This is a genomic window from Pseudomonas sp. (assembly GCF_030698175.1).
GTDB lineage: Bacteria > Pseudomonadota > Gammaproteobacteria > Pseudomonadales > Pseudomonadaceae > Aquipseudomonas.
This window is the reverse complement of record NZ_JAUYNT010000011.1, coordinates 1-87,091: the sequence shown is the minus strand read 5'-3', so window position 1 is coordinate 87,091 and position 87,091 is coordinate 1. Positions and strand designations below refer to the sequence as shown.

The window sequence follows — 87,091 nt, the reverse complement described above, 5'->3', positions numbered from 1 at the left end:
GCGCCCGCCAAATGATCGCCTTGATGGACGGATAATCCGTTTTTCAAAAAACCAACGCTTACATCCTCCAAAAACAAACGCCCCGAACCAGTCGGGGCGTTTGTTTTTGGATCGCAGGAATGCGTTTTCACACACTCTGCTCGGCGGGGTTTTGTTGTTTCTGCGGCAGACTAAATCGCGTTCTAGCTAGTCGTTACGCTGCGCCGCTTGTTTGCGACACGCCGCCCCGAAGGCTTGGAACAAGCGCATCGAATGCGGATTTTGCGCGGCCTGCCATTCCGGATGCCATTGCACGCCGAGGGTGAACTGCGGCTGGTCTGGCAGATGAATGGCTTCGATCACGCCATCTTCGGCGTGGGCCAGGGCTTGCAGCCCTTTACCAAGGGTTTTGATGCCTTGGCCGTGCAGTGAGTTGACCGGGATTTCTTCTTGGCCCATGAGTTCAGCCAGCCAGGTATTGGGCACCAGGCGCACGGCATGAATATCGGCGTACTGCTCCTCCGGTGGCGTGCTGTCGTCCTCGCGGTGGTCATTGAGGCCATCGACTTCGTAGAGCTTTTGATGCATGTCGCCACCCAGCGCCACGTTGAGTTCCTGCATGCCGCGGCAAATGCCGAACAATGGCAAGCCCTTGGCTAATGCTGCGCGAATCAGCGGCAGGTCGAACTGGTCGCGGTCTTGGTCCTGGGCTTTGTCTGGAGTCAGGTTTTCTTGGCCGTAGAGTGTTGGATCTATGTTGCTGCCGGCGCCGGTCACGTAGACGCCGTCGACCATGGACAGGTATTGCTCGAGGTCCGCAGTGCCGAAGCAAGTGGGTGCCAGCAGAGGCACGCAACCTGCAAACTCGACCAGCGGGCTCATGTATTTTTTGGTCATTACTTGGTAGTCATGGCCTTTGCGCTCTTGAGCGCCCATGGACATCAGTACAACCGGTTTTCGCTTAGGGTTTTGGGTGTTGCCAGTGTTGTTAGACATATGTCACCTTGAGGCAAGCCGGCGCTTGCCGTTTTTGTGCAGTCAGAGTCAGTGCTGCTGTGACCCGGACTGTTGTGGCGGTTCTGCCTGATCCGCTGAAAACGCCGCAATGTGAGCGTTCTAGCTTTATGTAGCGGCGTTTGTCAGATGGCTGCTGCTGCGACTGGCGCAGGCTTGAGGAGAGGCATAACCGTGCCTCAGTGTGCCTTGGCTGTAAAATATGTCAAACGAAACAGTTGTTTGTGTTGATAATATCCGATCAATTCGACTTGAATTGATCCGCCAGCAGGTTTGCCGGCGGATAAGGCATCGAACCTTGTCGGGGTTACTGGGCTGCTTGCTGGTTAAGTTGTTTGATATCCACCTGCTTTAGCGCCGCATTGAACTGCTCTAGCGCCTGCTTGCCAGCGGTTGAGTTGGTGAAGCACACATGCAGGGTCTTATCCTCGAGTGGCTTGCTGTTGAACCGCAACTTGCTGGCCAGGGGTTTCAGCTTGGCGCTAGTCTGCAGCAGGTACTGCATGACGTTCTGGTCTACTACGGCGAGGTCGAAACGGCCATTTGCCAACTTCAGCAGGTTCAATTCATCGGAAGTGGCGACGTCGGTTTTGAGTTCGCCGGCGGCCACCATTTTGTCGAAGTCGGCGGTATTGACGTAACCGGCAACTACGCCAATTTTGACGCTTTTGAGGTCGGCCAGCGAGCTCCAGCTAATTGGCTTTGCGCTCTGCTCGGCAAAGCCCAGTGGGCCATTACCAATCGGCTCGGAGAACAAGCAAGGGCTGCTGGGGTCGGCGTACTCTGGAAAATAGCCAACGAAGCTGGCATCGCTGCGGGCGGTGTCGACGGCGCGCTGCCAAGGTAAAAACTTGAAGTTGACGTTGGCGCCGGCCTTCTCGAAAACCGCCTTAACCACTTGTGACGAGATGCCTTGTCCGGCGAGTTTTTCTCCGGTGTAAGGTGGCCAGTCGAGGCTGGCTAGATTGAAGGTTTCAGCCATTGCTGGCGCGGTGAGGCTGACCAATAAGCAGGCGCCGAGTCGTACATTGCGTAGCCTTTGCATGGGTGGTTTTCCTTGTGGGTGGCCCGTGAATAACTCTAGGTTAGTTCTTCTCGGCTCGCCAAGGATGTCGCGCTGGTGAGTCTGGGAAATACTGCTAGACCTATAGGGTTCCCACCCGAAAAGAGCATCGACCATGAACCTGAAATTACTCTGCCAGGGGCTGCTGTTTGGCGGCTGGCTGACGTCTGTCAGCGCCCACAGTGAGCCGCTTGAGGTGCTCACTGAAGACTATCCGCCATTCAATATGATGGCCGCTGGAAATAAAATTAGCGGGTTAGCAACCGAGATCGTTGAGGAGTTATTCAAGCGGGCCGGGGTTGAGTACAAAATCAAACTGCTGCCTTGGAAGCGCGCATACGAGCAGACCCTAAACACGCCCAATACGGTGCTCTATTCCACCACCCGTACACCGGAGCGCGAAGAGTTGTTCAAGTGGGTGGGGCCGCTGGTGAGTAACAACTGGGTGTTCTTTGCCAAGTCTGACTCGACGCTTAAAGTCACCAGCTTGGACGATGCCAAGCAGTACTCCGTTGGCGGCTATTACGGGGATGCGGTGGCTGAATACTTGGCGGCTCAGGGCTTCAGTAAGTTGCAGTTGGCACCGAATGACCGTTCTAATGCCAAAAAACTCGACGCCGGACGCATTCAACTCTGGGCTACCGGCGAATACCTGGGGCCATACCTGGCGGCCTTGGAAAAAGCCACGCCACCCAAGGTGATTTTTACCTTCAGGGAGACGCAAATGAGCTTGGCCTTCAATAAAAGTGCGCCGGACGATCTGATCCTAAAACTCAATGCGACACTTGAGGTGATGCGCAAGGAAGGCGTTATTGACGCGATCAACGCGAAGTATCACTAGCGGCAGCTGTCGCGCCGCGGCTTAACATACGATAAGTGCGGCGGCATAGGGCGTCCACGTATCCGTGGTTGGATCGATAGCGAGTCTCGGCATAAAAGGAAGGGTGCCTGTGGCGAGTTTGAAACTGCGTTGGCTGGGGTTTAGCTAAAAAAATGGCCTGCAGATGCAGGCCATTTTAGTTGCGGCGCAGAGCTTGTTGGCTTAACGGATACCGCTGCCGCTCAATGACTCCGGCGACCATTGCATGCTGGTCAGGTCGGGAATGTATTTCACGCCGCCGTAAGGGCCGGTCATGCCGGTGATGTTGTAGCTGCCGCCAATCAGGTCATAAATCATATGGGCAGGGCCCACAGGCACTTTCACGTCATAACTCGGCGCCAGGAACGCCAGTGAGCCGCGAAACAGCCCGCCGCGTGCATCGTATTCATCGGACGCCACTGCAGCCCAGGTATCTTCGTCGAGGAAGAAGGTGCGTTTTTGGTAAATATGGCGCATGTCAGGTTTCAGAGTGCCCTCGACCACCCAGACGCGGTGCAACTCCCAGCGTACTTTTGCGGGGTTAACAAAGTTTGGGGTGGTCATCTTGCCGACGTCGATGTCGTAGACGATGGCGTAACTGTTGTAGGGGATGTACATCTCTTTTTTGCCGACCAGTTTCCAGTCGTAGCGATCCAGTGCGCCCGAAAAGACATAGGTGTCATCGTAGGTGGAGGCGCCGGCTGAGCCGGGGTTTGGTGTGTCATAGGACAGATCGGGAGCCAGCTTCACCCGGCGCTGCCCGGGTAGGTATTGCCAGCCGCGCCGGGGTTGGGCCAGAGGGTCAAGGGCATCCTGAATCAGCACCGCTTCGCCAGCGCGGCGAGCCGGCGCGGTGTAGGCGACTTTAACCCGATAGAAGACTTCTTTCGGATCGCTGACGGTGGTGCGCGCCGGGTCCTGATAGAAGGGATAGCTGATGGTGGCGTCGCCCGTGGTGGCCAGGGTCGCGGTGCCGGCACTGTCGACGTTCCAGTTATCGAACTTGCTGTTGGCGGTGCTGCCTTGGTAGCGCAGCAGGTGGTTCCACATGGCTTCGCTGCCGCTGGCCGGAATCGGGAAGGGGGTGCCGGGCAGTGCATTGGCAATGCCGACGCCACCACCGGTAGAGCTGGCATTGGCGGCGTTCTTCACGCTGTTGTCGAGCACCCATTGCGGCAGTGCGGCTGAGCGGTGAGTGGGGTAAACATCTAGTTTGAAATCGGGGAAGCGCTTAAGCAGTTCGGTGACGGTCGCGGTCAGGCGCTCGGGGTGTTGCGCGGCATTTTTGCCGTCGATTACCTGCGTCGGTTTTTCATCGGCATAGGGGTTCGGGCGCATGCTGTCGCCGCTGGTGAAACCGGCCGGTAGCGTGGTATTGCCGCCGGTGTATTCGGGAATACTACCGTCGGCGTTGGCGGCTTTTTCGGCGCCTAGCTGTGTCAGGCTTTGCCCCAGTTTGGCCACTTGGTCGGCGGGCGCCGCGGCCTGCACCGTATAGCTAAACCCCAGCGTTGCAGAGGCAGACAGCAGAATCAGTGGTAATCGCATTGAACAGCTCCTTCGCTGTGGAATTCTTCAAATCCTGCGCCTCTATTTATTTACGGGCTTACAGGACGAGGCAATTGCATCTCTGCCGTTGCGGGGTATCGGCCGCTTAACCTCACAGGTGAGCGTAGCTTGAGTTTTATTGTTTGGGCGTCGCCGCGTCCGATTGCCGTGGGTGTGCGTGTAGGCGCTAAACCATTCGCCTCAAGGCGTGATTGTTGGTGTAAACGCGGCCAGCAGCACAATCGTGCATTTAGCTCGGCGCTGGCAGCGCTCCTGAGGGGGCGCTGCCAGCTGTTCAGATTTTAATGGTTGCGGTGGGCTGTTTGTTTACGCGGACTGGTTTGGCGGCTTTTACTTCGCCCATAAAAAAGCCGCGCAGTGCGCGGCTTTGAAACTGGTGGGCCCACACGGACTCGAACCGTGGACCAAAGGATTATGAGTTGCCTGGAAACGCTGCAAACCCAGTAAAATCGGGCGTAGCTTAGCGTAGGTACAGTTAGCTGAAAGTAGCGTGGTTACTGGTGTTGAGGCTAATTTGGCGAAACAGGGGGTAACTGACCTCTGTACTGCTGGTGTACCTCCAGTCGTACCACGTGTATTCATACCGTAGTGGTTGAGTAGATTCTTGAAGTCGAGTGGCTCAAGTGCTAGGGGGCGCTGGACTGCCAGTTCGCCACGGCAGTCTGCGTTACCTACTTAATTATTCGGTGGTAACGCAGTTGTCGCAATAGTACTAAGTTTCTCGCTATTGTTGTTTAAGCATAGATATGGATGCTTGAGATAATCCGCCCCGTTTAAACTTGTAGCGCATGTAAGTAGACACCTCTAGTTCGTGATTTGACAGAAGTATTTGTCTATCAGGAAGTTCTACACGCAGAAGGTCGCTAAGTGATGCAACATTTATTTCGTCCATTGACTGAACAGGGTCATCAATCAGGATAAAAGAATTGCTTGCATAAACTCTATTTAAAGTCAGAAAAAACGCCATTCCTAGCGATGCGATCTGTCCACTGCTCATGGACAAAATTGCATCATGTTCTGATTTTTCAGCAGTGTTGAATTTTAGAACATCGCCCTTTCCACTGGTGATGAAAAGCCCCAATCCACGCTGGTAGTTCTGTATCAAGCGCCCACTATAAATATGGAACAGTAGTTCTATATCTGAGATTGTTTTCTTAGCATAGCTCTGCGCAGTTTTGTCTAGCGCTTTTCTAAGCGTTATTACTTTATTTTTGGTTTTCTCTGCGGCAGAAAGAATTTGTTCTGCTGCGCGAAATTTGGTTAAAGTTTCTTGATACTCTTTGTTATTGCGCTTCTCATACTCCGTCTTTAAGAAATGCTCCTTCTGGTCTAAATCATCGGCTGAAAGCAACGATATGCCATTTTCCTCGGAGAATGAGACTTTCAGAGTGATTGACCAATTTTCAGGAAGAGTATCTTTCTCTGGAGTTTTCGAGGAAAGAATTATATCGCTTGCGGCATTGAATAGGATGTCTACCTCTGAACTGTCAGGTATATAGACGGGGGGTGGCTGTATTTTATATGTGCTAAGTGTCTTCAGGGTTTCCTGGATAGTAGGAAACTTAACTTCTGCGCCAATTAGTGCTTTATAAAGATTTTCGTCAAATCCTTTGCTTTCGATGTCTCTCTTGGATTTTAATTTTGCGAGCTCAATATTGGCTTCTTGCTGAAGCTGATTAGTGATCCTTTCTAAGTTGGCTGCTGACTCGGCTATTCTAGACCTGAAGTCACTAGCTGTAATTTCAACCGCTTGGAGCAGAGAGTCTTTAGTCTCCCAGTCAAAGCCGCAATAGGGACATTTTTCGTCTTCTATACTTCCACACTCTTGGTGCTTTTCTAAGAGGTGAGCTTGTGCATTTAGAAGTGCGGTTAACTTTTGATCAGCGTCAGAGTTTAGACTTAAGAGTTCATTGCGTGAGGTTAATAAGCCTTCTATATTGGTAAGTAGTACAGGGGTCTTGAATTTTGCTATATCGCTAATGTCGATATTTGAAGCGGGTTTTTGCAGTAGCTCTACGTCATTTTTTAAGTTAAGTAATAAGATATTTAGATTTTTTAGGGGCTCAAGCCTTGGTATCTGCGAGCCGATTTGCAGTGCGAGCTTAATGTCTGCTTCTTTTGAAATGAACGAGTCTAACGATTTATTCCTTCGTCTGGTCAGCACCTCTTCATAATTCGCGTGAATTTTTTTGACTTTCCCTACCTCGTTGAGCAATTGCTCAAAATCGCCTTCTCCATCGGAAAAAATTGGATTCTGCAAATCCCAGGACGGTGTAGGCGATGCAGTGCTTAAGCGCTTGTAGCTAATATCAATAGACGAGTCCTGAATCAGTTTGCTAAGGCGCTCTGCTTTCTCTTTAAGGTTATTTTTAATCTGAACATGTTCTTTTCCTGTGAAGTTAGAGGTTATGTGCTTTTCTAGATCGCTAAGCCTTGAGATTTGGTTGGTTAGCTTTTCAACATTAATAAGGTGGTTGATCCCATCTTTTCGCTCGTTCGCCTTTTTTGAATAGAGGTAACGATTTTGTCCCTGCTCTAAATAATTGAGGATGGCGAAATTTTTTAAAAAATTCTCCCCAAGAATTTCTTCTAAGAAGTCAGCGGTTACCTCCTCTCTGGGGGAGTCTGGTTCTAATGTGGCTAGTTTATATAGTTTAAATATCCGGAAGTCGTCAGGAGAGTTGTTCGCAGGATTCACAAGCTCTGAAGTCTCGGCTATGCGAGCGAGAATAATATTTTCGCCAGTATCAGTGTCAGCAAGCTCGGCTTTAATAGCAATATCGCCTAGCTGGCTTCTATTCCAGTAAATATTCTCCGTAAATTGTTTTTGCTTGAAATTCTTGGCTATCGTCGCTTCATTTATTTTTTTTATGCGCGATATGCTGCCAGTGAATAAAAGCTCCAGCGCATCAAAGATACTGGTTTTTCCGAAGCCATTGGGTCCGTCTAGAGTAATCATGGCGGCTTTGCGGAAGTCAAATAAGGTGTCTTCAAATGGCTTGAAATTTTCGATTTTAAGCCTGGAGATTTTCCATTTCTTCATTTATTAAAATCTCTGCAATTTTTTCTAAGGGTTGAAGTTCGAAGTCAGTAAGTGTGTTAAATAGTTTTTCGAGTTTTAACTCTGAAACTACTTCTTCTACATATACGCTAAGCGGTTTGAGGGCGCTCTCTTTTATAGGAATCCTTATAAAGGGAAGCTTGATATAGATTCTGGCAGCGATACTGTATAGCGTAGGTTCTAAGGGGGCATCGCGATATTCAGAAAACTCTCTTTCGTCCATGACTATGCGAGATATGCTGTCAAAGTTGTGTTTGTCGAGGAGTAGTAGTTCTTGGTCGCTGTAGTAGAGAAAGTATTTTTTAAAATAGTAAGGGTTTTCTTCGATGGCAAATATTGAGTTCTCGATTTTTGTGAAGTCTGCTCTGAGTTTTAAGCGGTGAAGTATAATTAAATCAGTATTTTTGTCAAAAGCGGGGTCTGATTTAAATGTGTCTGGTGCAAATTGAAGGGCAATGCTATTCAGCTGCTGAGGCGAGATGAGTTGTGAACATTCTATAATGGTTAGAAATCGCTTGCTTTCACCACTATGTTGAAGCATGTATGTTGGTGGCTCGTTTAGTGATGAAATTGCTTCGCCCATGCTTTCGCTATTTTCTAAGTTGGCACTCGAGGCATGGATAAGTTCAAAGTCATGTTGTTGCGCAGCTTGTATAATTATTTGTTTAATCATCTATTTTTGCCTTTGCGCTATCTTTTGAAATTATTATGGCATCAAGAGCCTTGGTTATTTTTTTACGATCCAGGGTCGCGTCAAAAAAATCGTCTTCAACAGCAGCTCGTGTTGATCCTGTGGTCGCGCAAAAACGTTCGGTCGGGGAAAAGTCAGTACTATTTCCTGCAATTAGCCATTGGAACTCGTACAAAATATCAATTAGGTCTGGATCTCGCTTTATTTGATCCATTAAGTTTTCGGAAAATATGTTTTCTCGCCTTGGATTTGCAGTGGAGATAGATGTGGGTAAATAGAAGTTTTCAGATTTGCATTTGTAGTAGGGTGGCCGGCCGTCATGGAGTGGGTTTCTATCTATCTCGTATATTATATCTATGTAGTCATAAACGCTGTTTTGGCTAACGCTATATGCAGGTGAGCCCAAGCAAAGGGACTTCCATAGCCAAGTGAAGCTTTCGTCACTTAGTTCCTTTATTTTGTCATATACTGAGTTGATCCTAGTGATCGCCTCTTTCTTGCCATTGCTGGCCATAGAATTTGTATAGTTATATATTGATTCAGTTATAGCTAGTTTGGCTTTGTATCTTTGATAGATCAAGTCATCTTCATGTTCAGCGCTAAGAGCAAGAAGCTCTCCCATTTTCGCACTGCTTATTGTTTGGGTGAACGCGGCATCAGCTGCTGTCATTAAATCATCTTGGCAGCACGCGTGAATATAAACGACCTGTGAGCTTATAAGGCTATGTAATGCATAAAATTTCAAATCTATGAGGAAGGTGCTTGATGGTAGGCCGCTGAGAGCGAGGTAAGAATTAATTTTGCGTTTTATCGCGCCTTCAACTTCGTGCAGTGGGCAGTAATCCGATCCTTCATAACTGTAAAATTCAACGGTATTTCCATTCGCTCCTTGATGACTCGTAGTGTCATCCAGTGGTACAGACGTATGGAGGTAGCGTTTCGTTGATGCAGTACACAGCATTGAAGTGCAGGCTGCTTTTTCAAGAGCCTCTAAATAAGTTGTCCGCTTGTTGTTGCTGAGCGCTTTCACCTGGTGCGTAGAAACGGCTTGTCCGTTAACAATGATCGAAAAGTCATCGATGCTATCGATCTGAAGAGTAAAGTTCATTCCTTTAATCAGGCAGTCAATTGAGTGGTACAGAGCCAAGTGGCCCTGATAAATAAAACCACTCCAAGTTGGGGCGGCTGTATGAGGCGATGCTACTGCTGTGCTCATTTCTGGCTCACCTTTCCATAGGTTTGTGATGGATGAAAAATGTATGAGGCGGCTATTTTTATGTTTCTGAAGGAGGTTTTATTCCGTTCACTGGCCTCAAAATTAAAGCTTTATTTTCTATGTCTTCTTCATTGAGCGGGCTAGGAAGCCAGGCGTGATATCTCATCTCAGAGATTCTGCCTTGTCCGACACTTTGGAAACGCAGAGCATCCCCAAAACTGTTGGCCCGCTTTCGTCCCTGATTTCACGGTACGAATCAGCAGAGCCCTGCCGCATTTCGGGCAATGCCGCTCGGCTGTCGGACCGCTACGGCGTTTGAGGTTTTGCACATGCTCGCGGTGTGTGGCGAGTGTCGGTGAACGGCGGCCGGTTTGCAGGGCGTGCAGCATGGCGTCGACTTCAGCCTCGCTGAAGACCGGCTGCTGGAATGACTTGATATAGCCGATAAAACCGATGCCCTGGGTCACGTTTGCAGGCACTTCGGTTTTGAAGGTGCTGCCGCCTACAAAGGTGAGGACCGAGTGCAGGTGCTCGGGATTAACGCCAAGAGTGGCTTCCAGGGCTTTAAGGTGCTTGTAGTTCTGCCGCAGCGGGTTCTGGAATTTGAACGTGCGTTTGTAAAGCTTCTGCGTCCACTGCGCCTGCTTCTCGCTGCCGAAGATCCAGCCGCTCATGTTCTTCGTTTCCAGCACGAAGATGCCGTAGGGCGAGAGGAATACGTGGTCGATCTGGGTGGTGCCATCTGGCGTGCTCAGGGTGACGTTATGCAGGCGGCGGTAGGTCTGCTTATCCAGCTGCCAATGGGCGAACAGGCGTACCAGAAGCTCGCCGAGCTGACCCTTGGTCCAAGGCGACTTGAGCAGACTGATCAGCAGCATCAGCGGGATAAACCAGCCAAGCGTGCCCCAGACCTGCGCGATGACGGGGGTGAAGTCCATTTCTTAACCTTCAGCAATCCTGAGTTAACCGGATAGTACCGAAAGTAAGCGTAAATGAACGAAAGTATTCAGTAGCGCTTATAGCCTGAGCATTTGACGCCAAAACAAAAGGCTCAGTGAGAAAGGAAGATGCGGTTGCTCAGGCGGTGAGCCGATACATGGCGTTATTTAGCTCATTGTGTGAGCCGATTGTTCCGGTTATTCGGCTCATGCTTATCCTCTCTCGGACCGCTGCTCATTGAGGATGTCTTCAACCGTGCGTACGTGACCGGCCTTAACCAGCTTCAAGTCATAGCCTGCCGCTTCCAGCAGGCGAACCAGCACTGAGACGCTCATATCGCCTTTGGCTAATGTTTCCATGCGGGCCACTGTGGAGCGTGATACACCGGCACTGTTGGCCAATGCCTCTTGGCTTAGCTTCGCGTCACCACGCGCCTGTTTTAGCATTTCGGAAACATCGTATAGAGAGGTCATTTGTAGCCCTCGGGCATCAAAAAAAGCGTACACGTCGAAAAATGTAGCCCTTGAGCTACATCTCCACAAGAGTCGTTAGAATTGATTTGTAGCCCATGGGCTACGTAATGGCCGCATTGGTCATAAGGGCTACAAATGAGTTGACGTGACTTGGCTCATAACAACGCCCTAGAGTTAGACCGGGATGAGGCGATCTTGGAACTTGCACGTGCACTTCTAGAGCGTCTTCGCCCACTTGGGCTCACGAAAACTGCACTGGCTCAGTGAGCAAGCGTGGCCAATTTCCGTAGCTGAGCACATGGACGATCACGCCGACATCTTCGGTAAAGCACACGGCTTTGCTGATGCCGGTGGACTGCCGCTGTCCCGTTTTAGCTTGTTATCTATCGGCGTGCGTTTTAGATGGGTGCTTTCTAGGCGTGCCTGGAAGCAGATATGACATAAGCCTGGTTTGGCTGTATGTTTAAACAGTGCTCTGCGGTGTTGGGTGACTCTCATAGCAGGCGAGCACAGGGAGTGAGCACAGTGTACGTTGTGGCCTATCTTGCTTTGTTCGCCTTTGCGTCGGATTGAATCAGTTTCGTTGGGTGATACCAGTCAGTTTTACCCTCAACAAAGACTTGGCAGCCCAATTGGTATGCAATCAACAGATGCTCACCGACTGCGCTACGTACCACTTGGCCTGGCTCGAACTGGGGGTATTTCAGTTGCATATTTGGCGCTCCTGCGATTGTTGGGCATCACTTTATCACGCAGTATTACGCAATAGCGGTCGGCGCGGATGCCGAATCCTGTAGAATCTTGGCCCGCAAAAGGGGGGGGTGTATGGCTCGCACGGCACAGGCAAAACAGGCACGATTGGAATACCAAATGGTTGCGGAGACTCCGAGCCAGGTTATGGCCTCTGCAAGGGTCATGGCCCGCGCCTTGGCCAGTACTTTTCCAGTCGACCATCAATTAGCGCTGGCGCGCGCGTTCGGCACTCGTCTGATTGAGGCTTGGTGGCATGGCCTGAACAGCGGCCACACTATTCCCCAAGAGCTGCGTGCGCCGCTTCAGCCATTTCACACCGAGTTGCTGCCTGAGGCCGCCATTGCCTTGGCAGAAACAATTGGCCGAACTGCCGCGAGTTTTGACGCCGAGCCAGCTGCTTATCAGATCGGCATGACCTATACCAGCATGCTCCCGGCCGAGCATCGCGGGGAATACGGTATTTTCTACACGCCACCTGCCTTGACCGCTCGCCTGATCGACCAGGCAACGACCGCCAATGTTGATTGGGCGAAGTGCCGCGTACTTGATCCGGCCTGTGGTGGGGGAGCCTTCCTGGCACCCATCGCCCAACGAATCATGGATGAGCAAAAAGACTGCAGCCCAAAGTTGCTGATGCAGAGTATTGGCAACCGTTTGCGTGGTTACGAGATCGATCCTTTTGGGGCCTGGCTTAGCCAAGTCACCCTAGATGCTGTTGTACTGCCGATCAGCCGGCTGGCCGGGCGCAAGCTGCCCGTCATGGTTACTGTCTGTGACTCTCTGCGTCGTAGTCTTCCGAAAGATCGTTTCGACCTTGTGATAGGTAATCCACCATACGGTAGAACTAAACTTGATGCTGAGACCCGCGAACGCTACAAGCAATCGCTGTACGGTCACGCCAATTTGTACGGACTGTTTACTGATTTGGCTCTACGCCACACTAAGTTGGGCGGCGTAATTGCCTACGTTACCCCGACCTCATTCCTCGCTGGTGTCTATTTCAAGAACCTACGGGCCTTGCTAGGACGGTCTGCGCCCCCTCTGTCCATCGATTTTGTCACCGCTCGTAAGGGTGTTTTTGATGACGTGCTGCAGGAAACTGCTCTGGCGACCTATCGTCGTGGCGCGGATAGCGCTCCGGTAATCGTTGCCGAAATAGCCCCTACTACAGACGGTTTGGAGGTTCAGCAGGCGGGGGAAATTACTCTCCCCGTTGATCCATCGCTGCCCTGGCTCTTGCCTCGTACGGCTGAGCAAAGCTCCTTAGTCGAATGCTTGACGCACATGCCCCATCGTTTGGCTGACTGGGGCTATGGTGTGAGCACCGGGCCGTTGGTGTGGAATCGTTTCAAGAACCAGCTTGCGCACCGGCCTAGCAGCAAGCGCTTGCCACTGATTTGGGCCGAGGCAATCACTGCTGACGGTCGATTTATATTCCGTGCAGATAAGAGGAACCACGCTCCCTACTTCGAGCTGAAAGATGGGGACAGCTGGTTGGTAACCACTAAACCATGTGTCTTGCTGCAGCGAACCACTGCCAAGGAGCAGAGCCGCCGCCTGATTGCCACCGCGCTGCCCGCCGAGTTCATAGAGAAGCACGGCGGTGTTGTCGTCGAGAACCATATTAATATGGTTCGGCCGATCACCGAGTTCCCCCTGGTCAGCGCCGAGGTGCTGGGTGCGTTCATCAACAGCGCGGCCGCAGACCGGGCATTTCGCTGCATAAGCGGATCGGTTGCAGTCTCGGCGTACGAGCTGGAGTCGCTGCCGCTGCCTGCCCCTGAAAGCCTCACTGAACTAACCAGGCTGGTTGATGCCGGCGCAGCCCGCGAAATCATCGAGGCTGCGTGCAGCCGATTGTTTGAAGGGGATATTTAGTGCTGCCGCCATACGTGCCAAGGGATCTGGTCGCTGAAAGGCTCCTGCTGATCTTTCCGGAAGGAACTCCGAATCGAAATTACTGCACCCGCGAACTGGCAGCCAGCACGGTATTCGCCATGCTGTATATCGGGGCTGTCGAGCACACCAGTGTTCGGCTGGGACCGGTACATGTATATCGTATGACCGACCTACAGGCGGCGAATAACAGCGACGAGGAACGCCTCAGCTACAGGTCTAACCTGCGCAAGAAGTCGTTCGAGGTTCCTGGCAAGCGCTGGTACGCCGACAACACCCGAGAGCCCATCCGCGACGAGACTCTCCGCGAAGGTCTATTAGCCGTTGGTGCTGTCATGGAGGATAAAGATGTTCCCACTACATCCGGCAAGCCGCGCTACGCACTCAAGTCTGATCTCGCCGCCTTGTTCAATCCCGAGCTCCATGGCGACGCTTTGGGGGCTGCCATTCCCAAGTGGCAAGAGGAACATCTGAACAAAGGTGCGCTTGCTCGTGTTTCGTTGATGCGTCTTGGTGCTATCGACAAAGAAGGCGTGATGGTTCAGTTCCCAAACGGGGATACGCGTACTTTGTCTTACGGCCCCAGCTCTTTGATTTCGCGAGCAGTCGTTGAAGTGTTCGCTAGGCAGTTCCTAGAAAGGCCTGCTGTGCTTTGGCTCAGTGAGTCGAGTAACAAGGTCGCTATGCAGGACCTGCGCATGGCCTCCACTATTGGGCTCGACATCGAGGCGCAGAAGAACCTACCCGATCTGATCCTAGTAGACCTCGGACCGAGCAATCCCCTAATCGTCTTTATCGAGGTGGTGGCCACCGATGGCGCAATCACCGCGCGTCGCCAGGATGCCCTGTTCGAGCTGACAGACAAAGGCGGCTTCAAACGCTCGCAAGTGGCTTTTGTCACTGCGTATGCGGATCGGGAGTCGGCTGGTTTCAAGAAGACCGTCACCGGCTTGGCCTGGGGCTCGTTTGCCTGGTTCATGAGTGAGCCCGATAAAATTTTCATGCTCCGTGACGGTGCCGGTCCGCTTTCTAGCTTGAACCAGCTATTGGCTCCTTAGGGAGCACCAGCATGGCCCAGGAGCGGCTGGATAGGCTCAAATCAGTATCCAATTCACTTGATCAGTTCAGTGCTCCGGTCAAGAAGAGTGTTGTTGGGCCGGAGTGGTTTCCAGGGAGGGAAAGCTGCGCAACCTTTCCGATGTCGATTATTTGATGAACCGCGAACATTTTCTCTGCGAAGGTATTTGAGGGCAGCTGCATGGCAGATAACAATTGGGCCGAATTGGCATACACCGCAGTGCGTCAGGTTGCTGAGATGCAGTCAGAATTTACGCCTGACGACATATGGACAACTGGACTTCGGAAGCCAAGTGAAGCGCGCGCCCTAGGTGGGGTGATGCGTCGGGCTCACAGGGAGGGGCTGATTGAGAAAACAGGGCGTGTGCAGCCGACTACGCAACCTGAAAGCCATGGTACCGATGTAACTGTCTGGCGTTCACTAATCTATGTCGACCCAGGCGCATAGACACCCAGGGCCTGGGTGCGGGCATGCGGCGACGGGGCAGCGGTTCGGCCTGCCAGTTGAAGTAGGGGCAGGTGGGTTGCTCCCAGATCCAGAAGGGGTAATTCATGGGGCTTGCTCATTGGTGAGCCGATTAGTAAGCCTATTCGGCTCGCTGTCCAATTAGGCCCACCAGGTCATCTATGCCCAGGCTTTGGGCATTACTTCTTCAGGCAGATGCTGGATCAGCAACAGCGGAAGGTACTGCATTTGGCTGAGGTATTTGCGCAGCAGAGTGAGCGACAGAAGCATCTGTATGACCGGTGCCTTTTACTGGGTGGATCTCTGCTTGGTCTGTTGTTTCGGCCTGAGTGGTTGGGCGGCATGCAACGGCTTGGCACTCTTCAGAGATGGGTAATGGGTTGGCGAGCAGGTCGCTTTGAATACGTTTGACCTCCTGATAATTGCGCCAGTCCTTTAGAAAAAACCGCACCGCAATGCTACAAATCAGGAACATTACTGCACCGGCAATCCAGCCATATTTCTCATTTATGGCAAAGCTGGTTACGAACGCATACCCCCCGAAAATGAAAATAACGGCTGCTGCTGTGACGGAATAGTAAGCGGCCACCTTGTCCATGGTGTTGATCGAGAGACTCACATGGCCGTCAGGGCGAATCTCTATGTGACGCACGAAGTGTTTTACCCGGTTAGGTGATATGCGCTTGAACTTGCACAGGTGCATCAGGGCTGCGGCATAGAGACTTGTGGTTTTCAGCCCGGAAGCAATTTTGAACACTTCAATGCTGATGGCCTGCTTGAGGAAATGATGCAGCAGGCTGTCTGGATCTACTTGGGGAAGAAGATCTGTCATGCGGCGCAAGTGCCGCCGGGTGAAGTACTCGTAGTGAAAGTCAAAAGCCCCTTTAAGGATTTTGATCGAGAATCCCAGCAGCGTGATAAATCCGGTAGCAAGGGCAAAGCCTAGGTTGTTTTCCAGTAGAGCGGGGAGAGTGCTTTCCATCAGAGTCGTCCTTGATAAGTAGCATGCAGTTTGTGCCCGATCATACCTCCGCTTAGGGGCAGTTGACCTTGTGTAGGCGGAGGTACATCAGAGCCGATGCCACGGTTGTACTAAGTATTAACCGCTCCAGGTCGCCGATGATGTCGGTTCGTTTCTCTGCGCTGAGATTTTCGCGTCCGCGAAAATAACTCGGTGACTTATCAGTCATAATTTTTCGCGTCCGCGAAAATCACAGATGCATCATGCCCATGTTTTGAGTCAAGACCGATCGTGCTGTTTCAGATCGCACCTTCCGAGCGCAGGTCTTCTAGGGTTTGCTTGTATAGCTCGTCGATGTGCTGTGAAAACTCACCTGGGCTCATGCGGGCAAGCCCAGAAAGATAGTCTTCGCCTTCGGGAGTAACTTTCTCAGCGGGGCATGCAGTGCTCATATGAGCTGCCATGTGGCGAAGCTCGGCAATATTGCGCTGCTCGGTGGCGGCACATGGCAGGGACTCCAAGGCGGCAGCAATGGCCAGCAGTTTTACCTTGAATCGCGGTATGGCTTGATCTGGTGTCTCACCGGCCCCGACGATGAATGACATCAGCTCATTCTCTTCGTTGACTGCAAACCAGAGCGTTCGGTTCAACTCGTCCATGTCTGCAAACAGCTCTCGGTACTCGGCTAGCTGCCGGGTAAAGAGATGATCGTTCTCTTCCTGGGTCATTGGGTCTCCTCCTTGAGTGTTGAAGAGCAGGCGTATGCCTGAGGCTAGTTTATCTGCCTAGTGTAGTTTTTCGCGTCCGCGAAAATCATGAATATACCCAACATTTTCGCGGACGCGAAAATTTGATCAACCCGTATAGGTTGCCCCGCTTGTGAGTGGATGGCGGGAGTAACCCTGGTCGTTATGTCAGGATTGCCGCTCGCCGACCTATCCTGCACTAGATTATTTTTCCGCTTCTTATTATTTTTTCTCGTGAGCAGTTTGTGAGCAGTTTGTGAGCATTTGTGAAGCAAGATTAGAGCAGAAGTGATACAGGGTTAGAGCACTATTAGAGCAAAAGTAATACAAATTTAGAACGTTATTAGAGCATCCCATAGGTATCTAGGAGGCAGTTCGTATGCATTTGATATTATTCCAGATGCATTCCAGATGCATTCCAGATGCAAAAGTCTTTGTTCGCGAATTTTCATGTGTGGGGTAAGGTTAGGTTTGGTGCAATTATTTTGGCGTTTGAAGTTTTTGGCCTAAATGATTGTTGTCTCGGTAGATTTAGTAATGGATTGAATAAATATGAATAGTTACGCGAATTTACTATCCAGATGCTTGGTGTCGGTATTGGTCTCGACTGTATTGATAAGTCATCAGGTAGCTCACGCTGGGATACCTGTTATAGATGGCGTGTCCAACAGCATGCGAGTTGCGGAGTTCGCTCAAACCGTTGTGCAGTGGGGTAAGGAGATTGCCGAGATGCAGGCCCAATATGAGCAATTGGTTCAGCAGTATCAGCAGATGCAGGAAACGCATGGAAGCATGAATGGCAGTCGCGGCATGGGTGGCTTGGCAAGAAGTGACTACGGGTATTTAGCGGGCGACTGGCAGTCTGTAATGGCAGAGGCCGACTATAGCTCGGTACTTGAGGCGTCCAAAATTATGGAGGCGAACCAAATGGGGTTGTCCATAGATAGTGATGCCATGCATGTGTATCAACGCTCGCAGAATCAGAACGCATTAAGCCTGTCGATAAGCGAACAAGGGTACAACCAGGTTAGCTCTCGATTTAATTCCCTGAATGATTTGCTGAATAAGGTGAACGGGGCAACTGAGCTAAAGGATATTCAGGACCTGCAAGCTAGGATTCAGGGTGAGCAAATGTTGCTTCAGAACGAACAGAACAAAATCGCTCTATTGGCGCAGCTGCAGTCTGGCCAGAGAGAGATATTGGATCAGCAGTCCAGAGAGGTTGCGATTAAGGCTGGCGAATTCGTTAAGCGTGAGGGGTGGTGAGCATGAGGGGGATTATATTGGCTGCGCTTGTGCTCCTGCTCGCGGGTTGCAAAGAGGGCGCTCCGTTTGTTGAAAATCCGTCCAGAATAATTTTGGACGGTAAAGGATATACCCAGCATGAGTATCTGGAGAGTTTCTGTACGGAAACTCCGAATGACCCCGAGTGCCTGAAAGTATCGGCTGCCCTGAGTCGGGATGCTGTTGAGTTCGTTAAGCGTAAGGGGTGGTAGATAAATGGACGTTGCTGAGTTCGGTTTTTTTAGTCGCATTTTTTCTGAGTTGGATGCTGCGCTAAATATTTATGTGAATGATGTAGTGGTCAGGGTAATGGATTCAATCGGACCGGTCACCTCACAACTTTTAGTGCTGTATTTCATCATTCACGGATTGATGATGATGCGAGGTGTGATTGATGAGCTTATTACGGATTTTGCGTGGCGTGTGATGCGACTCTCCCTGATCGCGGGGTTAGCCCTGAACGTTGGTTATTACAATGATTCTGTAGTCGATTTTATTTGGCGTTTTCCAGAGGCGCTGGCGGCGCTTGTTGTGCAAGGTGCGCCCGGCTCAGGTTCGGCAGCATATCTCGATGGTCTGATGTCACAGATGTATTCGCTAGGCGCATCTTTTTGGGTCAAGGGCACCGCATCGACTATTCCGCACATTGGATTGATTCTTTGCGCTGTTGCCGTTTGGACTGTTGGTTTGGCTTTGACGGCTTATGCCGCGTTTCTTCTATGCCTTTCTAAATTCATGCTGGCTATTCTGCTTGCCCTTGGACCGATATTTATAGTGTTGCTGATGTTCGATTCGACAAAGCGTTTTTTTGAGGGCTGGTTAGGTCAGGCTCTAAACTATGGTTTTACCGTTGTACTTGCCGGCGCATGTATAAAATTGGTGATGGCGGTTCTTGAAATGTATCTCACGGAGAGTGGTGCAGGCATAAAGCTTGATCCGCAAGTGAGTGATATTGTTCCCGCTGCGGCTATTTGTGTTATCGGTTCGCTACTGCTTGCGCAGGTTAACTCTGTCGCGTCTGCATTAGGTGGTGGAGTCGCGATCAGCACGTTGGGCGCTGCAGGGGCGGTATACAACAAGGCGAAAGGTGGAGTGGTTGGAGCAAAAAACATTGCTACAGGTAAAACGCTGTCTGATATGCGTGCGGCTCGTCGCCAAAAAGATAGTAATGCAAGATGGGCTAGCCAGAATCCAGGTAGTACAGCAAGAGTGGCTGGTATTCCTATGGCGGCGTATAGGCAGCTAACTGCATCGCGCTTTAATAATGTTTCGCGAGGTTAAAATGAATCTGTATCTATTATTATTGGTGGGCTCTATTGCTGTGGTAGCAACTTTCATAGTGGCTACTCTGACGCAAAAGAATGTTAGATGTGTTCGTGCTGCTTTGAACGTTGAAAACATAGCTGCACAAACGGCAAATTGTACTCTGCTGAATTTGTGCTTGCTTGTAACTTGGATAGTTGTTTTACAGGATTGTGTTGACGTGGCTAAAGGGACGTCCCTGAGCGGATTTTTTAGTGTCGTTGTATTTTATGCCGGGTTGGCAGCACTCTTGTTTAACAAGCTTCGACGTTCCCAGGAGGCTACGCCGATCTGACTACGAACAGCGCTGACCGTGATCTATTCGGAAAGCCCTCATTTATGAGGGCTTTTTGTTGCGCTTGCCAGCGGTCATAGGCGGCTTGCTGGGCTAGCCAATGGCCGGCTCTGCCCAAGCCTGCAAATTCGAGCTGTATAGCGAGTTCGTGGCTTATGGGGGTAACGCATAGCATGACTGCTGAAAGTAGGCTGGGCGGCAGCCTAGGCGCTTAGTCAGGCTCACAGCTGTTAGCCCCAGCGCTGGGAGCACGTCTGCACGTAGGGCTTCGCCTGAGTGTGGTGGATTGTGCATAGGAAGCATGGCGAATGTTCTCGGGGGGCTCTAGATGGTAATGGCTATGGCGACGGGTGATACCCCGTCCACGCTGTTGCAGAGCTGTTTACCCTGTTCCTGCCGGTGGTGATGTGCGGTAGATGTTCTTGATTCTAAATAGATTAGAAAGGATTAGAGGCTTCTGCCTTTGGTGACGGAGGCCAATGGTTTCGGGGGCCGCAGGGCAGTTTGCCGGCCATAAAATTAGCCAATGCTTCGGGGTTCTCTAGCCAGTGCTTCGGTATGTCCTAGCCAGCGCTTCGGTATTTTCTAGCCACTGCTACGGTATCTTCTATTGCTTTTTTTGACTGCGCAGCGACCGGTTTCCCAGGTGTTTACGCTGCGCTTTGGTTGGCTGCCGAACGACATGCACCGTTTTATTGTGGATCGTGTAACTGAAGAGTTGAGCATGCTCATTACTGGAGCGGGCCAGCGCATCCAGTGCTCTGCGCACATTTTGCACGCCGCTATGTACTGATTGATCGTTACTGCCTGAGAGGCGCAAAAGTGTTTCGATACCGATCGGGAATGGCTTGGCGTGGCTGGAGAAATAGCCATGCAGCCATTGCGCCAGTGGTTTACCAGAAAGCGAGCGCCTGACATCCCAGTCTACTCGTGTGAATGAGCCATGCACGAAGAGGCCGCAGAGCCTTGGGTTCAAACGTATGACGTATTCATTCGTGGCCATATCTCGGAAAGCTTCGTCAATCAGGCTACCCACATAACTGTAGGGGCCGTGTTCGATCTCCACAGCGGAAGCCTTTAGGCGGACGATGCAGCTGTGCAGCGCTTTACGATTTGTACCGGCATCGGCTTTGCTCTGTAGCTTCAGGAGTTGGTAACTGGTCGTTCGTATCTCGAAGCTCTGGGTGTAAGAGCGGGCAAGGTGCAGCACTGTTTCCCAAACGTCTAAATCACCCTGTCCCAAGCCGGGGCCGCTATAACGAATTCGCATGTCTCCCTGAGCGTGCAGCAGCTCTCGGTCTACGTAGCGGCGTGTACTTTTAGTCGTTGCGGAAAATAAGGCTGAGCGGAGCAGCGCATTGGGCACGCCGCGGGTCTCTTCAGGCCAAAATGGCATCTGATAAACAGGCATTGCTGCGACTGACAGCGCAGGCTCTACGCACGGTTTTGGGCGCTCTAATGCGACCTGTTGCATCCGAGCAATTTTGTCAGTCAGGTACATCGGGACTCGCTCAGGCCTCATCAATGAATTGAGCGATAGAACCCACTCGAAAGTAGACGCGCCGACCGATCTTTATCCGTGCGGGCTTTAGCTTCCGGGCAATCTCATTGTCCCCGGAGAGCGTTATGCGGAGCCCTTCCGGGCTGCGATGGAGAATTTCAGCAACCTGCCCGAGGGATAGCAGGGGCGAGCCGCCGTTGCTGCTCAAGATTAGTTCTTCGGTGGTCATTGGTGGTTACGCCTACATGTGGAATGTAGGTTGAACGTTACGCATGAATACGCCTAGGATGGAGACATAGAGTTATGGTTTTAGGTTGACATGAGACGAGCTGAAAACTTCGCTGTCCACTTGCAGCAGCTCACAGCATTTGATCAGTGTGATCCGGGCTTTGCTGAGTGCATTGCATTGTTTTCGGCAAAACTGACCTCTTCGTATAGCCTGACATCCCGTAGGTATTCTGTTTGGGCAGGGGTCAGGTCGATTCTAGATGAAGCCTTTACGCATGCTGTCGAAAGTTATTCAGGGGGCTGGCCCAATCAGCTGTTGGGCAACATGAAGCTATCTGGCATGGGGAAGAGTCCACCTGAATGGCGAGCTGATCCCGTGATAATTGAGTGCCCGAGTGGGTATGACCGGACAGAGCTAAGAATCAGCAAGATAGATCAGTTTGAGATGAAGCCACCAGACACCATGGATGTGGACTGGCAGGTTTCTAATCTTCGGCTTTGGTATACAAATCTACGGTATGTGATTCGAAGTGCTCAGGACGCTGTGAGCGATCCATATGAGCCTGCCTGTCACCACTTTTGCAGTACGTTGGATACTGCAATGCGGCTGCTCTCGGTTCTTGCTGCGCTGCGTCCAGGTCGCTCCATCTACTTCGGCAATTGGTTGAGTGATGATCGCACTCGGCCGCAGGCGGCCTCGTATTGTGAGCTCTGCTGGCGTATGACGAAGAGGTGGAGTTCGTTGGTTTGCACAGAGGAAGGCCCTAGCAAGTATTCGCCAGAAGCTAAGTGGAGAAAGCTGAGTAACCGATATTGTGAAGTCCACGATCCTGGTGAGCCCAAATCACGATACCGCCGTGATCTTCCATACAAGCAGGCTTTCCGACGTGAGCTAGAGGCTTTGAGGGGGCGAGGGCGTTCCGGCTTTTTGTTTCGGTTTCCGTTGCCTAATGGTGCCGATACACAGGAGCTGCGCAAGACTGCTTATGACCAAGTGCACTCCAAGTTACGTCCCGTGACGGCATCGCCGGCAACCAATCCAGGCCTTCGTGAAAAGATTTGGGTTCTTCATAAGGAAGGGCTTCATCAGGCGGAAATTGCCAGGCGGCTTGGGATTTCTCGCCAGGCAGTATCTAAGGCTTGGAAGGGGCTTGATGATTTAGTCAGGCTGCGTCGGGCAAGAGCATGTATCGACCCTACGACCGGCGAGTCGCCAGTGAGTGATGCTGTATTTACTGAGCTGAAATCACTGTACGCGCAGGGCATGCCAATCCCGGAAATTGCACAGCACATGGGGTTGCTGGAGCGCGAGGTTGCAGTACTGGTTCGTCGTGATGCTGATGAAATCTCAACGAGTCTGCTGAAGCAGCAGCTATATGGGCTGTCTTGAGCTTGAAAGATTTAAGCTGGGCTCCCCCAAAAAGTACGGACTTGTCCATCCTTTTTGGGGGAGCAGTACTGATGAGCAAACACCTGAGGGCTTTCAGTTGCAGCACAGACCAACGAGATTTCAGTCAATCGGCTAGCCCGCTGCTCGTAATTCTATCTAGTTTCCCTACCAAGTCCTCTGCCCGCAGGTGCGTGTAGCGCTTCAGCATCTGCATCGACTTGTGCCCGCTGATGGCGGACACCTCCTGGTCGGATAGGCCGCCTTCGACCAATCGGCTTACCGCCTCATGCCGCAGGTCGTGGAAGCGCAGATCCGGCATGCCGAGTTTGGTTTTCAGTAGTCCCCATGTCTTGGTGAAGGCGTAGGGGCTGCGCTTGCCGTTTTTGCCTGGCTCGCCAAAGAACACCAGGTCACAGTCAGTCGGCCGTATCGGGTTGTTCAGCGCTGTCTGGAATGTTTCTGTGGCCCACTTGCTGAGTGGGACGGTGCGTGCGCTATCGTTCTTGGTGTCTGAGAGGCGCACCACGCGCTTTTTCATATCAACCTGATGTCTGCGCAGGGATGTGATTTCGGATGAGCGCATGCCTGTTTCCAGCGCGATGCGGACGATCCAGCCGAGCATGGGGTTGCTGTGATTGTTTACGGCTGTCAGCAGGCGGCGTTCTTCTTCTGCGGATAAACGGCGGTCACGGCCTTCGCCGGGGCTTGGTTTGCGTATGTTTAGCACTGGGTTGAAGCTGAGGCCCAGGCCCCATTCCTGAATGGCTACGGTGAACAGGTGGCTGAGTAGGGCCAGCTCTAGGCGCACGGTGTTGTTGCTGGTGGGTTTGTCGCGATTGGTGATCGAGGCCAGGCGGGCATCGCGGTAGCCGGCGATGATTTCAGCGGAGAGGGCGGCCATGGAGTATTTGCCCAGGTGGCTGATCAGCTGCTGGGCTTTGGTGGCTTCTGCGCGCTGGGTGGTCGGCTTCTTGGTTGGGCTGACCTCGCTGAGGTAGCGCTTCAGGGCCATTTCCAAGGTCAAGCGTTCGGAGCCGCTGCGCTGGATGTACACGCCCCTGACCATTTCGTCCTCGGTGCGGCGTGCCCAGTCTTCGGCGTCGCGCTTGGTGCGGAAGGTTTTGGTATTGGTCGGCCAGCCTGTTTTGCGCACTAGGGCTTTCCATGTGCCGGCTTCCGTTTTGACGATGGTGGCCATCTTTTTTCTGCTCCAAAGGTGTGCTGCTGTACCGGCACTGTACTGAATTTGTACCTTTGGACTATAGGACTGCTCTAGCTGCTTTTCTAGCGTGCATAAAAAAGCCCCGCATTGCGGGGCTTTGAAGCTGGTGGGCCCACACGGACTCGAACCGTGGACCAAAGGATTATGAGTCCTCTGCTCTAACCAACTGAGCTATGGGCCCCAGAAAGCCGGCGGATTATAACGAGGTGGTGCGGTTAGCGCCAACTTAACGGTGCGTTGGCGGCGAAATGATCGGGTAGTTGCGCAGGTTTTTGTTTTAGCCGGTGCGGTGCGGGAGCTAAAACAAAAACCCCAGCCGGGGCTGGGGTTTTGTTGTTACTCGTCGAGGAAGGAGCGTAGATGCTCGCTTCGTGACGGGTGGCGTAGCTTGCGCAGTGCCTTGGCTTCGATCTGGCGGATCCGCTCGCGGGTCACGTCGAACTGTTTACCGACTTCCTCAAGGGTGTGGTCGGTATTCATGTCGATGCCGAAACGCATGCGCAGCACTTTGGCTTCGCGGGCGGTAAGGCCGCCGAGTACGTCGCGGGTGGCTTCTTTGAGGCTCTCTACAGTCGCCAAGTCGATCGGCGATTGCATGGTGGAGTCTTCAATGAAGTCGCCCAGGTGCGAGTCTTCGTCGTCGCCGATTGGGGTTTCCATGGAGATCGGCTCTTTGGCGATCTTCAATACCTTGCGGATTTTGTCCTCGGGCATTTCCATGCGCTCGCCGAGCTCTTCCGGGGTCGGTTCGCGACCCATCTCTTGCAGCATTTGCCGCGAGATACGGTTGAGCTTGTTGATCGTCTCGATCATATGCACCGGGATGCGGATGGTCCGCGCCTGGTCGGCAATGGAGCGAGTGATCGCCTGGCGAATCCACCAGGTGGCGTAGGTGGAGAACTTGTAGCCGCGACGGTATTCGAACTTGTCCACCGCCTTCATCAGGCCGATGTTGCCTTCCTGAATCAGATCGAGGAACTGCAGGCCGCGGTTGGTGTACTTCTTGGCGATCGAGATCACCAGACGCAAGTTTGCCTCAACCATTTCCTTCTTCGCGCGGCGGGCCTTGGCCTCACCGATCGACATGCGGCGGTTGATGTCTTTGATTTCGGCGATGGTCAGGCTGCAGTCGGCTTCCAATGCGATCAGCTTTTGCTGGCAGCGTTGGATGTCTGGTTGCAGGCGGCCGATGGCTTCAGCGTATTTGCTTTTGCCTTTGGCCAGCGCGTCGCTCCAGCTTTCGTCGATTTCATGGCCGGGGAACAGGCGCAGAAAATCGGCGCGCGGCATCCGCGCATCACGCACGCAGAGCTGCATGATGGCGCGTTCTTGGGCGCGTATGGCTTCCAGAGCGCCGCGAACCCGCACCACCAACACTTCGAACTGTTTAGGGATCAGCTTGATCGGCATAAACAGCTCGGCCAGTAGAGCCAGCTCGGCAATGCCTTGCTTGCTGCTGCGACCGTGCTTCTTCAGGACCTTTTTGGACTTTTCCAACTGCTCCAGTACGGCGCCGAAACGTTGACGGGCAACTTCTGGATCGGGGCCGGTCTCGACTTCTTCCTCTTCTTCCTCGGCGGCTTTTTCTTTGCCGTCGTCTTCTTCGTCTTCAGCCTTTTCTTCTGGGACGACTGGCACTACGGGCGCGACTTCGGCGGGAACGCTGCCGTCATCGGGATCGATATAGCCGATAAAGAGGTCGGTGAGCTTGCCGCCTTCGACGCTGACACGGTCGTATTCGGCGAGTACGCCGGCGACGGTGCCAGGGAAGTGGGCGATAGCGCCCATGACTTCGCGGATGCCTTCCTCGATGCGTTTGGCGATTACAATTTCGCCTTCGCGGGTGAGGAGCTCTACCGTGCCCATTTCGCGCATATACATGCGCACGGGATCGGTAGTGCGGCCAATGTCGCTTTCGACCGATGCCAGCGCAGCGGCGGCTTCTTCGGCGGCGGCTTCATCGGTATCGGCTTCGGCTAATAGCAGGGCATCTGCATCAGGAGCGGTTTCGAAAACCTTGATCCCCATGTCGTTGATCATGCGGATGATGTCTTCGACCTGCTCTGGATCGGAAATTTCTTCCGGCAGGTGGTCGTTGACGTCCGCGTAAGTCAGGTAACCCTGCTCACGACCACGACTGATCAAATCTTTTAGGCGGGACTGTTGTTGCGCTTTTCCGGACATAACACCCTATCCATTGAAGGTCTTGGCGGGCAAAAAACAAGCCGCGGATTATACCCGTGAAACGGCCTTATGCGCCAGTTGTAGTTGGGGCTATTACTGGCGTATTGCGGCTTAGTAGGTCGCGTAACTGCTCTTTATCTTCAGTGCTGAGTTCGCCTTCGCGCGCTTTGCGCAGCAGGCGCTCAAGGCTGTGTTCGCGCTGACGGGCTGCAAGACTAGTTATAGTGTCGAAAAACTGTTGTTCAAGGTTGTCGGCTGAAATCAGCCATTCCTTTTCCGCCAGTGCGCGCAGCAGGCGGCCCTGGTCGGTGCCGTGCCAGCGGGCAATCAACTGCAGGCTGCGCAGCTTTGGATTCTTTTGCAGCGCTTCCAGTAGGGCGACCAGCAACTGGGCGTAGGTGTCGTCTTCGGCGGCGAAGTGGCTGGCGTCTTCGACTTTCTGCGCCAATTGTGGGTGATGCAGCAAGGTGCGCAGGGCGGTCAGGGTCGGTGATTCGACGTTGACGGCTTTGCGCGGTCCGCGTGGGGCGTCGTCATTGCCGCCTTTTTTCCAGTTTTTGTCTTTGTTCCAGGCCTTGCCTTCAGTCTTCTTCCAGCTGTTTTGCTGGCCGTAGCCGATGGCGGCCGGCATTTCGATGTAGTCGGCGTAGTCGGCAATATCGGCCATGTCGCCGTAGTCGGGCGGTGCGTCGTAATTGATCTGTGGCGGATAGTCGGCGGGTGCAGGCGGTGCTGGGTTGTGGCTGATCGGGTCGCTGTTATTGCTGTTGAGGCCGGTGATTTCGCTCAGGCGTTGGCGCATCAGGGTGCGCAGATTGGCGCCGGGGACCTTGTCGATCAGCGGGGCGGCGAGGGTGGCGAGGTGCGCCTTGCCTTCCATGGAGCGCGGGTCGGCTTCTTGGCAAAGCTGCTGGAAAAAATAATCGGCCAGTGGCTGGGCTTGCTGGTTGATGCGCGCGCGAAACGCCTCGGTGCCCTCGCTGCGGACCAGGGTGTCGGGGTCTTCGCCTTCGGGCAAAAACAAAAAGCGCGCGCGGCGGCCATCTTGCAGGCTCGACAGGGTGGCTTCCAGGGCGCGCCAGGCGGCTTTGCGCCCGGCTTGGTCGCCGTCGAAGCAAAACAGTACGCTGGGCACTATACGAAACAGGCGCTTGAGGTGTTCTTCGCTGGTGGCGGTGCCGAGCGTGGCCACGGCGTTGCGCAGGCCTTGTTGGGCCAGGGCAATGACGTCCATATAGCCTTCGACCACCATGATCTCGTCGAGATGGCGATTGCTTTGGCGTGCTTCATAAAGGCCATAAAGCTCTTGGCCTTTATGAAATACCGAAGTCTCCGGCGAGTTCAGGTATTTCGGTTTGTCGTCGCCCAGTACGCGACCACCAAAGGCGATGACGCGGCCGCGGCTATCGCGAATCGGGAAGATCACCCGGTCGCGGAAGCGGTCGTAGCGCTTAACTTTCTCGGGGTTGTCGGCGTTTTCCACCAGCAGGCCGGCGTCGATCAGGTTCTTTTGCGCCAGCGTGTCGCCGCCCAGGTGTTTGGCCAGATTGTCCCAGCCGGGCGGGGCGAAGCCTAAGCTGAAGTCGCGGGCGATCTCGCCCGACAGGCCGCGGCCCTTGAGGTAGTCGACGGCGGCTTTGCGGGTTGGATGGCTTTTCAGGGCTTGGCGATAAAACTCGCTGGCGGCAGTTAGCAGTGCGTAAATCGGCGAATCGCTGGGTTGGCGCGGCGCTTGCAGGCGGCCGCCTTCCTCGCGGGGCACTTCCATGCCGGCGCGTTTGGCCAGCTCTTCCACGGCCTGGATAAAGTCCAGGTGGTCGTGGTCCATGATAAAGCCCAGGGCGTTGCCGCCGGCGCCGCAGCCGAAGCAGTAGTAGAACTGCTTGTCTGGGCTGACGCTAAAAGATGGGGTCTTCTCTTTATGGAAGGGGCAGCAGGCGCTGTGGTTCTTGCCGGATTTTTTTAAGCTGATGCGCGAACTCACCACGTCGACGATGTCGGTGCGGTTCAGGAGGTCGTCGATAAAAGATTGTGGAATCAGGCCGGCCATAGGATTCAGGTTACTGCGTGAGGCGGTTTGGGCCGTCAAAAACAAAAAAACTCCGGCCATTCGCTGAGTCGCGAAGCGGAGTGTGGTGTGACACTGCGGTAGTGCTCAGCCGAGGCTGGGCATTACCGCAGTAGCGTTAGCGGCGTAGCAGTGAACTCAGTACAGACGTTCGTGACGGCGCTGTTCGCGCTGCACTTTCTTCGCGTGACGCTTAACTGCCGCGGCAGCTTTACGCTTGCGCTCGGAAGTTGGTTTCTCGTAGAACTCACGGCTACGAACTTCGGCCATAACGCCGGCTTTTTCGCAGGTACGCTTGAAACGACGCAGAGCTACGTCGAAGGGTTCATTCTCTTTAACTTTGACGGCTGGCATCGAGGGCTTACCTTCACTATTTACCGGTGGTGAACGCTCTCCTGGCAGTAAGCACTGAAGAACGCGGTTTTTAAGGGCTGCGGATGGTAACCCCTCGGCGTTAGGAATGCAAAGCCTCTGATCGAAAAGCGCTGGTCGGTGCGCAGGTGCCTGGCGCTCTAAGTTCGACAGGCTCCCAGACGGCGCTTATTATGCGCGCCTGCAAATTTGCCCATCTGATAAGGCGCAAACCCATGCTCGTGCTGGGCTTAGAGACTTCCTGCGATGAAACCGGCGTAGCCCTGTACGACAGCGAGCGTGGCTTGCTGGCGGATGCGTTATTTAGCCAGATCGATTTACACCGTGCTTACGGTGGCGTGGTGCCCGAGTTGGCCTCGCGTGATCACGTTAAGCGCATGCTGCCGTTGATCCGCGAGGTGCTGAGCGAGGCGCAGTGCACCGCTAAGCAGATCGATGCCATCGCCTATACCGCAGGCCCCGGCTTGGTCGGTGCCTTGCTGGTTGGCGCCTCCTGTGCCCAGGCACTGGCGTTTGCCTGGGATATCCCGGCGCTCGGCGTGCACCACATGGAAGGCCATCTGTTGGCGCCGATGCTGGAAGAGCAGCCGCCGCAGTTTCCGTTCGTGGCCTTGCTGGTTTCCGGTGGCCATACCCAGTTGGTGCGTGTCGATGGCATCGGCCGTTACCAGTTGCTTGGCGAGTCGCTGGATGACGCCGCCGGCGAAGCCTTCGATAAGACCGCGAAAATGCTCGGTTTGGTCTATCCCGGTGGCCCGGAGATCGCCCGTTTGGCCGAGCATGGCCAGCCGAACCGCTTTGTGTTCCCGCGGCCGATGACCACCCGGCCGGGTTTGGAATTTAGCTTTAGCGGGCTGAAAACCTTTGCCTTGAATACCTGGCAGCAGGAGCAAAAAGGCGATGCCAGCGATGAGCAGACCCGCCGCGATATCTGCCTGGCCTTTCAGCAGGCGGTGGTGGATACGCTGACCATCAAGTGTCGGCGGGCGCTGAAATTAACCGGCTTAAAGAACTTGGTGATTGCCGGCGGGGTGAGCGCCAACACGGCGCTGCGCCAAGGCTTGGAGAAAATGCTCGGCGAATTTAATGGTCAGGTGTTCTATGCGCGGCCACGCTTTTGCACCGATAACGGCGCCATGATTGCCTATGCCGGCTGTCAGCGGCTGTTGGCTGGGCAGCATGATGGCCCGGCAATAGGTGTGCAGGCACGCTGGCCGATGGAGCAATTATTGCCGCTGTGAAGCGGATTCAAATTGGATGGGTAGCGTGTCGCCTGGCCGAGCGCAGTAGTTTTTCAACGGCCGGTTAAAATTGCCGTTCGCGCCCGGCGAACAGGTCGCGTAAATTGCTTCTGTGGCGCCACACCACCAGGCCGCACAGGGCGCTCATGGGCAGTAAGGCGCCGGGTTGTTGCCAAGCCAGCAAGGGTAGCGTCAGCGGCGTGGCGATCAGGGCGGCGAGCGAACTGATACGGGTCAATTTGAAACTGAGCAGCCAGGCGGCGACAGCCAGTAAGGCGGCGGGCGGATAGAGCCCGAGTAACATGCCGGCGGCAGTGGCTACGCCTTTACCGCCGTGAAAACGAAAGTACAGTGGGTACATATGCCCGATCACCGCGGCTAAACCTATCCAGGCTTGTTGTTGGATGTTGAACTGCCAGGCAGCCGCCACCAGTACCGGCAGCAGGCCTTTGAGCAGGTCGCCGAGCAGGGTGAGGATGGCGAGTTTTTTCCCGGCGACGCGCAGCATGTTAGTCGCGCCGGGGTTGCCGGAGCCGCTGGCACGCGGGTCTGGACCTCCGGCCGAACGGCTGAGCAGGATGGCGAAGGACAATGAGCCAAGCAGGTAGGCGAGGATCGCCAGTAGCCAAAACATGGTTTCCATTCCGGGGCGGTTGAGCCTCGATTCTAACGGCGCATTGCGTCCTTGTCCTGTGCAGTGGCGCAGGTGCACAGGCAAACTGTTGCGCTGACTGTGGGTCGCGCTGGAGAAGCGAGTTTGGACAGAGTGTTTATTGAAGGCTTAGAGGTCGATACGGTGATCGGTGCCTATGACTGGGAGCGGGAAATTCGCCAATGCCTGCGGCTCGACCTGAGTTTTGGTTGGGATAATCGCCCGGCCGCCGCCACCGATGATTTGACCAAGGCACTGGACTACGCACAGGTGTCGGCGCGGATTCAGGCGTTTGCCAGCGCGTCGACGTTCATCTTGGTTGAGACCTTTGCCGAGCGCCTCGCCGCGCTGTTGATGAGTGAGTTCCAAATCCCCTGGCTGCGACTGAAATTGACCAAGCCCGGCGCCGTGTCTGCGGCCACCGGTGTGGGCGTGGAGATTGAGCGCGGATGTCTCTGACCCAGGTGTTTCTAGGCCTCGGTAGCAATATCGAGCGCGAGGCGCACCTGTGCGCGGGGCTCGACGCGCTGGCCGAGTTGCTCGGGCCGCTGGAGTGCTCGCCGGTGTTTGAGAGCCTGCCGGTGGGGATCAAAAGCGGCCGGTTTTTCAATCTGGTGGTGTCGGCCTATACCGGCCTGCCTCTGGCCGAGCTGGATCACCGCTTGAAGTGTATCGAGGCCGACAATGGCCGCTATGCGCCGAATCGCCAAGGCTTGCCGCTGGATATCGATGTGCTGCTGTATGGCCAGCAAGTCGGTAACTTTGATGGGTTGATCTTGCCGCGCGGCGAGATCCTTAAAAACGCCTTCGTGCTCTGGCCGCTGGCGCTGCACGCGCCGCAACTGTTGCATCCCGGCGTGCAGCGCAGTTTCGCCGAACTCTGGCAGACGGCGCAGATTGCGCAGCAGTTGTGGCCGGTGGCATTTGTCTGGCGGGGTCAGCAACTGACCCCCGCGCCGCTGCTGGACGCCTTTACGCCAGCAAGTTAAATCATGCGACGAGTTGGCCGCTCAGTTTCGGCTCAGGCCGTGTGCTTGCTGCGCAACTCGGTCGCAAAATGCCGTACCTGCTCGCCGATGCTTTCAATCGCCAGGCGGGCGCGGACAATCAATAGGCCCACATGCAGATCAAACAACACCCAGGGCACTAAGTTGAAAGGCACGTCCTCGGTGGCCTTGGCTTCGATCAGCTGCATCATCACTTTGTGTGTCTGGCGGTCGTAGCGTGGGTGGCTGCGGTTGCCGGCTTGCTCGCGGGCTTGCGCCCAAAGCTCTACGACCTGGTGGTCGGTGAGGCCGGAAGAGATGGCCAGAATGTGTAAGTTACGGGGTGCACGCATGATATTTCTCCTTGCCTCTTGGAGTGTCGAGGCGATGGGAGAAGGTTATGGGCTGGCGCTGCCGGCGGCCATCACCCGCAAGGGGTGGGCAGGGGTGGGTGGGGTGTGGGGTTGCTGTTCAATTGAGCAGGCCGAGCAGTCGGGCGCGATCGACCGCATGCTGGCGGTTACCGGCATTCAGCTTGGTAAACAGCTTTTTCATGTGCCATTTGATGGTTTCGTTGCTGAGTCCCAGAGTTGAGGCTATTCGCTTGTTCGGTAGCCCGGCGGCCAGCAGTTGCAAGACCTCAGTTTCTTTGGGGGTCAGAAACGCGCTGGCTGCCGTTGCGGGTGCAAGGCTGGCGGGGTTGGCGGGTTCGGCCAAGGAGGTTTGAGCCGCCGCGAGCACCCGCTGCACAAAGCCTGGGCTGATGCTGGCGTTAAGCCCGCCGGCAGCGGCGCTGCGGGCGATCAGTTCGACAATGGCCGGCAGGGTGTCGGCAAATACCCGCACCTGACCACCGGATTCGGCGTGGCCGAGAGCGGTATTCAATAAGGAGTTGGGCGACTCGCCCGCCCGTTCACTGACCAGTGCCTGCAAGGCCAGGATCTGCACCATCTCCCGCCCGCGATTAAGCTGCTGCGCCAACGGCCAGGCCTCGCTCAGCCAGCGACTGGCCTCGGGGTTCTGCTCGGCGCTCAGCGCCGTGTAGCTGTGGGCCAGGGCGCGGTACAGCTGCAGCAGCGGATGCAGGCTCTGCGCGGTGAGCGGCGCGGCCTGGTCGAACAGCGCTTCCAGGTCGGCGAGCAGGGCCGCACATTGGCCGCTGCGTTGGCGGGTGGCATGCAGGCGAATGCGCTCCAGCAGGCCGAGTAAATGGGTGCTGAGAATCCCTTGGCTGGCGCCGACAGCGGTCAAGGCTTCCAGCAGGGCAAAGGCCCGCGGCTCGCAACCGTCGGCGGCGGCGATGCGGGCTTGGGTCAGGTAACTGCGCTCGCTCCACATCAGCTCGCCGCTGCGCCCGCTCAGGTCAAAGCGCGCGGCCAGTAAGGTGCGCGCCTCGCTGCGCTGGTCACGTTCCCAGCAGGCACTGGCGAGCACCGCCGCGAGGGTCATGGTCAGCTCGTTGCGCCGTCCGGCGCGGGCTTCACATTCGCTATAGCGGCGCCGCACGGCGGCTTCGGCCAGCACTGGGCGGCCTTCCCAGAGGTAGATATGACCGAGGCTGCGGTCATGGAAAACGCTTTGGGCGAAGTAACCGTGCTCGCCCTGGATGCTCAGCAGCAAGTGTCGGGCCTCTTCGCTGGCGCCGCGAAATAGCGCGGTAAACGCCTTGATATGCACCATGCTGCGGGCGGCCAGGGAGTCTGGCGCGTCGCCGGGGAAGGCCTCGCTATAGCGCCGCGCGGCGTCGAGGCGTTCGGCGCGGGAGTTGGCCACGGCCAGAATCGCCAGCGCCTCGCAATACAACTCAGGGGGCGTGCACGGTGGTTCGACCAGGCTGCCGACAAAGTGCTCGGCGCGCTGCCAGTCGCCGCTCAGTGCCGCTTGCCAACCGGCGGTTAGACGCAGCGCCGGGTGCTGGAAGATCTCTGCGGCCGGCAGGCGTGCCAGCCAGTCCGCTACTGTGCCGTAGTGGCCCTCTTTCATGCAGCTGTCGTAGAGGTTGTCGGCAATCAGCGCGAAGGCTTCGTGTTTGTGGCCCGCTGCCAGCGCATGGCGGGCGGCTTCTTCGGGATTGTCGTGGGCCGCCAGCCACTGCCAGGCGCGGCGGTGAATGGCCTGCTGCTCGGCGACTGGTAATTGCTGGGCCGCCTGGCTGCGCAGGTATTCGCGAATCAGCGGGTGCAGGCGTAGCCATTGGCTGTTGTCGACGCTGCTGAGCAGGGCGCTTTCGCTGCGCAGTTGTTCGAGTAGCGCGGCCGCATTGGGCTGCTCGCTGATGGCCGCGCACAGCTCGGGGTGAAGCGCATCGAGCAGGGCGCAGCGCAGCAGGAAATCGGCCAGGCCAGGGGCTAAATGAGCGAGGAAGCCGGCCAGCAATTGCTGGGTGGTTTCATCGCCGGAGTGCGAGAAATGTTGCAAGGCCTGCTCGGGGTCGCTGGCCTGCTCCATGGCTGTCACCGCCAGTTGCAGGCCCAGCGGCCAGCCCTCGGTGAGTTCATGCAGGCGCGCCGCCAGGCCGAGGCTGGCTTTTTCGGCGAACCGCTGGTTGAGCAAACTGTGGGTTTCGTTGAGGTCGAACTGCAGTTGTTTGGCGCTGACCCGGCGTAAATTGCCGTGCGCGACTAAATCGTTAATGGCCAGTGGCAGACGACTGCGCGAGCCGATCACGATCTGCAAATTGGCCGGCAGATTGTGCAGCAGGTAGTCGCACAGTTCGATCAGGGCGGGATCGTTGATGCGTTCACCGTTGTCGAGGATGATCACTGTCGGGTGGGCGGTTTCGGCAATCTCGGCCAGCAAAGTGGTCGCCGCCTGCGCCAAACCACTGCCGCGCAGCAGTGCCTCGCGGGCATCGTGACCGAAGTTGGCTTGGCCGCTGGCGCGGCGCAGTCCCTCGACTATGCCGCTGCCAAGGCTGGTGATGCTGTCGTTGCTGTCCAGATCAAACCAGGTGACCACGGCGCCGGCGTGCAACCAGTCGAGTCGCCACTGCGCCAATAGCGAGGTCTTGCCGTAGCCGGCCGGGGCTTCGAGCAAGATCACGGCCGCATCCTCGGCGCTGGCGCGCAGCTTGCTCAAACGCTCCCGGGTTAGCAGGCTCTTGCGCAGGCGCGGCGGGGTGAGCTTGAGCACCAGACTCGGGGTTAGCCCCTCAAGCTCGGTCAGCAGTGGGCGATTAGGGATGCGCGTCTCGGCAGTCATCAAGAGTCCGTGTGTATTAGGGTCTGTTGCCGTTTCATCGCGAGCCGCGTTGCCGCGAGAAATGGCCCCCGGTTAGGCGCAGGACGTAGGTAATGGTATTCCCTTGCCAAGTCCTGCAACAACAGCGGGGGCCATTTCTCGCGCAACCCGAAGGGCCGGGCCTGTTTTTGCGCGAGGCGGCGTTTCTCGTCGCTCATTTGGAACAACCAAATCGCGCTCCTCGTGCCTTGCCTCGCGCAAAAGCAGGCTCCGGCGCGGCCGTGAATGAAATGGCAACAGACCCTAGTGGGTGGCGTTAGCTTGGGCCTGACGTTGACTCTGACGGAACTGCGTGAGTGCTTGCAAGCGCGCTCGATTCAGCGCCTCGCCCAACTCTGCGCCGGTTAGCCCCTGCTCCAGCAGTGGCTGTACGGCCACCGCGCGGGCTGCGTGCATGGCGGCCCGCAGGTAGGCGGCTTGCGGGTAGTCGCGCTGTTCGAACCCGAGGCGGCCACGGGCGTCCATCTCGCAGGCCTGGAGGAACTCTTCGAAACGTTGTGGCCGGCGGTAGACGTCAAAACGCTGCAGCAACTCAAACAGGGTGCTGGCTTTGAGTTCGAGGGCGCGGTGGCCGTGGGTGTGGTACTCGCCGACCAGTAGCGCCAGTTCTTGGCAATCTTTCGGCGCTTTGCAGCGGGCGTTGACCGCGCGAATCAGCTTTAAACCGCGTACTTCATGGGCAATATGCCGTGGCCATTCGCAGGCCAAGGTGGTGCCCTTGCCCAGATCATGCAGCAAGCAGGCCCAGCGCACGGTTAAGGGTTGGTCATGCAGGGCGCACTGTTGCAGCACCATCAGCAGGTGTACGCCGGTGTCGATTTCGGGGTGGTGAGTGGCGGTTTGCGGCACGCCGAACAGTGCGTTGACCTCGGGCAGCAAACTGGCCAAGGCGCCGCAGTCGCGCAGCACCTGGATAAAAATGTCGGGGCGCGGCTCGAGCAAGGCGCGGGAGATTTCCTTCCAGCTGCGTTCGGCGGTGAGTGCCTGCAGCTCGCCGGAATCGCTCAGTTGGCGCATCAATGCCAGGGTTTCGGCGGCGACGCTAAAGCCCAACGGTGCATAGCGGGCGGCGAAACGGGCGACGCGCAAGACCCGCAGCGGATCTTCGGCAAAGGCTGGGGATATATGTCGAAGCAGCCGGGCGGCCAGGTCGTGTTGTCCGCCGTAGGGGTCAAACAGCTGTCCCAGGGTGTCTTCGGCCATGGCGTTGATGGTCAGGTCACGGCGGATGAGATCCTCCTCAATGCTGACCTCTGGGCTGGCATGGAAGGTAAAGCCGCCATAGCCCTGCCCGGATTTGCGTTCGGTGCGGGCGAGGGCGTATTCCTCGCCGGTGTGTGGATGCAGAAACACCGGAAAGTCATCGCCGACCGGGCGATAGCCCAGTTCGAGCATTTGCTCTACCGTGGCGCCGACCACTAGCCAGTCAATATCGCTCACCGGGCGGCCGAGCAGGCGGTCACGCACCGCGCCGCCTACTTTATAAATTTGCATGCAAAACCCTCCACTAACTAGGCCACAGCATAACGCCTGTGGCCTAGTTAGTGGGCCATGGGCAGTTGTTGCAGTAGCGCGTCCCAGGCTTTTTGCAGTTGCTGGTCGCTGTCCCAGGAGGGGCTTAGGCTGCTGTCGATCTGGCCTTCCCAGAGCACACGGCTCTGGGCATTGCTCAGGCGCAGGTGCAGGGTGGCGTTTTCATCGCGCAGGCGGTGCACGCTTTGATAGGGGCCAAGCGGCGCGGGTGGGGCTTGGTCGACCTCGACGTCAATCGGGATGACATGCAGGTCGAGCCAGTAGTAAGCGCGTAACTCGGCACTGGCGTCCTCGCTGTAGCCGCGCAGGCTCAGGCCCTCGCGCAGCATGGGGGTGAGCCTGGCGATATTTGGCACGGCCCCTGATTCATCAGGGCTTGGCGCCGGCAATGGGTGCAACTGCACGCGCCGGTGGCCTTGCAGCTCGGCTGAGGCCAGGGTGGTAATTTCAGGTCGCAGGATGTTGCTTGAGCAGGTCGCCAGTGCCAGGCAAATCAGTAATACGGGAAACACGCGCATACACATAAAACTCTCGGTGGCTGCGCTTATGCTCGTCGCGCCACGCTCAGTGGTCTACCGATCAAATGGGCGGCATGCTTAGCTCAAGCCGCGACTGCTCGCTGTCATCGTCGCTGTGCGCCGGGATATGCAAGGTGCTGACCAGCAGCTCGCCTTGGCGGCTTTCCAGGTGCAGGTCAAAACCCCAGAGCCGGTGCAGGTGTTTGAGCACCTCCTCGGTGGAGTCGCCCAAGGGTTTGCGCTGGTGCTGCTGGTGGCGCAGGGTCATGGAGCGGTCGCCACGGCGGTCAACGCTCCAGATCTGGATGTTCGGCTCACGATCACCGAGGTTGTACTGCGCGGCCAGGGTCTCGCGGATCTGGCGATAACCTGGTTCGTCGTGAATCGAAGGCACCAGCAGGCTGTCCTGTTGGTCGTCATCGAGGATGCTGAACAGCCGTAGATCGCGGATCAGCTTGGGCGACAGGTACTGCAGGATAAAACTTTCATCTTTAAAGCTTTGCATGGCGAATTTTAAGGTGGCCAGCCAATCACTGCCGGCGATATCCGGGAACCAGTGTTTGTCCTCCTCGGTCGGTGCCTCGCAGATGCGGCGGATGTCGCGGTACATGGCAAAGCCCAGGGTGTAGGGGTTGATGCCGCTGTAGTGCGGGCTGTCAAAGCTTGGCTGAAAAATCACGCTGGTGTGGTATTGCAGGAATTCGATCATAAAACCATCGGTGACCAGCCCCTCGTCATACAGGTCGTTCATTAGGGTGTAGTGCCAGAAACAGGCCCAGCCCTCGTTCATCACTTGGGTTTGGCGCTGCGGATAGAAATATTGCGAGACTTTGCGCACGATGCGCACCACCTCGCGCTGCCACGGCTCCAACAGCGGTGCGTGTTTTTCCAGAAAGTACAGGATGTTTTCCTGCGGTTCGCTGGGGAAGCGCCCGCTGTTTTTGTCGTCGCCTTTGCCGGTGCCTTTGGGAATGGTGCGCCACAGGTCATTGATCTGCTTTTGCAGATGGTCTTCGCGCTCGGTTTGCCGGCGCCGCTCCTCTTCGGCGGAAATCGGGCTGGGGCGCTTGTAGCGGTCAACGCCGTAGTTCATCAGCGCGTGGCAGGAGTCGAGCAGCTCCTCGACAGCATCGATGCCGTGGCGCTCCTCGCATTGGCTGATGTACTGCTTGGCGAATAGCAGGTAGTCGATGATCGAACTGGCGTCGGTCCAGGTGCGAAACAGGTAGTTGCCCTTAAAAAAACTGTTGTGGCCATAGCAGGCATGGGCAATCACCAGGGCCTGCATGCACATGGTGTTTTCCTCCATCAAATAGGCGATGCAGGGGTCGGAGTTGATCACTATTTCGTAGGCCAGGCCCATTTGACCGCGGCTGTACGAGCGCTCGGTGCTGAGGAAGTGCTTGCCATAGGACCAGTGCTGGTAGTTCAGCGGCATGCCCACCGAGGCGTAGGCGTCCATCATTTGTTCGGCGGTAATCACCTCGATCTGGTTGGGGTAGGTGTCTAGCGCATAGCGTGCGGCGAGGCGGGCAATCTCGTGGTCATAGCTGCGGATCAGCTCAAAGGTCCATTCGGAGCTGGTGGACAGGGGCTGGCGTTTTTTGTCGCCGTGGGCGCGAGGGTGTGTGCTCATGTGCTTAGCCTGCGTTGAAACAGTTCACGAAATACCGGGTAAATATCGCCGGCCGAACCCAGCTGTTGTTGCGCAAAGGAGTCGGCAAAGGCCTCACGCACCTGCTCGTATTCAACCCACAGGGCTTGATGCTCGCGCGGGGTGATCTCGACGTAGGTGAAGTACTGCATAAACGGCATGATCTGCTTGAGCAGAATCTCGCGACACAGCGGCGAATCGTCGTTCCAGTTATCACCATCCGAGGCCTGGGCGGCGTAAATATTCCATTCGTTGACCGCGTAGCGCGCGGCCATGATTTCCTGCATCAGCTTGAGGGCGCTGGACACAATGGTGCCGCCAGTTTCGCGGGAATAGAAAAACTCCTCCTCGTCGACCTCGCGGGCGCTGGTGTGATGGCGGATAAACACCACCTCGATCTTGTCGTAATTGCGCTTGAGAAACAGGTACAGGAGGATGAAGAAGCGTTTGGCGATGTCCTTGGTGGCCTGGGTCATGGAGCCGGACACGTCCATCAGGCAGAACATCACCGCTTTTGAGCTGGGATTGGGCTGCTTGGTCAGCAGGTTGTATTTGAGGTCGAAGGTGTCCAGGAAGGGCACGCGTTTGATTCGCGCCTGTAGCGCGGCGATGGCGATTTCAGCGGCTTTAATATCAGTGAAATTGTCTGGCTCTTCCCGTAACAGCCGCTCCAGTTCGGTTTGGGCCTCGCGTAGCTTGGCGCGGCTGCTGCCCGACAGGGCGATGCGCCGGGCGTGGGCGGAGCGCAGGGTGCGGACGATATTAATGCGTGACGGATTGCCATCGTTGCTGATGCCGGCGCGCACCACTTTGAAGGTTTCACTGCCGGTCAGGTGGCGCTTGACCAGGTTGGGCAGCTCGAGGTCCTCAAACATAAAGTTAAGGAATTCCTCTTGAGTGATCTGAAACACGAACTCATCCATGCCTTCGCCGGTGTTACTGGCCTTGCCGGCGCCTTTGCCGGCGCCGCCACCACTGGGCCGGGGGATATGTTCGCCAGTGGTGAACTGTTTGTTACCCGGATGTACGGTGCTCTGCCGCCCACCGGAGCCGTGATGCAGGGTCGGTTCGCCGATGTCGCGACCGGGAATACTGATTTGTTCGCCGTGCTCCATATCGGTAATGGAGCGGCGACTGACGGCGTCTTCCACGGCTTTTTTGATGTGCTCACGGTAGCGCCGCAAAAATCGCTGGCGGTTCACCGTGCTCTTGTTCTTGCCGTTTAAACGGCGGTCGATCACTTGGCTCATGGGCGCTCCTTAGAACCGCTGCAACAGCTGCGCAACGGCCTCGAGTCAGTGGGCATGGCTACAGGCTGCGGCCAAGGCCATGCGACACGCGCAGTAAGCTGCGCACGGGGCGCGGCTTACTGCGATTTTCTGACCCGCAAATACCACTCAGACAGCAGCCGCACCTGCTTGTCGGTATAACCACGCTCGACCATGCGGGTGACAAAGTCGTTGTGTTTCTGTTGGTCCTCTTTGCTGGCTTTGGCGTTGAAGCTGATGACCGGTAGCAGGTCTTCGGTGTTGGAGAACATTTTCTTCTCGATCACCACCCGCAGTTTTTCGTAGCTCAGCCAGGTTGGATTCTTGCCGTTGTTGTTGGAACGGGCGCGCAGCACGAAGTTGACGATCTCGTTGCGGAAATCTTTTGGGTTGCTGATGCCGGCCGGTTTCTCGATCTTTTCCAGCTCCTCGTTAAGGGCTACCCGGTTGAGGATTTCGCCGGTTTCCGGGTCTCGGTATTCCTGGTCCTGAATCCAGAAGTCGGCGTACAGCACGTAGCGATCAAAGATGTTCTGGCCGTACTCGCTGTAGGACTCGAGGTACGCAGTCTGGATTTCCTTGCCAATAAACTCGATATAGCGCGGCGCCAGATATTCCTTCAGGTAGCGCAGGTAACGTTCGCGGGTTTCGGCGGGGAACTGTTCTTGCTCGATCTGCTGCTCCAGCACGTAGAGCAGGTGCACCGGGTTGGCGGCGATCTCTTGGGGGTCGAAGTTGAACACTTTCGACAAAATCTTGAAGGCGAAGCGAGTCGACAGGCCGTTCATGCCTTCATCGACGCCGGCGCTATCGCGGTACTCCTGCATCGACTTGGCTTTGGGGTCGGTGTCTTTCAGGTTTTCGCCGTCGTAGACGCGCATTTTCGAGAATACGTTGGAGTTTTCTGGCTCTTTCAGCCGTGACAAGACGGTGAACTGGGCGAGCATTTTTAAGGTGTCGGGCGCGCAGTGGGCCTTGGCCAGGGAGCTGTTAACCAGCAGTTTGTCGTAGATTTTGATCTCGTCGCTGACGCGCAGGCAGTAGGGCACCTTGACGATGTAGATACGGTCGATAAAGGCTTCGTTGTTCTTGTTGTTACGAAAGGTGTGCCACTCCGACTCGTTGGAGTGGGCCAGCAGGATGCCGCTAAAGGGCAAGCCGCCCAAGCCCTCGGTGCTGTTGTAGTTGCCTTCCTGGGTGGCGGTCAGTAGCGGATGCAGCACCTTGATCGGTGCCTTGAACATCTCAACAAATTCCATCAATCCTTGGTTGGCCCGGCACAGAGCGCCAGAGTAACTGTAGGCATCGGCGTCGTTTTGCGGAAACTCTTCGAGCTTGCGAATATCGACCTTGCCGACCAGCGCCGAGATGTCTTGATTGTTCTCATCGCCTGGCTCGGTCTTGGCGATGGCGATTTGATTGAGGATCGAGGGGTAGAGTTTGACCACCCGGAACTGACTGATGTCGCCGCCGAATTCGCTCAGACGCTTGGTGGCCCAAGGTGAGATCACCGTGCTCAGGTAGCGCCGCGGGATGCCGAAGTCTTCTTCTAAAATGGCGCCGTCTTCGGTGGGGTTGAACAGCCCTAACGGCGACTCGAATACTGGCGAGCCCTTGATGGCGTAGAAGGGCACCTTCTCCATCAGTTGTTTGAGTTTTTCTGCCAGCGATGACTTGCCGCCGCCGACCGGGCCGAGGAGGTAGAGAATTTGTTTCTTTTCTTCTAGACCTTGGGCCGCATGGCGAAAGTAGGAGACGATCTGGTCGATGCACTCCTCCATGCCATGGAAATCAACAAAGGCTGGGTAGCGGCGAATCACTCGGTTGGAGAAGATCCGCGACAGTCGCGAGTTGTGCGAGGTGTCCACCAGTTGCGGCTCGCCAATTGCCAGCAATAAGCGCTCGGCGGCGGTGGCATAGGTGCTGCGATCCTGCTTGCACAGCTCGAGATACTCTTGCAGCGAATACTCTTCTTGGCGGGTCGCTTCGAAGCGTTGTTGAAAGTGGCTGAAAATTGTCATGACGTCACCTCGCTGTTGCTCGGAGTCGGCATGGGATCAGTCGTGCAGTGACAGGCACGCACCTGACGAAAATCCCCCGAGACACCAAAAGATTCTTAGCAATGGCCGCGCAGCGAATGGCGCTGCAAGCAAGTTGCGCACGGCTTGTGCTTAAGGATAGTTCGGAATCGGCAAGGTCAAGGTCGCGGATGGCTGCGCTGGGCTCGGCAAGCCACAAGCGGCCGCGCCAGCCTAGGGCTGGCGCGGGTTAAGGCGAATAAGTTTTTTTATGTCGGCAGGTTTTGACTGACTTCAGCCGGGAAGCTGGCTTGCCAGGCTTCGATGCCGCCATCGAGGCTGTACACCTCGGCAAATCCCTGGCTGACCAGGTAAGCGGCGGCGCTCTGGCTGGAGTTGCCGTGGTAACAGACCACCAGCAAGGGCTGATCGAGATCGGCGGCGCGGATAAAATCGTGCAGTGAGTGGTTGTCCAGGTGCTGCGAGCCGCTGATGTGCACGCGGGCAAAACTGTCGGGGTCACGGATGTCGACCACGGCCGCGCCCTGTTCGCGCAAGGTTTGCGCTTGGGCGGCGGCAATACGTTTGAATTCGCTCATGGCGGGTCCTCTTAATCTGGGCGGGCGTTGTCTGCGGGCGCTGCAATGGGTGTAAATGCGGCCTCGATTGGCAGTGCGGCGGCGCACTGGCACTGATGCTTCGCGCCGCTGTCGAGGTTGAGCAGGGTCATGCTGCCGCCCCAGACGCAGCCGGTGTCGAGGGCAAATAAGTTTGGCTCGCTGCACTGGCCTTCGAGCGCAGCCCAATGACCAAAGACGATTTTATGCTGCCGGGTTTTGCGCGCGCCATAGCTAAACCAGGGGGCAAAACCCGGCGGGGCGCTGCCGAGCCCTTCTTTGCTTTTCAGGTCAAGGTCGCCCTCGGCGGTGCAAAAGCGCATGCGGGTGAAATAGTTGGTGATCACCCGCAGGCGCGTAACCCCCTGCAGGTCTTTATCCCAGAGGGTCGGCTGATTGCCATACATACCGTCGAGAAACAGTGGCAGGCGCAGATCATCTTGCAGGGCGGCCTCGACTTCGGCGGCGCGCTTGAGGGCTTTGGCCAATGTCCATTGCGGCGGGATGCCGGCATGCACCAGTACGCAGTCGCGCTCGGCGTCGTAGTGCAGCAACTTTTGCCGGCGTAGCCAATCGAGCAAATCGTCGCGATCAGGAGCGTCGAGGATTTCTTGCAGGGTGTCGGCTTTTTTCAGCCGCTCGATGTTCTGCGCCACGGCCAGCAGATGCAGGTCGTGATTGCCCAAGACACAGACCAGCGAGTCGCGCATGGCATACAGAAAACGCAGGGTTTCCAGTGACTGTGGGCCACGGTTGACCAGATCACCGACCAGCCACAGCTGATCTTTAGCGGGGTCAAACGCGACTTCTTGCAGCAGGCATTGCAGCGGCTGCAGGCAACCTTGCAGGTCGCCGACGGCATAAGCAGTCATTAGTGCAACGCGCCCGGCATGGCCAGGCGAAAGGGCGCGATCATGGCGTCGAAGCGTTTGCCGTCATCGGCCAGCATTTGAAAGCTGCCCTGCATATTACCGACTCGGGTGGTCAGCACGGTGCCGCTGCTGTAAGTGTGCTGTTGGCCAGCGGCGATCAGTGGCTGTTGACCTATTACCCCCGGCCCGCGCACCTCTTGCACGCGTCCATCACCATCGGTAATCACCCAGTGCCGACTGACTAACTTGGCCGGCAATTGGCCGTTATTGCGGATGGTGACTGTGTAGGAAAAGGCAAAGCGGTTTTGCTCTGGTAACGATTGCTCGGCCAGAAACTGGGTAGTGACACTGACATCTACTTGATAACGAGGGTCGGACATGGGCAATCGCTCTTCTGGGGTTGGCCGTAACCGACAGCGCGCCGCGCCATTACCGGCGCAACTCAGCCAGCACTTAAGCTGACTGGTTTGCTGCGATTTGGCGGTGGCCAGTGTTTCAGTCTAGGGGCTTAGCTGGCGCTTGTCTGCTGACTGGCTTGTTGGCTCAGCTGGTCGGCCAGGCGCACGAAGGCGGCCAGGTCGAGCTGCTCCGGGCGCAGGCTGCCGTCGACGCCGCAGGCTTCAATCTCGGTGCTGCTGAGCAGGGCTTTGAGGGTATTGCGCAGGGTTTTTCGGCGTTGGTTAAAGGCCTCGCGCACCACGCGCTCAAGCAGGCGATGATCCTTGGCCGGGCAGGGCAGTACGTCATGCGGGGTTAACCGCACTATGGCCGAATCGACTTTCGGCGGCGGGTTAAACGAGCCTGGGCCGACATTGAACAAGTGCTCCACCCGGCAGTGGTACTGCACCATGATCGATAGGCGCCCCCAATCGCCGCCACCTGGGGTGGCAGCCAGGCGTTCGACCACTTCTTTTTGCAGCATAAAGTGCATGTCGCGGATTACACCGGCGTTGGCCAGCAGGTGAAAAATCAGCGGGGTGGAGATGTTGTACGGCAGGTTGCCGACCACCCGCAGACTGCGTGGCGCTGGGTTGAGGCTGTTGAAGTCGAACTTCAGCGCATCACCCTGATTCATGTGAAACGCCGGGTTGCTGGCAAACTGATGGTTCAACATTGCCACCAGATCGCGGTCGATCTCGATCACATCCAGTTGCGCGCCGCTGCTGAGCAAGTCGCCGGTGAGCGCGCCTTGGCCTGGACCGATCTCCAGCAAACGCTCGCCGGGCAGGGCGTGGATGGCGCGCATGATGCGATGAATCACGCCGGCGTCATGCAGGAAATTCTGGCCGAAACGCTTGCGCGCCCGGTGTTGGTTGTTCTCGGACATGACAACAGCTCCAAGCTTCAAGCGACCAGCTTAAAGCGCAATGCAAAGACCGGGGAGTTTAACAGCGAAAGCCGGCGCGGCTAAATTTGTCCGCGCAATTGCTGTCGCTTGTGCGCGTTACGCGCGGCTGCTGGCCATCTGATAGGCCGTTTCGAGGGCGACGCGCAGGCTGCCGGTGTCGATCTTGCCGGAGCCGGCCAAGTCCAGCGCTGTGCCGTGGTCGACCGAGGTGCGGATGATTGGCAGACCCAGGGTGATGTTCACCGCCGCGCCGAAACCCTTGTATTTAAGGACTGGCAGACCTTGGTCGTGGTACATCGCCAGCACCGCATCGCAGTGTTCGAGGTATTTGGGGGTGAACAGGGTGTCGGCCGGCAGCGGGCCGATCAGATTGAGGCCTTCGCTGCGCAGGCGGGCCAGGCAGGGCTCGATGATATCCAGTTCTTCGCGGCCCATATGACCGCCTTCACCGGCGTGGGGATTAAGGCCGCAAACCAAAATGCGTGGCTGGGCTATGCCGAATTTGTTGATCAGATCTGCATGCAGAATCCGGCTAACCCGCGCCAGGCGCTCATCCGTGATGGCATCCGCCACTGCACGCAGCGGCAGGTGTGTAGTCACCAAGGCCACACGCAGGCCGTGGGTGGCGAGCATCATTACCACTTGCTCGGTGTGGGTCAGGTCGGCCAGAAACTCGGTGTGTCCAGAGAAGGCAATACCGGCTTGATTGATCACGCCCTTGTGTACCGGAGCGGTGATCATGGCGGCAAAGTCGCCGTTGACGCAGCCGTGGGCGGCGCGCTCCAGGGTTTCGAGCACGTAGGCAGCGTTGGCTGGATCGAGTTGGCCGGCGGTTACCGGTGCCTGCAACGGCGTATCCCAGACATACAGGCTGCCGGCGGGCGCTGGCAGGGTGGGCCAAGCGTCCGGGCTGACCGGTAATAACTGCACGCTAAGCTTGAGCTGGCTGGCGCGGGCTGCCAGTAGTTCGAGGCTGGCAATGGCAATCAGGGGTTGCGGTTGCGGTTGTGGCTGTGCGGCGAGCAGCAGGCACAGGTCTGGACCTATACCGGCGGGCTCGCCTGGAGTCAGGGCGAAAAGCACTGGCTTCACAGCTTGGTTTCTACGTAAGCCTCGTCACGGATTTGCCGTAACCAGCTTTGCAGCTCCTCTTCGTACTTGCGGTTGCGCAGTACGTTGAGGGCCTGCTGTTTGCGAAACTCCTCACTGCCGTCAGTGGCACGGCGGCCGATCACCTGCAGTACGTGCCAGCCGTAGCTGGTTTTGAACGGTTTGGAAGTCTCGCCGCTTTCGGTCTTGGCCATCACCGCGCGGAACTCCGGCACCAAGGCGCTCGGATCGATCCAGTTGAGGTCGCCGCCATTCAGTGCGGTGCCTGGATCTTCGGAGAAGTCTTTCGCCAATTCGCTGAAGTCTTCACTGGCAATTACGCGATCATAAATGCGTTCGGCCAGGCGCTTGGTTTCTTCTTCGCTGCGAATTTCGCTGGGTTTGATCAGGATGTGCCGCACATGGACTTCGTCGCGCACCTGATTGTCGCCGCCGCGTTTTGCTAGCAACTTAACCAGTACAAAACCGCCGGGGGTGCGGATCGGCTGGCTGACTTCGCCGGCTGTCATGGCGCCAATCATGGCGTCGAAGGGGGCAGGCAATTGTGCGGCTTTACGCCAGCCCATGTCGCCACCTTCGAGGGCGGTGTCACTGGCCGAGCTGGCAATCGCCAGCTGGGCAAAATCGGCGCCTTGTTGCAGTTGTTGGTAAAGCTCTTTGGCGCGACGCTCGGCGGCCTGAATCTCGCTGGACGAGGCGCCATCGGTTACGCGCACCTGAATATTGGCCAGGTGATACTCGACCGACAGCTGCAACTTGCCGTTTTCAGAGGTGAGAAAGTTGGCGATTTCCTGATCGCTGACCTGGATGCGTTCGGCCACGCGGCGTTGGCGCACCCGGCTGATGACCATCTCGCGGCGGATCTGTTCGCGCGCGTCCTCATAGGACAGGCCGTCGCGCTCAAGGGCGGTACGGAACTGCTCGAGGGTCATATTGTTGCGCTGGGCAATGGTGCCGACGGCTTGGTTGAGTTCTTCGTCGGTGATGCGGATGCCCGAGCGATCACCCATTTGCAGCTGGATGTTCTCGATGATCAGGCGCTCCAGCACCTGTTGATCGAGCACATGCTCAGGCGGCAGGGTGTCGCCACGTTTAGCGATAGTTTGCTGAACCTCGCGCACGCGCTGATCGAGCTGGCTTTGCATCACCACGTCAGTATCGACGATCGCCACTACGCGGTTGATTTGCTGTACTTCGGCCTGCGCCGTAGTGCCGAGAAACACTGCGCCCAGCAGTAGTGGGCGCAGACAATCAGAAAGCTTGATCTTCACGTTCACGATAACCTTGAATGCCTTGGTCGAGGAAAGACTCTGTCTTGTTGCCGACAACGCCGCCAAGACCTTTGAGGATTATTTGCAGGAAGATCCCGTGATCGGCTTGTTCGTTCTGGCTTGGCGAGAGGCTGACCTCGTCATTGGCGACCCAGTAACGGTTGATCAGGCGCAACTTCCAGCAGCAACTGTCGTATTCAAAGCCACCGAAGGCTTCGAGGGTGCGGTTCTGGTTGTAGTCGAACTGCCAGCGGGCAATGGCATTCCACTGCGGCACCAGCGGCCAGATGGTGGAAAAATCATGTTGACTGATCTTGTAGTAATCCTTGATTACCTCGCCGGTCACCGGGTCGGTGTAGTTGCCGCCCTGCTGCCATTGGCCAGTGTCGGAGTTGTAGACCACGGTGTCATTGCTGTAGCGGTAGCCGAGGTTAACCACCTTGTTGGGGTTGTTTTCTGGCTGGTAGTGGAACATGGCGCTGCCGGAGCGGGTGCTGTGGGTGTTGTCGTCGTAGTTGAGGTCAGACGACAGGCGCCAGTCGCGGTTAAAGCGATAGAGGTATTCCAGTGCATAGGGTGAGGTCGATGACTGCGCGTCTTCACGGGTCTGGTAGTCGATGCCTGGCATCTGCACTTTGCGGTCGGCAAAGTAAGCGGCTTTGCCGGCGCTAAAGGTTTGCCGCTCGAAGCCGTTCGGCTCTATCCAGCGGTTGGTTACGCCTAGGGACAGTTTATTTTCGTCGCCGATGCGATCACGGCCGCTGAAGCGGTTGTCGCGAAACAGCGAGGAGTAATTGAAGCGACTCTCGCCACTGTCGAAGATCGGGATGTCGGTCTGGTCTTTCTCTGGTACATAAAGGTAGTACAGCCGTGGCTCCAGGGTCTGGCGATAGTCTTTGCCGAACAGCTGGGTGTCGCGGTCGAAATACAGGCCGCTGTCGACGCTGTAAATAGGTACAGCGCGATCCGGTGCGTCATTGAATGAGGCCACCTGGCTCTTGCCAATGCTGTCCAGACTCAGGTCGTAATCGGTGTAGCTGTACTTGACGGACGGCTTGATAAAGCCTTGGGTCCAATCCATTGGCAGGCTGACGCCCGGTTGTAGATAAGTCCGGTCGCCATTGGCGCGGGCAATGCCACTGATGTTTTGGTCCGGCCAAGGCGTGGTTGAAACGCCATTCTCGTCGGTGTAGTTGCCTTTGCGCAGGTCGCGATCAAAGCGCGCGAGCTCAGTGGCATAGGTCAGCTGCAGGCCGCCAGCCTCGACCGGTACGATGCCATCCAGGCTGATCTGCGGCAGACGGCTGTAGGGGGTGATGTCGGTAATGGTCGCCAGGGCGTAAGTCTGGGCGTTCAGGCGTGCGGTGAAGTCGTCGCCGCGCCAGGTCAGTGCACCCTGTTGGTTGACGAAGCTTGGGGTGTTAATCCCCAAGCCGGTGCTGAGGTCCTGGAAGTAGTACGGGTCGCTGATGTCGGTGTAATCGACCTCAGCCAGCAGGCGCGAATCCAGCCCGCCCTTGTGTTGCCAGCTGTACAGCCAGCGTTGTTCTTTGTACTCGGACTGCAGTTTGCGGTCGTCGTTTTCATCGTTGAGGTAGGCGGCGCCGATCTGACCTTCGCTGCTCTTGGTCAGGTAGCGACCTTCGCCTTCCATCAGCAAGCCGCGATCGGCCATATAGGTCGGATAGAGCGTGGCGTCGTAGTTGGGCGCCAAGTTGAAGTAGTACGGCGTTAGCAGGGTCATGCCGTTATCGCTGGACGAGCTGATGCTCGGCGCGAGGAAGCCTGACTGGCGGCGATCGTCGATGGGGAAGTAGATATACGGGGTGTAGAACACCGGTATGTCTTTGATCCGCAAGGTAGCGTTAGTGGCGCTGCCGAAACCGGTATTGGGGTCGAGCTTGACGTTATTGCCCTTCAGCTGCCAAGCATTGCTGCCCGGTTCGCAGCGGGTATAGGTGCCGTCTTTCAGGCGGATCACCGCGTCTTCTTGACGCTTGGCATGCAAGGCACTGCCGCGGATGTGGCCTTTATGCAGGACGTATTCGGCGTTATCGATTTTCGCTTCGCCGTTGTCCAGTTGCAGTTCGGCGCGGTCGCCGACCACCAGGGCACCTTTGTCGCGCAAACGAACATTGCCGACCAATTCACCGCGGTTTTCTGCCTGATGCAAACTGGCTTCGTCGGCTTCGATTTGCAGGCCGGCTTGGCGTAGCACCACGTTGCCAGCCAAAGTGGCGACCTGTTGCTCTTGCTCATAGCGCGAGGCTTTGGCCGAGACGAACATAGGTGCGTCGTTGAGTGGCGTTTCGTCGTTGATGCCCGGACGCAACGGCTCAATGTAAGCGCCGGCGCAGTACGGGCCGGCTTCAGCCAGCTGGGCGGCGGTGAGCTTGTCGCGCGGTACCCAGTCGAGATGGCTATAGTCGGCGCTGCGTGAACTCAGGCCTTTGCCATTGCTCTCGGTCACCAGCTTGGCTGTCGGCTGCGCGCTGCTCGCGGCACCTTCGGCACTGACCGCGGTGCCCGGCGCCACGGCGCTAATCGCCGTATCGCTATGCACCGGCCGTGGCGGCAAGACCGCCTGGCTGGCTTTCGGCGCGCAGGCCCAACCGCCGGAGGCCGAGGCCTGGCAGTCAAATTGCTCGCCAGCCAACACCGGTTGCAAGACCAAAGGCTGCACGACCAGCAAGCTGCCGGTCATTAACAGGGGAAATTTTTTGCGGAATACTGGGGACTTTACTGCCATCTTGTTATCCGGGCTTCCTGCACGCCATCGGGCTGCGGGGGCCGCATGCCTCTCGATGGGTTGAAAAAGATGCTGGATAATAAAGCATGACCCGCATAACGGCTAGCGCCGTCGGAGACCCTTGTAATGCCTGTTGAAGATCTACGTTTAGAACAGCTGTGCCACTGGCTTGAGCAACAATTGCCGCCCTTGTTTGCCCGCGAGGACTGGGGCGCGGTGCCTGTAGCCAGTCTGACTGCGGCCAGCAGCGATGCCAGTTTCCGTCGTTATTTCCGCTGGGAGGGCGCCGGACGCACGTTAATAGTGATGGACGCGCCGCCACCCCAAGAGGATTGCCGGCCCTTTGTAAAAGTTGCCGAGTTGCTGGCCAGCGCTGGCGTGCATGTGCCGCAGATCCTGGCGGCCGACCTCGAACGCGGCTTCTTGCTGCTGCCCGATCTGGGCCGGCAAACCTATCTGGAGGTAATTAACCCCGGCAATGCCGAGGCTTTATTTGCCGATGCGGTGCAGGCGCTGCTGAAATTTCAGCAATTGCCGCTGACCGATGGTTTGCCGGTGTATGACGCGGCGTTATTGCAGCGTGAACTGCAGCTGTTCCCCGATTGGTATCTGCGCGAGCACCTGAAGCTGACCCTGAGCGACCAGCAGCTGGCTGCCTGGCAGCGTATCTGTACATTGCTGGTGGATAGCGCGCTGGCACAGCCGCAGGTGTTGGTGCATCGCGACTTTATGCCGCGCAACCTGATGGACAGCAGCCCCAATCCTGGCGTGCTGGATTTTCAGGATGCGGTCTACGGTCCGGTCACCTATGACGTCACCTGCCTGTTTAAAGATGCCTTCTTGAGCTGGCCAGAGGACCAGGTGCGCGATTGGCTGGAAGGTTACTGGCGTCAAGCGCTGGATACGCAGGTTCCGCTGCAGCCGCTGTTGGAGGATTTTTTGTGCGCCAGCGATCTGATGGGCGTGCAGCGCCATCTGAAGGTGATCGGGATTTTCGCGCGCATCTGCTATCGCGACGGCAAGCCTAAATACCTCGGCGATGTGCCGCGTTTCTTTGCCTATATAGATGCGGTGCTGGCCCGCCGGCCACAGTTAGCCGAGTTGCGTGAGCTGCTGGCGAGCTTGCCAGCCGTGGATTTGCCCGCATGAAGGCGATGATTCTCGCCGCTGGTAAAGGCGAGCGCTTGCGCCCGCTGACCCTGCACACGCCCAAGCCTTTGGTGCCGGTAGCCGGCGTGCCTTTGATCGAATATCACCTGCGCGCCTTGGCGGCCGCCGGTATTCGCGAGGTGGTGATCAATCACGCTTGGCTGGGGGCGCAAATCGAGGCGCATTTAGGCGACGGCGCGCGCTTCGGGCTGAGCATCGTTTACTCCCCAGAGGGCGAGCCGTTGGAGACCGGCGGCGGAATATTGCGCGCCTTGCCGCTGCTGGGTGGCGAGCCCTTTGTTCTGGTCAATGGCGATATTTTTACCGACTATCCCTTCGCCCATTTGTGCCAGCCGTTGTCTGGCTTGGCGCATCTGGTGCTGCTGGATAATCCTGCTCACCACCCGCACGGAGATTTCAGCTTGCTGGCCGATGGCCGCCTGGTTGATGCCGAGGAGGGGCAACCGAGCCTGACCTACAGCGGCATTGCCGTGCTCAGCCCGCAGTTGTTTGCCGGCTGCGAGCCTGGGGCCTTCAAGTTGGCGCCGTTGCTGCGCCAAGCCATGGCCCAGGGCTTAGTCAGTGGCGAGTGTTACGCGGGCCGCTGGGTGGATGTGGGCAGCTATGAGCGCTTGGCTGAGGCCGAGTTGCTGGTCGCGAGTGCCTAGCGTGTATTGGCCGATTACCGCCCTGGGCGCCTTGGCCGGCATGTTGCTGGCCAGTATTCCCGGTGCGCTGCTGGGCGGCTTGCTCGGGCAGGTGCTGGATCGGCGCCTGGATTTACGGTCCTGGGCCGATTTACGCCGGCGCATGCAGGGGGCGACTGGGCCGCGGGAGCAGCAGTTGCTGTTTGGCCTGCTCGGGCGCTTGGCCAAAAGCGCCGGGGCAGTGACGGCTGCGCATATCCAGCAAGCCCGCAATGAGATGCGCCGTTTGCAGTTGGATGAGGCGGCCGAGCAGCTGGCGATTGCCGCCTTCACCCGTGGCAAGAGTGCCGAGCAGAGTTTGCGCCGGCCATTGCGGCAGCGGCGGGCCAATCGTGCCTTGGCTGAGGAGCTGCTGCGTGCCTGTTGGCGCATGGCCTGGGCCGGCGGTCAGGTGGCGCCGGCGCAATATCAGCTGATTTTGGATTGCGGTGAGCATCTGGGCCTGCAGCGCGACGCCGTGCTGGCGCTGGGCGCGGCCTATGCGCGCAGTAATGTGCCGCTGATGGCCAGTGCCGCCGCCGAACAAGAGGCCTTGCGCGTGCTGGGCTTAAGCGCCGAGGCCGCGCCGGCGCAGATCAAACAAGCCTATCGGCGGCTGCTCAGTCGCCACCATCCCGACAAAGTCGCCGGTGCTGGCGCCAGCCCTGCGCAGGTGCGTGCCGCCACCGACAAAACCTGCGAGTTGCATCGGGCGTTTGAGCTGTTGCGCAACCGCCGCGATTTTCCCTAACTAAGGGGCGGGCGCGGCGGCCTGGGCTTGCAGATGCAGGCTCAGCCAGCCACGAATGCGCCGGTACAGTTGCTCCTGCTCGGTGGTGGGATTGCCCGGCAGCGCCGACATGGCAACCTGAATATAGGCCGGGCTTTTTTGCCGCTTGCTGGCTTGCATGCGCTTGAGCGCTGCGGTGCGTTCGAGCTGTTGGTTCTTGTAGTAAAAATCGCCCACCGCCAGTTGCAGCTTCGGCACCAGCTCGTCCAGAGGCGGGCTGAACTGCTCGGGCAACAGTGGCGCCACCAGCAGTAAATTCTGGATCGGCGCGGTTTTATGCTCGCTCAGGTAGCGGGCCGCCCAATAGCCGCCAGTGCCGTGACCCAGCAGGACAATACTCTTGGGTTTTTGCTGTTGGGCAAACTCGATGCCGGCTTGAATCCGCGCCAAGACGCGCTCGGCGTGCTGCTCCGGGGTTTGCCCAGGCGTTGCCGCAGCTGCGCTGCTATCGCTGGCTGGCGCACTGTTGGCAGGGCTGGCGACCGCAGCGCTGGCTTCTGGTGTCGCGGTGGGCTCTGCGAGTGCGGACGCTTCGGCGCTGCCGGGCTCGGTATTGGCTGCAGCAGTGGCCACCGGCTGTGGATCGGGCAGCGTCAGGCTCAGAGTGTGCCAGCCGGCATCGGGTAATTTGCTCCGTAGCGGGCCAATCGCCTGGGGCCAATCGGCGCTTTCTCCGGCGCCCGGCAGTAAAATCACCAGGCCTTGGGCATCGCCTTTATTGGCCGGTTGCCAGAGTGCCAGAAAGCTTTCCTCGCCGGCTTTGAGCTGCTGTTGCTCGCCGGCCGGTAGCTGTTCTTGCAGGGCCAGGGCTTCGTCCTGGCTGCGTTCGGCCACCTCCGGCCGCTGCGTGTCGGCGGCAGGCGCCGGTGCTGCGGCGGCATCAGGTGTTGTGGCCGCAGCATCGGGTGCGGCGGTCTCGGCCGGCAACGTGGCGGCGTAAGGCAGTAACAGCGCTAGGCAACAGCATGAAAGTGTCGTCGCGAGGGTGCGTGGCATCAGAGCAGTCCGGCCGGGGAAGGTATTGGAAGCCTAATAGCTCTGCCGTGGTTTGTCAGGCCGTGCTTGTGTTTGGTTTGCGCGGCACTCAAAGCGTGGCGGGCTGGAGTAAGGTGGCAGGACTCAGACTGTGTGAAAACTACTGCGCTCGGTTATGCCGCGGTCTGGACTGCTTGGTTTTACCTATCTGAGGTGCTGACTGTGCTGGGTGTTTTGCGCTTACTGATGCTGGTGGCCCTGCTCGGCTGCGGCGGCTGGCCGGTGCTGGCCCAGGCGGCTGGAGTCGAGGCGCTGCCCCTAGATGCGGCGCAGCACGCCTGGCTGGCCGAGCACCGGCAACTGCGGGTCGGCGTGGTCTTGCAGGCGCCCTATGCGCAATATGATCGGCGCTTGCAGCAACTCTCCGGGCTCAATGTGGAGCTGATGCAGTGGTTGGCGGCGGCGCTGCAGGTGGAGTTGCTCTGGCAGCAATATGCCGACCAAGCTGCGCTGGAGGCGGCCCTGCGCGGCGGCAAGGTCGATGTGGCTCCGGGCCTCAGTCAAACCCCGGCCGGGCTGCGCCTGTGGCTGTTTTCCGACCCCTATATGCGCGTGCCGCACTTGTTGGTGGGCGCGCGCAATGGCGGCGCGGCGGTCGATCTGGAGCAGCTCGGCGCCACTGAACCGGTGGCCGTGCGGATGCCCAGCGTGGTGGCCGACTACCTGCGCGGCACCTATGTGAGCCTCAATTTGCAGACCGTCGGCAGCGACCGCGAGGCCTTGCAGCAGCTGCTCAGCCAGCGGGTGCGCTATGCGGTGATCGACGCGGCGCAGTTCAGTCGCCTGGCCCGCGAGAGCGAATTTGCCGAGTTGGCGGTGGTCGGCGATATCGGTTTGCCGCAGCTATTGCGGGTCGCCTCGCGGCGCGATTGGCCCGAGCTGTCGGCCTTGCTGGACAGCGCGCTACGCTCGATCCCGGCCAAGCAGTTGGATCAGTTGCGCGAGCGCTGGTTGCAGCTCAAATACCCACGCCTGGGCGACTCGCCGGGCTTCTGGCAGAACCTCAGTGGGCTGCTGGCCGTCTTGCTATTGGCCGCGCTGGCCATCGTGTTTTCCCTGCGCCGCCAGCGGCATGGCCTGGAGCGGCGCGTGCTGGAGGCGCGCCAGGAGCTTGAGTTGCAGGCGGCCAGCGAGGAGGCGCTGCGGTTGTCGCAGTTTTCCATCGACCAAAGCACCGTCGGCATTCTTTGGGTCAACTGGGACAGTCACGTGCGCTATGCCAATCGGGCGGTCGAGCAGATGCTCGGTTATCCCCTGGGCGGCTTGCTGGAACGGCCGCTGATCGAGCTGGAGCCGAGCCTGCAGATGGATCGCTGGCTGGCGCTGTGGAAACGCGCTCGCGCCAGTGATGGCGAGCCCTTGAGCTTCGAGAGCAACTGCTTGCGCGCCGATGGCAGCGCGCTGCCGACCGATGTGTCGCTGAGTTTTCTGCGTTTTCGCCAGGCCGAGTATTTGGTCGTGTATATCACCGATGTGACCGAGCGGCGCCGCGCCCTGGCCGCCCTGCAGGAAAGTCAGGCGCAGCTGCAGGGCATCGCCGCCAATGTGCCGGGCCTGGTGTTTCGCCTCGAACGGCCGCAGCCGGAAGCGCCGGTGGACTTTGCCTTTATCAGCGATGGCAGTGAGAAATTGGTCGGCTATCCGGCGGCCACCTTGCTGCAACCTGGGCGCGGGATTCGCAGCCTGGTGCATGGCGATGACCTTGCCGATTACCATCAAAGCCAGCTAGCGGCGCTGGAGGCGGATCGCGACTGGCACTGGCAGGGGCGCATCTTGACCCGCGAAGGCGAGCAGCGCTGGGCCGATATCAAGGCGATTGCCCGCCGCCTCGAAGATGGTCTGGTGGTCTGGGACGGCATCGTCTGGGACATCAGTGAGAGCAAGCGCATCGAGCTGGCGCTGAGCGAGTCGCGCGGGCAATTGCGCGAGCTGTCGGCGCACTTGGAGAGCGTGCGCGAAGAAGAAAAAGCCCGCATCGCCCGTGAAGTACACGACGAGCTGGGCCAGGTGCTGACCGTGCTCAAACTGGAAACCGCCATGTGTGAGCTCGCCTATGGCGAGCTGGATGTGGGCTTGCAGGAGCGGCTGAACAGCATGAAACGGCTGATCGCCAGCCTGTTCCAACTGGTCCGCGATGTGGCCACCGCCTTGCGTCCGCCGATCCTCGATGCCGGCATCAGTTCGGCGATTGAATGGCAGGCGCAACGCTTTGAGGCGCGCACGCAGATTCCTTGTCTGGTGCAGGTGCCCGACAACCTGCCGACACTGGCGGACGCCAAGGCCATCGGTTTGTTTCGCATCCTGCAGGAGGCGCTGACCAACGTCATCCGCCATGCCCAGGCGCATACTGTCGAGGTACGGCTGACGCTGGAGGCCGGCATGCTGTGCCTGAGCATCGTTGATGATGGTTGCGGTTTTGTCGCGCCCAGCGGGCGACCCAGCTCCTTCGGTTTGGTCGGCATGCGTGAGCGGGTGCTGATGCTCGGCGGCAGTTTGCAACTGGACAGCCGACTGGGCGAGGGCACCAGCCTGAGTGTGCACATCCCCCTGCAATAAGCTTGGAATAAGACTTTGGCCTGAGGAGGCAGCGGCGTGATTCGAGTATTGGTGGCAGAAGATCACACCATCGTCCGCGAGGGCATCAAGCAACTGATCGGCCTGGCCAAAGACCTGCAAGTGGTCGGTGAGGCCAGTAATGGCGAGCAGTTGCTGGAGACCTTGCGCCAAGTGCCCTGCGATGTGGTGTTGTTGGACATCTCGATGCCCGGAGTAAATGGCTTGGAGGCGATTCCACGGATTCGCGCCCTGAGCAATCCTCCGGCGATTCTGGTGTTGTCCATGCACGACGAGGCGCAAATGGCCGCCCGCGCCCTGAAGATTGGCGCCGCCGGTTACGCCACCAAAGACAGCGATCCGGCCCTGCTGTTGACGGCGATTCGCAAGGTCGCCGGCGGTGGCCGTTATATCGACCCGGACCTGGCCGACCGGATGGTCTTCGAGGTCGGCCTGACCGATTCGCGGCCCGCCCATGCCCTGCTGTCGGAGCGCGAGTTCTCGGTGTTCGAGCGGCTGGTGCAAGGCGCCAGCGTCAATGAGATTGCCCAGCAATTGGCCCTCAGCAACAAAACCATCAGCACCCACAAGGCGCGACTGATGCAGAAGATGAATGCCAACTCGATGGCCGATCTGATGCGCTACGCCATGGAGCACAAGCTGCTTTGATCTGCGTTGCAGCAACTGCACCCCTGTGCGCCGCTGGGTAGGATGGGTATCGCTGCGCTCAACCCATCCTACGGTTCCCCCGAGTATGCCGTCCGGCGCTGCTCTCGCTCCATCGATCTTGTAGGGCAATCCCTACAGGCAGTCGTCCGTTGTGCTTATAACAATCTCTCCTCACCGCCGATTTGCCCTGCGGGTCTGTCGTTCTAGTCTTACTCCACGACAGACAACAACATAAAAGGTGCGGTGATGCTCGAGACGCAAGCGAACGATGTGCTGGTCAGCTTTCGTGGCGTACAAAAGAGCTACGACGGCGAGAACTTGATCGTCAAAGACCTCAACGTGGAGATTCGCAAAGGCGAATTTCTCACCCTGTTGGGGCCGTCCGGCTCGGGCAAAACCACCAGCCTGATGATGCTGGCCGGCTTCGAAACCCCTACCGCTGGCGAGATTCTGCTGGCCGGCCGCTCGATTAATAACGTGCCGCCGCACGAGCGCGACATCGGCATGGTATTTCAGAACTACGCGCTGTTCCCGCACATGACCGTCTCGGAAAACCTGGCGTTTCCGCTGACCGTGCGCGGCATGAACAAGACCGACTGCAGCGAGCGGGTCAAACGCGCGCTGTCGATGGTGCAGCTGGATAAATTCCGCAACCGCTACCCCGGCCAACTGTCCGGTGGCCAGCAACAGCGGGTGGCCCTGGCCCGAGCGCTGGTGTTCGAGCCGCAGTTGGTGCTGATGGATGAGCCCCTCGGCGCCCTGGACAAACAGCTGCGCGAGCATATGCAGATGGAGATCAAGCACCTGCACAAGCGCCTCGGCGTGACCGTGGTTTACGTGACTCACGATCAGGGTGAAGCCCTGACCATGTCGGATCGGGTGGCGGTGTTTCACCAGGGTGAAATCCAGCAAATCGCCCCGCCGCGCACCCTCTATGAAGAACCGAAAAACACCTTCGTGGCCAACTTTATCGGCGAAAACAACCGCATCAATGGCCGCCTGCACAGCCGTGATGGCGAGCGTTGCGTGGTCGAGCTGGGGCGTGGCGAAAAAGTCGAGGCGCTGGCGGTGAATGTCGGTCAACTCGGCGAGCCGGTGACCCTGTCGATTCGCCCCGAGCGCATCCGCTTGAACGCTGCCAGCGAAACCTGCGCCAACCGCTTCAGCGGCCGCGTCGAGGAATTTATCTATCTAGGCGACCACGTACGTGTGCGTCTAGAGGTGTGTGGCAAGGCCGACTTCTTCGTCAAACAACCGATCGCCGAGCTCGACCCGGCCCTCGCGGTGGGTGACGTGGTGCCGCTCGGCTGGCAGGTCGAACACGTACGCGCGCTGGACCCCTTACTGGAAGCTGTTTGATCGCATTTCTATCAACCTGCACTGTGGAGACAACAACAATGAATAACTCTCTCAAACTCAGCGCCATGGCCCTCGGACTCGCCTTTGCGCTGCCCAGCTTGGCCGCCGATCTAACCGTGGTGTCCTTTGGTGGTGCCAACAAGAACGCCCAGGTCAAAGGCTTTTATGCGCCTTGGGAAGCCGCCGGCAACGGCAAGATCCTGGCCGGCGAATACAACGGCGAGATGGCCAAGGTCAAAGCCATGGTCGACACCCAGAGTGTGTCCTGGAACCTGGTGGAAGTGGAGTCGCCAGAGCTGTCCCGTGGCTGCGATGAGGGTCTGTTTGAAAGCCTCGATCCGGCCCAGTTCGGTAATCCCGATGACTTTATTCCCGGCGCTATCCAGCCCTGTGGTGTGGGTTTCTTCGTCTGGTCGACGGTACTGGCGTACAACGCCGACAAGCTGAAAAGCGCACCCGCCGGCTGGGCGGATTTCTGGGATACCGAGAAATTCCCCGGCAAACGTGGCCTGCGCAAAGGCGCTAAGTACACCCTGGAATTTGCCCTGATGGCCGATGGCGTGGCACCCAAAGAGGTCTACAAGGTGCTGGCGACCCCGGCCGGGGTCGATCGCGCCTTCAAGAAACTCGATCAGTTGAAACCGAGCATCCAGTGGTGGGAAGCCGGCGCGCAGCCGCCGCAGTATCTGGTCTCCGGTGATGTGGTGATGAGCTCGGCGTACAACGGCCGGATCGCCGCCGTGCAGAAAGAAAGCAATTTGAAAGTGGTGTGGAACGGCGGCATCTACGACTTCGACTCTTGGGCCATCCCTAAGGGCGCCAAGGATCTGGCAGCGGCGCAGAAATTCATCGCCTTCTCGGTGCAGCCGCAGCAGCAAAAGGGCTACTCGGAAAACATCGCCTACGGCCCGGCCAACAAACTGGCGGTGCCGCTGCTGAATAAAGAGGTGCTGAAAGACATGCCGACCACCCCGGAAAACATCGCCAATCAAGTGGCCATGGACGTGACCTTCTGGGCCGATTATGGCGAGCAGCTGGAGCAGCGTTTCAACGCCTGGGCCGCCAAGTAGGAAGGGCTGAGCGCAGCGATACCCATGCTGGTCGGTTGCTGGGTATCGCAAGCTCAACCCATCCTACGGTGCTTTTTTGGCCGCGTCCGCGCGGTCTTTTTTCTGGAGTTTATGATGGCCTACGCAGAGTCCTTGAGCGTGCCCGCCGGTCCCAGTCTGAAACAACGACTGGCGCGAGCCGAGCGGATGAATCGCTGGAAAGCCCAGGCGCTGATTCTGCCGCTGGTGCTGTTTTTATTACTGATTTTCCTGCTGCCGATTGTCGCCCTGCTGTTCAAAAGCGTCGGCAACCCGGAAGTACTCGGCTCCATGCCGCGCACCGTCGAGGCGATTGCCAGCTGGGATGGCAAGGCGCTGCCCGGTGAGCCGGTGTACCAGGCGCTGAGCCTGGACCTGGTTGATGCCCGTAAAAATCAGAGCCTGGGTGATCTGTCCAAGCGGCTGAATATGGAGCTGGCCGGTTATCGCAGCTTGCTAATGAAAACCTCGCGGGCGCTGCCGCTCAAGAGCGAGCCGGGGTCTTACAAAACGGCCCTAGAAGGCCTGGATGAGCGCTGGGGCGACCCGGCTTACTGGCAGGTGATCCGCCGCAACACCAACAGCGTCACACCGTTTTACCTGCTGGCGGCCCTCGACCATAGAATCGACGACCTCGGTGAGTTGGCGTCGGCTACCCCGGATCAGGCGATCTATATCGACATCTTCGCCCGCACCTTCTGGATGGGCCTGGTGATTACCGCCATCTGTCTGGTGCTGGCCTATCCGCTGGCTTATCTGCTGGCCAACCTGCCGTCGCGGCAGAGCAACCTGCTGATGATTCTGGTGCTGTTGCCGTTCTGGACCTCGATTCTGGTGCGGGTGGCGGCCTGGATAGTGCTGTTGCAATCGGGTGGTTTGATCAACGGCGCGCTGCTCAAACTGGGGCTGATCGACCAGCCGCTGGAGTTGGTGTTCAACCGCACCGGGGTGTACATCTCGATGGTGCACATCATGCTGCCCTTTATGATTTTGCCGATCTACAGCGTGATGAAAGGCATCTCGCCGACCTATATGCGCGCGGCAATTTCCCTCGGTTGCCATCCGTTCGCCAGTTTCTGGCGGGTGTACTTTCCGCAGACCATGGCCGGTGTCGGCGCCGGTTGCTTGCTGGTGTTTATCCTGGCGATTGGTTACTACATCACCCCGGCGCTGCTCGGCAGCCCGAGCGATCAGATGGTCAGCTACTTCGTCGCCTTCTACACCAACACCAGCATCAACTGGGGTATGGCCACGGCGCTTGGCGGCCTGCTGCTGTTCGCCACGCTGGTGCTCTATGTGGTTTACAGCTGGCTGGTGGGCGCCAACCGCCTGCGTCTGAGCTAAGGAGCAAATACTGATGCTAAGTCCCTATATGTCGCCGGTAGAGAAACTCTGGTTCTACACATTGCGTGGCCTCTGCGGTCTGGTGCTGCTGTTTCTGATCTTGCCGGTGTTGGTGATCATTCCCTTGTCGTTCAATTCCGGCAGTTTTCTGGTCTATCCGCTGCAAGGCTTTTCCCTGCAGTGGTACCAGGATCTGTTCGGCTCCGCCGACTGGATGCGCTCGCTGAAAAACAGCCTGATCGTCGCCCCGGCGGCCACGGTGCTGGCCATGGTGTTTGGCACCCTGGCGGCGATTGGCCTGACCCGCGGCGAGTTTCGCGGCAAGGCGTTGGTGATGAGTCTGGTGATCTCGCCGATGGTGGTGCCGGTGGTGATTGTCGGGGTGGCCAGCTACCTGTTCTTCGCCCCGTTGGGCTTGGGCAATAGCTACCTGTCGCTGATTCTGGTGCACGCGGTGCTCGGCGTGCCGTTTGTGATCATCACGGTGTCGGCGACCTTGCAGGGCTTTAACCAGAACCTGGTGCGCGCCGCCGCCAGCCTCGGTGCCTCGCCACTGACGGCGTTCTTTCGGATCACCCTGCCGTTGATTGCGCCTGGTGTAATCAGTGGTGCCTTGTTCGCCTTTGCCACCTCCTTCGATGAAGTGGTGGTGACCCTGTTTCTCGCCGGCCCTGAGCAAACCACCTTGCCCCGGCAGATGTTCAGCGGCATCCGCGAGAACCTCAGCCCGACCATCGCCGCCGCCGCGACCCTGCTGATCGGCTTCTCCATCGTCCTGCTGCTGACCCTGGAATGGTTGCGCGGGCGCAGCGAGAAACTGCGTACCGCGGCCAATCAGGGCTGAGTTTGCCGGCGGGTAGATCACACGGGTCTACCCGGCACTGACACAAGACAACCGCGCGGGCGGGTGACTCAGGCTACAATGCGCACCATCGTGATTTTGTCATCTAGGTGCGCCATGCAGCCGTTCGCCATTGCTCCGTCGATTCTTTCCGCAGACTTCGCCCGCCTCGGCGCCGAAGTCGACAACGTGCTGGCGGCTGGCGCCGACATCGTGCACTTCGATGTGATGGATAACCACTACGTGCCCAACCTGACCATCGGCCCGATGGTCTGCACGGCGCTGCGCAAATACGGCATCACCGCACCTATCGACGTGCACCTGATGGTCTCGCCGGTCGATCGCATCATCGGCGACTTTATCGAAGCCGGCGCCACGTACATCACCTTCCACCCAGAAGCGTCCGGGCATATCGACCGCTCCTTGCAACTGATCCGCGATGGCGGCTGCAAGGCCGGCTTGGTGTTCAATCCGGCCACCTCGCTTTCGAGCCTCAAGTACGTGATGGACAAGGTCGACATGATCTTGTTAATGAGCGTTAACCCAGGCTTTGGCGGACAGAAATTTATCCCCGGTACCTTGGATAAATTGCGTGAAGCCCGCGCCTTGATCGAGGCCTCGGGGCGCGAGATTCGCCTGGAAGTGGATGGCGGGGTGACGGTGCAGAATATTCGCGAAATCGCCGCCGCCGGCGCCGACACCTTTGTCGCCGGTTCGGCGATCTTCAATAGCCCGGACTACCACGCGGTGATTGCGCAGATGCGCAGCGAACTAGCGCTCGCCCGCGGATGAGTAGCATGCAGGGCGGTTTTGCCCAGCTGTTGCCCGGACGTTTACCCAGCCTGGTGATGTTTGATCTGGATGGCACACTGATCGACTCGGTGCCGGACCTGGCCGCCGCTGTTGACCAAATGCTGCTGGCGCGTGGCTTGCCGGCTGCTGGTAGCGAGCGGGTGCGCAACTGGGTCGGCAACGGCGCGCGGGTCTTGGTGCGCCGCGCCCTGGCCGGTGACCTGCAGCATGCGGCGGTCAGCGAGGCGGATGCCGAGCCTGCGCTGGAACTGTTTTTACAGCTGTATGCCGATAACCACAGCCTGACGGTGCTCTACCCCGGCGTACGCGAAACCCTCAAGTGGCTCAAGCAGCAAGGCGTCGAGATGGCGCTGATCACCAACAAGCCGGAGCGCTTTGTCGCCCCCTTGCTGGATCAGTTGCGCATCGGCCGCTACTTTCGCTGGATCATTGGCGGCGATACCTTGCCGCAGCAGAAACCCGATCCGGCGGCCCTGCTGCAAGTGCTGCAACTGGCCGAAGTACCGGCCAGCGAAGCGCTGTTTGTCGGCGACTCATGCAGCGATGTGCAAGCCGCCAAGGCCGCCGGAATACTCTGCGTGGCCATGAGCTATGGCTATAACCACGGCCGGCCGATTTGCGAGGAGTCGCCAGCGCTGGTGCTCGACGACTTACGTCACCTGCTGCCGGCGGATGCCTCGGGTTGCGCCGCCTCAGCCGCTGCGCTACCGTTGCCGGGCGTTAGTCCATCCCCCCGCCGAAGAGATCAGATCGTGGTGGTTACCAGTAAACAGGGCTTTATAAAATCAGGGTTAGTCAAGTCTGGGATGCACATCCTCAAGGCTTTGGCCCGCTGGCGTTGGCGCGCCTGATTTAAGTCTGACCACGTTTACTCATTTGCTCAAAACCTAATTTAATATCGTTGCGAGCGCAGGTTAGGCAAGGCGAAATCAGGCGAGGACGCGGAGTTTACGAGTTGTAAATGAGCAGTCCGAGCCTGGTTTCAACGCCGCATAACCAAGCGCAGCAGATATTAGATAGGTTTTTACCTCAAGCCACGAGGCTGAATTATGACCCGCGAAGAATTCCTGCAGTTAGCCGCTGGCGGCTATAACCGCATACCTGTGGCCTTGGAAACCCTGGCCGATTTCGATACTCCGCTGTCGCTGTATTTAAAGCTGGCCGACGCGCCCTACACCTACTTATTGGAGTCGGTACAGGGCGGCGAGAAATGGGGCCGTTATTCGATCATCGGCCTGCCGTGCCGCACCGTGCTGCGCGCCTACGAGCACAGCGTGACGGTCAGCATTGATGATGTGGTGGTGGAGTCCCATGAATGTGAAGACCCGCTGGCCTTTGTCGAAGCCTTCAAAGAGCGTTATCAGGTGGCGCCGGTTGCCGGTTTACCGCGCTTCAATGGCGGCCTGGTCGGCTACTTCGGCTACGACTGCGTGCGTTACGTCGAGAAGAAATTGGCCAAGTGCCCCAATCCCGACCCGCTGGGTAATCCGGACATTCTGTTGATGGTCTCGGACGCCGTGGTGGTGTTCGACAACCTCGCCGGCAAGCTGCACGCCATCGTCCTGGCCGACCCCCGCGAGGCAGATGCCTATGAGTCGGCCCAGGCACGTCTGAATGAGTTGCTGGAACAACTGCGCCAGCCAATCACCCCGCGCCAGGGTCTGGATTTGTCGGCCTTGACCGATGCCCCGGAGCCGCTGTTTCGCTCCAGCTTTAGCCGCGAAGATTACGAGCGTGCGGTCGATACCGTGAAGGAGTACATCCTAGCCGGCGACTGCATGCAGGTGGTGCCATCGCAGCGCATGAGCATCGACTTTGCCGCAGCGCCTATCGATCTGTACCGGGCGCTGCGTTGCTTTAATCCAACGCCCTATATGTATTTTTTCAACTTCGGCGACTTCCATGTGGTCGGCTCCTCCCCCGAGGTGCTGGTGCGGGTCGAAGATGGTCTGGTGACGGTACGGCCGATTGCCGGCACCCGCCCGCGCGGCGCCACCGAGGAGGCCGATCTGGCGCTGGAGCAAGACCTGCTCTCGGATGCCAAGGAGATCGCCGAGCACCTGATGCTGATCGACCTGGGTCGCAACGATGCCGGCCGGGTGTCGGAGACCGGCTCGGTGAAAGTCACCGAAAAAATGGTGATAGAGCGCTATTCCAACGTCATGCACATCGTCTCCAACGTCAACGGCCAGCTGAAGAAAGGCCTCAACGCCATGGATGCGTTACGCGCCATTTTGCCGGCCGGCACCTTGTCGGGCGCGCCGAAGATTCGCGCCATGCAAATCATCGACGAGCTGGAGCCGGTCAAGCGCGGCATCTACGGCGGCGCGGTCGGTTACCTGGCCTGGAACGGCAATATGGACACCGCCATCGCGATTCGCACCGCAGTGATCAAAAACGGTGAGCTGCACGTGCAGGCCGGTGGCGGCATAGTCGCCGACTCGGTGCCGGCGCTGGAGTGGGAAGAAACCCTGAACAAGCGTCGGGCGATGTTTCGCGCGGTCGCCTTGGCCGAGCAAACCCACAAGAACCGTGGCTAGTCACCCCAACGGGTTCGCGCCGGTGTGGCGCCAACCCGCTTAGGTATTTGCTCAGACCGATGCTCGCGGGCATGGGTTTAGCGCTTTAATTTTCGCTGTCTCTGTTGTTGGAACCTCTGTATGCCTGCTGCCATAACTCCTTCTGCCTTGGCGGTGTTGCCGGAGAACTACAAAGCGCTGCTGTATGTGCTGGCGCTGTCTTTCCCAGGGCAGAGCAAAACCGCCTTGGTCCGCCAGCTGCGCGACATGGGCGCCCGCGTTTCGGCCACCCGCGCCTTTGACGCCGCCGCCTTGAGCGAGATTCTCGAGCCTTTGCAGCGCCTCGAGTGGCTTAGCCATAGCGGCGGTACTGGTCAGCCGATTTGCCTGCTGCCAGGGCGACGCAATCTGGTGCTGCAGCAACTCAGTAGCGACGCCAGCAAGAGCCAGTGGCTGGAGATTCTGCGTGGCAGTCTGGTCGCGCCGCGCACCGCCTGGGATGCGCCGACCAAAGAGTTCCAGTTGCAGAGCCTGTGGCTGGCGCTGCTGCAGGGGCAGGCCTTTGATTTGCAGCAGTGCCTGGACCGCCTGGAAGACTGGCAGGTTGAATCGCCCGCCGAGCAATTGCTCGCCGATGAGGCCGGTAAACAAGTGTTTGCCAGCCTGTTCCCGGCGGTGCAATGCTTGCTACTGGAAGACTATCTACAGCAACTGAACCAGCACTTGCAGCCGGCCGATGAGGCCTATCGGCTCGGCCTGGTACTGCTGGCGCGTAATCCTGAGCATACCGATCTGGCCCTGCAACTGTTGCAGCAAGCACTCTGGCGGGGCGACTGGCCGCAGTTTGCCGCGCTGGGTAACAGTGCCCTGGCCACCATGCAGCAGTTTATCGCGGCGGTGCTCGGCGGCAGTTACGCGCCGGCCCTGGCGGCGCTGCATGAGTGGACGGCGTCGATCAAACGGCAGAGTAAGAAACGCAAGCTGGACCTGCCGCCGGTGCTCAATGGCTTCTACTGTTTGGCCCTGCTGGCCAGTGCCGACCCGCAGTCTTACCCGACCCTTAAACAAGCGGTGAGCCTTGGTGTTCGTGAGCACTATGGTCGTGGCTATCCGGCCTTGCTGCTGCTGGTCGAGCAATTGCTCGGCAGCAGCAAAGGGCTGACCCAGGACTTTGTCGGCCATATCGCCTTCAATGGTTTCGATGGTCTGCTGCTGGCGCTAGCGCTGTACTGGGCGGATGCCGAGGTGGTGCGTCGTCCCGTTTGGCGACTGCAGTTAGAGGCCTTTGCCGGGCAATTGGAGAGCGACGGTTATCAGTGGTTGGCCGTCGAGGTGGAGGCCTTGCTGGCCCAGCAGTTCGGCCTGGCGTGGCAGCCGCCGGCCTGGTACCGCGACAAGGGCCTACAGCCTTTGGTCAGTCTCTACCAGCGCCAAGAAGCTTGGCAACATGCACTGGCTGCGCTGACCCTGCTGAAGCCGGGCAAGCGCGCAGCCACTGCCAGCGCCACGCCAAACAGCAGTCGCCTGGCGTGGCTGGTCAGCGCCAATGGCTATTCCACCCATGTCGAGCCGCGCGAGCAAAAGCTCAGCGTCAAGGGCCAGTGGAGCAAGGGCCGGGTGGTGGCACTCAAGCGCTTGCTGGAGGAGGGCGACAGCCTGGACTTCTTGCTCGAGCAAGATCAGCAAGCCATCCGCATGATTCAGTCCAGCGCCGATCATTACGGCGGCGTGCGTTACGAGCTGCCGGCGGAGCTGGCCTTGCCGCGCCTGATCGGCCATCCGGCGCTGTTTTGGGCCGATGCGCCCGAGGTGCGGATTGATCTGGCTCTGGGCCACGCCAGCTTGCAGCTGAAATCCGAGGCCGAGCAGATCCATATCAAGCTCGAACCCCGCGAGCTGCACAATCACAGCACGCTGCTGCTCTATAAAGAAACCCCGACACGGCTGCTGGCCTATCCGATCAGTCGCGAGCTGCGGCAGATTATCGACATCATCGGCCACGGCCTGAGCGTGCCCCAGGCCGGCAAGGCGCAGCTGATCGAGGCAATCAGCGCCATAGCGCCGCTGTTGCCGATTCATTCCGACCTGCCCGAATTAGCCAGTCACCTCGATTGCGTGGTGGCCGACCCCATGCTGTATGCGCATTTATTGCCGTTGCAGGGCGGCCTGCGCTTGCAGTTGCTGGTGCGCCCGCTGGCCCACAGCAGCTGGTTTAAACCGGGCGTTGGCCTGGCTAATGTGCTCGGCGAGCAAGACGGCAAGGCCCTGCAAGCCAGTCGCGATCTGGACGCCGAAGCCGCCACCCTAGAGTGGGTGCTGCAGGCCTGCCCGGCGCTGGCCCAGGCCGACAGCGACGGCCAGGAGTGGCAGCTGGAAGACCCGCAAGATGCCTTACAGGTGCTCAGTGAGCTGCAACTGCTGGATGGCGAGCGGCTGCAATGCGTGTGGCCGGAAGGCGAGCGGATGCGCATCAAGGCGCGGCCGGGCATGGGCCAGCTCAAGCTGGGCTTGAAGCAGCAAGGTGACTGGTTTGTGCTGGCCGGCGAAGTGCAGCTCGACGATGGCCGGGTATTGCACCTGCGCCAGTTGCTCGAGCTGCTGAAAACCAACAAGGGCCGCTTCCTTAAATTGGGCGAGCAAGACTGGCTGGCGCTCAGCAGCAGCTTGCGCAAACACCTGGATGAACTGGCGCACCTGGCCGACCGCGTCGGCGATGACGGCCTGCGTTTGAATCTGCTCACCGCGCCCTTGCTGGCCGGCTTGGCCCAGGAGGCCGGCGAGTTTCAGGCCGACGCCAGCTGGCAGGCGCATCTGGACAAGCTCGAGTCGCTGAAGAATTTTCAACCGCAATTGCCCAGCACCCTGCAAGCCGAATTGCGTGACTACCAGCGCGAAGGCTTCGACTGGCTGGCGCGCCTGGCCGAGTGGGGCGTCGGCGCCTGCCTGGCGGACGACATGGGCCTGGGCAAAACCGTGCAGGCCTTGGCCTTGATGCTGCTGCGCGCCCCCCGTGGGCCGCAACTGGTCATCGCGCCGACCTCGGTGGCGATTAACTGGCTGTCCGAGGCCGCGCGTTTTGCCCCGACCTTAAAAGTGCATAACTATCAGCAGACCCGCAGCCTGGAAGGGCTTGGCCCGCTGGATTTGGTGGTGGCCAGCTACGGCCTGCTGCAGCAAGACGATCAGGCCTTTGCCGCCCAGCACTGGACCAGCGTGGTGCTGGATGAGGCCCAGGCGATCAAGAACGCCAGCAGCAAACGCTCGCAAGCGGCGATGTGCTTGCAGGCGGACTTCAAGCTGATCGCCACCGGCACGCCGCTGGAGAATCACCTGGGTGAGCTGTGGAATCTGTTTCGCTTTATCAATCCGGGCTTGCTCGGCAGCCAGGAGCGTTTTGCCGAACGCTTCAGCACGCCGATCGAACGCGGCGAGCAGTCGGCCCGCAAGGCCCTGAAGGCGCTGATCCAGCCGTTTATTTTGCGCCGGCTGAAGAGCCAGGTGCTCGATGAGTTGCCACCGCGCACCGAGATTACCTACAAGGTGCCGCTGTCTGCCGAAGAGGCGCACTACTACGAGGCGCTGCGCCAACAAGCCTTGCAGTCGTTGGTAAATGCCCCGCAAGGGCAGAACAAATCCTTGCAGGTGCTGGCGGAAATTACCCGGTTGCGGCGCTTTTGCTGTCACCCCAATCTGGTCATGCCCGGCGCCGGGCTGGCCGGTAGCAAGCTGGCGGCCTTCGCCGAAATAGTCGCGGAGCTGCTGGAGAACCGCCACAAGGCGCTGGTGTTCAGTCAGTTCGTTGACCACCTGAGCATCGTGCGTAAGTGGTTGGATGAGCAGGGCATCCACTATCAGTATCTGGACGGCGCCACCTCGCCAAAAGACCGCAAGACGCGGATGGATGCCTTTCAGGCCGGTACTGGTGATATTTTCCTGATCAGCCTGAAAGCCGGCGGCACCGGACTGAACCTGACCGCCGCCGACTATGTGATCCACCTCGACCCCTGGTGGAACCCGGCGGTGGAAGACCAAGCCAGCGACCGTGCCCATCGCATGGGCCAGCTGCGTCCGGTGACCATTTACCGGCTGGTGACCGAACACACCATCGAGGAGCAGATTGTTGCCCTGCACGCGAAAAAACGCGCCCTGGCCGACAGCCTGCTGGATGGCGGTGAACTCAGCGCCAAGCTGGACGCCGATGCGTTGCTGAACCTGCTCAAGGGCGACTACCAAGAGGATGCCGAGTGATTCGCCGCCGCGTGTGGTGTGCGGAGAATGGCGCCGCACTGGCCTGGCTGCGGGGCGATCAAGATTGCGCCGCAGCCCGCGCCTGGGCTACTGTGAGCGGATTGCTAGACGAGAAAATTCCAGTGAAAACCAGCAGCACCCTCCTCATGCGCCTGATCAAAGGCCACGCCTGCTGGCGTTGGCGGACTTGATCTTTGTGCGAGCGACCACGGCGTCGCCCGCGACAAGTTACAGCTGTTCCTGCTCGCCAAAGGCCCGCTCAAACAGGGCCATTTCGCCAGGTGTCAGCCGCAGGCTTTAACTACACGCGCACTAGGCGCACAAGGTTGGTTTTTAACATGCTGCTAATGATCGATAACTACGACTCCTTTACCTACAACGTGGTGCAGTACCTGGCCGAATTGGGCGCCGAGGTCAAAGTCATCCGCAACGATGAGCTGACTCTGGCCGAGATCGAAGCACTCAACCCCGAACGCATCGTGGTCTCCCCTGGCCCCTGCACACCCACCGAAGCCGGCGTATCCCTGGCGGTGATCGGCCACTTTGCCGGCAAGCTGCCGATTCTCGGCGTGTGCCTGGGCCATCAGAGCATCGGCCAGGCCTTTGGCGGCGAGGTGGTACGCGCCCGCCAGGTGATGCACGGCAAGATCAGTCCGGTATTCCACGCGGGCCTGGGCGTGTTCGCCGGCCTCAATCAGCCGCTGACGGTCACCCGCTATCACTCCTTGGTGGTCAAGCGCGAGACCTTGCCCGATTGCCTGGAAGTGACCGGCTGGACCCAACTGGAAGACGGCTCGGTCGATGAGATCATGGGCCTGCGGCACAAGACCCTGAATGTCGAAGGCGTGCAGTTTCACCCAGAATCGATTTTGACTGAGCAGGGCCATGAGCTGTTTGCCAATTTCCTCAAGCAGAGCGGCGGTGTGCGCGGATGAATATCAAACAAGCCCTCAATCGAATCGTCGCCCAGCTCGACCTGTCCACCGAAGAGATGCAGGACGTGATGCGCGAAATCATGACCGGCCAATGCAGCGAGGCGCAGATCGGCGCCTTTCTGATGGGCATGCGCATGAAGAGCGAGAGCATCGACGAGATAGTCGGTGCCGTCTCGGTGATGCGCGAGCTGGCCAGCCAGGTCGAGTTGCCCAGCCTGGATAACGTGGTCGATGTGGTCGGCACCGGCGGCGATGGCGCCAATATCTTTAACGTCTCCACCGCCGCCGCTTTTGTGGTGGCGGCGGCCGGCGGCAAGGTGGCCAAACATGGCAACCGGGCGGTATCGGGCAATAGCGGCAGCGCCGACTTGCTCGAGGCCGCCGGGATTTATCTGCAGCTGACTCCGGTGCAGGTGGCGCGTTGCATCGACACAGTCGGGGTCGGTTTTATGTTCGCCCAGGTGCACCACCAGGCGATGAAATACGCCGCCGGGCCACGGCGTGATTTGGGCCTGCGGACCATTTTCAATATGCTCGGGCCGCTGACCAATCCGGCCGGCGTGCGTCATCAGGTGGTCGGCGTATTCAGCCAGGCCCTGTGCCGGCCGCTGGCCGAGGTGCTCAAGCGGCTGGGCAGCAAGCATGTGTTGGTGGTGCATTCGCGCGATGGCCTGGACGAGTTCAGCCTGGCCGCCGCCACCCATGTGGCCGAATTGAAAGACGGTGAGATCACCGAGTACGAGGTGCGCCCGGAAGACTTCGGCCTCAGCAGTCAAACCCTGCTGGGGCTGGAAGTCGACGGCCCGCAAGCCTCCCTGGCGTTGATTCGCGATGCCCTGGGGCGGCGCAAAACCGACATTGGCCGCAAAGCCGGCGACCTGATAGTGCTGAATGCCGGCGCCGCACTCTACGCCGCCGACCTGGCCGATAGCCTGGCCGCTGGCGTAGCGCTGGCCCATGACGCGCTGCACACCGGCCTGGCGTTGGAGAAAATCGACGAGTTGGCATCCTTTACTGCGGTATTCCGGCTGGAGAATCAAGCGTGAGCCTGCCCACTATTTTGGAACAAATCCTCGCCCGCAAAGTCGAGGAGGTGGCCGCGCGTCGCGCCTTGGTCAGCATGTCTGCGCTGGAGCAATTGGCCCGTGACGCGGATGCACCGCGCGGTTTTGCCAATGCCTTGCAGGAACGGGTAAAGCGTAAGGAAGCGGCGGTGATCGCCGAAATTAAAAAAGCCTCGCCGAGCAAAGGCGTGCTGCGCGAGGATTTCAATCCGGCCGAACTGGCCGCCAGTTACCAGCGTGGCGGCGCCGCTTGTTTGTCGGTGCTGACCGATATCGACTTCTTTCAGGGTGCCGACGCCTACCTGCAGCAAGCCCGTGCGGCCTGCAGCCTGCCGGTGATTCGCAAAGACTTTATGATCGACCCTTACCAGATAGTCGAGGCCCGTGCCCTGGGCGCCGACTGCGTGCTGCTGATTGTCTCGGCCTTGGCGGACACGCAAATGGCCGAGCTGGCCAGCGTGGCCAAAGACGTCGGCCTCGATGTGTTGGTTGAAGTGCACGATGGCGATGAGCTGGAGCGGGCGCTGCAGACCCTGGATACGCCGCTGATTGGCATCAATAACCGCAACTTGCATAACTTCGAAGTCAGCCTGGATGTCACCCTCGATTTACTGCCGAAAATCCCCCGTGATCGCCTGGTGATCACCGAGAGCGGCATCCTCAATCGCGCCGATGTCGAACTGATGCAGATCAGCGAGGTGCATGCCTTCCTGGTCGGCGAGGCGTTTATGCGCGCACAAGATCCGGGCGCCGAGTTGCAGCGTTTGTTTTTCCCCGGTACTGCGCCGGTGCAACTGGGTGCCGATCCGGACTGAGTAAATGCTGCGCATAAAAAAACCGGCTCGCGCCGGTTTTTTTAGATCTGGTGCATTCAGCGGGTGCCGAATACCACCATGGTTTTGCCTTTGACGTTGACCAGGCCCTGCTCTTGCAGAACCTTGAGCACGCGGCCAACCATCTCCCGCGAGCAGCCAACGATACGGCCGATTTCCTGGCGGGTAATTTTGATCTGCATGCCGTCTGGGTGGGTCATGGCATCTGGCTGCTTGCACAGGTCGAGCAGGGTGCGGGCAACGCGGCCGGTGACATCCAGAAAGGCCAGGTCGCCAACTTTACGAGTGGTGTTGCGCAGGCGCTCGGCCATCTGGCTGCCGAGGGCAATCAGCATTTCCGGGTCTTGCACGGTGAGTTCGCGGAACTTGGTGTAACTCAGTTCTGCCACTTCGCACTCGGTTTTGGCCCGCACCCAAGCGCTGCGTTCTTTCTCGCTGCCTTCTTTTTCGAACAGGCCCATCTCACCGAAGAAATCGCCGGCATTGAGGTAGGCGATGATCATCTCACGACCGTCATCATCCTCAATCAGGATGGTGACCGAACCTTTAATAATGAAGAACAGCGTCTCGCACCGATCACCGGCATAGATGATGGTGCTTTTGGCGGTGTAACGACGACGGTGGGCATGCGCGAGCAGCTTGTCGAAATTCTTTATTTTCGGTGTAAGAGTGATAGCGACCATGCACGAATCTCGAAAAGAACAGATAAGTCTCTGTTAAACAGACATTTTCTTATTAGTCATGCGGCAAGTGTGCCAGTTATCCGGCGCCAGCTTAACAGAGCCTTAATAGTTGGCGGTGATTTTGCGACGGAGCTAACAGCTAAGAGTAATTGATTTCGTCAAATGCGTCGCAATGGGGGGGGGAATACCCTGTGTTAAGCTTGCCGCGGATTTTTTTACCGGAGACTTGGCAATGAAAGCACGCATTCAATGGGCCGGTGAGGCTCTGTTTCTTGGCGAGTCGGGCAGTGGCCATGTCGTGGTCATGGACGGTCCACCCGAGGCCGGTGGTCGTAACCTCGGCGTGCGGCCGATGGAGATGCTGCTGATCGGCTTGGGCGGCTGCAGCAATTTTGATGTGGTCAGCATCTTGAAAAAATCGCGCCAGGCGGTGGAGAGCTGTGAGGCTTTTGTTGAGGCCGAGCGCGCCGATGAAGACCCAAAAGTCTTCACCAAGATTCATCTGCACTTTGTGGTCAAAGGTCGCGGTTTGAAAGAAGCTCAGGTTAAACGGGCGGTGGAGCTGTCGGCCGAGAAGTACTGCTCGGCGTCGATCATGCTCGGTCGCGCCGGCGTGGTCATCACTCACGACTACGAAATCATCGAGCTGGCTTAAGGTTTCGCCGCAGTTGGGCGCATGGGCTGGCGCAGGGCTGCCTGGCTCTGCATAATGCGCCCGCTTTTCAAGGCTTTGAGCCCAAGCAAGACAACCATAATCGCCATTGCGAAGAGGTGTAAACCGTCCTACGCAGAAGCGCACCGCGCCTCTGACGGGCATGCTCAATCATGTGGCAGAGCCGCATTCATATAGAGAGTTACCTACGGTGAAAAGCAAACTCAAGCTCCACGGGTTCAATAACCTGACCAAGACCTTGAGCTTCAACATCTATGACATCTGCTACGCGGAAACGCCGGAAGACCAGCAGGCCTACGTTCAGTACATCAATACTGAGTACGACGCCGAGCGGCTGACGCAGATTCTCACCGATGTTGTCGACATTATCGGCGCCAATATTCTTAACATCGCCCGCCAGGATTACGATCCTCAAGGCGCCAGCGTGACCATCCTGATTTCCGAGCAGCCGGTCACCCCGACCGATAGCCAGATCGAGGAGTCGCCGGGGCCCTTACCAGAAACCATTCTGGCGCACCTGGATAAGAGCCATATCACCGTGCACACCTACCCGGAAATTCATCCGGTGGACGGTATTGCCACGTTCCGGGTGGATATCGACGTGTCCACCTGTGGGGTGATTTCTCCGCTCAAAGCGCTGAACTACCTGATTCACCAGTTCGACTCGGACATAGTCACGGTCGACTATCGGGTGCGCGGTTTTACCCGTGACGTGGAAGGCAAGAAGCACTTTATCGACCACGAAATTAACTCGATCCAGAAGTACCTGTCGGAAGACACCCGTGCGGCCTATCAAATGACCGACGTCAACGTCTATCAGGAGAACCTGTTCCACACCAAGATGCTGCTCAAGGAATTTGAGCTGGATAACTATCTGTTTGGCGACGCCACCCAGAATCTGTCCAGCGAGCAGCGTGAGCAGGTAACGGCGCGGGTTAAGCACGAAATGCTGGAGATTTTCTACGCGCGCAATATGCCCGAGTAAGTCTGCTGGCATGAAAAAAGGGCGCTCTCTCAAGCGCCCTTTTTTCTGTCTGCGAGTTAGCGAATTCAGATCCGGTAGGTGCTCTTGGTCATCACCTTGGCCAGCAGGCTCATGCCAAACTTGACCGGCGCCGGGAAGCGAAAACCGCCGGCTTCGATGGCGCCGGCGGCGTGTTCGGCTTCGTCGCTGCGCATCTGCTCGAGAATCGCCCGGGACTTTCCGTCTTCTGCCGGCAGCTGCTGCAGGTGTTCATCCAGGTGCTTGCAGACCTGATCTTCGGTGGCCGCGACAAAACCCAGGCTGACCTTGTCGCTGATCATCCCGGCCACCGCGCCCACCCCAAAGGACAAGCCGTAGAACAGCGGATTCAATACGCTGGGATGGCTGCCCAGCTGGCGGATGCGTTGTTCGCACCAGGCCAGATGGTCGATTTCTTCCTCGGCGGCATGCTCCATGGCGCTGCGCACCTGGGGCAACTTGGCGGTCAGGGCCTGGCCTTGATACAGGCCTTGGGCGCACACCTCGCCGGTATGGTTGATGCGCATCAGCCCGGCCACATGACGTGTGGTATTGGCGTCGAGCTGGGCCTCTTGCTGGACTATGGCCGGTGACGGCCGATAGGGCTGACCGCTGAACGGCAGCAAGGTGCGCAACGCGGTGTCGGCTTGCAGCAACAGGCGATCAATTGGCGAGTAATGACGTTGGTTAGCCATGGCAGCTCCGGGGTAGTTCATCGGCCAAGTTTACTCCAAGCGTTGCTGTGGGTCTTGATCCGGGTCAGGGCAGCTCGCGCAGCACCCGCAAACCCTGGGCATAGTCTTTGACTTGCGGCTGCTTCATGTCGCGCAGGCTGCTGCGCAGATACACCGGGCCGCTGTTCCAGGCGCCACCGCGGGTGACTCGTGGGCTGTTATCGAGCAGGCCGGCGCGGCCTTGTTCGTGGCCGTCATAGGGGGCGGCAAAGGTCGAGGCGGTCCATTCCCAGACATTGCCTGCGGTGTCGTAGAGACCAAAGGCATTCGGCGCGAACTGGCCGACCAGTGCGGTTTTGCTGGCGATTTGCCTGGCGGTGCCGCAGCCACGGCAATGGGCGCGCGGTTGTTGTTCGTCGCTGTCGAGTTGCGCTCCCCACCAGTAGTAGCTTTGGCTACCGGCGCGGGCGGCATATTCCCACTCGGCCTCGGTTGGCAGGCGATAACGCTGGCCGCTGACTTTACTCAGCCATTGGCAATAGCCCTGGGCGGCAAACCAGCTGACGTTGATTACCGGGCGCTGCGCCGACAAGCCCCAGCCTTCGTTGTCGGGCATGGGTTTGCCGGTGGCGTCGGCGTACAGCTGCCAGTCGGCGAAGGTCACCTCGAAGCGGCCGAGGGCGAAGGCCTGCTGGATCTGGGTCGGGCGCGGCGGCCGTTCGTTGTCGTTACCGCGATTAAGACTGTCGCCCAGCACCAAGCTGCCGGCCGGCAAAGCGACTAACTCCGGGCCTTGCTGGTCGTTGCTCAGTGCGTCACGAAACACGCTGCCGGTCTCGATGGCGAGGGCCGGCAGGGGTAGCAGCAGCGTCAGGGCGACGCCGATCAGTGCTCGCATCAACCCGGCGGCCAGTGCATTTGGCGCTGGCCGAGCACGTGCATATGGATGTGGTAAACGGTTTGGCCGCCTTGCGGGTTGCAGTTCATCGCCACCCGGAAACCGGCTTCACAGCCTTGCTCAAGCGCCAGGCGTTGGGCGGTGAAGAGGATGTGGCCGGCCAGGGCTTTGTCGTCTTCGGTGAGGTCGTTGAGGGTGTTGATGTGTTTTTTCGGGATCACCAGAAAATGCACCGGCGCGGCCGGGCTGATGTCGTGAAAGGCGAGCACATGTTCATCTTCATACAGCTTGCGCGCGGGAATGTCCCCGGCGACGATTTTGCAGAATAGACAGTCCATGGACGGTCTCCCGGCTCGTTATTTGAGCGCCAGAGTGTAACCATGCGCGCTCGGGGCGACCAGCGTTCAGCGGCTGTGTCTCCTCCTAACCTGTTCAGCAGCCCGCTAGGCGACGCACAAGGAGTGGCAGTGATTAACGATATTCATGATTTGGGGCTGGTGCTCGACTCGCGGGTTAAGTTGGTGGTGATCGAGTCCTGGGATGAGCCGCGGGTGCTGGAAACCCTCACCAGTTTGGCGATCAAGCGCGGCCTGGGGCTCTACACCTGGGCGATTACCGAGGGCTTGCAGCGGCTCGGTTTTGCCGGCGAGCCGGGAGAGCAGAGCGAAAGTCTGGAGCCGGAGGCGGCGCTCAAGCTGATCAAGCACGACCCGCAGCCCAATCTCTATGTGCTCTGCGATTTGCATCCGTTCCTGACCGACAACCCCAAGCTGGTGCGCTTGCTGAAAGAGATCGCCCAGGCGGAAGGCCAGCATCGGCCGACCCTGGTGCTGGTCTCCCATGCGTTGAAATTACCGGCCGAAGTGCAGCGCTACGCTGCCCGTTTCAGTCTGGCCTTGCCGACCGAGGACGAGTTGCTGGCGATAGTGCGCGATGAGGCGACGCGCTGGAGTGAGCGCAATCGCGGTGCGCGGGTGCGCACCGACAACCGTACCCTGCAGCAGGTGGTGAAGAATCTGCGTGGCATGGGCCATGCTCAGGCGCGGGCCTTGGCGCGGCGGGTGATTTGCGATGACGGCGCCATCACCCAGGACGACCTGCCCAAGCTGAATAAGAGCAAGTTCCAGTTGCTCGACCTGGATGGCGTGCTGAGTTTTGAGTACGACACGGCACGGTTTGCCGAGGTCGGTGGGCTGCGTAATCTCAAGCGCTGGCTGGGTGATCGCGAGCAGGTGTTTCTGGCCGGCAAAGCCGACGATTTACCCAAGGGCGTGCTGCTGGTCGGGGTGCAGGGCGGCGGCAAGAGCCTGGCGGCCAAGGCGATTGCCGGGCTCTGGGGGTTGCCGTTGTTGCGCCTGGATTTTGCCTGTCTGTACAACAAATTCTTCGGCGAAACCGAGCGCAACTTGCGCGAAGCCTTGCAACTGGCCGAGCAGATGGCGCCCTGCGTGCTGTGGATGGATGAGATCGAAAAAGGTCTGGCCAGTGGTGAGCAGGACGGCGGCGTCAGTCAGCGGGTGCTCGGCACCTTGCTGACCTGGATGGCCGAGCGCAAGGCGCCGGTATTTATGGTGGCGACCGCCAATGCCATCGAGCGGCTGCCGCCGGAGTTAGTCCGCAAGGGTCGCTTCGATGAGCTGTTTTTTGTCGACTTACCGGATGCCGAGGTGCGCGCCGAGATTTTCCGCATTCACCTGCTGCGTCGCGAGCAGGAGCCGGGCCTGTTTGATCTGGCGCAACTGGCTGCCGTCAGTGAGGGTTTTGCCGGTGCGGAGATCGAGCAGGCGGTGGTCAGCGCCCTGTATGCCGCCCAGGCCCGTCAGCAAGCGGTCGACCAGGCCTTGTTGGTGCAGATGATCCAGGGCAGCTCGCCGCTGTCGGTGGTGATGGCCGAAGATTTGGCGCAGCTGCGTGCCTGGGCCGATGGCCGCACTGTGAGTGCGGATTGATCAGCCGGTGTGCAGCCGCTGAGTGCGGCCGGTACTCGGCGCTTTTGTAGGAGCCAGCTTCAATCGGGCGACGGGCTATGTGCCCGTTAGCTGTGCAGACAGACCGTAGGATGCGGTTGAGCGCAGCGATACCCATCACCGCGTGCGAAGTCCATCAGCTCACGTCCGCTGCTGCGTGCGGGGGATTGCAGGAGTGATTGCCGCAGGATGATCGATGGGTATCGCCAAGCTCAACCCATCCTACAGAGGCTGCGACTGGCGCAACACATAACTAGTACAGCGCCATAACCATTGGCTAGTCGGCTTTACGCCCTGAACTTGAGCGGTTGACCTTGCCGACCAGGCGCCGCACCAGGGCGCGTGGAACCAGTCGCGGCCAGTAGGCCATGAGTTTGTTGTGCCAGCCGGGGATGATGATGGCGCGGTTTTTCTCCAGCGCCTGTACCGTCAGCAGCGCCACTTCTTCGCAGCTCATCATCAGCGAGCTGCTCTCCAGCTTGGTGCTTTTCATCTGCGCGTTGCGAAAGAACGCGCTGCGGGTTGGGCCTGGGCACAGCACCGAAACCTGAATGCCATGTTCTTTAAGCTCTTCACGCAGGCCCTCGGAAAAACTCAGCACAAAGGCTTTGCTGGCGTAGTAGTTGCTCATCCATGGCCCTGGCTGAAAGCTGGCCACCGAGGCGACGTTAAGAATCTGTCCGCCACCTTGTTGCAGCATGCGCTGGCTCACCGCATGGCAGAGGCGGGTGAGGGCGAGGATGTTGACCTCGATCAGTTGTTGCTCGCGGCTCCAGTCCTGCTTGAGAAAGGCGCCGGCCGTGCCGATACCGGCATTGTTGACCAGCAGTTCGATCTGCCGATCAGCTTGCTCCAGTTCTTGCAACAACCCGGATACCTGCAACGGCTCGCTTAAATCGCAGGCGCTGAACAGCACCTCAACGCCGAAGCGCTGAGTCAGTTCGCAGGCAATGCTTTCCAGTGCGTCGCGCTGGCGGGCCACTAGGATCAGGTTACGGCCACGGCGGGCCAGGGCTTCGGCGAGGGCTAAGCCGATCCCGCTAGAGGCGCCGGTAATCAGGGCGTAACGGGACATGCATGTTCTCCATCAAGCCGCGGCCGGGCGGCCGCGGTATTAAGCTATTACTGGTTTTCGCTGGTGTTGGCGTCGTCAGTGGTTTCAGCGTCGTCAAAGGCAGCTGCCGGCTCGACTGGGACCGCGGCATCGGCGGCATCCGCCGCTTCATCTGGGTAGGCGGCGCTGTCGGTTTCTTCGTAGCCGCTGGCCTGTGCGTCACGGGCGCGCTCGGTATAGTCCTGATATTGCGGGATGGCGATGGCCGCGAGAATGCCGAGCACCGGTACCAGCAACCACAGGCCGGCGAGTATCTTCACGGCACGGCTATTGGGCGGTGGCGGTGGACCGAAGCGGTTGGCGCCGGTGCTGCCGGGCACCACCAGCATGATGATGGAGAACACACTGCCAACCGCCGGGATCAAGCTGACCAGCAGCAGCCAGCCGGACCAGCCGATATCGTGCAAACGTTTGACGCCAATCTGGATGCTGACAACTACCATGGCAACTACTGCCAATAGGCCAACTATGGTTGCAGCAACGGATAGCAAGGAAGTGCTGCTATCAAGAATGAAGATGACCGACGCGCCGATACCGAGAAGCACTAAGGCGACAGCCATCATAACCAGTGACCAGGCCAGATAGCGCAGGCGACCTATGCGGCCTTCAATGCCAAAGGGTTTTAGCTCGGCAAACTCTGGCAGCGCCTCGGCGACATTGGCCGTGGGCGGCGCGTAGGGAGTTGCACTTAGCGGCGCGCTGGCTGGGGCCGCGACTGCTGTTTGGCTGGCGAGCGGAGCTGGTGCGCTGTCGCCGAGTTCGGCTTGGCGGGCGAGAAACTTGTCGATGATGATGCCGCAGGCTTCGCACTCCACGGCCTTGGCTTGCTCATGGCCACACTTGGGGCAGCTCATACGCAGGTCGTTGCTGGCGCTTGTGGCTGTGCTGATCATATTGGGATTGATGTGATCCTCGGTCTCGACCAGGCTCAGGCTGGCGGCCAGATCGGCTTCTTTGCGCACCTTGGCGCCGGTGCGCTGTAGCGCGGCCAGGTATTTGTCGGCTTCGTCTTCCGACAGGTCGCGCTTCAGAGCAATGGGGCCGCCGTCGAACAGACCGTTGATCTTGCTGCGATCGCTTTTAAACAGTTGCGCGAGCTTGTCTTTGACCTCATCTAGCAGGGCATCGGGCATTAGCTCGCCATTGAAGACGATTTTAAATTTGGCTTGTGGCATGCGGGCGTCCCTGTCAGCAGTAGGGGTGGGTGTGCGCACAGCCTAATAGCCGCGCGGCCTTGGATACAAGGGCGAGCGGCAATAAAAGGCGGCGTAGTTCAGGTCTTGGCGTGGATTATTTTGCCCAGTGCTGCGCCAGTTGCGCGCTACGTTGGTTGGCTGCGCGGTATTCGGCGTCCAGACGGGCGATCAGCTCGGCAACCGTTGGCAGATCGGTGATGCTGCCGGCCCCTTGGCCGGCCGACCACACGGTTTTCCAGGCCTTGGCTTCTTCGTTCATTGGTTTGAGCTTTTCGCCATAATTAACTTCGCCTTTGTTTTGCAAGGCCTGCAGGTCGTAACCGGCGGCTTGCAGGCTCTGGCGCATAAAGCTGGCCGGGATGCCGGACACCGCCGGGGTGTGAATGATGTCGGCGGCTTGGGCGTCCAACAGCATTTGTTTGTAGGCCTCGCCGGCATGGCTCTCTTGGGTGGCGATAAAGCGGGTGCCGAAGTAAGCCAGGTCCGCCCCGAGTAATTGCGCGGCAAGAATCTCGTGACCTTGGTTGAGGCAACCGGCCAGCAACAGGGTCTTGTCGAAGAACTGACGAATCTCGGCAATCAGCGCAAAGGGACTCCAGGTGCCGGCATGCCCGCCCGCGCCGGCGGCTACGGCGATCAGGCCATCGACCCCGGCTTGTGCGGCTTTTTCCGCATGCCGGCGGGTGGTCACGTCGTGAAACACCAAGCCGCCATAACTGTGCACCGCATCGACCACTTCCTTCACCGCGCCCAGGCTGGTGATGACGATGGGCACGCGTTTCTCCACGCAAATGGCCAGGTCCGCCTGCAGTCGTGGATTGGTCTGGTGAACGATCAGGTTGACCGCATAGGGCGCGGCATCGGCCGTCAGCCCCGCTTCGATTTCGTCCAGCCAGGCGCGAAACTCGCTGCTCTCGCGCAGGTTCAGCGCCGGGAAACTGCCGACCACGCCGTTATTGCAGCAGGCCAATACCAGTTGCGGGTTGGAGACCAGAAACATTGGTGCGGCCACCAGGGGCAGGCGCAAGCGTTGGGCGAGCAGGTCAGGCAGGGACATGGCATTTCCTCTTGTCAGGTTGGGCGCGGGTCAGAAGGGTTTGATTACCACCAGCAACACAATCGCCAGCAAAAACAGCACCGGCACTTCATTGAACCAGCGATAGAACACATGGCCGCGAGCGTTTTCGCCACGGGCAAAGGCTTTCAGTTGGGCGCCACACAGGTGGTGGTAACCGAGCAGAAGCAACACCAAGGTCAGCTTGACGTGCAGCCAACCCATGCTCAACCAACTCGGGTTGAGGTATAGCAGCCAGCCGCCGAGCAGCAGGGTGGCGACCATCGAGGGCTGCATAATGCCGCGATAGAGCTTGCGCTCCATGATGCAGAAACGCTCATGGCTGAGGCTGTCGCTGCTCATGGCGTGGTAAACGAATAAGCGCGGCAGATAGAACAGTCCGGCGAACCAAGTCACCACGGCAATAATGTGAAAGGCTTTCACCCAGAGATACAACATGCGGTCTTTCCCGTAATAAAGTCCGCGAATAGTAGTGGCTGGTGGGTCGGTGCGTCACCCTAACAGTTGGCTGGCAAGGCGCGCGGCCGTATCATCGCGCCTTTCTACAGGGTTTGTTTGAGGGGCGGGTCATGGTCAAGGTTGGTATCGTCGGCGGCACGGGCTACACCGGGGTTGAATTACTGCGTTTGCTGGCGCAGCACCCGGAGGCAGAAGTGGCAGTGATTACCTCGCGCTCGGAAGCCGGCGTGAAGGTCGCGGACATGTACCCGAACCTGCGCGGTCACTACGATGCGCTGGCCTTTAGCGTGCCCGATAGCGCGGCGCTGGGCGCCTGTGATGTGGTGTTCTTCGCCACCCCGCATGGAGTTGCCCATGCGCTGGCCGGTGAACTGCTGGCCGCGGGCACCCAGGTGATCGACCTGTCGGCAGATTTTCGCCTGCAAGACGCGGACGAATGGGCGCAGTGGTACGGTCAGCCCCACGGCGCGCCGGAGTTGTTGGCCGAGGCCGTTTACGGCCTGCCAGAAGTTAACCGCGCCAAGATCCAGCAAGCGCGCTTGATTGCCGTGGCGGGTTGCTATCCGACGGCCACTCAGTTGGGTTTTCTGCCGTTGCTGGAGGCCGGTATCGCCGATAACAGCCGGCTGATTGCCGACTGCAAATCCGGCGTCAGTGGCGCCGGCCGTGGTGCCAGCGTCGGCTCGCTGTTTAGTGAGGCCGGCGAAAGCATGAAAGCTTACGCGGTGAAAGGCCATCGGCATCTGCCGGAAATCAGCCAAGGCTTGCGCCGGGCGGCCGGTGGCGAGATTGGCCTGACTTTCGTGCCGCACCTGACACCGATGATTCGTGGCATTCACGCCACGCTGTACGCGACAGTGGCGGACCACTCGATTGATCTGCAAGCGCTGTTCGAGCAGCGTTACGCCAACGAACCGTTTGTTGATGTGATGCCGGCCGGCAGCCATCCGGAAACCCGTAGCGTGCGTGGCGCCAACGTCTGCCGTTTAGCCGTGCATCGCCCGCAAGGCGGCGATTTAGTGGTGGTTTTATCGGTGATTGATAACCTGGTCAAAGGCGCCTCAGGCCAGGCCATACAGTGCATGAATATTCGTTTGGGCCTGAATGAGCGCCTGGGCCTGGGGCATGCGGCGCTGTTGCCTTAACCGCACCATTGGTCGCCAGCAATGGCGGGCAGCGGAGAATAGTTGACCAGTTTGGTCGGGTAAGCGGATAATGCCTGCCTAAAGCAGTAGGGCGCATAGCGTCAGGAGAGCAGCATGAGCGTCGAAACCTTCACACCCAGCCCCTTGCAGTTCACCCCGGGTGCGGCCAACAAGGTAAAGAGCCTGGTCGAGGAAGAGGGCAATCCGCGTTTGAAATTACGTGTGTTTGTTACCGGCGGCGGCTGCTCGGGTTTCCAGTACGGCTTTACCTTCGACGATGAACTGGCCGACGATGACACCATCGTTGAGCGCGAAGGCGTCAGTTTGGTGGTCGATCCGATGAGCTTCCAGTACCTGGCCGGCTCTGAGGTGGACTATCAAGAAGGCTTGGAAGGCTCACGTTTCGTGATCAAAAATCCGAACGCCTCAAGCACCTGTGGCTGTGGGCAGTCGTTTACGATCTGATCCGGGCGTTACTCCCAGAATGCCGCGCTGATGCGCGGCATTGTTGTTTCTGCGGTGGAGATAATTCGCTTCAGGCTGGGTAGATGGCGCCTAGCACCCGCAAGCCGCGCGCGCCGGTGACGCTCGGGCGGTTGGCGGGAATAGCTTCCAGGCAGCAATGAGCGAGCCAGGCAAAGGCCATCGCCTCAACCCAGTCGGCCGGTACGCCGTGGCTGTCGGTGCTGCTTACTTGGGCGGTGGGCAGCAGAGACTGCAAGCGCCGCATCAGAGTGCCGTTGCGGGCGCCGCCGCCGCAGACCAGTAGCGTGTCGGTCTGTTGTTGCGCAGTGGTGAGCGCGGCGATGATGCTGTGGGCGGTGAGTTCCAGCAGCGTGGCTTGCACATCGGCGGCGTCATAGCTCGGTAGGCGAGCTAAATGTTGTTCCAGCCAGCTGAGGTTAAACAACTCGCGACCGGTGCTTTTCGGTCCCTGCGCTTGAAAGAACCCATCGCCGAGCAGAGCTTGCAGCAGTTGCGGTTGCATTTGGCCGCTGGCCGCCCAGGCGCCGTCGCGGTCGAACTGCTCGCCCTGCTGCTGCTCAATCCAGGCATCCAGCAAGACGTTCCCTGGCCCACAGTCAAAGCCGTGCACTTCTCGATCCGGCTCGAGCAAGCTGAGATTGCTAAAGCCGCCGATATTGAGCACCGCACAGCGTTTGTCGGTGGCAAACAGTGCTTGGTGGAACGCCGGCACCAGTGGCGCACCCTGGCCGCCGGCGGCGATGTCGCGGCGGCGAAAATCACTCACCACGCAGATGCCGGTAAGTTCAGCGAGTAGTGCAGGATTGCCGATTTGGATGCTAAAGCCGCGCGCCGGTTCATGCCGAATCGTCTGACCGTGGCTGCCGATTGCGCGAATAGCGCTGGCGGATAGGTTTTGCTCGCGTAGCAGGGTTTGAATGCCCTGAGCCGCCAGTTGCACCCAGCGTTGTTCGGCCATGGCGGCGCGCGCCAGTTCATCCGGGCCGCTGCTGCAAAGCGCGAGCAGCTCTTGGCGCAAGTCGTCCGGCATGGGCAGGTAGTGGCTGGCGATCAGCTGGCAGTGATCGTTTTGCTCAATCAGGGCGATGTCGAAGCCATCGAGACTGGTTCCTGACATAACCCCAAGATAGAGAGGCATGCAACTTAGCGCTTGTTCAGGGCCAGCATGCTGGACTTTTCCTGGTCCATGCGGGCCACTAGGGGCTGGCTTTGCTGCAAGAAGCGTTGTTTTTCGGCTTTGGCAATGGGGTCGGCCATTGCGGTTTTGATGCTGAGTGGGTTGACGTGGCGACCGTTGACCTGGAACTCGTAATGCAGGTGTGGGCCGGTGGAGAGGCCGGTGGTGCCAATGTAACCAATAACCTGGCCCTGTTTTACGCTGCTGCCGGTGCGGACGTTTTTGGCAAAGCCCTGCATGTGGCCGTAGAGGGTCTTGTAGCTATTGCCGTGCTGAATAATCACCGCGTTGCCATAGCCGCCATGGCGACCTGCAAGCATCACTCGGCCATCACCGGCCGCCTTGATCGGTGTGCCGCGTGCTGCTGCGTAATCGATGCCTTTGTGGGCGCGAATTTTGTTCAGGATTGGGTGCCGACGGCCCATGGAAAAGCCGGAACTGATGCGGGCAAAATCCACCGGCGAGCGGATAAAGGCTTTGCGCATGCTGTTGCCCTCGGCCGTGTAATAGCTGGTGCTGCCCTGTTTGTTGGTGTAACGCACCGCAGTGAAGGTCTTGCCGCGGTTCGTGAAGCGTGCGGAGAGGATGTTGCCAGTGCCGACGGCTTTGTCCTTGATGACTTTTTGCTCGTAGACCAGCTCGAACTCATCGCCCTCACGAATATCCTCAGAGAAATCGATGTCGTAGCCAAACACGCTGGCCATGTCCATCGTCAAACTGTGGGAAAGCCCGGCGCGCTGGGCCGATTGCGAGAGTGAGCTGTTAATCACTCCGCGGGTATAGGTGGCGCGTAAGTCAGGCTTGATTAGTTCGCGCTTGAAGGCATAACCCTGGACGGTTTTGTCCAGGCTGATGCTTTCAAGGTCGCTGAGTTTGCTCTGTAAGCGCTTTAGTTGACCGCTGGCCGAGAGGTCAAACTCCAGCACTTGGCCGACGTTCAGCTTACTGAAGCTCTTGGCGTCTTTGCTGCTATTTACGGCTTCGTGCAGGTCGTTACTCGTTAGCCCGACCTTGCTGAAAACGGTCGACAGGGTATCGCCGTTGCTAACGGTAATGCTTTTTCGGCTGGGGTCGCTGGCTGGAGTGACGGTTGCGTTAGCGAGGTTGGTTGCGGGTTTTTCAGTGCCGGAGCCATCAATCTGGGCGAAAGGTGAGGCGGCGTTACTGGTGGTGACTGCGATTGCAGGTGTAGCGTCTTGGTCTTCAGTGTTTGCTTGTGTGCTGGCGCCTAGATCGAGACTGAGCGATGTGCGCATCGCTTCAACTTGGCTGGACGGAAAAATTAGGAGTCCCAAACTCAGCATCGCTGCTACGCCGCTGGCGGCTAGCAGGTGGTTTTTTGGGTACAAAGGTGGTTTCTTGGCTTTATCAGTCATAAGTGGGCAGGATTCTTAAAATAATGAAAACGAAAATGAAGATGTAAGAAACGAAAGGTAAAAAGTCCTACTAACTGCTTAAAATATAATCAAAGAGTGGGTGAAGCAACCTTTGTGTCACCTGGGGGTGGCCGTGTGGCGCAAAACTTGTAATTAGTCCGCGATCTTGTATGGTTGGTTCCCTTTTATTTTCGAGTGGTTGTGAGTCTGTGATGAAGTCGGTTGAAGAGCAGTTGGCGCTAATCAAGCGCGGCGCGGAAGAGGTGTTGGTCGAGTCGGAACTGGTCGCGAAGCTTAAGCGCGGTCAGCCGCTACGGATCAAGGCCGGGTTCGATCCAACTGCCCCCGATCTGCATCTCGGCCACACGGTGCTTATTAATAAGCTGCGTCAGTTTCAAGAGCTTGGGCATCAGGTGGTGTTTCTGATCGGTGACTTCACCGGAATGATTGGTGATCCGAGCGGTAAAAGCGCCACGCGGCCACCGCTGACCCGTGAGCAGGTGCTGGAGAATGCCGAGACCTATAAGAGTCAGGTGTTCAAGATTCTGGATCCGGCAAAAACCGAGGTGGCGTTCAACTCCTCCTGGATGGATCAGCTTAGCCCGGCTGATTTCATTCGTCTGACCTCGCAGTACACGGTGGCACGCATGCTTGAGCGTGACGACTTCAGCAAGCGCTATTCCACCAATCAGCCGATTGCTATCCATGAGTTCCTCTATCCGCTGGTTCAGGGTTATGACTCGGTGGCGCTGCGTGCGGATATCGAGCTGGGTGGCACCGATCAGAAATTCAACCTGCTGATGGGGCGCGAGTTGCAGCGCGCCTATGGGCAGGAGCCGCAAGTGATCCTGACCATGCCATTGCTAGAGGGCTTGGATGGCGTCAAGAAGATGTCCAAGTCGCTCGGTAACTATGTCGGGATCCAGGAGGCGCCGGGGGTTATGTACAGCAAGCTGGTGTCCATTCCTGATGCGTTGATGTGGCGCTATTTTGAGCTGTTGAGCTTTCGCTCGATGGATGAGATTGCCGCCTTTAAGCAGGATGTTGAGCGTGGCGCTAATCCACGCGACATCAAAATCCTGCTGGCCGAAGAAATTGTGGCTCGTTTTCATGGTGACGAGGCGGCTGCCAGCGCACACCGCGCTGCGGGCAATCGCATGAAAGAAGGTGAGCTGCCGCAGGATTTGCCGGAGATTGAATTGTTCTCTGCGGAAGACCTGCCTATCTCGTCGCTGCTTAATAAAGCGGGGATGGTTAAGAATGCCGCGGCCGCTCGCGATTTGTTAGCTTCTGGCGCCGTGCGTATAGATGGTGCGGTGGTTGATCGTGAGTTCGTCTTTGCTTGTGGTGCGACGCATGTCTGCCAGGCGGGCAAGAAGGCATTTGCGCGCATTACGCTTAAGTTGGATGCAGTTCAAAATTAAGCCTTGACGTGTCAATCTGAGGGCCTATAATGCGCACCTCTTACGGCGTAGACCTCTCGTAAAACTCCTTGTAAAACAAGAAGTTAGCTTTAAATGAGGGGTTGCAAAGCAGCGAAATCTGCGTAGAAT

General features: G+C 58.2%; 73 protein-coding genes and 1 tRNA gene. 31 read left to right on the top strand and 43 right to left on the bottom strand.

Annotation, left to right across the window (positions count from 1 at the left end; genetic code table 11):
* Positions 1–186 precede the first annotated feature (186 nt).
* Positions 187–975 (bottom strand): gamma-glutamyl-gamma-aminobutyrate hydrolase family protein, encoded by a 789-nt coding sequence (locus Q8R10_RS05665; protein WP_305651823.1) that lies wholly within the window; start codon positions 973–975, stop codon positions 187–189.
* 325 nt (positions 976–1,300) lie between these two features.
* Complete coding sequence (locus tag Q8R10_RS05660; RefSeq protein ID WP_305651821.1) at positions 1,301–2,038, bottom strand: ABC transporter substrate-binding protein; 738 nt, start codon at positions 2,036–2,038, stop codon at positions 1,301–1,303.
* Between the two features lie 133 nt (positions 2,039–2,171).
* Here Q8R10_RS05660 and Q8R10_RS05655 point away from each other — a divergent pair, with 133 nt between their 5' ends.
* Positions 2,172–2,897, top strand: a complete 726-nt coding sequence (locus Q8R10_RS05655) for an ABC transporter substrate-binding protein (protein WP_305651819.1) — start codon at positions 2,172–2,174, stop codon at positions 2,895–2,897.
* 201 nt (positions 2,898–3,098) lie between these two features.
* Here Q8R10_RS05655 and Q8R10_RS05650 read toward each other — a convergent pair whose 3' ends face one another.
* The 6 genes from Q8R10_RS05650 to Q8R10_RS05625 form a co-directional block, all read right to left on the bottom strand.
* Complete coding sequence (locus tag Q8R10_RS05650) at positions 3,099–4,463, bottom strand: DUF1329 domain-containing protein (protein ID WP_305651817.1); 1,365 nt, start codon at positions 4,461–4,463, stop codon at positions 3,099–3,101.
* Between the two features lie 745 nt (positions 4,464–5,208).
* Positions 5,209–7,527 (bottom strand): AAA family ATPase, encoded by a 2,319-nt coding sequence (locus Q8R10_RS05645; RefSeq protein WP_305651816.1) that lies wholly within the window; start codon positions 7,525–7,527, stop codon positions 5,209–5,211.
* Positions 7,499–8,218: an ABC-three component system middle component 1 gene (locus Q8R10_RS05640; RefSeq protein ID WP_305651814.1), complete on the bottom strand. Its 720-nt coding sequence runs from the start codon at positions 8,216–8,218 to the stop codon at positions 7,499–7,501. The genes Q8R10_RS05645 and Q8R10_RS05640 overlap by 29 nt, the downstream gene beginning before the upstream one ends.
* A complete protein-coding gene (locus Q8R10_RS05635) occupies positions 8,211–9,452 on the bottom strand; it encodes an ABC-three component system protein (protein ID WP_305651812.1) in 1,242 nt (413 codons plus the stop codon). Before Q8R10_RS05635 ends, Q8R10_RS05640 begins: the two co-directional genes overlap by 8 nt.
* Positions 9,453–9,619: 167 nt before the next feature.
* Positions 9,620–10,390, bottom strand: coding sequence for a nuclease-related domain-containing protein (locus Q8R10_RS05630; RefSeq protein WP_305651810.1), 771 nt, complete (start codon positions 10,388–10,390; stop codon positions 9,620–9,622).
* Between the two features lie 213 nt (positions 10,391–10,603).
* Entirely contained in the window at positions 10,604–10,864 is a 261-nt protein-coding gene (locus Q8R10_RS05625; RefSeq protein WP_305651808.1) for a helix-turn-helix transcriptional regulator, read from the bottom strand.
* Positions 10,865–11,689: 825 nt separating this feature from the next.
* Between Q8R10_RS05625 and Q8R10_RS05620 the strand changes: the two genes are divergently transcribed.
* Positions 11,690–13,495: a class I SAM-dependent DNA methyltransferase gene (locus Q8R10_RS05620; RefSeq protein ID WP_305651807.1), complete on the top strand. Its 1,806-nt coding sequence runs from the start codon at positions 11,690–11,692 to the stop codon at positions 13,493–13,495.
* On the top strand, positions 13,495–14,571 hold the full coding sequence (locus Q8R10_RS05615; protein WP_305651805.1) for a BsuBI/PstI family type II restriction endonuclease: 1,077 nt from the start codon (positions 13,495–13,497) through the stop codon (positions 14,569–14,571). Before Q8R10_RS05620 ends, Q8R10_RS05615 begins: the two co-directional genes overlap by 1 nt.
* Before the next feature lie 672 nt (positions 14,572–15,243).
* Here the strand turns inward: Q8R10_RS05615 and Q8R10_RS05610 are convergent.
* Positions 15,244–16,038, bottom strand: coding sequence for a hypothetical protein (locus Q8R10_RS05610; RefSeq protein WP_305651803.1), 795 nt, complete (start codon positions 16,036–16,038; stop codon positions 15,244–15,246).
* Positions 16,039–16,316: 278 nt separating this feature from the next.
* Positions 16,317–16,745, bottom strand: coding sequence for a hypothetical protein (locus Q8R10_RS05605; protein WP_305651802.1), 429 nt, complete (start codon positions 16,743–16,745; stop codon positions 16,317–16,319).
* Between the two features lie 570 nt (positions 16,746–17,315).
* On the opposite strand from Q8R10_RS05605, the gene Q8R10_RS05600 reads away from it, so the two are divergent.
* Together Q8R10_RS05600 and Q8R10_RS05595 are read left to right on the top strand one after the other, a co-directional pair.
* Positions 17,316–18,029, top strand: coding sequence for a type IV secretion system protein (locus Q8R10_RS05600; RefSeq protein ID WP_305651800.1), 714 nt, complete (start codon positions 17,316–17,318; stop codon positions 18,027–18,029).
* A gap of 234 nt (positions 18,030–18,263) precedes the next feature.
* Entirely contained in the window at positions 18,264–19,328 is a 1,065-nt protein-coding gene (locus Q8R10_RS05595; protein WP_305651798.1) for a type IV secretion system protein, read from the top strand.
* Between the two features lie 923 nt (positions 19,329–20,251).
* Here Q8R10_RS05595 and trfA read toward each other — a convergent pair.
* Both trfA and Q8R10_RS05580 read right to left on the bottom strand, forming a co-directional pair.
* Positions 20,252–21,145: a plasmid replication initiator TrfA gene (gene trfA / locus Q8R10_RS05585; RefSeq protein WP_305651796.1), complete on the bottom strand. Its 894-nt coding sequence runs from the start codon at positions 21,143–21,145 to the stop codon at positions 20,252–20,254.
* A 10-nt stretch (positions 21,146–21,155) separates the two neighbouring features.
* Positions 21,156–21,374, bottom strand: a complete 219-nt coding sequence (locus Q8R10_RS05580) for a DNA-binding protein (RefSeq protein ID WP_305651794.1) — start codon at positions 21,372–21,374, stop codon at positions 21,156–21,158.
* Positions 21,375–22,301: 927 nt separating this feature from the next.
* Here Q8R10_RS05580 and Q8R10_RS05575 point away from each other — a divergent pair.
* Entirely contained in the window at positions 22,302–22,763 is a 462-nt protein-coding gene (locus tag Q8R10_RS05575) for a MarR family transcriptional regulator (RefSeq protein ID WP_305651792.1), read from the top strand.
* A gap of 124 nt (positions 22,764–22,887) precedes the next feature.
* On the opposite strand, the gene Q8R10_RS05570 is transcribed toward Q8R10_RS05575, so the two are convergent.
* The 5 genes from Q8R10_RS05570 to rpsU form a co-directional block, all read right to left on the bottom strand.
* Positions 22,888–23,961 carry a site-specific integrase gene (locus Q8R10_RS05570; RefSeq protein ID WP_305651790.1) on the bottom strand — a complete coding sequence of 358 codons (1,074 nt, stop codon included), beginning with the start codon at positions 23,959–23,961 and terminating at the stop codon, positions 22,888–22,890.
* Between the two features lie 128 nt (positions 23,962–24,089).
* Positions 24,090–24,166, bottom strand: a tRNA-Ile gene (locus Q8R10_RS05565).
* 155 nt (positions 24,167–24,321) lie between these two features.
* Complete coding sequence (gene rpoD, locus Q8R10_RS05560) at positions 24,322–26,169, bottom strand: RNA polymerase sigma factor RpoD (protein WP_305651788.1); 1,848 nt, start codon at positions 26,167–26,169, stop codon at positions 24,322–24,324.
* Positions 26,170–26,236: 67 nt separating this feature from the next.
* Complete coding sequence (gene dnaG / locus Q8R10_RS05555; protein WP_305651831.1) at positions 26,237–28,219, bottom strand: DNA primase; 1,983 nt, start codon at positions 28,217–28,219, stop codon at positions 26,237–26,239.
* 156 nt (positions 28,220–28,375) lie between these two features.
* Positions 28,376–28,591, bottom strand: coding sequence for a 30S ribosomal protein S21 (rpsU, locus tag Q8R10_RS05550; protein WP_305651786.1), 216 nt, complete (start codon positions 28,589–28,591; stop codon positions 28,376–28,378).
* Between the two features lie 233 nt (positions 28,592–28,824).
* On the opposite strand from rpsU, the gene tsaD reads away from it, so the two are divergent.
* Complete coding sequence (gene tsaD, locus Q8R10_RS05545) at positions 28,825–29,850, top strand: tRNA (adenosine(37)-N6)-threonylcarbamoyltransferase complex transferase subunit TsaD (RefSeq protein WP_305651785.1); 1,026 nt, start codon at positions 28,825–28,827, stop codon at positions 29,848–29,850.
* 64 nt (positions 29,851–29,914) lie between these two features.
* Here the strand turns inward: tsaD and plsY are convergent, their stop codons facing one another.
* A complete protein-coding gene (gene plsY / locus Q8R10_RS05540) occupies positions 29,915–30,484 on the bottom strand; it encodes a glycerol-3-phosphate 1-O-acyltransferase PlsY (RefSeq protein WP_305651784.1) in 570 nt (189 codons plus the stop codon).
* A gap of 123 nt (positions 30,485–30,607) precedes the next feature.
* Between plsY and folB the strand changes: the two genes are divergently transcribed.
* Together folB and folK are read left to right on the top strand one after the other, a co-directional pair.
* Entirely contained in the window at positions 30,608–30,961 is a 354-nt protein-coding gene (gene folB / locus Q8R10_RS05535) for a dihydroneopterin aldolase (RefSeq protein ID WP_305651783.1), read from the top strand.
* Positions 30,952–31,491 carry a 2-amino-4-hydroxy-6-hydroxymethyldihydropteridine diphosphokinase gene (gene folK / locus Q8R10_RS05530; protein ID WP_305651781.1) on the top strand — a complete coding sequence of 180 codons (540 nt, stop codon included), beginning with the start codon at positions 30,952–30,954 and terminating at the stop codon, positions 31,489–31,491. Before folB ends, folK begins: the two co-directional genes overlap by 10 nt.
* Before the next feature lie 32 nt (positions 31,492–31,523).
* On the opposite strand, the gene Q8R10_RS05525 is transcribed toward folK, so the two are convergent.
* The 14 genes from Q8R10_RS05525 to Q8R10_RS05460 form a co-directional block, all read right to left on the bottom strand.
* Entirely contained in the window at positions 31,524–31,841 is a 318-nt protein-coding gene (locus Q8R10_RS05525; protein WP_305651780.1) for a hypothetical protein, read from the bottom strand.
* Between the two features lie 118 nt (positions 31,842–31,959).
* Positions 31,960–34,689 (bottom strand): LuxR C-terminal-related transcriptional regulator, encoded by a 2,730-nt coding sequence (locus tag Q8R10_RS05520; RefSeq protein ID WP_305651778.1) that lies wholly within the window; start codon positions 34,687–34,689, stop codon positions 31,960–31,962.
* A gap of 282 nt (positions 34,690–34,971) precedes the next feature.
* Positions 34,972–36,222 (bottom strand): multifunctional CCA addition/repair protein, encoded by a 1,251-nt coding sequence (locus tag Q8R10_RS05515; RefSeq protein ID WP_305651776.1) that lies wholly within the window; start codon positions 36,220–36,222, stop codon positions 34,972–34,974.
* Positions 36,223–36,269: 47 nt separating this feature from the next.
* Positions 36,270–36,779 (bottom strand): hypothetical protein, encoded by a 510-nt coding sequence (locus tag Q8R10_RS05510; RefSeq protein ID WP_305651774.1) that lies wholly within the window; start codon positions 36,777–36,779, stop codon positions 36,270–36,272.
* Between the two features lie 61 nt (positions 36,780–36,840).
* Positions 36,841–38,415: a SpoVR family protein gene (locus Q8R10_RS05505; RefSeq protein ID WP_305651772.1), complete on the bottom strand. Its 1,575-nt coding sequence runs from the start codon at positions 38,413–38,415 to the stop codon at positions 36,841–36,843.
* A complete protein-coding gene (locus tag Q8R10_RS05500) occupies positions 38,412–39,683 on the bottom strand; it encodes a YeaH/YhbH family protein (protein ID WP_305651771.1) in 1,272 nt (423 codons plus the stop codon). Before Q8R10_RS05500 ends, Q8R10_RS05505 begins: the two co-directional genes overlap by 4 nt.
* Positions 39,684–39,799: 116 nt before the next feature.
* Positions 39,800–41,722: a PrkA family serine protein kinase gene (locus tag Q8R10_RS05495; RefSeq protein ID WP_305651770.1), complete on the bottom strand. Its 1,923-nt coding sequence runs from the start codon at positions 41,720–41,722 to the stop codon at positions 39,800–39,802.
* Between the two features lie 266 nt (positions 41,723–41,988).
* Positions 41,989–42,318, bottom strand: a complete 330-nt coding sequence (gene glpE / locus Q8R10_RS05490; RefSeq protein ID WP_305651769.1) for a thiosulfate sulfurtransferase GlpE — start codon at positions 42,316–42,318, stop codon at positions 41,989–41,991.
* Between the two features lie 11 nt (positions 42,319–42,329).
* Entirely contained in the window at positions 42,330–43,208 is an 879-nt protein-coding gene (locus tag Q8R10_RS05485; protein WP_305651767.1) for a symmetrical bis(5'-nucleosyl)-tetraphosphatase, read from the bottom strand.
* A complete protein-coding gene (gene apaG, locus Q8R10_RS05480; protein WP_305651765.1) occupies positions 43,208–43,588 on the bottom strand; it encodes a Co2+/Mg2+ efflux protein ApaG in 381 nt (126 codons plus the stop codon). The genes Q8R10_RS05485 and apaG overlap by 1 nt, the downstream gene beginning before the upstream one ends.
* A gap of 128 nt (positions 43,589–43,716) precedes the next feature.
* On the bottom strand, positions 43,717–44,535 hold the full coding sequence (gene rsmA / locus Q8R10_RS05475; RefSeq protein ID WP_305651763.1) for a 16S rRNA (adenine(1518)-N(6)/adenine(1519)-N(6))-dimethyltransferase RsmA: 819 nt from the start codon (positions 44,533–44,535) through the stop codon (positions 43,717–43,719).
* 117 nt (positions 44,536–44,652) lie between these two features.
* On the bottom strand, positions 44,653–45,648 hold the full coding sequence (gene pdxA / locus Q8R10_RS05470) for a 4-hydroxythreonine-4-phosphate dehydrogenase PdxA (RefSeq protein ID WP_305651761.1): 996 nt from the start codon (positions 45,646–45,648) through the stop codon (positions 44,653–44,655).
* The gene (locus tag Q8R10_RS05465) at positions 45,645–46,943 is read right to left on the bottom strand and encodes a peptidylprolyl isomerase (protein WP_305651759.1); all 1,299 of its coding nucleotides are present in this window, start codon (positions 46,941–46,943) and stop codon (positions 45,645–45,647) included. The genes pdxA and Q8R10_RS05465 overlap by 4 nt, the downstream gene beginning before the upstream one ends.
* Entirely contained in the window at positions 46,918–49,686 is a 2,769-nt protein-coding gene (locus Q8R10_RS05460; protein ID WP_305651757.1) for an LPS-assembly protein LptD, read from the bottom strand. The genes Q8R10_RS05465 and Q8R10_RS05460 overlap by 26 nt, the downstream gene beginning before the upstream one ends.
* Positions 49,687–49,812: 126 nt before the next feature.
* Here Q8R10_RS05460 and Q8R10_RS05455 point away from each other — a divergent pair, with 126 nt between their 5' ends.
* From Q8R10_RS05455 to Q8R10_RS05445, 3 genes are read left to right on the top strand one after another with little or no spacing between them, the layout of a single operon-like run.
* Positions 49,813–50,835, top strand: a complete 1,023-nt coding sequence (locus tag Q8R10_RS05455) for an aminoglycoside phosphotransferase family protein (protein WP_305651755.1) — start codon at positions 49,813–49,815, stop codon at positions 50,833–50,835.
* The gene (gene murU, locus Q8R10_RS05450) at positions 50,832–51,503 is read left to right on the top strand and encodes an N-acetylmuramate alpha-1-phosphate uridylyltransferase MurU (RefSeq protein WP_305651753.1); all 672 of its coding nucleotides are present in this window, start codon (positions 50,832–50,834) and stop codon (positions 51,501–51,503) included. The genes Q8R10_RS05455 and murU overlap by 4 nt, the downstream gene beginning before the upstream one ends.
* 1 nt (position 51,504) lies before the next feature.
* Positions 51,505–52,272: a DnaJ domain-containing protein gene (locus Q8R10_RS05445; protein ID WP_305651751.1), complete on the top strand. Its 768-nt coding sequence runs from the start codon at positions 51,505–51,507 to the stop codon at positions 52,270–52,272.
* Here Q8R10_RS05445 and Q8R10_RS05440 read toward each other — a convergent pair whose 3' ends face one another.
* Positions 52,273–53,307, bottom strand: a complete 1,035-nt coding sequence (locus Q8R10_RS05440; protein WP_305651749.1) for an alpha/beta hydrolase family protein — start codon at positions 53,305–53,307, stop codon at positions 52,273–52,275.
* 225 nt (positions 53,308–53,532) lie between these two features.
* Between Q8R10_RS05440 and Q8R10_RS05435 the strand changes: the two genes are divergently transcribed.
* The 13 genes from Q8R10_RS05435 (at position 53,533) to trpC (ending at position 71,594) form a co-directional block, all read left to right on the top strand.
* On the top strand, positions 53,533–55,902 hold the full coding sequence (locus Q8R10_RS05435) for a PAS domain S-box protein (RefSeq protein WP_305651829.1): 2,370 nt from the start codon (positions 53,533–53,535) through the stop codon (positions 55,900–55,902).
* Positions 55,903–55,938: 36 nt separating this feature from the next.
* A complete protein-coding gene (locus Q8R10_RS05430; protein ID WP_305651747.1) occupies positions 55,939–56,568 on the top strand; it encodes a response regulator transcription factor in 630 nt (209 codons plus the stop codon).
* 246 nt (positions 56,569–56,814) lie between these two features.
* Positions 56,815–57,927, top strand: coding sequence for an ABC transporter ATP-binding protein (locus Q8R10_RS05425; protein ID WP_305651745.1), 1,113 nt, complete (start codon positions 56,815–56,817; stop codon positions 57,925–57,927).
* A 38-nt stretch (positions 57,928–57,965) separates the two neighbouring features.
* A complete protein-coding gene (locus Q8R10_RS05420) occupies positions 57,966–58,997 on the top strand; it encodes an ABC transporter substrate-binding protein (protein WP_305651743.1) in 1,032 nt (343 codons plus the stop codon).
* 114 nt (positions 58,998–59,111) lie between these two features.
* On the top strand, positions 59,112–60,359 hold the full coding sequence (locus tag Q8R10_RS05415; RefSeq protein ID WP_305651741.1) for an ABC transporter permease: 1,248 nt from the start codon (positions 59,112–59,114) through the stop codon (positions 60,357–60,359).
* Positions 60,360–60,372: 13 nt separating this feature from the next.
* A complete protein-coding gene (locus tag Q8R10_RS05410) occupies positions 60,373–61,203 on the top strand; it encodes an ABC transporter permease (protein ID WP_305651740.1) in 831 nt (276 codons plus the stop codon).
* A 114-nt stretch (positions 61,204–61,317) separates the two neighbouring features.
* Positions 61,318–61,992 carry a ribulose-phosphate 3-epimerase gene (gene rpe / locus Q8R10_RS05405; RefSeq protein ID WP_305651738.1) on the top strand — a complete coding sequence of 225 codons (675 nt, stop codon included), beginning with the start codon at positions 61,318–61,320 and terminating at the stop codon, positions 61,990–61,992.
* 5 nt (positions 61,993–61,997) lie between these two features.
* A complete protein-coding gene (locus tag Q8R10_RS05400) occupies positions 61,998–62,864 on the top strand; it encodes a phosphoglycolate phosphatase (protein WP_305651827.1) in 867 nt (288 codons plus the stop codon).
* A 198-nt stretch (positions 62,865–63,062) separates the two neighbouring features.
* Positions 63,063–64,553, top strand: coding sequence for an anthranilate synthase component I (trpE, locus tag Q8R10_RS05395; RefSeq protein WP_305651736.1), 1,491 nt, complete (start codon positions 63,063–63,065; stop codon positions 64,551–64,553).
* A 120-nt stretch (positions 64,554–64,673) separates the two neighbouring features.
* Positions 64,674–68,780, top strand: a complete 4,107-nt coding sequence (locus tag Q8R10_RS05390; protein WP_305651734.1) for a DEAD/DEAH box helicase — start codon at positions 64,674–64,676, stop codon at positions 68,778–68,780.
* 338 nt (positions 68,781–69,118) lie between these two features.
* Positions 69,119–69,715 (top strand): aminodeoxychorismate/anthranilate synthase component II, encoded by a 597-nt coding sequence (locus Q8R10_RS05385; protein WP_305651732.1) that lies wholly within the window; start codon positions 69,119–69,121, stop codon positions 69,713–69,715.
* Positions 69,712–70,761 (top strand): anthranilate phosphoribosyltransferase, encoded by a 1,050-nt coding sequence (gene trpD / locus Q8R10_RS05380; protein WP_305651730.1) that lies wholly within the window; start codon positions 69,712–69,714, stop codon positions 70,759–70,761. Before Q8R10_RS05385 ends, trpD begins: the two co-directional genes overlap by 4 nt.
* Positions 70,758–71,594: an indole-3-glycerol phosphate synthase TrpC gene (gene trpC / locus Q8R10_RS05375; RefSeq protein WP_305651728.1), complete on the top strand. Its 837-nt coding sequence runs from the start codon at positions 70,758–70,760 to the stop codon at positions 71,592–71,594. Before trpD ends, trpC begins: the two co-directional genes overlap by 4 nt.
* Before the next feature lie 56 nt (positions 71,595–71,650).
* On the opposite strand, the gene crp is transcribed toward trpC, so the two are convergent.
* On the bottom strand, positions 71,651–72,295 hold the full coding sequence (crp, locus tag Q8R10_RS05370; RefSeq protein ID WP_305651726.1) for a cAMP-activated global transcriptional regulator CRP: 645 nt from the start codon (positions 72,293–72,295) through the stop codon (positions 71,651–71,653).
* 232 nt (positions 72,296–72,527) lie between these two features.
* On the opposite strand from crp, the gene Q8R10_RS05365 reads away from it, so the two are divergent.
* Both Q8R10_RS05365 and speD read left to right on the top strand, forming a co-directional pair.
* A complete protein-coding gene (locus tag Q8R10_RS05365) occupies positions 72,528–72,950 on the top strand; it encodes an OsmC family protein (RefSeq protein ID WP_305651724.1) in 423 nt (140 codons plus the stop codon).
* A gap of 208 nt (positions 72,951–73,158) precedes the next feature.
* Positions 73,159–73,953 carry an adenosylmethionine decarboxylase gene (speD, locus tag Q8R10_RS05360; RefSeq protein WP_305651722.1) on the top strand — a complete coding sequence of 265 codons (795 nt, stop codon included), beginning with the start codon at positions 73,159–73,161 and terminating at the stop codon, positions 73,951–73,953.
* Positions 73,954–74,018: 65 nt separating this feature from the next.
* Here the strand turns inward: speD and coq7 are convergent, their stop codons facing one another.
* The 3 genes from coq7 to Q8R10_RS05345 form a co-directional block, all read right to left on the bottom strand.
* Positions 74,019–74,666 carry a 2-polyprenyl-3-methyl-6-methoxy-1,4-benzoquinone monooxygenase gene (gene coq7, locus Q8R10_RS05355; protein WP_305651720.1) on the bottom strand — a complete coding sequence of 216 codons (648 nt, stop codon included), beginning with the start codon at positions 74,664–74,666 and terminating at the stop codon, positions 74,019–74,021.
* Between the two features lie 64 nt (positions 74,667–74,730).
* Positions 74,731–75,543: a formylglycine-generating enzyme family protein gene (locus Q8R10_RS05350; protein ID WP_305651718.1), complete on the bottom strand. Its 813-nt coding sequence runs from the start codon at positions 75,541–75,543 to the stop codon at positions 74,731–74,733.
* Positions 75,543–75,881 carry a histidine triad nucleotide-binding protein gene (locus Q8R10_RS05345; RefSeq protein WP_305651716.1) on the bottom strand — a complete coding sequence of 113 codons (339 nt, stop codon included), beginning with the start codon at positions 75,879–75,881 and terminating at the stop codon, positions 75,543–75,545. Before Q8R10_RS05345 ends, Q8R10_RS05350 begins: the two co-directional genes overlap by 1 nt.
* Positions 75,882–76,010: 129 nt before the next feature.
* Between Q8R10_RS05345 and Q8R10_RS05340 the strand changes: the two genes are divergently transcribed.
* A complete protein-coding gene (locus Q8R10_RS05340) occupies positions 76,011–77,492 on the top strand; it encodes an AAA family ATPase (protein WP_305651714.1) in 1,482 nt (493 codons plus the stop codon).
* Between the two features lie 295 nt (positions 77,493–77,787).
* Here the strand turns inward: Q8R10_RS05340 and Q8R10_RS05335 are convergent, their stop codons facing one another.
* From Q8R10_RS05335 to hemJ, 4 genes are all read right to left on the bottom strand, one after another.
* Positions 77,788–78,585: an SDR family oxidoreductase gene (locus tag Q8R10_RS05335; protein WP_305651712.1), complete on the bottom strand. Its 798-nt coding sequence runs from the start codon at positions 78,583–78,585 to the stop codon at positions 77,788–77,790.
* Positions 78,586–78,632: 47 nt separating this feature from the next.
* Positions 78,633–79,799 (bottom strand): DUF805 domain-containing protein, encoded by a 1,167-nt coding sequence (locus Q8R10_RS05330; RefSeq protein WP_305651710.1) that lies wholly within the window; start codon positions 79,797–79,799, stop codon positions 78,633–78,635.
* A gap of 115 nt (positions 79,800–79,914) precedes the next feature.
* Positions 79,915–80,877 (bottom strand): nitronate monooxygenase family protein, encoded by a 963-nt coding sequence (locus tag Q8R10_RS05325; protein ID WP_305651708.1) that lies wholly within the window; start codon positions 80,875–80,877, stop codon positions 79,915–79,917.
* 30 nt (positions 80,878–80,907) lie between these two features.
* Positions 80,908–81,330, bottom strand: a complete 423-nt coding sequence (gene hemJ / locus Q8R10_RS05320; protein WP_305651825.1) for a protoporphyrinogen oxidase HemJ — start codon at positions 81,328–81,330, stop codon at positions 80,908–80,910.
* Positions 81,331–81,464: 134 nt separating this feature from the next.
* On the opposite strand from hemJ, the gene argC reads away from it, so the two are divergent.
* Complete coding sequence (argC, locus tag Q8R10_RS05315; RefSeq protein WP_305651706.1) at positions 81,465–82,499, top strand: N-acetyl-gamma-glutamyl-phosphate reductase; 1,035 nt, start codon at positions 81,465–81,467, stop codon at positions 82,497–82,499.
* Between the two features lie 114 nt (positions 82,500–82,613).
* On the top strand, positions 82,614–82,964 hold the full coding sequence (erpA, locus tag Q8R10_RS05310; protein ID WP_305651704.1) for an iron-sulfur cluster insertion protein ErpA: 351 nt from the start codon (positions 82,614–82,616) through the stop codon (positions 82,962–82,964).
* 70 nt (positions 82,965–83,034) lie between these two features.
* On the opposite strand, the gene Q8R10_RS05305 is transcribed toward erpA, so the two are convergent.
* Both Q8R10_RS05305 and Q8R10_RS05300 read right to left on the bottom strand, forming a co-directional pair.
* Positions 83,035–84,123 (bottom strand): anhydro-N-acetylmuramic acid kinase, encoded by a 1,089-nt coding sequence (locus tag Q8R10_RS05305; protein WP_305651702.1) that lies wholly within the window; start codon positions 84,121–84,123, stop codon positions 83,035–83,037.
* Between the two features lie 5 nt (positions 84,124–84,128).
* On the bottom strand, positions 84,129–85,538 hold the full coding sequence (locus tag Q8R10_RS05300) for a peptidoglycan DD-metalloendopeptidase family protein (protein WP_305651700.1): 1,410 nt from the start codon (positions 85,536–85,538) through the stop codon (positions 84,129–84,131).
* A 212-nt stretch (positions 85,539–85,750) separates the two neighbouring features.
* On the opposite strand from Q8R10_RS05300, the gene tyrS reads away from it, so the two are divergent.
* Entirely contained in the window at positions 85,751–86,962 is a 1,212-nt protein-coding gene (gene tyrS, locus Q8R10_RS05295; protein ID WP_305651698.1) for a tyrosine--tRNA ligase, read from the top strand.
* Positions 86,963–87,091: the final 129 nt, after the last annotated feature.

Excerpts from the sequence above, each read along its gene's own strand:
- Q8R10_RS05665 (WP_305651823.1), bottom strand. The coding sequence starts at position 975 with ATGTCTAACAACACTGGCAACACCCAAAACCCTAAGCGAAAACCGGTT.
- Q8R10_RS05660 (WP_305651821.1), bottom strand. The coding sequence starts at position 2,038 with ATGCAAAGGCTACGCAATGTACGACTCGGCGCCTGCTTATTGGTCAGC.
- Q8R10_RS05655 (WP_305651819.1), top strand. The coding sequence starts at position 2,172 with ATGAACCTGAAATTACTCTGCCAGGGGCTGCTGTTTGGCGGCTGGCTG.
- Q8R10_RS05650 (WP_305651817.1), bottom strand. The coding sequence starts at position 4,463 with ATGCGATTACCACTGATTCTGCTGTCTGCCTCTGCAACGCTGGGGTTT.
- Q8R10_RS05645 (WP_305651816.1), bottom strand. The coding sequence starts at position 7,527 with ATGAAGAAATGGAAAATCTCCAGGCTTAAAATCGAAAATTTCAAGCCA.
- Q8R10_RS05640 (WP_305651814.1), bottom strand. The coding sequence starts at position 8,218 with ATGATTAAACAAATAATTATACAAGCTGCGCAACAACATGACTTTGAA.
- Q8R10_RS05635 (WP_305651812.1), bottom strand. The coding sequence starts at position 9,452 with ATGAGCACAGCAGTAGCATCGCCTCATACAGCCGCCCCAACTTGGAGT.
- Q8R10_RS05630 (WP_305651810.1), bottom strand. The coding sequence starts at position 10,390 with ATGGACTTCACCCCCGTCATCGCGCAGGTCTGGGGCACGCTTGGCTGG.
- Q8R10_RS05625 (WP_305651808.1), bottom strand. The coding sequence starts at position 10,864 with ATGACCTCTCTATACGATGTTTCCGAAATGCTAAAACAGGCGCGTGGT.
- Q8R10_RS05620 (WP_305651807.1), top strand. The coding sequence starts at position 11,690 with ATGGCTCGCACGGCACAGGCAAAACAGGCACGATTGGAATACCAAATG.
- Q8R10_RS05610 (WP_305651803.1), bottom strand. The coding sequence starts at position 16,038 with ATGGAAAGCACTCTCCCCGCTCTACTGGAAAACAACCTAGGCTTTGCC.
- Q8R10_RS05605 (WP_305651802.1), bottom strand. The coding sequence starts at position 16,745 with ATGACCCAGGAAGAGAACGATCATCTCTTTACCCGGCAGCTAGCCGAG.
- Q8R10_RS05600 (WP_305651800.1), top strand. The coding sequence starts at position 17,316 with ATGAATAGTTACGCGAATTTACTATCCAGATGCTTGGTGTCGGTATTG.
- Q8R10_RS05595 (WP_305651798.1), top strand. The coding sequence starts at position 18,264 with ATGGACGTTGCTGAGTTCGGTTTTTTTAGTCGCATTTTTTCTGAGTTG.
- trfA (WP_305651796.1), bottom strand. The coding sequence starts at position 21,145 with ATGTACCTGACTGACAAAATTGCTCGGATGCAACAGGTCGCATTAGAG.
- Q8R10_RS05580 (WP_305651794.1), bottom strand. The coding sequence starts at position 21,374 with ATGACCACCGAAGAACTAATCTTGAGCAGCAACGGCGGCTCGCCCCTG.
- Q8R10_RS05570 (WP_305651790.1), bottom strand. The coding sequence starts at position 23,961 with ATGGCCACCATCGTCAAAACGGAAGCCGGCACATGGAAAGCCCTAGTG.
- rpoD (WP_305651788.1), bottom strand. The coding sequence starts at position 26,169 with ATGTCCGGAAAAGCGCAACAACAGTCCCGCCTAAAAGATTTGATCAGT.
- dnaG (WP_305651831.1), bottom strand. The coding sequence starts at position 28,219 with ATGGCCGGCCTGATTCCACAATCTTTTATCGACGACCTCCTGAACCGC.
- rpsU (WP_305651786.1), bottom strand. The coding sequence starts at position 28,591 with ATGCCAGCCGTCAAAGTTAAAGAGAATGAACCCTTCGACGTAGCTCTG.
- tsaD (WP_305651785.1), top strand. The coding sequence starts at position 28,825 with ATGCTCGTGCTGGGCTTAGAGACTTCCTGCGATGAAACCGGCGTAGCC.
- plsY (WP_305651784.1), bottom strand. The coding sequence starts at position 30,484 with ATGTTTTGGCTACTGGCGATCCTCGCCTACCTGCTTGGCTCATTGTCC.
- folK (WP_305651781.1), top strand. The coding sequence starts at position 30,952 with ATGTCTCTGACCCAGGTGTTTCTAGGCCTCGGTAGCAATATCGAGCGC.
- Q8R10_RS05525 (WP_305651780.1), bottom strand. The coding sequence starts at position 31,841 with ATGCGTGCACCCCGTAACTTACACATTCTGGCCATCTCTTCCGGCCTC.
- Q8R10_RS05520 (WP_305651778.1), bottom strand. The coding sequence starts at position 34,689 with ATGACTGCCGAGACGCGCATCCCTAATCGCCCACTGCTGACCGAGCTT.
- Q8R10_RS05515 (WP_305651776.1), bottom strand. The coding sequence starts at position 36,222 with ATGCAAATTTATAAAGTAGGCGGCGCGGTGCGTGACCGCCTGCTCGGC.
- Q8R10_RS05510 (WP_305651774.1), bottom strand. The coding sequence starts at position 36,779 with ATGCGCGTGTTTCCCGTATTACTGATTTGCCTGGCACTGGCGACCTGC.
- Q8R10_RS05505 (WP_305651772.1), bottom strand. The coding sequence starts at position 38,415 with ATGAGCACACACCCTCGCGCCCACGGCGACAAAAAACGCCAGCCCCTG.
- Q8R10_RS05500 (WP_305651771.1), bottom strand. The coding sequence starts at position 39,683 with ATGAGCCAAGTGATCGACCGCCGTTTAAACGGCAAGAACAAGAGCACG.
- Q8R10_RS05495 (WP_305651770.1), bottom strand. The coding sequence starts at position 41,722 with ATGACAATTTTCAGCCACTTTCAACAACGCTTCGAAGCGACCCGCCAA.
- glpE (WP_305651769.1), bottom strand. The coding sequence starts at position 42,318 with ATGAGCGAATTCAAACGTATTGCCGCCGCCCAAGCGCAAACCTTGCGC.
- Q8R10_RS05485 (WP_305651767.1), bottom strand. The coding sequence starts at position 43,208 with ATGACTGCTTATGCCGTCGGCGACCTGCAAGGTTGCCTGCAGCCGCTG.
- apaG (WP_305651765.1), bottom strand. The coding sequence starts at position 43,588 with ATGTCCGACCCTCGTTATCAAGTAGATGTCAGTGTCACTACCCAGTTT.
- rsmA (WP_305651763.1), bottom strand. The coding sequence starts at position 44,535 with ATGTCCGAGAACAACCAACACCGGGCGCGCAAGCGTTTCGGCCAGAAT.
- Q8R10_RS05460 (WP_305651757.1), bottom strand. The coding sequence starts at position 49,686 with ATGGCAGTAAAGTCCCCAGTATTCCGCAAAAAATTTCCCCTGTTAATG.
- Q8R10_RS05455 (WP_305651755.1), top strand. The coding sequence starts at position 49,813 with ATGCCTGTTGAAGATCTACGTTTAGAACAGCTGTGCCACTGGCTTGAG.
- murU (WP_305651753.1), top strand. The coding sequence starts at position 50,832 with ATGAAGGCGATGATTCTCGCCGCTGGTAAAGGCGAGCGCTTGCGCCCG.
- Q8R10_RS05440 (WP_305651749.1), bottom strand. The coding sequence starts at position 53,307 with ATGCCACGCACCCTCGCGACGACACTTTCATGCTGTTGCCTAGCGCTG.
- Q8R10_RS05435 (WP_305651829.1), top strand. The coding sequence starts at position 53,533 with ATGCTGGTGGCCCTGCTCGGCTGCGGCGGCTGGCCGGTGCTGGCCCAG.
- Q8R10_RS05425 (WP_305651745.1), top strand. The coding sequence starts at position 56,815 with ATGCTCGAGACGCAAGCGAACGATGTGCTGGTCAGCTTTCGTGGCGTA.
- Q8R10_RS05420 (WP_305651743.1), top strand. The coding sequence starts at position 57,966 with ATGAATAACTCTCTCAAACTCAGCGCCATGGCCCTCGGACTCGCCTTT.
- Q8R10_RS05415 (WP_305651741.1), top strand. The coding sequence starts at position 59,112 with ATGGCCTACGCAGAGTCCTTGAGCGTGCCCGCCGGTCCCAGTCTGAAA.
- Q8R10_RS05410 (WP_305651740.1), top strand. The coding sequence starts at position 60,373 with ATGCTAAGTCCCTATATGTCGCCGGTAGAGAAACTCTGGTTCTACACA.
- rpe (WP_305651738.1), top strand. The coding sequence starts at position 61,318 with ATGCAGCCGTTCGCCATTGCTCCGTCGATTCTTTCCGCAGACTTCGCC.
- Q8R10_RS05400 (WP_305651827.1), top strand. The coding sequence starts at position 61,998 with ATGCAGGGCGGTTTTGCCCAGCTGTTGCCCGGACGTTTACCCAGCCTG.
- trpE (WP_305651736.1), top strand. The coding sequence starts at position 63,063 with ATGACCCGCGAAGAATTCCTGCAGTTAGCCGCTGGCGGCTATAACCGC.
- Q8R10_RS05390 (WP_305651734.1), top strand. The coding sequence starts at position 64,674 with ATGCCTGCTGCCATAACTCCTTCTGCCTTGGCGGTGTTGCCGGAGAAC.
- Q8R10_RS05385 (WP_305651732.1), top strand. The coding sequence starts at position 69,119 with ATGCTGCTAATGATCGATAACTACGACTCCTTTACCTACAACGTGGTG.
- trpD (WP_305651730.1), top strand. The coding sequence starts at position 69,712 with ATGAATATCAAACAAGCCCTCAATCGAATCGTCGCCCAGCTCGACCTG.
- crp (WP_305651726.1), bottom strand. The coding sequence starts at position 72,295 with ATGGTCGCTATCACTCTTACACCGAAAATAAAGAATTTCGACAAGCTG.
- Q8R10_RS05365 (WP_305651724.1), top strand. The coding sequence starts at position 72,528 with ATGAAAGCACGCATTCAATGGGCCGGTGAGGCTCTGTTTCTTGGCGAG.
- coq7 (WP_305651720.1), bottom strand. The coding sequence starts at position 74,666 with ATGGCTAACCAACGTCATTACTCGCCAATTGATCGCCTGTTGCTGCAA.
- Q8R10_RS05350 (WP_305651718.1), bottom strand. The coding sequence starts at position 75,543 with ATGCGAGCACTGATCGGCGTCGCCCTGACGCTGCTGCTACCCCTGCCG.
- Q8R10_RS05345 (WP_305651716.1), bottom strand. The coding sequence starts at position 75,881 with ATGGACTGTCTATTCTGCAAAATCGTCGCCGGGGACATTCCCGCGCGC.
- Q8R10_RS05335 (WP_305651712.1), bottom strand. The coding sequence starts at position 78,585 with ATGTCCCGTTACGCCCTGATTACCGGCGCCTCTAGCGGGATCGGCTTA.
- Q8R10_RS05330 (WP_305651710.1), bottom strand. The coding sequence starts at position 79,799 with ATGCCACAAGCCAAATTTAAAATCGTCTTCAATGGCGAGCTAATGCCC.
- Q8R10_RS05325 (WP_305651708.1), bottom strand. The coding sequence starts at position 80,877 with ATGTCCCTGCCTGACCTGCTCGCCCAACGCTTGCGCCTGCCCCTGGTG.
- argC (WP_305651706.1), top strand. The coding sequence starts at position 81,465 with ATGGTCAAGGTTGGTATCGTCGGCGGCACGGGCTACACCGGGGTTGAA.
- erpA (WP_305651704.1), top strand. The coding sequence starts at position 82,614 with ATGAGCGTCGAAACCTTCACACCCAGCCCCTTGCAGTTCACCCCGGGT.
- Q8R10_RS05305 (WP_305651702.1), bottom strand. The coding sequence starts at position 84,123 with ATGCCTCTCTATCTTGGGGTTATGTCAGGAACCAGTCTCGATGGCTTC.
- Q8R10_RS05300 (WP_305651700.1), bottom strand. The coding sequence starts at position 85,538 with ATGACTGATAAAGCCAAGAAACCACCTTTGTACCCAAAAAACCACCTG.
- tyrS (WP_305651698.1), top strand. The coding sequence starts at position 85,751 with ATGAAGTCGGTTGAAGAGCAGTTGGCGCTAATCAAGCGCGGCGCGGAA.